A 99,951-nucleotide genomic window follows, 5' to 3' on the forward strand; every position below is an offset into this window, starting at 1 on the left:
GTCTCGAACCACAGCCGTGCCTTCGTCTTCTTCTGTTCGATGTCGGCTGGCAGCCCCGCCGGTATCTCGGGTCGTTGCAAATCCTGTCTCCGGTTGCGGGCGCGCCCGACAAATGACTCGTCTTTTCCGGCCGCGATCCCTAATCTCTTGGGTGCAAGGGTCAAGTGTGAATGGAGTTATTTCGTGCGCACCCCGGCAAGACCGCCGCTGGATGGCCTGAAGAAGAGGCTCGACCGTTCGCGCGCCGAGAACGCGCGCATGCCGCGCGACGGCTTCCTGCGCGAGACGTTCGTGCTGCCGCGCTCCGATGCTCGTCTCAAGGCGAAGGAATGGTTCGAGCGCTTTCCCAAGCAGGCCTATTGGACCGAGATCGAAAGCTGGTTCGAGCGGCCGGGCGACGTCATCGAATTCACCATCAGGCGGCTGCCGGCGGCCGATTAACGCTCCGGTCTCGAGGCTGAACGTATCAGGGCTAGTTCATCTGCCCTGAACGATCTTGATAAACACGCTTCTGTCGCCCGTTCCAAGATGCGCTCTTTTCATCTCGGCATACGTCAGGCGCCCATTCGCGAAGGCCCGCACGGTTCTTCCGCACCAGACACGTGGCGCCGCGGCTGCGCTGACATTCATGATCTTGCCAGCTTCCTGCTTCGAACTGAGAGGCGATTGCTCCGAATGCCTGATGCATTCCGTAAGCACTTTCTTATACATGGCAGGACTGCCTTGAACCAAAGTCCTTGCCGTATTCCATTCACCTTCGCTCGGCATGCATCCAGCCAACACAATGGCGCCAAGCAACACGGCGTAAGTCTTGTATGCAAATTTCAATTCTGCCCCCAAGGTTAGTTGCAGGGGCGTATCAAGCACGGGCACATGAACTTCACAAGACTGTATAGTGACTAACGGACAGGATAAGTTCGCTGAACCCGTCCAGACCGTCATGGCTTCAACGCACGACCAGCCTGCGGGCGCCCGCGCCGTCCCTTGCCAGCCTGTCGTTCTTATTCCGCAGCGGACATTTGTTGATCGACATGCAGCCGCAGCCGATGCAGTCGCTCAGCCCGTCGCGCAGCTTCTTGAGCTGACTAATTTTCTGGTCGAGGTCATCGCGCCAAGCCGTCGAAAGCAGGTTCCAATCCTCGCGCGTCGGCGTCCGGCCTTCAGGCAATGATCGAAGGGCTGTGCCGATCTCGGCCAGCGAAATGCCGACCTCCTGAGCTACCTTGATGATCGCCACCCGTCGCAGCACGTCGCGGCCATAACGCCGCTGGTTGCCTGATGTGCGGTGGCTGCGGATCAGCCCGCGTGCTTCGTAGAAATGCAGCGCCGACACCGCCACGCCGCTGCGCATCGCCACCTGGCCGACTGTTAATTCCGTTGCCGCAGCCATCTCCGATTTTCCGCTTGACCTCAAGTTAAGTTGAGCTTGTAGCGAAGAAGCCTCGAAGATGCAAACGGCAGGAGAAGGCGATGGGCGTCTGGATGAGAATGACCGGAGAGGACGCAGTGTTGCGTGAGGACGACGCCTTGGTCGCTGCGGCCGGCGATCGCGTACACATCCTAGCGGAGCTGCCGGATCGCCTCGGCCGCCACCATCGCAACGGAAAGCGCGACGTTGATGCTGCGCGCGCCGGGCTGCATCGGGATGATCAGTCGCGCATCCGCCGCCTCGTGAACGGCGTCCGGCACGCCTGCGGATTCACGGCCGAACAAGAGAATGTCGTCGCCGGCAAAGGCGAAATCCGTGTAGGCGGCAGCTGCTTTGGTCGACAGCAGCACCAGCCGCCGCTTGGCAAGCTTGCGCCAGTCCTCGAAGGCGTGCCAGTCGACATGGCGGGTGAGCGCCGCCATTTCGAGGTAGTCCATGCCGGCGCGTTTCAGCGCCCGGTCACCGAGCGGGAAGCCCGCCGGTTCGATGATGTCGACGCCGAGACCGAGGCAAGCGGCGAAGCGCAGGATTGTCCCGGTGTTGCCGGCGATATCAGGCTGGTAGAGCGCGATACGGAGACGGTCGTTCATTTCCGCGTCTTTCTAATAAGTGGCAGATCAGCCACAGAGCTCTCGCGGTTTTGGAAATTCCTGGACTGGCGGGTGGTCATTTTCTGCGAAGTCGGTTATACGGCCAGCATTGTCAACCCGAACCGATGGAGGGGTAATTCATGATGGCCATGCACATCCACCACCCCTCTCGTGGGCTTACCAGCCCGACGGCGGTTTCGGTACGACGATTCTCCTGACCTTCTAGACTTCAATCGCACCGATTCCCGCCGAAACCTTTTTCGGCCTTTGAAGGAATCCTGCGATGTTTTTCAAGCTGTGGAAGGGGCTGAACGCCCCACCTGAACACGCTTCGACCGATGCCACCTTTGCCGCGCCGCGCGTGTCCGCGGCCTGGGTTGGTTCACCCTTCTATCTGCATCTTCAACTGGAGGACGGACCGATGTTCGATCCCTGTAGAATACCCGGCTCAAGAAGCCTGCACGAGCGCAAGACTGCGACCTGGGCGCTTTTGATCGGCGAGACCTACTCGACGGCGGTTCACGCCGAGACCCGCCGGCGTCCGCATCGCGGCATGCTGCCGGACGTCGATTTCTCGCGCGCCGTTCCGGACTATAGCCGGCCGTCGCTGGTGCGCCGGATCATCAGGCTGATCCGGCCTGGTGCAAAAACCAGCACGAAAATCCGGATCGTCAAAACGTCGTCAGCATCGTCAAACGAGACTGTCGGCGAAAGGCCCGCGACAACCTATATAGCGCGAAGCAGGACCGGCGAGGCGGACGATTCCGTATCGCCGGTCCTTGACGCCATGCGGTCTGGACACCTCGTCCGTTCGCGTGCCGCGTGAGCGGAAACAGTATTGTGAGCATCTCTATGTTTAGCTGGTTTGAAAAAAGGCTCGATCCGTTCCCTGCCAAGGAGCCGGTCGAGCCGCCGCGGACACTGATCGCCTTCTGCGTGCATTATACGCGCGGCGCGTGGCCCTACATCGCTCTCGATGCGGTACTGGTGACGGCCATCGCCCTTGCCGAGGTGTGGATGTTCGGCTTCATGGGCCGGATCGTCGACTGGCTGTCCGGACAGAATCGCGAGACGTTCCTGCAGACCGAAGGCTTGAAGCTGGTCGGCATGGCCTTCATCGTGGTTTTCGCGCTGCCGGCGACGGTCTGGTTCCATTCGCTGCTCAACCAGCAGACGCTGATGGGTAATTATCCGATGCGTATCCGCTGGCAGGTGCATCGATACCTGCTCAAGCAGTCGATGAGCTTCTATCAGGACGAGTTTGCCGGGCGCATCGCGACCAAGCTGATGCAGACCGCGCTCGCGGTGCGCGAGTGCGTCATCAAGCTCATCGATGTGCTCAACTATATCGTCGTCTATTTTCTCGGCATGCTGTTCATTGTCGGCTCGGCAGACTGGCGGCTGGCTGCGCCGCTTGCCGTCTGGCTTGCCGGATATGTCCTGCTGTTGCGCTATTTCATCCCGCGGCTGGGCAAGGTCGGCGAGGAGCAGGCCAATGCGCGCTCAACCATGACCGGCCGTGTCGTCGACAGCTACTCCAACATCCAGACGGTCAAGCTGTTCTCGCATGCGCGGCGCGAGGCATCCTTCGCCAAGGACGGTATGGCCGGCTTTCTCGATACAGTCTACCGGTCGATGCGGCTGGTGACACAGCTCTACGGCCTGCTCTACGTCCTGAATTCGCTGCTGTTGTTTTCGGTCACCGCAATCTCGCTATGGCTGTGGCTCGGCCAAGCCGTGACGATCGGCGCCGTCGCCCTGGTCATCGGCCTCGTGCTTCGGCTCTGGGGCATGTCGCAATGGATCATGTGGGAGATGTCCACGCTGTTCGAGAATATCGGCACGGTGCAGGACGGCATCGCCTCGATCTCGCTGCCGCGCCTCGTCGAAGACCGGCCTGGCGCCAAGGATATTGCCGTGACCAAGGGGGAGATCCGTTTTGAGGACATCCGCTTCCATTATGGCAAGCAGAAGGGCGTGATCGAAAGCCTGTCGCTGACGGTGAAGCCGGGCGAGAAGGTCGGCATCGTTGGCCGTTCGGGTGCCGGCAAGTCGACGCTGGTCAATCTTCTGTTGCGCTTCTATGACCTCGAAAGCGGCAAGGTCCTGATCGACGGCCAGGACATTGCGGCGGTGACGCAGGACTCGCTGCGCGCCCAGATCGGCATGGTCACGCAGGACACCTCGCTGCTGCATCGCTCGGTGCGCGAGAATATCCTCTATGGCCGGCCGGACGCCAGTGACCAGATGCTGATCGAGGCGGCGCGGCGCGCCGAGGCGCTGGATTTCATCGCCGGATTGTCGGATTCTAACGGTCGAAAGGGTTTCGACGCGCATGTCGGTGATCGCGGCGTCAAATTGTCCGGCGGCCAGCGGCAACGCATCGCCATAGCCCGTGTTATGCTGAAGGACGCACCAATCCTTATCCTCGACGAAGCGACCTCCGCCCTCGATTCCGAGGCCGAGGCGGCCATCCAGGAGAACCTCTACAGACTGATGCAAGGCAAGACCGTCATCGCCATTGCGCACCGGCTGTCGACGATCGCGGCCATGGACCGGCTCGTCGTCATGGACAAGGGCCGCGTCATCGAGGAAGGTTCGCATGAGGAACTGGTTGCCAGCGGCGGGCTCTACGCCCAGCTCTGGCAGCGCCAGTCGGGCGGCTTCCTGCTCGACGACGGCCCCTCTGTCAACGATGCAGCCGCCAACGATGCACTCGTCAAGGGTGAAGCCGCCGAATGACTGCCATCTACCGCTGGTTCGAGAACTGGGTCTATCCATTCCGGGAGCCTGCGGACCTTCGGCCACCTGCCGGCGTCAGGGGTTTTCTCTGGCATTATGTCGGGCAGGCGAAGATCGCCTTCTTCGCCATGCTGCTGATCGGCGGCATCGCGCCGTTAGTCGAAGCCGGACTGTTCTATTTCGTCGGGCGGCTGGTCGACATCCTCGACCAGCTTCCCGGCGAACGCAGCTGGCACGCGTTGTGGACTGCCGCCGGCCCGGAACTTGTCTTCATGATCGCGGTGGTGCTGGTCATCCGCACCATCGTCGTCGGCCTGTCGGCGCTGGTCGACGAGCAGACGATCACGCCGGGTTTCTATAATCTGGTGCGCTGGCAGGCGCATCGCCATGTCTCGCGCCAATCCTACGCCTTCTTCCAGAACGACTTTGCCGGACGTATCGCGACCAAGCTCTGGCAGGCGGGACAGGCGACCGGCGATCTGATGGAAAGCTTCATCGAGGTCGTCTGGTTCATGGTCGTCTATACGGTGACGACGCTGGCGCTGGTCGCCGGGCTCGATCTCCGGCTGGCGGTGCTGGTGGTGATCTGGATTACCGCCTTCGGCTTTCTGGCCAGGCGCTATTTGCCGGCAATCCGCAAACATGCCGAAGCCACCGCCGAAGCCGGCTCGATGATCACCGGCCGCCTTGTCGATTCCTATTCGAACGTCCAGACGCTGAAACTGTTCTCGGCCGATGGCGACGACCGCTACATCAGGAACGGCTTCGACATCTATCTCGACGCGCTGCGCCCATTCACCCGCAGGCTGACCGGCGTGCGCATGGCACTGACGATGCTGTCGGGCATTATGATCACGGCGATCGCCTGCTTTGCCGTTTATCTCTGGGTCGAGGGTTCGATCACAGTCGGCGCCGTGGCTTTCACGCTGTCTTTGGTGCTGCGGCTGAACATGCTGCTCGGCCGGCTGATGATGCAGCTCAACGGCATCTTGCGGAACCTCGGCGTGCTGGAAAACTCCAAGGCGCTGATCTCACAGCCGCTCGGCCTGACCGATGCGCCGGACGCGAAAGAGATTGTCGTCGGCGGCGGGCGTATCGACGTCAGCAATGTCGAGTTCCACTACGGCAAGGGGTCCGGCGTGCTCGACGGCATCGACCTCGTCGTGCGGCCGGGCGAAAAGGTCGGCCTGGTCGGCCCGTCCGGCGCCGGCAAGACGACCTTGGTCAATCTGATCCTGCGCCTCTACGACCTCGAGAGCGGCAAGATCACCATTGACGGGCAGGACGTCTCCAGGGTCACGCAGAATTCGCTGCGCGCCAATATCGGCGTCGTCAGCCAGGATACGGCACTTTTCCACCGCTCGCTGCGCGACAACATCAAGCTCGGCATGCCGGAAGCGACCGACGCCGAGGTGGTCGCGGCAGCGAAGAAGGCCGAGGCGCACGAGTTCATCCTCGGCCTGCGCGACAATCGCGATCGTATCGGCTACGAGGCCTATGTCGGCGAGCGCGGCGTCAAGCTCTCCGGCGGCCAGCGCCAGCGCGTGGCGATCGCCCGCGTCTTCCTCAAGGATGCACCGATCTTGGTGCTCGATGAGGCGACCTCGGCGCTCGATTCCGACATCGAGGCGGCGATCCAGGAAAATCTGGCAAGGCTGATGGAAGGCAAGACGGTCATCGCCATCGCGCATCGGCTGTCGACCATTGCGGCACTCGACCGGCTGGTGGTGCTCGACGAGGGCCGCATCGTCGAGCAAGGCACGCATGACGAGCTGGTCGGGCTCGACGGGCTCTATGCCAGGCTGTGGAAGCGGCAGTCCGGCGGCTTCCTGTTCAGCGAGGAGAGCGCGCTGGCCGAGACCCGGCCGGCGGAGTAGTTTCTAAAAACCGGAGTAGACCATGGCGGTGAGAATGCCATCGAATTTCGGACGGTCCGGCGCGCAGGAGAGCGCGTTGGACCTGCTTGGCCATGAAATCCTCGGCGAGAAGGCGGCCGCGCTCGGCCGCGCCGGCCGGCGCGTCGATGAAACATTGACGAGGCTGCGCGAGAATTGCGACAGTGTCGACCGTGCCCGGCTGCTCAGGGATGCAGCCGAAGCGGTGCACGGGTATTTCATCCAGCGCGAACTCTGCGGCCTGCGCAAGCACGACACGGTGATCCGGGAATACAGCATTCCCAAGGCTGTGCTGGCCAGGCTCGGCGCCAGCGCATGATCCGAACCGGAATCGGTTTGGGAAGCGTTATTCCAGCCACTCGGTGATGAAGCTGCCGTTCTCGTGTATGTCGGTGGTTTCCAGCGGGCCTGGCCCGAGATTGGTGAATTTGTGCGGCGTGTTCGGCGGTACGACCAGGATCTGGCCGGCTGTGGCCTCGATCTGCCGGTCGCCGACGGTGAACAGACCGGTCCCGGTCCGGATGATAAAAATCTCGCAATAGGGATGGCTGTGCAGCCTGGGGCCGCCGCCGATCTCGGGCAGGTAGTTGAAGATCAGGCAGCTGCGGGAGCCGTAAGCTCCGCCTTGCAGCTCGCCCTGCCAATGGTCGGGCCAGCGGTCGGGCGCTTCGGCCCATTTGTCGCGGTCTATGACATGCGCCATAGGCCAAGGATAAACCTGGCCAGCGCCAGCTGTCGAGGCGAACGCAGCCATTTGGTTTTGCTGCTGTTTTCCAATCGTTCCGACGTGCGAATTACGCCCCCGCGACAATCTGCCCTTGTGCCTTCACCCGTCTGGACAAAAACAGGCTTCACGCATAAACCCAAGTCCCAAATGCCGGAGGAATTCGCTAGCCTGTTCGCCATGCGCAGTCGGGCCGGCGCGATTGAGCGGGGAACAAGGCTCGGCCGCCGGCACGGAAAAGGCGAAAGGATCAGGCACCCGTGAGCGCAACCGACACCCAGGATCCCAACCGTCGTGATTTTCTCTACGTCGCCACTGGCATGGCGGCGGTGGTCGGCGCGGGCGCTGTCGCCTGGCCGTTCATCGATCAGATGCGTCCGGATGCCTCGACGCTGGCCCTTGCCTCGGTTGAGGTCGACGTATCTTCGCTGACGCCAGGAATGTCGCTCGTCGTGAAGTGGCGCGGCAAGCCGGTTGTCGTGCGCAACCGCACCGAAAAAGAGATGAAGGACGCCGAGGCGGTCAATCTCGCCGAGCTCAAGGATCCAATTGCCCGCAATGCCAACCTGCCGGCCGACGCGCCGGCAACCGACGCCAACCGGACCACGCCCGGCAAGGAAGCCTGGATGGTGATGGTCCAGGTCTGCACCCATCTTGGCTGCATCCCGCTCGGCCAGGAAGGCGATTTCGGCGGCTGGTTCTGCCCATGCCACGGTTCGCAATACGATACGGCCGGCCGCATCCGGAAGGGACCGGCGCCCGAGAACATGGCGGTGCCGGTGTTTCAATTCGTTTCCGACACCAAGATCCGTATCGGCTGAGGCAAGGGATATTTCCATGAGCGAGGGACACTCGACCTATACGCCCAAGACCGGCATCGGACGCTGGTTCGATTCGCGCATGCCGCTGCCGCGGCTGGTCTATGACAGCTTCATCGCCTATCCGGTGCCGCGCAATCTGAATTACGCCTGGACCTTCGGCGGCATCCTCGCGCTCATGCTGGCGGCGCAGATCCTGACCGGCATCGTGCTGGCCATGCACTACGCGGCCGACAGCACTCTCGCCTTCGATTCAGTCGAGAAGATCATGCGCGACGTGAATTCGGGCTGGCTGCTGCGCTACCTGCATTCGAACGGCGCGTCGTTCTTCTTCGTCGCCGTCTACATCCATATTTTCCGTGGCCTGTACTACGGCTCCTACAAGGCGCCGCGCGAGCTGCTGTGGATCCTCGGCTGCATCATTTACCTCTTGATGATGGCGACCGGGTTCATGGGCTATGTGCTGCCCTGGGGCCAGATGAGCTTCTGGGGCGCCACCGTCATCACCGGCTTCTTCACGGCGATCCCGCTGGTCGGCGACTGGATCCAGCAGCTTTTGCTCGGCGGCTTCGCGGTCGACAATCCGACGCTGAACCGCTTCTTTGCGCTGCATTACCTGCTGCCGTTCATGATCGCCGGCGTCGTCGTGCTGCACATCTGGGCGCTTCACGTCGTCGGCCAGAACAATCCGACCGGCATCGAGGTCAAATCGAAGACCGACACGCTCGCCTTCACGCCTTACGCGACCATCAAGGATGGGTTCGGCATGATCGTGTTCCTGTTCGTCTTCGCCTATTTCGTCTTTTATCTGCCGAACTATCTCGGCCATCCGGACAATTACACCGTTGCCAACCCCCTGAAGACGCCGGCCCACATTGTGCCGGAATGGTACTTCCTGCCGTTTTACGCGATCCTGCGCGCTATCACCTTCAATATCGGGCCCATCAACTCCAAGCTCGGCGGCGTGCTCTGCATGTTCGGCGCGATTGTCATGCTGTTCCTGGTGCCGTGGCTCGACACCTCGAAGGTGCGCTCGGCAGTCTACCGGCCCTGGTACAAGCTGTTCTTCTGGCTGTTCGTGGCCGACGCCATCCTGCTCGGCTGGCTGGGCTCGCAGCCGGCCGAGGGCAGCTATGTGTTCATGGCGCAGATGGCGACGCTGTTCTACTTCGCCTTCTTCCTGGTAGCGCTGCCGGTACTTGGGCTGATCGAGACGCCGCGGCGGCTGCCGAATTCGATCACCGAGGCGGTACTCGGGAAGAACAAGGGTGGCGGTGGACATCCTGCCGGCGCCACGGCCGCGCCGGAAACCAAAGGCTGAGCATGATCCCGAAAAGTGGAAACCGGTTTTCGGACAAGATCATGCTCGAGACGATGACAGCGCGTCAGAGAATCTCAAGGGGATTTGCATGAAGAAGATTCTCACCTCGCTGGCGCTGCTTGGCCTTGTGGCCGCGGGCATTGGGGCCACAGGCACTGGAGCGCGCGCTCAGGAAGAGGCGCACAACGAGGCGGCGCCGACGCATTTCCCAATACACGAACCAAAGGAAATGGACTGGAGCTTCGCCGGGCCGTTCGGCACCTACGACAAGGCCCAGCTGCAGCGCGGGCTGAAGGTCTACAAGGAAGTCTGCTCGGCCTGCCATTCGATGAATTTGGTGGCGTTCCGTACACTGGAGGGCCTTGGCTATTCGGATGCGCAGATCAAGACGCTGGCGGCCGAATATACGATCCATGACGGACCGAACGATGCCGGCGACATGTTCGATCGTCCCGGCAAGCCGTCCGACCATTTCCCGGCGCCGTTCCCCAATGTGGAGGCGGCGGCGGCGGCAAATGGCGGCGCAGCACCGCCCGACATGTCGCTGCTGGCAAAGGCGCGCGGGGTGGAACGCGGCTTCCCGCGCTTCGTCTTCGATATCTTTACCCAGTATGCCCAGGGCGGCCCCGACTACATCCACTCGCTGCTGACCGGCTACGACCAGCAGCCGCCGGCGGGCATGGTCATACCAGAAGGCACGTACTACAATCCGTACTTCCTGTCCGGCGTGTCGCTGAAGATGCCGAAGCCGCTCTCTGACGGCCAGGTAACCTATGATGACGGCGCGCCGCAGACGGTCGACCAGTATTCGCGTGACGTGTCGGCCTTCCTGATGTGGGCGGCCGAGCCACACCTCGAGGACCGCAAGAAGACCGGCTTTCGCGTACTGGTCTTCCTGCTGCTGTTCGGCGCACTGGTCTACCTGACCAAACGCAAGGTGTGGGCCGGCGTGGCGCACTGAGCCCTGCGATCTACGAGAATGCGAGGGCGTCGAAAGACGCCCTTCTCATTGCAGGCATGTCGATTCATCGCTGCCGGCGCAGAGTGGCCCCTTTGCCGGACAATTTTCCGTCAGGCGTCACATGGCGGTAGCCGGACTTAGCTGCACCGGGTTACGATTGGCCCATTCCCTTCACGTCTTCAGCCGAATCTGAAAGGCCCGGAGAGCCGCTTGATGAAATCCTCGCTCGAAGAGACGCTGCTTGCCGCGATCCGCACCATTCCGGATTATCCCAAGCCGGGCATCCTGTTTCGCGACATCACCACGCTGCTCGGCAATGCGCGGGCCTTCCGCCGCGCCATCGACGAACTGGTGCATCCCTATGCCGGCCTCAAGATCGACAAGATCGCCGGCATCGAGGCGCGCGGCTTCATCCTCGGCGGCGCCATCGCCCACCAGCTCTCGGCCGGCTTCGTGCCGATCCGCAAGAAGGGCAAGTTGCCTTCCGAGACGGTGCGCGTCGCCTACAGCCTGGAATACGGGCTGGACGAGATGGAGATGCACAAAGACGGTGTTTCTCCAGGCGAGAAGGTAATCCTCGTCGACGATTTGATCGCCACCGGCGGCACGGCCGAGGCGGCCGTCAAGCTATTGCGGCAGATCGGCGCCGACATCCTCGCCGCCTGCTTCGTCATCGACCTGCCGGACCTTGGCGGCCGCGAGAGGTTAGAGGCGCTCGGCGTACCGGTGAGGACGCTGATCGGGTTTGAGGGGCATTGAGCGTTTCTTCCTTCTCCCCTTCTTGTGGAGTAGGGAAGAACTCCGCTCACTCCACCTTCACCAGCACGGCACTTTCGAATTCGATGACCTTGTCGCCGGTCGAATCGAAGGCCTCCGAGCGGAGCGTCAGCAGCCGCCAGCCCGGTCGCGAGGCGATAGGGCGATGGGCCAGCGCGGTGCGGGTGAAAGTCACGGTTTCCCCGGCATAGACAGGTTTGGGCCATTTGAGGTTCTTGAAGCCGGGCGAGGGGCCGAATTCCGGCACCGGCCCGGGACCGGGCCAGCGGGCGACCTCTGCCTCTATGCCAGCCTGGAGGTTCAATTTCATCCAGGTGGCGGCGGTGTGCCAGCCCGAGGCGCAGAGCCCGCCGAATATGCTGTTCCTCGCCGCCTCTTCGTCGATATGGAATATCTGCGGGTCGTATTTGCGGGCGAACGCCTTGATCGCCTCCGGTTCGAATCGATGTGAACCGAGCGTGACGGTGATACCGATGCAGAAGAATTCGTCGAGGCTCACGCACGGCCCTCGCGGGTGAGGAACATGACGGTGTTTTCGAGCTCGAAAACACCTTCGCCGCGCTGGTTGAACAACTCGCTGCGCATGGTCACCAGGCCAAGCCGGGGCTTCGATCTGGACAGTCGCTTGGCAAGGACGGTGGTGCTGCCGGTCAACAGGTCGCCGGCCAGGACTGGCCGTTTCCATTTGACCTGGTCGACGCCCGACGCGCCCTGGGAGGTCGAGTCGAGCAGGAAGGCATCGCACAGCATGCGCATGAACATGGCGCAGGTGTGCCAGCCCGAGGCCGCCAGCCCGCCGAGAATGCTGGCCTGGCCCGCGGCCTCGTCGAGATGCATCGGCTGGGCATCGAATTCACCGGCGAATTCTATGATTTCGGCGGCACTTACCAGCTTGGTGCCGAGGTCGAGCGAAGCGCCCTCGACAAAATCCTCATAAGCCCAGGTCTTTGCGGTCATGGTCTGGAAATCCTGTTCAGGATTGTACGATCGCTACGGGTCCGGGTCCCGGATGCAGGCAGCGTGGCATTTGGTCAAGCAATTTCTATTGCGCCAGCCCGCTGCGCCCAAGCCGCAACGCGGTATTGACGACCCTATAGCCAGCCGCGGCGGCGGAAATACCAGAAGGGCAGGATTGCCGAAAGCACCATCATGCCGATGGCGAAGGGATAGCCAAAGTGCCATTTGAGCTCAGGGATGATGTCGAAATTCATGCCGTAGATCGAAGCGACAAGCGTCGGCGGCAGGAAGATGACAGCGGCGACGGAGAAGATCTTGATGATGGCGTTCTGCTCGATCGAGATCATGCCGAGCGTCGCGTCGAGCAGGAAGCTGATCTTCTGCGACAGGAAGGTGGCGTGGTCGGCGAGCGACAGGACGTCGCGTGACAAGGTCTTGATGCGAGCGCGGCTGTCCTTGCTCATCCTGCTTTGCGTGGAGGCATGGGCGAGAAAGCCGGCAAGGCGCTGCAGCGAGATCAGGCTGTCGCGGATCGAGGAGGCGAGGTCCTCCTTGCGGCCAATGCCTTTCAACAGCTCCTGGAAGTCGCGGTTGCGCTTGGAAACCTTGGTCGAGCGTGCCTCGAAGATGTCGCGCGAGATCGCCTCGACGTCGCGGCCGGCGCGCTCCAGAATGTCGGCGAGGCGGTCGACGATCGCCTCCAGCAGTCCGATCAGGATGGTGTCACCGCTGGTGCAACCGGTCGCCACCTTTTCGGCGCGCAGCGGAAAGGTCTTGAACGCCTTCGGTTCGTGGTACCGCACGGTGATCAGCCTGCTGCCGGCGAGCACGAAGGTAACCGGCGACATCAACGGATCGTTCACCTCGGTCTGCGCAGGCAGAATGGCGGTCATGAAGTAGGCGCCGTCCTCGACGTAGAGACGGCTCGAGATCTCGATCTCTTCCATCTCTTCGCGGGTCGGAACGGCGATGCCGAGCCAGGTCTCGATTGTCGTCTCTTCTTCCTTTGTCGGGTTGAAGAGGTCGACCCAGACGACAGTGTCGCTGTTTTGCAGGAGATCGTCGACCAGGCGCAGGCGATCATTGTCGACGACGAAGGCCTTGATCATCGCCGGGTCTCCCTTGCTGTTGCCAAAGAGCGTTCGTTTGGAGGGGGCGCGTCAGTCACATCGCACGGACGCGGGCAGGCGAGGCGCGAGGCCGGTGCAGAGGCCCCTTAGACCCCGCACGATGGCCCGTCAAGCAGCGCAAGAGGCACTGCGACACCCTGCTTTGAAGTTTGTCATCGAGCGACGGCAATGGTGACCATTGGGCTCCCTCGCCAGGTCAGGTGTTGAACTTGAACAGCATGATGTCGCCGTCCTGGACGACATACTCCTTGCCTTCGTCGCGCGCCTTGCCGGCCTCCTTGGCCGCGACTTCGCCGCCCAGCCTGACAAAATCCTCATAGGCGATGGTCTGGGCGCGGATGAAGCCGCGCTCGAAATCGGTGTGGATGACGCCTGCCGCCTGCGGCGCCTTGGCGCCCTTGTGCACGGTCCAGGCGCGTGTCTCCTTGGGGCCAACGGTAAAGTAGGTGATGAGCTGGAGCAGCTCGTAGCCGGCGCGGATGACCTTGTTCAGGCCGGGTTCGTCCAGACCGAGCGTTGCAAGGAATTCCATTTCCTCTTCGTCCGAGAGCTGGGCGACCTCGGCCTCGATCGCCGCGGAAATCACAACGGTGCGGGCACCTTGCGCGGCGGCCATCTTCTCGACCGCCCTGGTATGCGCGTTGCCGGTGGCGGCATCGGCTTCCGCGACGTTGCAGACGTAAAGCACCGGGTGTGAGGTCAAGAGATTCAGCCCCTGCAGGATGCGTAGATCCTCAGCCGAGATGCCGTTGAGCAGGATGCGGGCGGGCTTGCCGGCCTGCAGCAGTTCAAGCGCCGCTTCCATCATCGGAAGTGCGGTCGCTGCTTCCTTGTCCTTGCCGGCGGCACGCTTGCGGATCTGCACGATGCGGCGCTCAAGGCTGTCGAGGTCGGCAAGCATCAATTCGGTTTCGACGGTCTCGGCATCAGCGACAGGATCGATGCGGCCCTCGACATGGGTGACGTCGTCATCCTCGAAGCAGCGCAGCACATGGACGATGGCGTCGACCTCACGGATGTTGGCGAGGAATTGGTTGCCAAGCCCTTCGCCTTTGGAGGCGCCACGCACCAGGCCGGCAATGTCGACGAACGAGATGCGGGTCGGGATGATCTCCTTCGACTTGCCGATCGCGGCGATCTTCTGCAGGCGCGGGTCGGGCACCGCCACCTCGCCGGTATTCGGTTCGATGGTGCAGAACGGATAATTGGCGGCCTGCGCCGCCGCCGTCCTGGTCAACGCATTGAAGAGCGTCGACTTGCCGACATTGGGCAAGCCAACGATGCCGCATTTGAAACCCATTTTTGTCTGGTCCTATCGGGAAATCGAAATTTGATCAGGGCTATGGGCGAAAGTGCCGATGATCGTCAAGGCGCAATTCAATTCAGACGCTGCGCGATGTCATCGGTGCCTATCGCCAACGAACGAACGCCGGACCTGCTCAGTATTTGCAGAAGATGCCAGAACGCGTCGACCTCAGCGGTTCCGAAATCGATGGTCAGTTGCCCGTCGAGCAACTGCGCACTGTGAATGACGTTTCCGACGGTCTCCGATGTTTCACGCTCGCCATCGATATCGAACCAGCCGCGAAACCATTCGTCGAAGAGATCGCCGTCGAGCTCATTTATAGGGAATTTAAAATGAACCTCATCCCACCTGAAAGGTGAGATGAGGACATCCATTCCACCCATCCCGGCGTGAATATCCGGAGAGAATTTCACATAGGAATCGCTGTTGATGAATTGCGGATTTGGCTGTCCGTCATTACTGACGAAATCAACCGCGATGAAATTTCGATAGAAGGAATCGACGTTGGAAAACTTGATTTCGGTCGCATGCGATCCTTGGCTGTTGCGAGCAAGTTCGCCGGCAGCGGCGACGAAATAATCAACATACTTCTGTCTGATGAGACGGACCAATTCCTGAATGTCATCCAGATCCATGGCTCAGTCCTTGCCGCCAAAAAGCTTCTTCAGCATGGCCGCCATCGGGCCGGTTTCGGGCAGCTTGGCCGCCGGCTGCTGCGGCCGCGCCTGGCGGACGTGGCTTTGCGCCTTTGGCGCCTTGGGCGGCGGGCGATCGTCGTCGTCTGTCGGCGTGAGCTTGTCGCGCAGCGCCAGCGTCACGCGGTTCATGAACGAATTGTCGTCGCCCTTGGCAAGCAATCCGGCACCATCGGCGATCGCGTCGAGCAGCACGTCCAGCCATTCGCGGTCGCCCTTGGCGAAATCGCCAAGCACATGGCCGTGCACCATTTCCTTGACGCCGGGATGGCCGACGCCGATGCGCACACGGCGAAAATCCTTGCCGACGTGCTGGTCGAGCGAGCGGATGCCGTTGTGGCCGCCGGAACCGCCACCGACCTTGACCCGCACCTTGCCGGCGGCAAGGTCGATCTCGTCATAAAAGACAGTCAGCGCCGAAGGGCCGAGCTTGTAGAAGCGCAAGGCTTCGCCGACCGACTGGCCGGACAGGTTCATGAAGGACTGCGGCTTGATCAGGATCACTTTTTCGCCGGCAAGCGTGCCTTCGGCGATCAGGCTCTGGAATTTCTTCGACCAGGGCGAAAAGGAATGGCGGCGGGCGATCGCGTCCGCCGCCATGAAGCCGACATTGTGCCGGTTGTTGGCGTATTTCGCGCCCGGATTGCCGAGGCCTGCAAAGACAAGCATCGTCGCCTCCGGGCGGGAAGGGGTTACTTCTCTTCGGCGGCAGGAGCCGCTTCGGGCTCAGCCGCTTCAGTCGTCTCTTCCGCGGCCTCCGGCTTCATCGCCGAGGAGCCGGCAATGGTCGCGATGGTGAAGTCGCGGTCGGAGATCACCGGCTTGACGCCGGCCGGCAAGGTGATGGCCGAAATGTGGATCGAATCGCCGATATCGGTACCGGTGAGATCGATGGTGATGAAATCCGGGATCGCATTGGCCGGGCAGTGGAACTCGACCTCGTGGCGCACGATGTTGAGCACGCCGCCGCGCTTGATGCCGGGCGACTTGTCTTCATTGATGAAGTGCACGGGCACGTCGACATTGACTTCGGTATCCTTGCCGATGCGCAGGAAATCGACATGGACAGGGAAATCCTTGACCGGGTCGAGCTGGAAATCCTTGGGCAGAACCTGGATCTTGTTGCCGTCGACATCGATCGTGGCGACCGTGGTCAGAAACCCGCCGCCATGGATCTTGTAGTAGATGTCCTTGTAGGTCAGCGCAATCGCCAGGGGAGGCTGCTTGTCGCCGTAAATCACTGCAGGCACTTTACCGTTGCGGCGAACTGCACGGGCGGACCCCTTACCGACCTGTTCGCGCGCTTCGGCCTTGAGCTCGTAAGTATCGTGGCTCATGGCATTTCCTTTCGCGTTGTTCTGGAGCGCTCACGGTCAGCGTGGCTGGGCCGTAAACGTCGAAAGCCGACATAGCTAACGCATGACCTGGTCCGAAAACCGGAATCCACTTTTCGGAATCATGCGGGAAGGCGGCCTTCCGCCGCGTTGCCTCCAAGGGTGTCTACGCGGGTGGCGGCTCTATAGCGGAAGGCGGCGCGAGGTGCAAGCGGGCGGAAGGGCGCCAGGGATGGACCGTGTCCCATCAGGCTGGAAGTAGCAGTGCCGAAAGCAATCCTGCAACGTACAGCCCAACCCCGAAAGACAGATGGGCCATAAGGCTGCGCAGGCGCGCAGTGCGCGGATTGGGAACTTTCGAAGCCGCGATGCCGATCCCAAAAGCCGGTTGCATCACGAAGAACGGGGCGACGATGGTGCAGACGCCGATCAACAGGGCCGGAAGCACTGTCGGGTGCCGTGCCCAGTCGAGGCCCCACACTCCAATCAGCGCTGCGGCAAATACGATGCCGGTCGCGTAATGCGCACTCCATCCAATGGCGGTTTCGCCGCGAACGCGGGCAGCTTGTGCGATATTCGCATGTGCAAAACGTCCATGTGGAAAGTGCCCGATCCAGCGGCCGACCCAGGCGTAATCAAGCGGTGGAATCGCGAACATTCGCTTCAGAAACCATCCCCAGAGATCCATCAGGGCTGTCGCGCCGATTCCAATGACGGCCGCACGGACAACGAACTCCAACATTTTGGCATCTCCTGTTTCACTTGTCAGACACTAGCCAAAAAGAATCAATCATTCAACATATTGATTGATTGATTGAGTGATGCTAGCTATGTCATATGAAAAGCGCGGACGTTCACCACCCAATCTTCGACGAAATAGCGGATCTCGCCCGCACCTTGGGGCATGCCCACCGGCTGGTTCTGTTGCGTCACATTGCCGATGGCGAACTGGCCGTCGAACAACTGACGCAACTTTCCGGGATCGCGTTAGCGAATACGTCGCAGCATCTTCAGCACCTCAAGCGAGCGGGCTTGGTGCAGACCCGGCGAGACGGAAAACGCGTTCTGTACCGGCTTGCAGATGGCCCAATCGAAAACGTGCTTGCGGCGCTGCGAAATCTTGCAAACCACAGACGCCAGCAGATCCGTGAGTTTATCAACGATAGCATCAGCCAGCCGGACAGGTTGGAAAACATCTCGCGCGAGGAACTCGTGCGCCGCATGCGAAACGACGAAGTCGTGCTGCTCGATGTCAGGCCGCAGAACGAATTCGTAGCGGGGCATTTGCCGGGTGCGATCAACATTCCCGCTGACGAGTTGGAGCAGCGGCTTGCGGCGCTCCCACGGGAAAAGGTCGTTGTCGCCTATTGTCGTGGAGTCCAGTGCGTTCTGTCGGCCGACGCCTTGGCAATCCTCAGGGCACGAGGCTGGGCCTCGCGCCGGTTCGAAGGCGGCTTCCCCGACTGGGTGGCTGCAGGCCTGGGGGTAGAGGGCGTGAATTACGAAAGCGGTTAACGGCCGCCAAATCGGCGTCGCCGGCCAAGCCCGAACACAAATGGAAAGTTGGGACCGCGGCGGGGCAATGCCCACGGCGGGTGGACGGCGCGCGCCGGCAGCATGGAAGTGAGCCAATGAACACCTATTCGGAAACAAGCGGTGGAACCGGCGTTGCGGAAGGGAAGGTTTCCAGCGAGTGGCGAGAACGGTGCGATAAAGAGTTTCGCTCTACCTTCTATGGCTTCCGCTCGACCAGCATGTAGCCGATCCCACGAACCGTCTGAATGCTGGCCGATGCATCCGGCCCGAGCTTCGCACGCAGATAGCGAATGTATACCTCCACGATCTTCGTCCCGGGTTCGAAGCTGTATGACCAGACATTGTTGAGGATGCGCTCGCGGCTAACCACTTTCCCCGCATTGAGCATGAGAAAATGCAGAAGGTCGAATTCACGTCGGGTAAGGCTGATTTCCCGGTCGCCGTCCGCAAAACGACGAGCGCTCGTGTCGAGATTGAGGCGGCTCACTCGAAGCAACTGCCGATCCACTGCACCCTGACGGCGTCGGCGCAGCGCGTCAATCCTGGCCACCAGTTCATCAAACGCAAACGGTTTCGTCAGGTAATCGTCGGCACCGACCTTGAGCCCATCTACGCGATCCTGAATTGTCTCCTTCGCGGTCAGCATCAGGATGAGAACCGGCCGCTGCTCCAATCGCACGATCCGGCACAGCTCAAGGCCGTCCAGGTAGGGAAGCAGACGGTCCAGGATCACGAGATCGAATGGATCCGTACGAATAATGGCTAGTCCCTCGCGACCGTCCTCCGCGACACTCACGTGGAAGCCTTCGGCCTCCAACCCCCGGCGGAGAAAGTCGGAGACACGCCGGTCGTCTTCAACGATCAGGATTCGAATCATGGGTGCGATGTACCAGCGGCAGTCTGATTCTGAGGAGGGTTCCCGAAGGCTCAATTCCTTCAAGGCCGATTGTGCCATTGTGCCCGTCTATAATCTCCTTGGCGATCGCGAGGCCAACACCAAGGCCGTCGGCTGCGGACCTCCCGCCGACACGCCCGCGATAATAACGGTCAAACACGAACGGGAGATCGTTGGCATCGATCCCTGAACCGTTGTCGCGGATGGCGATCTCAAGCATTTCATGATGCTCAGCCACCTCGACTGCTATCGTCTGATATGGCTTTGAGTACTTTATGGCGTTGTCGAAGCCGATCAGCAGCGCTTGCTTTAGGCGCTGGGCGTCACCCCGAATGAGGCAATGGTCTGGGTTGAGCGACAGATCAACGGATATCTGCTTGGGACCTGCGAGTACGGAAGCCTCCTGAACGGCCGCCTTCACCGGTATCGATGTTGTGCAAGGAGAACCTGAAATTTTCGGCTTCGGAGCGGGCGAATGCCAGAAGGTCCCCCAGGTTGCGAGCCATATCTTCAGCGTAATTGCGGATTCGGCTCAGAGCTTCGCGGTAAGGTCGAACACGCGGTTGGCCGCGGAGGGCAACGTCGGCCTCTCCGCGGAGAATCGTCAACGGCGTGCGGAGTTCGTGGCTTGCCTCCGCAAAAAATTGTGTGCGTCGGCTATCGATAGCTCTCAGTTGCTCATTGGCTTTCCGCAGTTCACGGGTGCGCAACTGAACCTCCGCCTCCAAGCGGTCCTGTACCGAAATCAGAGCAGCACGTTCGATCTCGAGGGCCTCGGCCATGCTGTTGAAACTTCGCGAGAGGGAAGCGAACTCGTCGCGTCCGGTCGCGGAAACGCGATGGTCGAGCTTGCCCGCAGCGATGGCTTTGGCGCTTTCGTTCAGTTCACGCACAGGTGTGGCGATTGATCGTCGCAGGACGAGGCCGAACCCTAGACTGCCCAGCGTGAGCAACGCAGCGAAGCCGCCGGTCAGCAGTAGCAGTCGCCATTGTGCGCCACGGACGCCGGCGAGTTCCTCTCCAACCTCCCTGCGCTCCTCGTGCAAAGCGGCTTCAATCATTTCTTCGAGATCGTTCTCTAGTCGATGCTCCACATCGTTGCGGAAGGCGTCTACGATGCCCTTTGGATCCCCCTTTGTTCGCTGGCTAAACAGTCGCTGGGCGGCCCGATCTATCGCCTCAAACAGCGCCTTGATGCGGCCGACGAATCTGAGTTCGGCCTCCTCCTGGCGTCTATCGCTCCAATATCCGAGAGCGCCGAGTTCCTCGCGAGTGGCGCCCTCCAGCTTGTAGAATCCGGATTTCACTGCTTCTCGTGCCGCTTCGAAATCCGGCATTTGCTCGGGCCCAAGCAGCAAGACTTCAGCGAGTTGCTCGGTGTAATTGTTGGCATGCCCATTGAGTTCGGCGAGCGCCTCGAACCGCCCGTGGACGCTGTCGATTCGGCGGACGAATTCCTCTGTCAGCTGGAGTGTTGCGAATGCCAGTCCTGAAATCAGTCCGACAAGGGCGAGAATGACGATTTGAAATAGGAAGATGCGGCCTCGAACGGTCATGCGGTAATCCTGCCGGCGATCGGATAATGCCTCTCACCAAATTCTAACCGGAGCCCTCCCAAGCGTCTAATCGGAACCTCGTAAGTTCGAGCGGAGGGTGTGCGACGCCCTCATCGCCACGTTGGCGACGAACTAGACGAGGTTTCGGTTGGCACAAGTAGATTTTCGGACCGACAGTGACGCCACCCTTCGGGAAAGGACACCGCCGGTGCTCTGGCCGATATGGCGAGCCGCACTGATCGGAACCTGTGCATCCCTGTGTGTGGCCATCATTGAATTCGGCCTCCCCGCGCTCCCGTCCGACGCCCGGCGAGCGCTCGAGATCCTGCTTGTCGCGATCATCGGGTGGACCTTAACGCGGTTCGACGATGCCTTCGTTGCAATCGCCGCCGGATTGGCAATGGCGCTGCTGGTCAACCGTGATCCAGGCGCGCTGTTTCATGCGCTCGGCGATGAGTTGATCTGGCTATTGCTTGCCTCCTTCATATTGGCGGCCACCTTCAAGGCGAGTGGGGTCGCAGATCGCGTTCTCGGCCTCGTGACGGGGCGCATGCGATCGGTTCGCACAATCGCCTATTCTTTGACGGCCGTCATGATCGCCACAGCCTTCGTCATTCCGTCGACCTCAGGTCGCGCAGCTTTGATGATCCCCGCCTATCAGGCGATCGCGGGACACTGTGGAAGCGCCCGGTTGCGAAGGGCCTTCGCGCTGCTGTTCCCCACTGTTATCCTGCTCTCGGCCATTGCATCGCCCGTCGGCGCCGGCGCCCATCTGCTGGCGATCGAAATGGTCGGCCGCCTCTCGGGTGTGAAAGTAAGCTATCTGGAATGGATCGCTTTCGGCCTGCCGTTTGCGGCCGTGAGCACCTTCCTTTCGGTCGAATGCCTGCTCCGGCTTTTCCTGTCGCCGGTCGAACGGCGGATGACCCTTTTGCAGCCAACGACGGTGACTAGTGGCGGTGCCGGATTGGCACGGCAGCCGATACTCTGGATCGCCGGCGGGGTTGTCATCGCGTGGCTGACCGAACCTGTCCACGGACTTGATGCCACCGTTATCGCTCTTGGCGGCGCTCTCTTGGCCACGCTTCCTGGAGTCGGCTCCGTGGCGTTTGGCGATGCAATCAAGAGTGCGGAGTGGAAGCTGCTCTTGTTTCTGGCGGCGACGATCTGCTTGGCAGACGGCCTGACGGCATCAGGCCTCAATCGGTGGTTGATCGAGACCACTGTCGATCCACTGCGCGGCACCGGCTTGGGCCCGTTGGCGCTTATCTCCTTATTAGCCTTGCTTGGGCTTTTCAGTCATCTCGTGATCCACAGTCGCACGGCGCGTGTCTCGGTGCTGCTGCCCCCGGCGCTGATGCTCGCATCAACAGCGCGGCTCGACCCTCTCGTTGCAATGTTTGTCCTCGTCTCGGCGACTGGCTTTTGCCAAACCCTCGCGATCTGCGCGAAACCGGTGGCGCTTTTCGCGGGGGTCGACGAGGAAGGCTACGGCCCGAAAGACCTCGCCTTGCTCAGCTCAATCCTGCTGCCGATGCAGTTCATCGTCATCGTCGTGTTCGCGGTCGCCGTGTGGCCAGCCACCGGAGCCCTGCTCAACACGCTCCATCTGCAACTTGCTGGAGAGCCGTAGAATGTCGAAAAAGAAAGGATTGACGAAACGAAGACGGCTTCGAGTATTGGTCGCACCCTCCGGCTTTAAGGAGAGCCTCGGTGTTCGTGATGTCATCGCTGCATTGGCGCGGGGCGTTCGCAATGCCGTTCCGACAGCAAAGATCCTGGGCCTTCCAATGGTGGATGGTGGCGAGGATTTTACGCGGACCCTTGTTGAATTGTCTGATGGCGAGCTGCATTCCGTCACAGTGACGGGACCGGTGGGACAACCCGTGGCGGCCAATGTCGGTTTTCTCGGGCGAAGAAAGAAACGGACAGCAGTTCTGGAAATCGCGGCGGCTGCCGGGCTCCGGCTCGTCCCCACGGACATGCGTGACCCGACCCGCACTACAAGTTATGGGGTTGGTGAGTTGATTCGTTTTGCGCTCGATCTTGGCGCGGAAAGAATTCTGATCGGCTGCGGTGACTCGGGTGTCAACGATGCAGGAACCGGCATGGCCCAAGCATTAGGCGTGCGTCTGCTCGATGGCGGCGGCCGTCCCATTTCGGGGAGCGGCTCGGCCCTCTCATCGCTAGCTCGTGTCGATCTTTCCAGTCGTGATCATCGCCTTTCGAATGTTCGTATCGACGTCGCGGTAAATCCCTACAACATGCTGCTCGGCGAGAGAGGCGTCGCCCGGGTGTTCGGCCCGCAAAAGGGTGCAACACCTGACCAGGTGGTTTTGCTCGAGCAGGGCATGGAAAATGTCGCTCACGTCGTTCGCCGCGACCTCGGCGTCGACGTGACGCCGCTTGTCGGCGGAGGAGCTTCCGGGGGACTCGGCGCCGGACTTCACGCCTTTGCTGGGGCCCGGCTGCATCCGCGCTTCGACCTGATCCTGCGGTATATGGATCTCGATCATCGGCTGTCAAACGCCGACATCGTCATGACAGCCGAGGGTGGCCTGGATGGTCAGACGAGCTTTGGAAAGATACCAGCCGAGATTGCCCGGCGCGCGAAACGTCACAATCTGCCTGTCATCGCCTTGGTCGGAACGATCGGAGCAGGTGCAGAGGCGACCCACGACATCGGCATCGATGCCTTCTTCAGCATTCTGTGCCGACCGTGTTCCCTCGAAGACGCGATCCGTGACGCCGACACGCTGCTGGCGAACGCTGCCGAGCAGGCATTCCGGCTGATGCGGGCGACGCGTGCTTTCAAGTTCAGATGACGGAGCGTGTCAGCCAATGGCCGCGATGTCGCTACGCGGCGGCCCTGACCGGCTCGAAGTCTATGTCGAGAACCGAATTTCGCGCTGCCCGGTGGGCGGGGAAGCCGAAGTCCAACCCAAACTTCAGCCGATCGTGGTCCCCGCCTTGAGCTTCCTCGCCTCCTTCATGTTGGGAAGAAAAACCGTCAGCAGCCCGAGTAGCGGCAAATACGAGCAGACCTGGAAGACGAAATCGATGCCCTTCATGTCGGCGACGACGCCAAGCACGGCGGCCGCGATGCCGCCCATGCCGAAGGCGAAGCCGAAAAAGATGCCGGCGATCATGCCGACCCGGCCGGGCACCAGTTCCTGCGCGAAGACGACGATGTTCGAGAAGGCCGAGGACAGGATCAGGCCGATCAGCACGGTGAGAACCATTGTCCACTCGAGATTGGCGTAGGGCAGGGCCAGGGTGAAGGGCAGCACGCCGACGATCGAGAACCAGATCATCGCCTTCTGTCCGTAGCGGTCGCCGAACGGGCCGCCGAGCAGGATGCCCAGGGCCGAGGCGCCGAGGAACAGGAACAGCATGACCTGCGACATCTGCACCGAAACGCCGAATTTATGGATGGCATAGAAGGTGTAGTAGCTGGACAGGCTGGCGATGTAGGCGTTCTTGGTCAATACCAGCAAGGTCAGCACCGCCAGCGCGCCCAGGACCTTGCGGCGCGGGAAAGGCGAAACGAAGCCTGCCGCTTTGCGGGTGCCCTGTGCGGCGCGCAGGCGGCTGTACCAGCCGCCAACCTGCCACAGCACGATGATGCCGATCAGCGAGCCGCCGGCAAACCAGGCGATGCTGGTCTGGCCGAAGGGCACGACGATGAAGGCTGCCAGCAGCGGCCCCATCGCCTGGCCGAAATTGCCGCCGACCTGGAACAGCGACTGCGCAAGACCGAACCGACCACCGGAGGCGAAGCGGGCGATGCGCGAGGATTCCGGGTGGAAGATCGCCGAGCCGATGCCGATCAGCGAAGCGCCGATGAGGAGCAGCGAGTAGTGTCCGGCATAGGCCAGCACGACCAGCCCGATCAGCGAAGAAGCCATGCCATAGGGCAGCGAATAAGGCATCGGCCGTTTGTCGGTAATCATGCCGATCACCGGCTGCAGCAAGGATGCCGTCACCTGGAAGGTGAAAGTCAAAAGGCCGATCTGCCAGAAATCGAGACCGTAATTGTCCTTCAGCAGCGGATAGATCGCCGACAGCAGCGACTGCATGATATCGTTGATGCAATGGCAGAAGCTCACCGCCAGGATGACGGTGAAGGCCGTCGCCTGAGCTGAAATGTGGCTGGCCGCTGCCGGCTTGGCGTCGGCGGTTGCTGTGGTATCGGTCAAGGCAGGCTCCGTGGTCTTTTTGGCGGGCGCTCCCGCAGCGGTCTGATAGGGCGCAGCCTTATACGTTGCTTGTCACGCGACTTCTTTCGTGGTTTGGTCCAATAGTTTCGCAAGTGGGCCATAGCTGATGCCGCATGGCAGGGAAATGTTCAGAGCGGGCGACACCGATCTCGGGCTGTTGCATGAGCGTCGCTGGCAATGGCTGGAGCAGGCCGTAGGGCCGGCAGTGGCGCTGCCGACCGAATATCCGGACGGCTACCATGTGCCACGGCACCATCATAGCCGCAGCCAGTTGCTGCACGCGCTGGTCGGTGTCGTGCTGGTGACGACGCGGCATGGGCGCTGGATGGTGCCTCCGGACCACGCGATGTGGATCCCCGCCGGCACCGAACATTCCGTCGAGATGCTGGGCGACGTCAGCATGCGGTCCGTCTATGTGATGCCGGAGGCCATTCCCGGCCTGCCGGACGGGTTGCGTGTCGTCGGCATCACCGACCTGATGCACAGCCTGATCGTGGAATCGGAAAAGCTGCCGCAAGGCGCCGAGCTGGAGGGGCGAGGCGGGCTGATCATGAAGCTCCTGCTGCACGAAATCCCGAACCTGCCGGAACGGCCGCTCGGCCTTCCGTTCCCGTCCGATGCAAGGTTGGCGACGCTGTGCCGGCGCTTCGTCTCGGCACCGTCACCGCATGCGACGATCGACGAGTGGGCCGCTATCGTCGGCATGAGCCGCCGCTCTTTCACCCGCGCGTTCCACCGCCAGACCGGATTGTCGCTGTCGACCTGGCGTCAGCAGGCCTGTCTGTTCGCGGCGCTGCCACGGCTGGCCGACGGCGAGCCGATCACGAGGGTGGCGCTCGATCTCGGTTATGACAGCGTGCCGGCGTTCATCACCATGTTCAAGCGCATGCTGGGAGCCTCGCCACGCGGTTACATGCGGGGCGCCCGTGATGCTGGCGAAGGTGTGCGACGAACAAGCGGTCCGGCTCGGCCTGAGGCGCAGCCCTGAAGGGCGTCGCATTCGACCGGCCTCATGCGACGCGCTTTGGGTTCTTGTTGTATGCATGTCGTTATCGCAAAACCGCTGCACAGTTTTGCGCGACACGCATTAATCGAACAGGCTCGACACCGATTCCTCGGTCGCCGTGCGCGAGATCGCCTCGCCCATCAGTTCGGCGATGGAGATGACGCGGATATTGGCGGCGTCCAGCACTGCCTGGGTCGGCTGGATGGAATCGGTGATGACCAGTTCCTGCAGTTTCGAGGCGCCGATGCGGGCGATGGCGCCGCCGGACAAAACGCCATGGGTAGTATAGGCGGTGACACTGGTGGCGCCATCGGCAAGCAGCGCATCGGCCGCATTGCACAGCGTGCCGCCCGAATCGATGATGTCGTCGATCAACAGGCAATCCTTGCCGCGCACGTCACCGATGACGTTCATGACTTCCGATTCGCCGGGGCGCTCGCGGCGCTTGTCGACGATGGCAAGCTGGGCGTCGATGCGCTTGGCGAGCGCGCGGGCGCGGACCACGCCGCCGACATCCGGCGACACCACCATGACATTGGCAAGCTGCTTGTATTTCGCCTTTACGTCGCGGGCCATGACCGGCACGGAAAACAGATTGTCGGTCGGGATGTCGAAGAAGCCTTGAATCTGGCCGGCATGGAGATCCAGGGTCAGCACCCGGTTGACGCCCGCCCTCGTGATCATGTTGGCGACCAGCTTGGCCGAGATGGGTGTGCGGCCCGAGGCGCGGCGATCCTGCCTGGCATAGCCGAAATAAGGAATAACTGCAGTGATGCGCTTGGCCGAGGAGCGCATGAAGGCGTCGATCATGATGAGCAGTTCCATCAAATGATCGTTAGTCGGGAACGAAGTGGACTGCAGGATGAAGACGTCCTCGCCGCGCACGTTCTCCTGGATCTCGACGAAGATTTCCTGGTCGGCGAAGCGCCTGACGCTGGCCTTGCCCAGCGGAATGTTGAGGTAGCGGGCGACTGATTCGGCCAGCACCCTGTTGGAATTGCCCGCGAAGAGCTTCATGCACCGTTCCTGGCGAAGGATTGAGAGACTCCGATAGCACTCCAGCCTCTTAGTCGGGCTTTTAGCGGCCCGCGCCGGTATTGCAAGCGTCGTGAATGGGAATCCGCCGGCTAATCTCAATAAACGCTTACGGCTTGAGCATGCGGCGATAGAGCCAGTTCCATGCCGACGGAATCGGGATAGCTCTATCTTTCAGTCTGAGCATGCTCTTTTCCGAAAACCGGATTCCACTTTCGGAATTATGCTCCAGGTCAGCCGGCGCCGCCGCCAAGCCAAGTGGCGAACTGGTCGATTGTCTGGTCGGCAATTGCCTGCATGGTCGCCGGCGCGACCGCCGTCCAGCCTTCGCCGCCGCCAACAGAGGGCGCCTTCTGCTGGCCGTTGATGCGATGCAGCCGGTTGCCGGCCGGGTCATAGATGTCCCAGACATAGATGACGGTAGTGTCCTTGCCTTCCGTCATGGTCGAGAAATAGCCCTTGAGCACATGCGTTGGGGTCTGGTCGGTGCTGCCGGCCAAGGTGATGCCGCGCTGCCTGGCGCGTGTCTGAAGCTCGGCGGTCAGCGGTGTCGCGGCTTCTACCGAGGCGCCGACGATCGGCGCCACCTGCAGCCGGGTCCGCGCAATGGCAGCCGCGCTTTTGGCGAGCGGCACGGCTGCTGCAGCGGAAGGCTGCGCTGTATCTGCAGTTTGCGCGGTGCCGGCAGGCTGAGCCGGAGTTGCGGGGGGCGTTGCGGCACCTCCGGCTCCGGAGAGCGATTGCGTCGATTGTGGGGCAATGGCCGAGGGTTCGAGAACGTCCTTCGCATTGGTGCAGGCCGCCAGTGCCAGCGCCACGAGCAATGACACGGTCGTCACATGCGATCGTCTCATTAGCCTGAAAACTCCTTGGCGACGAACGCCCCTCACACTCTTTCCATTATGGATTCACTGCACGATCAAGTCGAGATCATGGCGGGACAGCGGCTTCGGCTGGGATTCGGTGGTCAGATAGGTGCGGCCAAGCGTCATCGCGGTTTCGGTTTCGGAGTCCATGATGATCATATGGGCGAACAGCGTCATGTTCGGCGCAATCGGTTCGGGATTACCCTGATAGAACATCGGCATATCCATCCAGGACGGGGTGAAGCGGGCGCCGAGCGAATAGCCGCAGGCATTGAGCCGGTGCTTGGTCAAATTGTGGGCTTCGAGGGTGCGGGCATGGGCGTCGAACACGTCGCCGAACGTATTACCGGGCGTCATCGCCTTCTCGACTGCAAGTAGCGCGGCGCGGGCGGCATCGAACAATTCCTGGTGGCGTTTCGATACCTTGCCGGTCAACACCGTGCGCATCATTGCCGCATGGTAGTGGTGGAAGACACCGGCCCATTCGAGCGTCAGCTGGTCGTTCTTGGTGAGCTTGCGGCGACCGGCCTTGTAGCGGCAAAGCAGGGCGTCGACTCCGGAGCCGATGATGAACTCGTTGGCCGGATAATCGCCGCCGCCGGCAAAGATCGCACCTTGCATGGCGGCGAGGATCAGCGCCTCATCGCCGCCCTGCTTGATCAGCGGCAGTGCTGCGTCCAGCGCGTCGTCGGCCAGATTTGCGGCTTTTTCCGCCTTGGCGATTTCTGCCGGGCTCTTGAACAGCCGTAGCCGGCTGACAATGCCGGAGGCATCCGCGATCTGCCCGAAGGTCTGCAACTGCTCGTCGAGGCGCCGGCCATTATAGGCGGTCAGGCCGTGGGTGTCGTATTCGACGCCGATCCGGGCGCCGAGCAGGTCAAGCTCGTTGAGCAGATTGCGCAGATCTACCGCCGGATTGGCGCCGTTGCGGTCCGTCCACAAAACGATGTTGTCGATGATCGAGGTGTGGCGCGCCTGGCGCAAGTCGGCCGAACGCGTCAGCAGCACCATCGAGCCGTCGGCCTTGACCACCAGGCACTGGAAAAAGCAGAAGCCGAAGGTGTCGTAGCCGGTTAGCCAATACATGCTTTCCTGGGCAAACAGCAGGACGGCGTCGAGCTTCTTTTCGGCGATCTCGATCATCAGTCGATCGCGCCGCGCGTCGAATTCCGAGCGTTCGAAATGCAGCGCCATCAGTCAGCCTCCAAAACGATTGCCGAAACCTGCCGCCCGTAGTCGGGCTCGTTGCGATGCGTGCTGCGCCGATAGGAGTAGAAAAGCTCTTCCTCGGCATAGGTGCAGCGGCCAAGTCCCTCGGCGTTGACGCCAGCCTTGGTCAGCCGGTCGACCGTGTAGCGGTTGAGATCGAACATCGCGTGTCCGGCATTTGCGGAGGGCGCGAAATAGCGAGCATTGCCGGCATCGGCGTCGACGAAACGGGCGACGAATTCCGGTCCGACTTCGTAATTCCGCGGGCCGATCGAAGGACCGAGCACTGCGACGATGCGGTCGCGCCGGGCGCCGAGGCTTTCCATTGCCGCGATGGTGTTTTCCAGCACTCCGGTGAAAGCGCCTTTCCAGCCGGCATGGGCGGCGCCGATAATGCGCGCCTCGGCGTCGGCGAAGAGGACCGGTCCGCAGTCGGCGGTCGAGGCACCGACGGCAATGCCCTGCCGGTCGGTGACAATGGCGTCGGCCTTGGGCCGCTCGCCGGCAAAAGGCTCCCTGGCAATGACGACGTCCGGCGAATGAACCTGGTGAGCGGTCAGCAGATGGTTTGCAGGCACGCCCATCCATTCGGCGACCCGGCGGCGATTCTCGCGCACCAGCGTCTGGTCGTCGTTCGAGCCGGTGCCGATGTTGAGGCCCCGGTAGATGCCGCTGGAAATGCCGCCGACTCGCGTGAAGTAGCCGTGGCGGATGCCTTGCGCCGTTTCCAGCAAGGGCGACCGAACGGGATCCGGTTTGGTCTGATTCAGCATGGCGGCTTTGTTGTCCGTATGGGCGATTTCGTCAAGCGAGTTGAAGGGGCGCAGTTGAAGGCTGGTCAGTTGAAGGCTGGTCAGTTGAAGGCTGGCGCAGTTGATGTCGGGCGCTAGTCGGAGACGGGAGAGTGAGAGAGGCGGCAGCGAAAAGTCAATCCGTGCTTGGAAACGGCGGAACGGCAATGCCGGCGGGGAGGACGGCAAGCACCTTGAAGAGTTCGCCCATGGCCAGCGGGCCGGCGAGGCGCTCGACGTCGGCCGCGATCTTTTCGCGAGCTGCCTCATCGGCATTGGCGCCGAGCCGGCCAGCTCGTTCGAGAAGCCCCATCTTGAGCAGGAATTCACCTTGCGTTGAGAGGTGGGCATCGAGGCTGTGTGCCCGAACGGTTGCCGCGAGGGCAGCGAAATCGACATGGGCTGTGAGATCGGCCTGCCCCGGATTGGCCAGCACGTCCTCATGACCGTGCTTGCGCAAGGCCTGCAAGGTGTCGCCGATCCCGGGCTGGAGGTGACCGTAGTCGAGAAACAGGCCGGCGCCGCCAAATCCGGCAAGTCGCCCGGCGATGGCCGCCATCAGGGCGGCGCGGGCTGGCGCCATCTCGACGATGGCACCTTGCGGCGCATTCTCGGCACCCTCCGGCAGCAGCATCGGGTCAAGCGAGCCGGCGCCGACGAAAAAGCGCAGCCGGTTCGCATCGTCGAGACCGATCATCCGCTCGCGCCAGCCGGCCCCAGCGCGGACGAACTGGCGGATGGGCACCGCGTCAAACAGCTCGTTACCAACAATCAGAAGCGGCCCCTGCGGTAGTGTGTCGACGGCCTCATGCCAGGCGATGGTGGCCGACGTCCCGGCAAGCGTTCGTTTCTGGACCTCGGTCAACCGCAGACTGGTCTCGATCAAGGCGAACGATGCGCTGGCGGTAAGCGTCGGATCGAGCCGCGAAAGCGTGCGCAGCATATCTCTCATCAGCGTGCCGCGGCCGGGGCCTATTTCGGCGATGGCGACCGGCGTCGGCCGGTCGATCGCCAGCCACGCCTGATAGAGCCAGATGGCGACCAGCTCGCCAAACATCTGGCTGACCTCCGGCGCGGTGACGAAGTCGCCGGCGGCGCCGAACGGCTCACGTGTCGTATAATAGCCGTCCTGCGGATCGAACAGGCAGAGCGCCATGTATTCGCTGATGGGGATCGGTCCCACGGCACCGATCAGCTCGGCGATGCGGGTCTTCAGCCGCGTCATGCCGGCTGCGGTTTTGTCACCGGCTTGGCTGTAGCCATCGCCCAGATGCCGGCCAGCACCATCGGCAGTGACAGCACCATTCCCATGGTCAGCCAGCTCGTGCCAAGGAGGTAGCCAAGCTGCTGGTCGGGCTCGCGAAAGAATTCGACGAAGATGCGCGAGGCGCCATAGCCGGCGATGAAGGCGCCGCCGACGAAGCGCGGCGTCTTCAGCTTGAGCCGCGAATGGGTGAGGAAGCGCAGGACAAGGAACAACACCAGCCCTTCGAGGAGCGCCTCGTAGATCTGGCTCGGATGGCGTGCAAATGGGCCGCCATTGGGGAATTCGAATGCCCATGGAACGTCGGTCGGCCGGCCCCATAGTTCGGAATTGATGAAGTTTGCCAGGCGAACGAGGCCAAGCCCCACCGGCACGCCGGCGGCAACCACGTCGAACAGCGACCATGTGCGGATGCCACGAGACCGGGAAAACAGCGTCATTGCGAGAATGACGCCGATCAGGCCGCCATGAAACGACATCCCGCCCTGCCAGACGGCGACGATATCGAGCGGATTGGCAATGTAGCGCGGCAGGTCGTAGAACAGCACGTAGCCGGTGCGTCCGCCGAGCACCACACCGATGGCTGCCCAGACGATGAAGTCATCGAGGTCGACGGGCTTCATCGGCAGGGTGCCGTCGGGCCACAGTTTTGGGTTGGTGACGAGGCGCTTGGCATACCACCAGGCGAACAGAATGCCGACGATGTAGCCGACGCCGTACCAATGCACCGCCAGCGGTCCGATCCGGACGATGACCGGGTCGATGTTGGGAAAGGGCAGGGCGGCCAGCGGCAGCAAATATTCGCTCAACAGGGTCTCCGGGTTCCCAATCAGGTTCGGGCGCGGACCATGCGGCAGGCTTTTGGCGGGGTCAAGGCAAGCATATGCTTGCATTCCGAATCGTGCGCCACTACGTCAATTCGACCAAGCGAGGATTTGCCATGGCGACCGGACCGAACCGCATTCTCGATGAATTCGCCAAGCTGATGACCGATGCAGCCGGTGCCGCGCAAGGCGTGCGGCGCGAGGTGGAGACCGCCTTCAGGGGCCAGGCCGAGCGCATACTCAACTCCATGGACGTGGTGCAGCGCGAGGAATTCGAGGCCGCTCGCGACATGGCGGCGAAGGCCAGGGAAGAAAACACCCGCCTCGCCGCTCGCATCGAGGCGCTCGAGGCCAGGCTTGCCGAATTGACCGGTCAACCAGCGCCTGCGGCTGCGGCAAAGCCGCGTGCAAAAAAATAACAAGAAATAAATCGTTAAACTTTTCCACAAAGCCGGATCGCAAAAAGCGCTTTGTCGTGAATCGCTTACCGGTACTGCGTGAATCTTTGTGACAGCGCCTTTCCACATGCGAATGACGCAGTGCGAAAAATTTGGCTGGTCACGCGACTCCCGATCAATAGACTGAATTTGTTGCATGATTCGGAGCAGGGTCATGCGCCGGGCGGTGGGGTCCGGTCCGGGGTCTTTGCGTTGACGAAGTCCTGGCCGTCCGAGTTCTAGGCAGAATTGTTCGAGTGTGCCTCTCCCGCGGAGCGTGTGGTGGCGCTCCCAGAACGACAGGAAGCATTTCATGGAACTTCTCGAACTCGAATTCTCCCGCGAAATCCATCCGGTGGATGTTATCGAGCAGGTGGCGCACAACAACGATTGGTCCTTCGAGCGGGCCGGCGACGACGAGATCTCGATCTCTGTTGCCGGAAGCTGGACCGACTACCACGTTTCATTCTCCTGGATGGAGGACTATGAGGCGCTGCACCTGGCCTGCGCCTTCGACATCAAGGTCCCGGAGGCGCGTGCGCTCGAGGTGATGCGGCTGCTTTCGCTGATCAACGAGCAGATGCTATTTGGCCATTTCGACCTCTGGGAGCAGGAAGGCGCCATCATGTTCCGCCAGTCGCTGCTGCTGGCCGGTGGGGTCGAGCCGTCGAGCCAGCAGGTCGAGGTGCTGCTGTCGTCGGCGCTGGAGGCCTGCGAATGCTATTTCCAGGCGTTCCAGTTCGTCGTCTGGTCAGGAACTTCGGCCAAGGATGCGTTGGCCGGCGTGCTGTTCGAAACCTACGGAAACGCCTGACCGTCGATGGTTTCGAGCAACGCGCGAAAACCCGAGATCAGCTTTGCCGATTTCGACCGCATCGACATCCGCGCCGGCACGATCGTCGAGGCCGAGCCTTTTCCCGAGGCGCGCAACCCGGCGATCAAGTTGAAAATCGATTTCGGTCCCGTGATCGGGGTGAAGAAATCCTCGGCCCAGATCACGAAATACTATACGCCCGAAGCCCTGATCGGCCGGCAGGTGTTCGCTGTGGTCAATTTCCCGCCGCGTCAGATCGGGCCGTTCATGTCGGAAGTGCTGACGCTTGGCTTTCCGGATGAGGAGGGCGCGGTTGTGCTGGGCGCCATCGAGCGAAAGGTGCCTGACGGCGGTCGGTTATTTTAGCCGCAGTTCTGATCAGGCGGCCAGTTTACGCGTGGTACCCAGCGCCTCTTCGACCGTTTCCATGAACATTTCCGCGCAGACCTTCCAGCTGTAGCGCATCGCGCGTTGCCGCGCCTCGGCGCGGTCGACGTGAAGGGCGGCGAGCGCTGCTTGCCGCAGGTCGTCCGATACCGCGCCGCCGATGCCGTCGCCGACGATGTCGATCGGTCCGGTGACGGGATAGGCTGCGACCGGCGTGCCGCTGGCCAGCGCCTCGATAATGACGTTGCCGAACGTGTCGGTACGGCTGGGGAAGACGAAAACATCGGCCGAGGCGTAGATCTCGGCTAGTTCGTCGTTCGGACGATGGCCGAGGAAATGGGCATCGGGATATCTGGCCTTCAGCTTCGCCAATTCCGGCCCTTCGCCTACGACCAACTTGCTACCGGGCAGGTCGAGGTCGAGGAAGGCCGGCAGGTTCTTTTCGATCGCGACGCGGCCGACGCAGAGGAAGATCGGTCCGGGAAATCCCAGGTCCTTTCTTTTGTCCGGCCGAAAATGATCGGTGTCGACGCCGCGCGTCCACGGCCGGAGCTTGGTGAAGCCGCGCGCCGCAAGATCGTCGGCAAGCGACTGGGTGGCAACCAGCGTGCCCTGTCCTGAATTGTGGAAATCACGCAGCCAGCGATAGGCCCATGCTTCAGGCACCGGCAGGCGCGCGCTCAGATATTCCGGAAAACGTGTGTGATAGCTGGTCGTGAACGGGCGGCCGGCGTTGCGGCAGTAGCGCCGGGCCATAATGCCGAGCGGTCCTTCGGTGACGATATGGATGTGGTCCACCTTGCGTGCCTCGATCAGCTGCGCCACGCGGTGCGGCGTCGTCAGCGCCAGCCTGATATCGGGATAGGTCGGCAGAGGCAGGGTGCGAAAGATATTCGGCGTCAGGAAGTCCGTTTCGATATCGAAGGATTTCAGGGTCTCCGAGAGGCGCTCCAGCGTGTGGACGACGCCGTTGACTTGCGGGCGCCAGGCGTCGGTGACCATCAGGATGCGCATGGCGGTCCCTTGGCGGCAAGCTTCATTGCCTCGCCGCGACGCCTGAGCGGCGACCACGCCGCAGCTCTGGCGTCGCACCAGCGCACCCGGGCAGGTGCGGGGTCGAAATGAGGCCGCAGGGCCGAATCAATCAGGATTGCGCGCTTCATTGGCGCTCTTCACCATGGTTTCATGACGGGCCGATGAAGGCCGGGTGTCGCTGCCGTCAAGCGGGGACCTTGATCACCGCCCGAAGGCCGCCGAGCGGGCTGCGTTCGAGGACGATGTCGCCGCCATGGCTGCGGGCAATGTCACGTGCGATGGAGAGGCCAAGGCCGGTGCCGCTGGCGTCGAGGTTGCGGGCCTCGTCCAGCCGCACGAACGGCTTGAATACATCCTCCCGCTTTTCGGGCGGAATGCCCGGGCCGTCATCGTCGATGGTGACGAGCAGCGAACCGCGACCATGATTGGCATTGATCTCCACCGTCTTGGCATAGCGGAATGCATTGCCGACGACGTTGGACAGCAGCCGGGCAAAGGCATTGGGGCGCACATGCACATGCGGATCGCCGACAAGCACGGTCGATAGCTTGCGCTTGCGCAGCGCGGCCTCCTCGCGAAGCTTGTCGAAGAAGGCTTCGAGATCGAACTGGCCGGCGTCTTCCGAAGCTTCGCCGCGTGCAAAGGCAAGGTAGCCTTCCAGCATCGACTGCATGTCGTCGATGTCCTGGTCGAGTGCCTGGGTATCGGCCGCCTTGGTCCCGGCAAGCGCCAATTGCAGTTTGAAGCGGGTGAGGATGGTCCTCAGATCGTGGCTGACGCCGCTCAGCATGGCGGTACGCTGCTCGAGCTGGCGTTCGATGCGTTCGCGCATCTGTATGAAGGCAAAGCCGGCGCGGCGGACTTCCTCGGCTCCGCGCGGGCGAAAATCGCGCGGCATCGGCCGGCCCTTGCCGAAGCTCTCGGCCGCCTCGGCCAGCGTCAGAATCGGCCGGATCTGGTTGCGCAGGAAGGGAATGGCGATCATCAGCAGCACCAGCGAGGTGCCGACCATCCAGATCAGGAAAATATGGGTGTTCGATGCATAGGCCTGGCTGCGGCGCACGAAGACGCGCAGCACCTTGTTCTCGAGCTGGACGCGGACCTCGACGATATTGGAATTGCCGACCGTATCGATCCAGAACGGACGGTTGATCTGGCGGGTGATCTCGGACGAAAGGATCTCGTCGAGGATCGAGAAGAACGGCTTTGGCCCGGGAGGCGGCAGCGGGTCGGGCGGTAGGAGGTCGACTTTCAGCTGCATGCGATCCTGGGCGATGCGGATGACGTTGGCGTAGTCGGCGTCGTGAGGATAGGTCTCTATCAGGTCGATGATGGCGGCGATGTCGCGCACCGTGGCCTGCGACAGGCGCTGCGTCACGGTCTGCCAGTGGCGCTCCATGAAGACAAAGGCGACGACCGACTGCAGCATGATCATCGGCGCGATGACGATGATCAGCGAGCGGGCATAGAGCCGCTTCGGCATGTAAAGCGACACCAGGCGCCAGAAACGGTTCCAGGCGCGCGGCACGGCCTTGAGCGCCCGCGTCGCACGAGCGCTCAAGCCGCCATCTCCCGGCCGTTCGAGTTGCGTGGTCGCCATTCGTCTTTCGCTCACCGGCGGCCCGGCAAAGGACCGCTGTCGGCGACATTCTATTCCACGCTGAGCCGATACCCAATACCGCGCACTGTCTGCAGCCAGACCGGATTGGACGGATCGCGTTCGATCTTGCGGCGGAGCCGATTGATCTGGACGTCGATCGTGCGCTCGCCGACCTCGGATTCATCGCCGACAAGCTCATGCCGCGGTATCGTTTCGCCGGCACGCGCAGCGAAGATCGCCAGGATTTCCTGCTCGCGGTCGGTCAGCTTGAGCGCCTCGCCGCCGCGCTTCAGCTCACGCCTGGCGATCTGGAACGTATAGGGGCCAAAGACCAGCTGTTCGACCTTAGGCGTTGTCGCGGGGCCGCCGCGGCGCAGGATATTGTTGATACGCAGGATCAGCTCGCGCGGGTCGAACGGTTTAGGCAGATAGTCGTCGGCGCCGGCCTCGAGCCCGGTGATCCGGCTGTCGGTTTCGGACAGTGCGGTGAGCATCAGGATCGGCACGTTTTTCTCCGCCCGCAGCGCCTTGGTGAGGTCGACGCCACTTTCACCCGGCATCATGACGTCGAGCACGATCAGATCGAAGTCGAGGCCGGCGAGCTTGCGGCGCGCCTCGCCGGAATTTCCGGCGACGGTGACGCGAAAGCCGTTTTCGGTCAGATACTGTTTCAGAAGATTGCGGATACGGGTGTCGTCGTCGACCACCAGCAGATGCGGCGCGTCGTCTTCCGGTGCTGTCGGATGATCAACCCTCTCAATGGTCTCCATGGTTTTTCCCTGACATCTTTGCGGGCACAATGTCGATCTGCGCCCTTAGTTCCGGATTGACCATCGCTTCAAGGAACCGTTCGATAACGGCGCGTTCGGTGGCTCCGGAATCTTCCAATGCAGCATGGATGCGGCGCGACTGTGGCCGCGCCAGCGCCAGCGCCAGGGCACGGCCCTTGGCCGTCGGGTAGAGTTCGCGCTGGCGGCGGTCGCGAGGGCCCTGCAATTGCACGATATGGTCGGTGTCGATCAGTTGCTTGAGCACGCGCGCCAGGCTCTGCTTGGTGATCTTGAGCACGTCGAGGAGCTCGGCGACCGTCAGCCCGGGCCGGCGATTGACGAAATGCAGAACCCGGTGATGGGCACGGCCAAAACCGTATTCGGCCAGGATCTGGTCCGGATCGGAGGTAAAGTCGCGATAGGCGAAGAAAAACAACTCGATGATGGCGAAATCGATGCCGTCCTCGTCGGTGATCGCCGTCCTGATCGGTTCTGCGGCTGCGTGGCTCGTCATCTTTTCTCCGTGTGAAGCAGGAAATTATGTCAGCACTATTGACGTATTTTCCGCGCGATGGTAATTTTTGGCAAGCTTTTCGGCGGATTGCGAACGAAAAGGCAAGCGAAGCCGTTTTTTCCGGAACTTCCTGAGTTTGCCAGACCTTAAATATCCGCCTACGCTTTGAGACAATGGCCGCCCACAGCGGCCGAAACGAAACACGCAACGACACAATGATGTGCGGGCTGCCGCCCGCGGGAGGTTACCATGGCATCCGTTCCCTTCGACCAACTGGACGGCTTTATCTGGATGAACGGCGAATTCGTCAAATGGGCCGACGCCAAGATCCACGTCTTGACCCACGGGCTGCACTACGCCAGCGCGGTATTCGAGGGCGAGCGCGCTTATGGGGGCGAAATTTTCAAGCTGACCGACCACACCGAACGCCTGCATGAATCGGCGCGCCTGCTTGGCTTCAAGATACCCTACTCGGTCGCCGAGATCGACGACGCCTGCCGCACGCTGTTGAAGAAGCAAGGTTTCCAGGACGCCTATGTCCGGCCGATCGCGTGGCGCGGCAGCGAACAGATGGGCGTTTCCGCACAGAACAGTCGGATCAACTGCGCCATCGCCATCTGGCAGTGGCCAAGCTATTTCGACCCGGCGCAGAAGCTCAAGGGGATCCGCCTCGACATGGCCGAATGGCGCCGCCCCGACCCGCGCACCGCACCGTCGAAATCGAAGGCGGCCGGCCTCTACATGATCTGCACCATGTCCAAGCATGCCGCCGAGGCCAAGGGCTATGCCGACGCCATGATGCTCGACTGGCGTGGCCAGGTGGCGGAAGCGACAGGCGCCAACATCTTCTTCGTCAAGGACGGCAAGATCCATACGCCCAAGCCTGATTGCTTCCTCGACGGCATCACCCGCCGCACGGTTATTGGCCTTGCCAAGGACCGCGGTTTGGAGGTGATCGAGCGCGCCATCATGCCGGATGAGCTTGAAGGCTTCCAGCAGTGCTTCCTCACCGGGACGGCAGCCGAGGTGACGCCTGTTTCGGAGATCGGTCCATACCGATTCGAGGTCGGCGAAATCGCCAAGACGCTGATGAATGACTATTCTGCGGCCGTTCAGCCCAAGCACGCAATCGCTGCAGAATAACGAAAGTCACAGCTTTTTTAACTAGTAAGGGCGGTTTTCGGGCCGCCCCTTTTATTTAAGCGCTTCTGCATTTGACTTTCACACAATTCGGCGTCTCATGATGGGGTCGGCCCGGGAGGCTGGCAGCTATGGAGGGACTGGAAATATGGATATGAACACGCTTCTTCCGATCATTATTCAGGTGATTACGGGTATCATCGGTGGTCAGGCGGTTGGCGCGGCTATCAAGACTGCGGCGATGGGGCAGCTTACCAAAATCCTGGGCGGCGCTGTCGGCGGCGTCGGCGGTGCGGCCATCCTCAACAGTCTGCTGGGTGGCTCGGTCGATCCGGCAGCCGCCGCCACGGCGGCAGGGGCCGGCAGCGCGTTGAACATTTCAAATATCGTTGGCGGTGCCGGCGGCGGCGCCATCCTGACCGGCATCATCGGTGCGGTCATGAACGCGATGAAGAAATAAGCTTTGACGTTTCAGGTTTTCAAATGGGCGGCTTCGGCCGCCCATTTCGTTTGCCGTTTGTGGGAGCGGTGGACGCCGTTCGCGTGTGTCTCTACATCAGGGCCTGGTTCAAGGTTGGAGCTCTCCTGACGCGTTCGAGGGGACGCGCAGCGCTCCGACAGCGTGAAAGGACGAATATGGGTCAGCTCAACGCCGGCATCGTGCCGGTCACGCCGTTCCAGCAGAACTGCACCATCCTCTTCGACATGGACGACAGGCAAGGCGTTGTCGTCGATCCGGGCGGCGACATCGACAAGGTGCTGGCGGCGCTCGAGGACAATGCGATCACTGCCGGCGCGATCTGGATTACGCACGGCCATATCGACCATGCCGGCGGGGCCATGGAACTGAAGGAGGCGCTCGGTATCGAGATCATCGGTCCGCATGCCGCCGACCGGCCGCTGCTCGCCAATCTCGAGAACCAGGCAAAGCGCTACGGCATCACCGATCCCGTGCGCAACTGTGTCCCCGACCGGTTCCTTGCCGAAGGCGAGACCGTTTCGTTCGGCTCGCACGTGTTCGAGGTGCTCCATTGTCCGGGCCATGCACCCGGCCACGTCGTCTACTATAGCCGGGCTGCGAAGTTCGCCCATGTCGGCGACGTGCTGTTCCGCGGTTCGGTCGGCCGCACCGATCTGCCGGGCGGCAACCACGCCGCGCTGATCGCCTCGATCAAGGAGAAGCTTTTGCCGTTGGGCGACGACATCGGCTTTATCTGCGGCCATGGTCCCGGCGGCCGTTTTGGTGAGGAGCGGCGGAGCAATCCTTTTCTGGTCTGAAAGCGCTTGCCGGAAACAAAAAGCGCGGCCTGTGCGACCGCGCTTTTTTCCGACGGGAAACTGCCTCCGCTAATTGGCGGTGCAGAAATGCTGTTCGCCGTCATAGCCGGTGAACGTGCCGGTACGGGCGTTGAAGCTCCGGTAGCGGTCCGAGCAGTATTCGTACCAGCCGCGGGTCCACGGCTCCGCATAGCTTTCGGCATAGGCCACGCGCGGCTGCACGTAATAACGGCGCACCGGGGCAGGCCTGTAGTATTCATCATCATAGGCCGGGTCGTAATAGCGGGGCTGCGGGCTGGCGAGCGCACCGCCGATCAGGGCACCGGCCGCAAGGCCGAGCACGCCGGCCGCAACGGCGTCGCCGTGGCCGTGGTGGCGGCGGTGATGGCGCCATTCGTCGGCATTGGCCGCGGGCAAGGTCGCAAGCGTGGTCGCAACGACCGCGGCGGACAGGATGGCAGTCTTGAAAATTCGGTTCATGTCGGTCTCCTTCGTGCCGGCCCGGGTCGTTTTCGGGGGATGCGGTCCGGCTTTAACGAAGATTAATATGCGACCGTGGCTGAACGGGGGCTGAACGAAATTTGACCAGGCGGTTCATCTAACTGGGCGGTTCAAGCGTGCGGCAAACACCGCAGGCCAGACCGGCCCACGTCCATTCTGTCCGGGGGTGGTTCAGCCGATCGACAGGTTGACGGCTTTCGGACCCTTGCCGCGCTTGTCCGGCTCGGTGTCGAATGTCACTTTCTGCCCATCCTCAAGACCGGGAAGACCCGACGCCTGCACGGCCGAAATATGGACGAAGACATCCTTTGCCCCGTCGTCCGGCGTGATGAAGCCGAAGCCCTTGGCGTGATTGAAGAATTTGACGGTGCCGGTCTGCGGCATGGGAAGCTCCTTTGATCCCACAAGTCCAGTCTCGGGCCGGCAAATGCCCGGACGGAAATTTGTCCTTTATTTTAGTGCCATCGGCAAGAGAAAGTTTTGCGGGTGCGGGCAAGCATCCCGGAACACAAAAGGCGCGACGAAAACCGCCGCGCCTTTACAGAATTCAAGTTCACTCCAAAAGCCTTGCAGCATCCTCACCCCGAAAGGACGCGCGGCACGCTGTGGTTTCAGGCAGCGCGGAGATTGACCGCTTTCGGACCCTTGCCCATACGGTCGGGCTCGACATCGAAGGTGACCTTCTGACCGTCGACGAGAGTGCGCAGCCCGGAAGCCTCGATCGCCGAGATGTGGACGAACACATCCTTGGCGCCGCCATCGGGCGTGATGAAGCCGAAGCCTTTGGTAGCGTTGAAGAATTTAACGGTGCCGGTCTGGGCCATTGGGGAAACTCCTTCACCCGTGTCAGTCTTGGTGGTTCCGCCCGCCGCCTGGCGCCGTGGGCAAGTCCCGGTGGTTGCTTCGGCAGTCATGCATTGGCGCATGGTAAAACCCCCCGCCGAAAACGGGGCTGTCAGAGATTCACAGTATCGGGGAAAGGTCGTCCAAAACGTTCCGCTCTCCGGGTCGCAAATGCCCGAACACAAAATTTATCGCACGGAAACGTGATGCTTGCAAGACACAGCCGCGGGCGGCCCCAACAGGGGCATCCCGACGCATCGCACCGATAGTACCGGTTTTCTGCGCGGTCATCGGCCAGACTTCACCCAGGCATGGTCCAGCAAGCGGGGCAGGTGCTGTCTTGGCTTGCGCCGCAATACCGCCCTGGCTCGCCCAGTTGCAAACAGGGGTTGCATCTGGCAGCGGAATGACGAGGATCGGCCTGACCCAGGCACCATTTGTGCAGGCAGGAGTTTCAAGGGAGGGAACATTCATGCGGTTTCTTGCGACAATCTTTCCGCGGCAGGTTTTTTCCATCCTGTTCCTGTCGGCAATTCTCGCAGCCTGCACCGTCGTGGTGGATGATGAGGGGCCGGGGCCGCGCCCGCCACGGCCGGGGCCGCAATTCTGCACTAGGCAATATGACCCGGTCTGTGCCCGGCGCGGCGGCGACCGCCAGACCTTCGCCAATGCCTGCCTTGCCGAACGGGCCGGATACCGCATCATTCGCGAGGGCGAGTGCCGCGGCGGTGGTGGTAGCGGTGAGGAGCAGACATTCTGCACCCGCGAATACCGCCCAGTCTGTGCCCGTCGCCATGGCGAACTGCGCACATTCCCCAACGAATGCGAAGCCCGCGCGGCGGATTATCGCGTCGTCGATGACGGGCCCTGCTAGCGCACCGACCTACAGCCTGGCCGGATAAGCACCATCTGGGGGCCGGCGTAGAGCTCAGCGCCGTTCCCGTTGGAGATGCGCAGGCGACGCGGATCTGCGGCATCATCAGCGTGTGAAGCAGCGTTGCGGCGCGTCGGCTCAGTTGGCCGGGTTGTCGACCGGTTCGAGATTGTCTTCCGTGGTGACCCGCTCATAGGTCTCCTGATCGCTGCGGATGCGATATTGCGGCGAGCCGTCCTTGACCGGCAGCCGGCTTTTGATCTGGAACAGCTCCGCGGTCTTTTGGGCAAGGCCGGTGCGGCTCTTCATGCGGACGGTCTGGCCGACGGTGAAGATATGCGCCGGCGTGTCCGTGCGCCGCGCATTCTGCTGGAAGCGGATCATGTGACATTCTCCTGGTCGTGCCGAAGCGCTGCGTCGAGCTCGGCATGGTCAATGGCGACAAGCTGGCTGGTCGCGCTTTTCACTGTCCTTGCCGGCAGATGGATGAAAGTGGCGACGCGGCGCCAGGCAGGCCAGGACATGCCGTCGATCAGTTCTTCGTCGTGGTCGATGTCATAGTCGCCGGCCGGCTGCACGCCATCCAGCCCGCCAAGCACGAAAGGTGCCGCGAAATGCGCTATGGAATGGGTGGTGCGAGCAGACATTCTTGTGCCTCGAAGTTCTCGCTTGTGCCTTGAAGTTCTCGTGCCTTGAAGTTTCTTTCCGGCCTGCCCCGGAAGCGGAGCCTGCATTGCGGTACCAGGTGTCGGCGATTTGGATAAGTTTGGCGGGCCGAGAATCCCTGACACCGCGGGGCCAAGCATGACCCAAAACGGTTTCTTACCATTAGTCTGAAAATACGGCTTATTCAAGAAGTTTTCGGCCTCTTACCCCTACCAACGTGAAATTACTTTTCTATAGTTATCTGCAGAACGATGATACGGTCCCGGTGCACCTCAAAAATTGTTTGAAGAAATTCCGAAAAAATTCCTCCGGCATTTGTATTTATCTAGCAATGGAAGGAAGAGAGTCATGAACTCCGCAAGAACACCGGATGTCCCGACAGTTGCAGTCAGTCCTGTCGCAAAGCCGATAAAGGTCTTGTCGCCGCGTCTCACGATAAGAAGCGACGAGGCGGCAAGGCGAAGGATTGCCGACACCGACGGCACGGCGCGGCGGGCGCGCCAGCTTGCCGAAAGCAACCGCCTGATTTGACGCGCAAGCCATGACGCTCAATTTTCCCAATCCCAGCCGCTCCTATGACGCGGCGGCCAAGCGCATTCGTTTCGTCGGCCATGACGGCATGCTCGAAGTCCCGTTCTTTGTCGAGGTCGCGGCACTTTCGGCGGCAAACCCGGCTGCAAGCGGAGCCGAGGCCGAATTCCTCAGCGCCTTCGACGCCAAGCGTTCGTCGATCCAAGAGATTGCGCGCCAAGCCTACTCGCACGGCCGCAGGAACATGTATGTGCTGACGCCGGCCGACTTTCGGTAGGCTCCCCCGGGTTCGAAGTTTTGCTTCGTAGCGACCGCCGTCTGCTCTTGCACGCGCCGCAGCGATGGCCTAGATCGCGGCAGGCGGACAACACGGCAGGTTTCCCATCAACAGAGATCCGAGACAACCGGCAGGCGCACGTTACGGCTCAGGCGGACAGCCGCCGCTGGGGCTCGACCAGCACGTGCAGCAGGCGCTGCAGCTGCACCAGGCCGGGCGCCGGCAGGAAGCCGAGGCGCTTTACCGACAGGTGCTGGCGCAAAAGGCCAACCACCCGGCTGCTGCGCATTTCCTCGGGCTTCTGCTGCACCAGACCGGGCGCAGCGCCGAGGGGCTGGCGCTGATCGAACAATCGGTGCGTCTGCAACCGAACAATCCGGATTTCCTCAACAATCTCGGCACCGTGCTGCGCGACCTCGGCCGGGTCGCGGCCGCCGCCGATCTCTTCCGCAAGGTGGTGGCGATTCGGCCGGACCAGCTGGCGGCGCGTGACAATCTCGGCTCGTCGCTGAAGCAGCTCGGCCAATTCGAAGGCGCCGAGGATATTTATCGCGGCACGATCGGCCGTAACCCGTTCCATGTCCGCGCCCGCGTCGGGCTTGCCGAAACGCTGCAGGAAGCGGGCCGGCTGGATGAGGCACTGGCTGTTTTTCGCGAGGCGCTGACGATCCGGCCGAAGGATGCCGATCTTTTGCACGGCCTGGGTGTCGGGCTGATGGAAAAGGGCAATCTCGACGAGGCTGCGGATCTTTTCAGGCAGGCGCTGGCTGTGGACCCCGGCATGGCGAGGGCCTGGCTGATGCTTACACAGGTCAAGCGCCAGAAGGAGCGCGACGCCGAGCTTGCCCGCATGGAGGCGGAGCACGCCAAGGCGCCGCAAGGCAGCCTGGCGCGCATGCAGCTTTCCTTCGGCCTCGGCAAGGCCAATGACGACCTCAGGGATTATGGCCGCGCTTTCGACTATTTCGCCGAAGGCAACGCGATCCGCCGCCAGGGCATCGACTACGACGCCGGCAAGACGCGCGGCGAGTTCGAGGCGATGAAGGCGGTGTTCGACAAGGCCTTTTTTGAAAGGCACAGGCCGAGCGGGATAGCCGACGACACGCCGATCTTCGTCGTCGGCATGCCGCGTTCCGGCACCACGCTGGTCGAGCAGATCATCGCCAGCCATCCGCAGGTCTATGGCGCCGGCGAGCTCAGCATATTGAAGACGGCGGTCGGCAAGCAGTTTCCGCTCAGCATGAAGGGCGGCTTTCCCTGGGGCATCGCCGACATGCCCGACAAGGCCTATGCCGAGGCCGGCCAGGCCTATCTCGACATGCTGCACGCCCGCTATCCGGGTTCTCGGCACGTCACCGACAAGATGCCCGGCAATTTCCTCTTGGTGGGCTTCATCCATTTGATGCTGCCGAAGGCCAAGATCATCCATTGCGCGCGCGATGCGGCGGCGACCTGCCTGTCGATCTACAAGGTGCACTTCCGAGGCGACAGCCATCGCTACGGCTACGATCTCGACGAGCTCGCCGATTTCCACAATCTGTACACCGACATCATGGCGCACTGGCACGCCGTGCTGCCTGATGTCGTGCACGACGTTCGCTACGAGGATTTCGTCGCCGACCAGGAAGGCCAGTCGCGGGCGCTGATCGCCCATCTCGGCCTGCCGTGGGACGACGCCGTGCTGTCGTTCCACCAGACCGACCGGCCGGTGCGAACGGCGTCGGCTGCGCAAGTGCGCCAGCCGATGTATCAGGGCTCGGTCGACCTGTGGAAGCGCTATGGCGACCGGCTGAAGCCGCTGCACGACAAACTTGATCGAGGGGCGCCTACAGCTCGATGAAGGGCTGAAAACCGCCAAAGATCATGCGCTTGCCGTCGAACGGCATGGTCTCCCAGTCCGACTTGAGGCGCGGGTCGGCCATCACCTTGGCCATCACCGCGTCGCGGCTCTGGCGCGATTCGTAGACCACCCAGGAGAAGACGACGACCTCGTCTTCCTTGGCCTGCACGGCGCGCGGGAACGAGGTGAGCTCGCCATAGGGTACGTCGTCGCCAATGCATTCGACATAGGCCAACGCGCCATGCTCCTTCCAGACGGCGCCGGCCGTCTGCGCCATTTTCTTGTAGGCATCGAGATTTGCCTTCGGCACGGCCAGTACGAAACCGTCGACATAGGACATCTGACTTCCTCCATGCGATCGTTTTCCTCTCCCTCTGGAGCGGGAGAGGTGATTTCAGACACAGCCTGTGTGGAATGCTAAGCTGCTTTCACCGGTGCGTTCATTGCCCATTCGACGCCGAACGGATCACGCATATTGCCCCAGCGGTCGCCCCAGAACATCACCTGCAACGGCACGACTTCCTCGCACCCCGCCTCGACGGCTCGCTGCCACCAGGCGTCGATGTCTTCGCTGCCGAGATGGAGCTGCATAGTGTAGCCCTGCGGCTTCACAGCGGCCATTCCATGCTCGGGATAGAAGTCGGAAAGCATCAGGGTCGAACCGTTGATGTGGAGATGGATATGCATGGTGCGGCCCTGTTCGTCCGGCGGATAGGCAAAGACCTGCTCGGCACCGAAGGCCTTTTGGTAAAATTCTGCGGCTTTGAAAGCGCCGTCCAGCTGAAGGTAGGGCGTCAATCCGCCAAGCACTTTGGCGGCGGGCTGGGTCTGCGGCTGGTCATTCATGTCATGCTCCTCTTTGCGTCTGGTTTGCCTTTGCGAACCACAGGACGAACGGAACGGCGACGATCCTACACGGCCGATGGTTTTTTGGATTCGAAATGGCGCCTGCCGCGACGGCTATCTGCTACCCTTCAACCTTCGATGCGAATCCGCGGGCTGTTCTGCGCGTCGACGACGATTTCCGGCCAGCCAATATCTTTGCGCAGCTCGATCGGCAATGAAAGGATGGCGCGTTCGCTGCGATAACGGGCGCGAGCCGCCGAGTAACGCGTCACGGCGTGACCTATGGATGGCAGAATAGACATGATGCTTTCTCCTCGATTGGCGCCGGCATCACCGTGTCGGCAACCCAAGGACGTGGCATGCGATCATCATCCGACAGAGCGCCGGAATTTTTTTCCGCAAGCCTTCAGCCGCCGGCTTCGGCAACCTCCCGGAAGAACTCCTCCGGGCTGTCGATCTCGGTCAATCGCCGTTTCTCGATCAGCCAGATGCGGTTGCCAACCGCGCGGATGAAGGAGCGGTCGTGCGAGGCAAGCAGGCAACTCGCCTGATGTTCCAGCAATTCCGCTTCCAGTGCTTCCTGACCATCGATATCGAGATGATTGGTCGGCTCGTCGAGTAAATAGAAATTGGGATTGGCGAGCCTCAGCGCCAGCATCATCAGCCGCGCCTTCTGTCCGCCCGACAGCACGCCGATCCTGCGCTCCTGCATGTCGATGCCGACGCCGGCGCCCGCCAGCAGCGAGCGGGCGCGCTGCTCGCCGACATCGAATCTGCGCGAGAGCATCGCCAGCGGCGTGTCGTCGCCGCCGATGCCCGACAATGCCTGGTCGCTATAGCCGAGCACGGTCGACGGCGTCACCTTCAGGCTTTGCGCCGCCGTTTCCGGCTCGACGATGGCGTTCCGGATCAGGCCGATCAGCCGTGACTTGCCGACGCCGTTACGGCCGAGCAGGACGATGCGGTCGCCTTGGCAGATGTGGCGCTTGCCGGTGCTGAACAGAACCGTGCCGTCAGGTGTTCCGACCACCAAATCGTCGAGCGTGATCAGCACCTTGGCATGGCTGCCGCGATTGGCGAGCTTGATCGCGCCCGCCGATCTTTCGCGGTGTGCCGGCGCTGCTGCTTCTTCCAGACGCTCGGCCCGCTGGTTGAGCTGCTTGGTCTTGACCGTCAAAAGGTCGCTGCCGGAATTGATGCCGATATTGTTGAGCTTGGCGGCCTGCCGGCGCAGCTGCTGCGCCACTTTCATGTCGCGCTGGAATTTGCGCTCGGTCGAGGCATCGACTTCGCTCAATGCGTCCCTGGCTCGTGAATAGGGCAGCGAGAATACCGGCGACTGTTCGGGGCGGAGGAACAGCGTCCGGTTGGTCGTAGCATCGAGAAAAGCGCGGTCGTGGCTGGCAATCACCAGCGGCACCTCACGTGGCAGCGCGTTCAGCCAGGTCTCGAGCTGGCTGATCTTGCCGAGATCGAGGTGATTGGTCGGCTCGTCGAGAAGCAGGACGTCGGGATCGGTGACCCAGACGCGGGCGATCAACGCCAGCCTTTGCCAGCCGCCGCTCAGCGCCTGCATTGGCCGCCCGCGCATCGGTTCTGGCACGTCAAGCGAGTCAAGAACCACATCGACGCGCCATTGTTCGCTTTCGACCTGTCCGGCCGGCAAGGCATCAGCGACCACCTGCTGGAAGCTGCGCCCGGCCAGCGCTGCCGGGACGACTTGCTCGACATAGCCGACGCGCAGGCCGCGCGTACGGGTGATGTCGCCTGATGTCGGCTCCATCTCGCCGGTCAGGCACTTCAGCAAAGTGGATTTGCCGCGCCCATTGGCGGCGACGATGCCGAGCCGGTCGCCGGTGCCGATGGTGAGGTCGAGGTTGGAAAACAGCGGCGCATTCAGGGTGACGCCGAGGGATTTGAGGCTGATCAGGGCCATATCGATTTCTCTGGTCTGGCCGGAGTGAGCTCCGGTTCAATGCACTTTGACGGTGCGCAGGCTGGCAATCAGGCTCAGCGTTGCAGCACCACGAAGGGCAGACCAAGAAAATCGAAGCGGGAAAACCCGGACCGTCTCTGGTCAGCCCTGCAAGCAAGCTCGCAGGGCAGAGACAGGGCCGCGCTGACGGTGGTGGTCGTAATACACGCAGCCCTCCTTTCAAGACGTTCGAGTTGTAGAAACTGGCTACACCAAGGCTAGGGCCGATGGCAAGTGGCTAGGCTCCCCCTTCTCCACTTGTGGGAAAAGGTGGCCGCGAAGCGGTCGGATGAGGGGTGCTCCAGCTTGGCACCGACGGCGATCCGTCCAGCACCCCTCAACCGTCTCGGCGCTGCGCGCCGATCCACCTTCTCCCCCTGGGGGAGAAGGGAAGCTCGCTAGCGTCCCGGGCGCCCCGTCTTGCCAGGCCGGCGCTCTTCGCGGCGGGCGTCGGCCGGGTCTTCGTAGGAGCCGATACCACTGCGCTGGCGGACAATGGGTTTGGCGGAATCGTTGCGTTCCTTCGCGCCCCCCTCTGCCCTGCCGGGCATCTCCCCCACACCGGGGGAGATTGGCTGTGGTTTCGCTGGCACCTTTCCTTCGACCGGCTTTTCCGTCCGCCGCACGGTCATCTCGTCGAGCGAGTTCTTCTTGAACAGCGGCTTGGTCGGTTCGCCCGGGATGCCGAAATCGGAGCCGTGCGCCTCTTCGGCCGACTGCTTCTTGAACAGCGAACGCGACACTGCGCCGGCCGGGGTCGGCATATCCGTGCCCGGCCCCATGGCGTCGAGCGAGGGCTTCGAAAACAGCGGCTTCTTCACCGGCACGGTGCCATCGGCACCCATTTCGTCGAGCGCCGGCTTGCGGAAGAGATTGGGCCGGGCCGCCTCTTCGGCGGCACGTGCCTCGTCGAGCTTGCGGAAACGCTCCTGTTCCTCAGCCGTACGATGTTTGGCCACGCCCTTGTTGTGCTTGCCCTTTTCGCGGCCCGAGACCGGGCTTTCCATGTCGGCATATTTGGCCAGCGGATCGTCGGAGATGGACAGTTCCATCTCGCGCAGCCGTTTGATCTCGTCGCGAATGCGGGCGGCCTTCTCGAAATCGAGGTTGGCGGCGGCGTCGCGCATCTGCTTGTCCAGGGCGTCGAGATGCGCTTTCAGATTGTTGCCCATCATCGCGCCGGCGCTGTCGGTGAACTGCGAAATGTCGGCGCGGACATGGTCCTTCTCGTAGACCGAGTCCAGGATGTCCGAAATGCGCGACTTGACCGATTCCGGGGTGATGCCGTTGGCCGCGTTCCACTCCATCTGCTTTTCGCGACGGCGGTTGGTCTCGGCCATTGCCCGCTCCATCGAGCCGGTGATCTGGTCGGCATAGAGGATGACCTTGCCGTCGACGTTTCTGGCGGCGCGGCCGATCGTCTGGATCAGCGATGTCTCGGAGCGCAGGAAACCTTCCTTGTCGGCATCGAGAATGGCGACGAAGCCGCATTCGGGAATGTCGAGGCCTTCGCGCAGCAGGTTGATGCCGACCAGCACGTCGAAGGCGCCGAGGCGCAGGTCGCGCAGGATCTCGATGCGCTCCAGCGTGTCGATGTCGGAGTGCATGTAGCGCACGCGTATGCCTTGCTCATGCAGATATTCGGTCAAATCCTCGGCCATGCGCTTGGTCAGCACGGTGACCAGCGTGCGGTAGCCGGCCTTCGTGGTTTCGCGGATTTCGCCGACGACGTCGTCGACCTGCGTCTTGGCCGGGCGTACTTCGACCGGCGGGTCGATGAGGCCGGTCGGGCGGATGACCTGCTCGGCGAAGACGCCGCCGGACTGCTCCATCTCCCAGGCGCCGGGCGTCGCCGAAACCGCGACGGAGAGCGGGCGCATGGCGTCCCATTCCTCGAAGCGCAGCGGCCGGTTGTCCATGCAGGACGGCAGGCGGAAACCATACTCGGCCAGCGTCGCCTTGCGACGAAAGTCGCCGCGATACATGCCGCCGATCTGCGGTATGGTGACGTGACTTTCGTCGACGAAGACCAGCGCATTGTCGGGTATGTATTCGAACAAGGTTGGAGGCGGATCGCCCGGCTGGCGGCCGGTCAGATAGCGCGAATAGTTCTCGATGCCGGCGCAGGACCCGGTCGCCTCCAGCATCTCCAGGTCGAAGCGGGTGCGCTGCTCAAGCCGCTGCGCCTCAAGCAGGCGGCCAGCCTTTTCAAGCTCTTGCAGGCGATACTTCAGTTCTTCCTTGATCGACTTGATGGCTTGATTCAAGGTCGGCCGCGGCGTCACATAGTGCGAATTGGCGTAGATCTTGACGCTCTTCAGCTCGCCGGTCTTCTGGCCGGTCAGCGGATCGAACTCGGTGATCGCCTCGATCTCGTCGCCGAACAGCGAGATGCGCCAGGCGCGATCCTCAAGGTGGGCCGGGAAGATCTCGATCGTGTCGCCGCGCACCCGGAACGAACCGCGGACGAAATTGATATCCTGGCGCTTGTATTGCTGGGCGACGAGGTCGGCGAGCAGCGCGCGCTGGTCGAGCCGGTCGCCGATCTGCATCTGGAAGGTCATCGCCGTGTAGGTCTCGACCGAGCCGATACCGTAGATGCAGGACACCGAGGCGACGATGATGACGTCGTCGCGCTCAAGCAGCGAACGCGTCGCCGAATGGCGCATGCGGTCGATCTGCTCGTTGATCGAGGATTCCTTCTCGATGTAGGTGTCGGTCCGTGGCACATAGGCCTCCGGCTGGTAATAGTCGTAGTAACTGACGAAATACTCGACGGCGTTTTCCGGGAAGAATTTCTTGAACTCGGAGTAGAGCTGCGCGGCCAACGTCTTGTTGGGCGCCAGGATCAGAGCGGGGCGCTGCGTCTCCTCGATCACCTTGGCCATGGTGAAGGTCTTGCCCGAGCCGGTGACGCCGAGCAGCACCTGGGTGCGGTCGTTGCGGTCGACGCCTTCGACGAGATCCTTGATCGCCGTCGGCTGGTCGCCGGCCGGCTCGAAATCCGAGACCATCCTGATGGCGATGCCACCTTCGGATTTCTCAGGCCGGGCAGGGCGGTGCGGCGTCCACAGCACGCCGTCCTTGTGCAGCGGATTGCCGGATTCGATCAGCGCCGACAGCGCCGCGACGGTCGCGGTGACGCCGCCCGAGGCCATGGTCTCGGCCTCTTCCAGGGAGACATCGAGGCCAGCGACAGGGTTGAGACCGGCCGCAGTGCGCTCCCGCGCCGAAGCCGCGCCGCCCATCGAGGTGCCGCGTGCCGTACGGCCGGGAGAAGAGGAGCGCTCCGGGATTTTCTTGGCAGACTTGGCGCCTTCCCTCCCCCTCGAGGGGAGGGTGGCGGCGGAGCCGCCGGGTGGGGTCGGTGCGGCAGTGCTCGGCGACCCTTGATGCCGAGCGCTTCCTTTGCCGACCCCCTCTGTCGCCTTCGGCGACATCTCCCCCTCGAGGGGGGAGATTTGACGCCCTTCCTTCTCGGCTTCCTGCTCGATCTGTTCGGCCCAGTCGGCGATCGAGCCGGTCAGCGGCGCGCCGGTGAACTCGGCCTGCGGCGCCTCGGCAAAGCCGCCCTTGTACAGGGGCTCCGACGCATCGAGGAAATCGGTCAGCGGACTGCGCCGCTTGGGCGGCGAAGCGCGCTCGTCATTCGCCGGCGGCGGCGTTTTCTTGTCGGAGAGTCTGGCCATGGCCCCGAATATGGGAGGTATCGGCCAAAATGGAAAGAGCGGAGTGGTGAAGGGTGCCGCGCGCAATTTGGCTGCTGACAGTAGGCTGTCAGGAGCAACGTCGAAGTGCGCCGCTCAATTAAACCAAAGCGCGAACGTCAGAAACCCGGCGCCGCCGAACTGGCGCTGGATCTGGTTGAACTCCTCGCTGGTGAGAGTCTTGCCGCGCTCGAGATAGGGCGCGATGGCCGGGCCGGTGATCGACAGCACCAGGTCGAAGGTTTTTGGCTCATCAAAGAAGCGCTTCATGTTGATGCCTTTGTCGGCGATGCGGAAATGCGGCAGCAAGGTGCGGCCTTCCAGAAGATCCTCGGCCATATCAAGGGCGGCGAGCCAGGCCTGTACCTGCTGCTCACCAACTTCGAGACCGGTCAGCGGGCTGGTGCCTTTCTGCTGCGGCCCCGGCAGCCATTCGCGGTCATTGTCGGTTTCGGCGCGGATGGCTTTCCAGTCCTCGCGCGACAGCCGGATCATTTCCATGAGATGGCGGCGTGCCGCTTGCCGGCGCTCTGGCTCGACCACTTGCCAGTTAATGAGATGCACCAGGGAGATAAAGTCGGCTAGTCGCCATTCGGACGTCAGGATGCCGCCATTCGTGCCACCGTCCAGCGGCACGAGCGTATCCTGCAGCGGCAGTTTTGCGCGCGGGAACAGCATGTGGAAGGAGCCGTCGAACGTGTTTCTGAAATCATGCGCCAGCCAGAAGTCGGCCTGCGCCATCAGGAACTCGGCATAGCCCTGCAGCCAATAGCCGTCGGCGCGGTCGAAGCGGAAGGTGAGGGCGGGTGCGGCCGCGTCTGGCGCACCACCGCCGCGTGACAGAGACGCCATGATCGCGGCGGCGCTCTCGTCCGGCGCGATCGTGCCGTCCTCGTTGACGTCGATGCCGAGACGGGTGAGGTCGATGACCATGCCGATGTCGGCGTCGGGGGGTACCGAACCGAGCGTGGCTGCGGATTTCTCCAGCCGGTCGCGGAAGGCGACGAGAATGGCGCGGAATTGTTCGTAGGTCAGCGGCTCGGGATTGGCATTGTCCGGCACCGGCAGCCGCATCAGCGGCAGCATGAAGGATTGCGGGCTGTCGAAACCGTGGCGGTGCAGGCCGCCGGCCAGGATCTCCAGCGCGGTGAAGAATTCGCCGGCGCCGGCGGCGTAGGCGGCTGCCGGATCGCCTGGCGCGGCGGCTTCCAGAGCGGCAAGAGCGCTGTCGCGTTCGGCTACGATTTTTGCCTCGAACAGGGCCGCCGCTTCGGGAGCCGCGGCGCTGGGTGAAGCCAGCGGCAGGAGAAGAATGATGGCGCACGCCACCAGCCTGGAAAAACGCGTCATCGTGATCGCCCCTTTGTCGCTCCGCAGTGGATCATACACGCATTTGGTTCGCTGCGCCTGTGGCCTGCGGTTCACCCACAACAGTCGACGCTTCAATCAATCCGGCGGACGGTCTACACAAGGCAAACGATTGGGCGTCGCGTGTCGAACTATCCGCTTTCCTACAAACTGTCGTGGCTGCCGCGTTTTCTCCGGCCTTCGCTCAATGGCGACGCGCGCGGCTTTGCTCCGGCGGCCGCAGCCCTGCTCGAACCACTGCCGGCGCGGACGGTGCGGCTGGCTTTCGTCGGCGATATCTCGGCGGTGGCCAATCGCCGCGCGCCGGACTGCGATCCGGCGATTGCGGCACTGCTTGCCTCGGCCGATCTGGTGGTCGGCAATTGCGAAAGCCCGGTGGTGGAGCGGCCGAGCGCTGTTTTGGGCACCAGGCTTGGCACGCACCACGCGATGAGCGAGCGGTTCCTTGCCGAGGCGCTGGCCGCCGCCGGCATTTCGCGTGAAAAACTGGTGCTGTCGCTGGCCAACAACCATGTGCTCGACCAGGGTATTGCCGGCTTCGACGAGACCGTCGCCGCGCTGGAGCAATTAGGCATCCGCACGATCGGCACTGCGGCTCCGGTCGAGCGGTTTGCGGTTGGTTCGCTGACCATAGGCCTTGCCGCCTTTACCTTGTGGCGCAATACCGACGAGGCTCAGTTCGCGGGCCGAGTCTCGATGCAAGCCGATCCGACGCAATGGCCGCACGCTGCCGCTTCGGGTGTCGACCTCCTCTGCGCGGTGCCGCATTGGGATTGGGAATTCCGGCATTTTCCACGTGCGAAGACGCGGGCAATGGCGCGACTTCTGGCCGAACATGGCGTCGGCCTGATCGCCGGACATCATGCCCATGTCGTGCAGCCGATCGAGCGGATCGGCAAGACACTCGTTGCCTATGGGCTCGGCGATTTCATCGGCACCGCCTTCGCGCGGCAGCCATGGCCCGGCCGCGTCGGCGCCATTCTCGTCGTCGACATCAGCGACGATCCCGGCACGCGCGGGGCCATCGCCGCCTACCGGCTGCATGCCTTCATGCGGCTGCGCGCCGGCGATCACGAGCGGCTGGTCCCGGTTGAAACGCTGGCGGGAAAATCCAGGCAAAGGGTTCTAGCCCGCCTCGATGCGGTCTTCGGTGCCGTGCGCTGACGCGGTCCACCAAACCGGCTATCATGCCCAGCGCGGGCAGGCTTGTGGCGGCGGGTGGGTGATGGAAACTGCGGATTTCATGCCGAGCGAAGCGGTGATCGCCGGCCTCAGGAAGAACATCGAGGCCTATGAGGCGCAACGAGCTTCGGCCCATCGCCGGACGCGCTGGCGGGTGCCACTTTTCATCGGGCTGGTGCTGGTGTTCGTGGCGCTTGTGGCCTGGCTCTTCAACGGGGTTGCCGACCCCAACGAGCAGTGGTTCTCGACCCCGCATGTGTTCCTCTATATCGGCGGATTCCTGGCGGCGATCCTGCTCTATTTCCAGGCGATCAAGCCGGCGAGCAAATTGCAGCAGTCGTTTCGCAGCACGCTGTTGCCGATCATCTTCGGCTTCATCGAGGACATGCGGTACCGGCACAACGTCAAGCCGAATTCGTTCGACCGGTTGCCGCGCGAGACGGTTGGTCCGTTCAACCGGCAATCTTTCGATGATGTTTTTTCCGGCCGTTATGAGGGGTTTGCGTTCGAGCTTTACGAAGCAGATCTCCGGGAAGGGACGGGCAAGAGCACGACGGCGGTGTTCAAGGGCGTCATCGTCGCCTTCGAGACAATCGTGCCGTTCCCCGGCATATTGGTGGCCGCGCGCCGGACCAACAAGGCCGTCGGCTTCTTCCGCGGCATCTTCGGCAGCAAGATGCAGGAACTATCCAGCGGCATGCCGGAGCTCGATGCCGCCTACGAGTTCCGCACCGACAATATCGAGGCGGCGCGGCCGCTGGTGACCGGCCGGCTGGCGCAGGCGCTCGAATGGCTTGGCGAAACATGGCCGAAGGAACCGGCACGCGTCGCGCTCAACGGCAGCGACGGCTTTCTGCTGCTTCCGCAGACGAAGAACTTCTTCGAGCTGCCGGACATCTCTGTGCCGCTCGACTATGTCAAGCATGTTGCGCCGATCATCGCCGACATGGCCACGATCCTGGCGACCGCGGCGCTGGTGCGCAAGATTGGGGCGCAGGACGAGGAGGCGGGGTAGCGGCTAAAGCGCCTCGCGCTCGGACATTAGCAGTCGAAGCCGTAATTGTCGCGGAGATAGTCCGCGTCTTCCTTCGACATCTTCTTGAGCATCACACAGACGGTAAAGCTGCCCACCTGATGGCCGTTCTTGGTGTATCCCCAGTCCGAAATTTCGTCCCGGGTGAATTCGATCTCCTGGCCGGCGACGACGTTGTGCACTGCCTGCGGCTCGTTTGCTAAAATTCCGGCAAATCCGCTCGCCGTTCGGTGAAAGGGAATGATCCAGAAATGTTCCGTCGCGGTTCCGTCTTCGATCCTTACCTTCAATTTGAACGTGGCTGTTCCGGACGGCGGCGCCTCGGACAGGATCAGGAAGTCATCCAGGCTGGCGCGGGCCTGCTCAATCGCCGCCGCCATCTCCGGATCGTCCCTTGCCACACCGAGGACTCCCTTCTCACCGCTTTGGGCGTCGGCTGAGACCGGAGCAAATGCGAGCAGCAGGGCAAGCGCGGTACGGGCTGCAAGCTTCATGGTGCGACTGCTTTCGACATTTCCGCCAGACAAACCGGATCATCATTCGCCGAACGTCTGATTGGCAACTGGTTTTTGTCGCCATCAGGCGCTATTCCTGGGACAGTGGGGTGGGGCTATGGTCGAGGAACGCAAGGGGTTTCGCCTGTCGCGGCGGCTGCTGCTGGGTGCGGCGGTGGTCGGCGGCGCGATGCTGTGGGGCGGGACGACCGTGGCGCGCCTGGCGCGCGGCCCGTCGGGGCAGAAGAATTCCGGGCGCATCGCCGACATTGATGGGATCGACCTGGCGCAGAAGCCGCTGGAGGGCCCGCCAGCCTACGATCCGTCGCTGCCATGGCTGACCAAGGGCGGCGATATCAATGATGCCAGCGGCCTGTCGATGACACCGGTCTACGGCGTTATCGAAGTCAGCGAGGAAGACCACATCGCGAGCGCGCTGGCCCTTGCCCGCGCCAATAGCCTGAAGGTCTCGGTCGCGGCGGTGCGCCATTCGATGGGCGGCCACGCCTTCGACGACAACGCGCTGGTCCTCGACATGCGCAAATTCAACAAGGTCAGTGTCGACCCGACGGCGAAGACGATCACCTTGCAGCCGGGCGTGCGCTGGCACGACATCCAGAACCTTTTGCACCCGCGCTTCGCGGTGAAGGCGATGCAGTCGACCGACATCTTTTCGGTCGGCGGCTCGCTGTCAGTCAACGCGCATGGCATGGACCACCAGGCCGGCTCGGTCGCCGGCTCGATCCGATCGATGCGGGTGATGCTGGCGGACGGTTCGGTGACGACCTGCTCACCGGCCGAAAATACCGAGTTGTTCCGCCACGTCGTCGGCGGCTACGGCCTGTTCGGCGTGGTGCTGGAGGCGACACTCGACATCGTCGACAACGCCGTCTACCGGACCTCGCGCGAGATCATCAAATCGGACGATTTCCCGACGTTCTTCGCCGAGGTTCTGGAGCCAAACAGGGCGATCGGTCTGTTTTATGGGCATCTGTCGACTGCGCCGGGCAATTTCCTCGAGGATATGATCGTCTATCGCTATGACAAGGTGGCCGACCAGCCGCCGGCCGACCAGCCGGCAATCGGTGAACCGGGTTCGGTCGGGCTCAAGCGGGTGATCATCAACCTGGCGAAATGGGGCAGCCTGTTCCAGGAGCTGAAATGGTTCACCGAAAAGACGCTGGAGCCGCAATTCGAGAGCTGCACGGTGGCGCGGACGGCGGCAATGGCCGAGGGCGAGGCCTGCCTCGTCACGCGCAACAATCCGATGCACGATTCAGTGCCCTATCTGTTCAACGACCTGCTCGACGAGACCGACATCCTGCACGAGTATTTCATCCCGCGGGCGGCCTATAACCCGTTCATCGCGGAAGCGCGCGAGATCCTGCGCAACCAGACCCTGCCGGTGCTCAACGACTCGGTGCGCATCGTCCACAAGGAGGATGTGGCGCTGAATTATGCGCCGGAGCCGGCCTATTCGCTGGTGCTCTACATCAATCAGCCGACAAACGCCGACGGCAATGCCAGGATGCGGGCGCTGACAAGGGCGCTGATCGACGTGACGATCAAGCATGGCGGGCGTTTTTTTCTGCCCTACCAGCTCCACTACACAGGCAAGGAACTGCTTGCCTCCTATCCGGAACTGCCGTCCTTCCTGGCGAAGAAGCTGCAATACGATCCGGGCGAGCTGTTTTCGTCGATTTTTTATCGCGCCGTCAAGGCACTGATCGGCACGGCCTGAAGCGGCGGCTACAGACCGTCAGGCAGCTTCGCCGCCAGCCAGTTCGCCGAACGCCTGGCGATGCCGATCGTTGCCGATGCGGCGCGGCCGAGATCGGTCTTGACCACGGCGTAGCCGGCCTTCGTGCGGTAGAGCACGGCGCGGCCGCCATCGACCGCCGCTTCATAGGCGACCGGCCGGACGGCTTCCGTTTCCGTCGCCGTGGCCTGCGTTCCGACCGCAGCACTGGGCCGATGGCTCAGTTCCGGTGGCAGCGGGTCTGTCGCGGCCGTACTGGCCGTCGTCAATTCAGGCTCGGAAGCGGTCGCAGCGAGCTGCGATGACGAAGACGAGTTCTGTGTCCGGCAGATGCCGGAGACCAGCGGATAGTCGAAATTGCGCTCGTGCAGCACCTGGCTTTTCATCGCCGCTTCGCATTCGGCGATGGTCGACCATTTGGCAGGCGTCTCGCCGATATATTCGCAAAGCCTGGCGTCGCAATCGCAGCCGACGATGGTCATGGCGACAAGGGCGGTCTTGATCACGGTCGTGTCCCTCCGAGTTGCCTGGCACATGTGCGCAAGACAACGTGTCTACGGCATCATCAATCGTTGCGGAACAAGGCGGGATTTGGCCGCGATTGTGGAATGAGCGTGACGGAGCATCACGCAACGTCCTGCCGAGGCCGGCTGTGACCGAAAGGCCTCAGTAATCGTAGACATGCTCGAGCCTGGCGCCCGCCGTCATCAGCGCCGGCAGAACGATGTGCAGCTTGCGCACGGCGACGGTCAGGCCGGTGCGGCGCGTCGAAGGTTCCGCCGGAAGCGGGTAGCTGAACAAGGTGCGTGCACCTTCGGGAACATTGATCTCGTCATTGGAAAGCATGGTGACCATGATCTCGTCATTGCCGCCGATCTCGACGAAGGAGACGCCCTTGCCGATCAGGCGCGGGATCATGTCGGTGAACACCTGATAGCGTCTGGTGACGAAGATCGCGCCGTCGGCGCCGAGATCGCGCTCAAGCAAGGTGTCGGGTTCGTTGCGCGTCACCTCGCCGACCGGACCCTTGGCCCAGACATGAATATCGAGCAAGGCGGGATCGGTGGTGGCGGCGAGCGCCGACTTGATCAGATCGGCATAGCCCTGCTTGATCGTGTCGGCGAGGCCGAAAGCGAGCTTGCGTTCGCTGGTGCGGACGGCGCTGTCGTCCGCTGCCGGCTGGACGGCAAACAGGCCGGCACGCTTTTCGGCATAGGGAAACTGGTACCACGGCACCTGGTCGAGAAAACCGGCATAATCGGCCGCCACCTTGGCCTGGTAGATGTCGACGGCGGTGCGCTTGCCGGCTGTCGCTTCGGTGACGCGGCCGATCGTATTTTCATAGGCCCACTGGATGGCGTGCTCGATCGTGTGACTGGTGCCGATGACCACCAGCATCTGGTGGTTGTCGAGGTTGAACTTGTAGGTGGAGCTGGCGCGGATGACCATCGCATAGTCCTGCCAGAAGCGGCCGATATGGGAGAGATAGGGAAAACCGCTCGGCTGGTTCTTGTCGACGAAGCCGGCATATTCGCGCGCGGCGTAGACGATGGCCCATTCCGGATAGGTAAGAAAGGTCGATTCCTCCGGCCGCTGGTAGCCGGGGATCTCGGCACGGATCTTGTCGGCCAGCGCCTTTGGCGGGGCACCCTCGGCGACGCCCGGCAATGGCGTTGTGTCCAGCGACGGCGTCGTGAGAAAGCCGTAGGCCAGCCCGGCGATCGGGATCAACACGACAATGACGACGAGCCAGAGGATCGCCTTGATGATGCGCTTCAGCCAGCGGAACAGGAACATGGCCGGTCAGGCCGTGGCGAAATGGTCGTACACACGTTTCGACATCCAGAACCCGACGTAGACGGCGAAGCCGCCGATGACGATGTGCGGCAGGTTGGCGAAGAAGCGGGCCGGGAATTCGATGTCGTTCAGGGAGCGGAAGCCGTTGATGAAGATGCCGCCATCGAGGCAGCCGGAACCGGTGACCAGGCCGAGCACGCCGTCGAACAGATAGATCGAGCCGAACAGCTTGAAATAGAACACCGCCTGGCGGTGCGAGATGAAGGCGGCGGCCAGCGCCCAGACGCCGGAGAAGGCGTGCAGCAAATCGTCATACCACTGCAGCGAAAACAGGCCGAACAGATTGCCGCCGGCGTCGTTGAAAGCCGGCACATAGCCGATCGCAACAACGCCGAAGAACAGGAAAGCATAGGCAACAGCAAGCTTCTGGATGAGCGTCATGAAATGTCCCCCTGCCGTCAGCCCTTTTAAACGGCCCCCGACGGCAAATGGATAGTAGCTGATTTTGGCGCAGCGTGAAGCGTCGCCGGCAAAATCGTCAGGCGGGGCCACAAAGACAGTCGGCGCCGGGATTTCTCCCAGCGCCTCCCTGTCAGATCAGGACACGGTCGCGGCAGCAACTCCCGAAAGATGTCGCGCCATGCCGGCCTTGATTTTGACGGTCCTGCCAGTCGCCGCCCGAAGGCAGCGTCCGTTCCGGACCACGCCGGTCTCCACTCTTGCGAGCTTTGCCCAGCGCGCCATCGAAGGTTTTTGCCGTCCTTCATGGCAGCATCGGTCCGCCGTCGGCGTTCGCACGCTTTCCGCGGCCCCGTAGGTCTCGGCGTCCATCCCTCCAACAAGCAAGCCTGTTCTCGTTCAGGGCCGTACGGGCCTCAGGAAATCCGCCGTTCCGCTTTGCCTTTCGGCGTGGCGATCGGTAGCCGCCTGAGATGGGTTTTAACGTACGTCGGATAAGCGTTTGGCGGAACTGCCGCATGCCTGTGGATAGCGGGATTATCGGGGACTGACCCTGCCAAAATAGCGACTTTCCGATCTCTGCCGCCGCCGGTCGGGATTTGCCGCCTCGATGCCGAAGCCGCATTGTCGGGTAATCGACCCTTGCCCCGCGGCTCGGCGCGGGCTTCAATGCCGGCAAATGATTGGAAGGCGTGTTCGATGGCCTTGGGGAGGCAGGCTTGAAGGTCGCGGTGGTTCTCAATCCGATCGCCGGCGGCGGCAGGCTCAAGCGGCATTGGCCCGAGGTTGCGGCTTCGCTGAAAAGACATTTCGGCGATTTCGAGCTGCGTGAAACGCAGGCCGAGGGCGATGCCGAACGGCTGGCGCTCGACCTTGCCGCCATCGGCTTCGAGCTGGTGATCGCGGCCGGCGGCGACGGCACCGCCAGCGAAGTCGCCGACGGGCTGCTGAAGGCTTTCCGGGAAAGCGGCCGGACGGCCGAACTCGGGCTGCTGCCTTGCGGCACCGGCATCGACTTCGCCCGCGGGCTCGGCCTGTCGAACAATGTCGATCTGACGCTGAAGCGGATTGCCGGGGCCAAGCCGCGCAAGGTCGATGCCGGCTGCATCAGCTATGTCGACGACCATGGCGCGCTGGCCAGCCGCCATTTCATCAACATCGCCAGCCTGGGGCTGTCCGGCGCCACCGACCGCGCGGTCAATGCCGACAAGCGCAAGGGCAAGGTTTCGGCCAAGGCGCTGTTCTACTGGCGCACGGTTTGGGAATTCCTCCGTTACCGCTTCCAGGACGTTGCGATCACCATCGACGACGGTGCCCCGGTCGAGGTGCGCATGGCGCTGGTGGCGGTGGCCAACGGCAAATTCTTCGGCGGCGGCATGATGATCGCGCCCGACGCCGAGCTTAACGACGGCGAGTTCGACATCGTCATCCTGCGCGCCGCCGGCAAGCTGAAGCTGATCTGGGACATCCGCCTGCTCTATGGCGGGCGGCACCGCAACCATCCTGCGATCACCATCCTGCGCGGCAAGAAAGTGGTTGTCGAGCCGCTCTGCGATGTGCAAAAGAACGCCGCGCTGATCGACATAGACGGCGAATCGCCGGGTCGCATACCAGCGACTTTCGAGATCCTGCCCGGCGCATTGACGCTGAGATATTGAATCAAGGCGTTGAGACTTTGATTCAGTTGACTGCGGCTCTGGTTCCGGCGATCTCTCCAATCGACTGAAATCGATTGATAATCCGGCCAATATCAACTTGCGAGTTTAGCCGGGAAACCGGGTGCGCGCAGGTCGGTGCCGACGGCATCCTCGAGCAGTTTCACGATCATCGTCGACCAGGCGCTGCCGCCATAGGCCTGCTTGCCTTGCCTGAAGATTGCGTCGACGCGCGAGGCAATCTCGAGCGGCACGCCGAATTTTTCACCCATGCCGAGGGCGAAGCCGAGATCCTTCAACGCCAGATCCATGGTGAAGCCGATGTCGTAGGAGCCGTTTAGCACCAGCTGGCTTTCGGTCTCATGGACGAAGCTGTTGCCGGAGGAGGCGACGATGGCGTGATAGGACTGGGCAAGGTCGAGCCCGCCCTTTTTGGCCAGCATCAGCGCTTCGCCGGCGGCGACCAGATGGATGAAGGCCAGCATGTTGGTGATGACCTTGATCACCGCCGCCGAGCCGACCGGACCCATCAGGAACGAGCGCGCGCACATCGCCTCGACGGCAGGGCGGTGGCGCGCATAAAGCGCTGCGTCGCCGCCGACCAGCGCGGTGATCTGTCCGACGGCTGCCAGATGCACGCCGCCGGTGACCGGGCATTCGAGCGTCTCGACGCCTCTTGCCGAGGCGAGGGATGCAAGGCGCACGATCTCGTCTTGGCTAGTGGTCGACATCTCGATCCAACTGCCGCCTGCGGGCAGGCCTTCGAGCAATCCGCCGGGGCCGGCCAGCACCGCCTCGCTGACTTTTGGCGAGGGCAGGCAGGTGATGGCATTGCCGGCGCGGCCAGCGGCATCAGCCGGGCTGTTGGCGGCATCGGCACCAAGCATCACCAGCCGCTCGACGGCCGCCTGGTCGCGGTCGAATACGGTGACGGCAAAGCCGTTGTGGATCAGGTTGGCGGCGAGCTGGCCGCCGAGATGGCCAAGACCGACGAAGGCATAGCTCTGACGCGCGCTCACGGCATCAACGGCGTCTGCAGCATCTGCAAATGCAGGTCCTTGCCGGTCCAGGGATGCGCCTCGCAGACGGCTTCGTCGAGTTCGACACCGAGGCCTGGCTCCTTCGACGGGATGACGTTGCCGTCCCGCCATTCGATCTTCTTCTTGAGCAGCTTCGCGTGAAAACCGTCCCACTGTTTCAGCGATTCCAGAATGAGGAAATTGGGCAGCGTCACCGCAAGCTGGATGTTGGCGGCGCCGACGATCGGTCCGCAGTAGCAGTGCGGCGCGACCTGGATGTGGTAGGCTTCGGCCATGGCGGCGATCTTTTTGGTTTCGAGAATGCCGCCGGAGCGGCCAAGGTCGGGCTGAAGAATGGTCGCCGCACGGTTCTCGATGACGCGGGCGAACTCAAATTTGGTTGTTAGCCGCTCGCCGGTGGCAATCGGGATCGAGGTCGCGCGGGCGACCTGCGCCATCACCTCGGGCATGTCGGGCGGCACCGGCTCCTCGAACCACAGCGGATCATAGGGCTCGATGGCGCGGGCGAGGCGCAGCGCGCCCGATGCGGTGAACTGGCCGTGCGTACCGAACAGGATGTCGGCCCTGGTGCCGACCGCCTCGCGGATCGCCTTGACCATACGGGCGGAGAGGTCGATGTCGACGAGGCGCGGCTGGTGGCCGTCGAAGGCGGTGTAGGGACCGGCCGGGTCGAGCTTGACCGCGTCAAAACCCTGCTCGACATATTCGAGCGCGCAGGCGGCGGCCAGATCGGGGTCGTTGTAGACGTTCTTGCCGCGGGCGTCCTCCGAATGGACGCTGCCGCTGTGCGGGTAGAGGTAGGTATAGGAACGCAGCGTTTCGTGAACCTGGCCGCCGAGCAGCTTGTAGACCGGCTTGCCGGCCTCCTTGCCGATAATGTCCCAGCAGGCGATTTCGAGCGCCGAAAAGCATCCCATCCCGGACACGTCGGGGCGCTGGGTGAAGCCGGACGAATAGGCGCGGCGGAAGAAATTCTCGACGTCGTGCGGATCGCGGCCGATCAGATAGCGTTCGGCCATGTCCTCAACCATTTTCGCCGTGACATGAGCCGAAAAGGTGGCGTTGTAAGCTTCGCCATAGCCGACGACGCCGCCATCGGTGGTGAGCTTGACGAAGATGAAATACTTGCCGCCGATGCCGGGCGGCGGATTGCCGACCACCCAGGTCTTGACGTCGGTGATTTTCATTTCTGATCCTCCAGAACCAGTTCGGCGCCCTTCCATCCGGTCATGATCGCGGCGGCGTTGGTGTTGCCGGTTATGTTGTCGGGAAAGATCGAGGCATCGATGACGCGCAACGCCTGGATGCCGTGTACCTTGAGGCGCGGATCGACGACGGCGCGCGCCGCGTCCGGCCCCATGCGGCAGGTCGAGACCGGGTGATAGACGGTGCCCGAGCGCTTCCTGAAATCCTGAATGAGATCCGCATCGGAGGTGATCGAGGGACCGGGCAAAACCTCTTCCTCGATAATCTCGGCCATCGCCGGCATCGAGGCGATCTTCCTGACGAATTTCACCGCCGCCAGCATTTCAGCGACGTCCGCCTCGGTCGAAAAGGCATTGGCGACGATTTTGGGATAATCGCGCGGATTGGCGGAACGGATCATGATTTCGCCGCGGCTCGACGGACGGCAATTGGACGGCCCGATGGAAAAGCCCGGCCATGGATCGGGCGTCAGGATCGGGCGTTCGCCGCTCTTCGGAATGACGGTCGAAAACGCCTGGAAATAGAGCTGCATGTTGGGCCGCGCCGCGGCCGGATCGGTGCGGAAGAAGCCGCCGGCATTGTTCATCGACAGCGACAGCGGGCCTGAGCGCAAAAACACGTATTGCATGCCGACCAGCAGCTTGCCCCACCATGGGTGCAGGATCTGGTTGAGCGTCGGCAGCCTGCCCTTGAAAGTGTAATTGATGCCGACATGGTCCTGCAGGTTTGCCCCGACATTCTCGTTGGCGTGAACGACAGGAATGCCCAGACCAGCAAGAAGCGCCGATGGACCGACACCGGAGAGCTGGAGCAGTTGGGGCGAATTGACCGAGCCGCCCGACAGGATGATCTCGCGGCCGGCGCGGGCGGTTTTCGTCTCTCCATTCTGGAGGTACTCGACACCGACGGCGCGTTTGCCCTCGAACAGGATTTTTGTCGCCAGCGCGTTGATCTCGACGCGGACGTTTTTGCGCTTCATCGCCGGGCGCAGGAAGGCGCGCGCCGCCGACATGCGGCGGCCGTTCCTGGTGGTGATCTGGTAGACGCCGGCGCCTTCCTGCGAGGCGCCGTTGAAATCCGGGTTGAGCGGCAGGCCGGCTTGGTTGGCGGCGGCGAGATAGCGCTTGGTGAGCGGATGGACGGAGGTCGAGCAGTCGGTGACATGCAGCGGCCCGCCGACGCCGCGCCATTGGTCGGCGCCGGCCTGGTTATCCTCCAGCGCCTTGAAGGCGGGCAGCAGGTCATCGAAGCCCCAGCCGGGATTGCCGGCCGCTGCCCAAGCGTCGAAATCCTCGCGCGCGCCCCTGATCCAGACCATGGCGTTGATCGAGCTCGAGCCGCCGAGCAGCTTGCCGCGCGGCCAGTGGTCGGCATTGCCGGCCAGGCCGGGATCCGGCTCGGCCTTGTAGTTCCAGTTGACCGCCGGGTCGAAGAAGGTCTTGCCGTAGCCGAGCGGCATCTGCACGTAGAAGCGACGGTCGCTGCCGCCGGCCTCGAGCACCAGCACCGAGAAGCGGCCGGAAGCCGACAGCCTTTCGGCCAGGACCGAGCCGGCCGAACCGGAGCCAACGATGATGAAATCATAGGTCTGCATGGTGGCTGCGGCTGGCTCCGGAATTCGGCTCTAACCTAGGCTTAGGCGCGACGCGGCGTCGCCGGGTCTTCCGGCATCCGTTGTGAAAAAAGCGACCGGGGATATTCAGTCTGAATGTCAGCCTGTGCCTGCTGCCCGAGTTCAGTCGTGTTCGCGCCCATCCGGGTCGAACAGGGCCGCCGCCTCATTGGCTTCTTCCAGCAGGAAGGTGAACACGCTTGAGTAGGACTTGGTCGAACCGGACAGAGGATCATCACTCTCCCAGCGAAAGACCCCCCGTCCGGATTCATGCCAATTAAATTCCTATTATCCCCGAGTGAACCAATAAAGAGAACATCGTCTGGTGCATTGCCTGGCCGTCTCTGTACATTCGGTTCCAGTATGGAGAAGGGTTGTTGACCCGCCTCCACCAAATTCGTGCGTGACCAGCTACGTCGCAGCCCATAGACGCTTATATAATTCGCAAACAGACCTATCCCGTTGTGGAGCATGAGAAAGCAACGGAAATTATCTGGGAGTCGACGCGAAATTTCAGACTCCATCTGCCCAATTCCGATGGCGTCAAGTGGTGCATACAGCTGATGCAAATACGCTTGAGGCGCTCGATGTGGGGTATGGCCAATCCACTCGGTTCCATCCGGATAGGTCTTCTGCCCGAGGCGTTTCCATTTATCGACCAATGCTCGGATTTCTCTGTATGCACGAGCGTCTTCTTCGCTTGACCATTCTTCCTGCTTAGGCATTTCCTTAATAGGCTCCATTTACCCAGTTCGACGGGTCCGTAGGGTCTAATCTGTCGAACGCATCCATCGCATCGAAAACTTTACCAAGTGGCTCTAGCGACCGGCCGGAAGCCGACAATCTTTCGGCCATGACCAAGCCGGCCGAACCGGAGCCGACGATGATGAAATCATAGGTCTGCATGGCGGCTGCGGTCGGCTCCGGAATTCGGCCTCTAACCTAGGCTTGGGCGCGGCGCGGCGTCGCCGGGTCTTCCGGCATCCGATGTGAAAAAAGCGACTGGCGCGATGCTCGGAGTTTTCATCCAGCGGTGATTAGCCGTCCAGTCTTCGTTTGGTCAATTCGACTTGATAGACGCTTCGCGGATGTCGATTGCGTCGCCATATGTTGAGAGATGTAACCAGCGCCAAATACCCGAATATTGCAAGCAGGCCCCACAAAATTCCAAGCACATTGATCGAGACAAAAATAACCACAAATCCAACTGCAGCCACGGTGTAATATAAGACCGAGGCCCAGACATACTTATCCATTTGAGAGCTACTCATCTATCAGTCCTGGTTAGACGATTCGGTTCATCCGTTGTCGAGAATCTGCGGCCGATCGGCGATCTGACACTCAGGACGCTGGCCATGCCTTCGCTGTGCTTTGTCGACAAGCCGTCCAACCATTACAGGCGATGATCGGCAATCTACCTGAAATCATAGCGCACGATCGGGCGGGCCGGCGTCCTGCGAGCGACGACCCTGAACCCGGCGCGCGCGAAGGTGGAGGCATATCCGCTGCCGGAAGCGCTCGGCGATACGTCCGCGTCGAAAGGATAGGCTTCGAGCGCAGGAGCATTTGCGCGCCTCGCGAGTTCCAGTGCCTCTGCTATCAGCTGGAATGTTACGCCCCGCCTGCGGTATCGTTTTCGCACGTACAGGCAGGACAAGGACCAGACCGGCGCATCATCCACACGCTTGAGCTGCCACAGCCGATCGAGCCAGGGCAGGGCATCTCGCGGCGTCACCCGGCACCACCCGACAGCCGTATCGCCGTCGAAGGCGAGGATGCCTGGAGGCGGACCATGCTGGACGGCTTGCCGGAACGCTGCCTTGTTTTCCTCGCCGGGTCGCTTTCGATAAGAACTGCCGATCCGTCCGTACATACACCAACAGCGACTGCAGGCGGCGCTGTCACCAAACAGGTTCTCGAGCGCGGGCCATAGATCGGACGTTAATGGGCGAAAGCCAAGTTCCATGTCAGCCGTCATCCGCTACCTACCTTGCCCAGTCTAGCCTGAGCTACGCGTTAGTGCATCATAGGTTGCGGTCCATGCGGGTGATGTTCGAAACGGAGCCACTCAGCATCCCCGTCATGCACCAACTCAGCGCAGAAAACCGAGCACGGCCTCCATGAATTCGGCGGGGTACTCGACGTTCGACAAGTGAACCGCGGGCAGAACAACCAGTTTCGCGCCGGGCACCGTCGCCGCGATCAGCTCGCTATGGCTGGCGGCTGTCACAGTGTCGTGCCGGCCGGCGATCACCAACGTTGGCCTGGAAATCAGCGCTGCGGTTCGGCGAAGGTCCGCATCGCGAACCGCCGCGAACAGACCAGCCAAGCCTTGCCGGTCGATAGCCAGCAGCATGGCGCGAAATTCCTCGATGACGGGCTCGTTGGCCGCCAGCATACGCGCAGGGAACCAGTTGCCCAGGAACATCTCGGCGGTTTCCGCCATGTCCGGCGCCTGCAGCACGGCGGCAATCCGCTCGTCAAACTGCTTTGCCGGTCCGAGGTAGGACGAGGTGTTGCTCAGGATCAAGCGTTCGATCCGCTCGGGCGCGTGGATGCCGAGCCACTGCCCGACGAAGCCGCCCAACGACAGACCGAGGAAGTGTACGCGTTCAATGGCCAAGGCATCGAGCAGCTCGATCACGTCGCGGCCAAGCCGGTCGAGCGAATAAGCACCGGCCGGAACGCTTGACCCTCCGTGGCCGCGAAAATCATAACGCAGAACACGGAAATGCTTCGACAGCTCGTTGACCTGCATGTCCCACATCCGCAGTGTGGTGGCGATGGAATTCGACAGCATCAGCACGGGGTTCCCGGCGTCGCCGTCGATGCGGTAGGCGATGCGTGTGCCATCGCCGACGGTCACGAAATCCAGCTCATTCATGGTGAATACACCTTCCTTCTTGGAGCGTTGAATGTGGCAAAGCCTAGTTGCGGCGCGCTTTTGATGATATTACAAAGATAGGACTATCTCTGTAATAGAAGCTGACATGGCCGAATTCACCCTGCACGACCTGCAATGCTTCGATGCCGTGGTCCGCTGCGGCGGCTTTCAGCCTGCGGCGGCCATGCTGCATCGCTCGCACCCGGCGGTGTTCGCAGCCGTTGCAAAGCTGGAGCGGCAACTCGACCTCGTTCTCTTGGATCGCAGCGGCTATCGCGTGCGCCCCACCGAGGCAGGGCTGTCGTTCCATCGCAGGGCACAATCGCTGCTGCGCGAGCTCGAGGGCTTGCGGCTTCATGCTGCTCAGCTGTCAATGGGCGAAGAAAGCGAGATCCATGTGGTGATCGGCGACCTGTGCCCGCGCCCGCAGGCACTGGGCATGCTCGGACGGTTCTTCGCCCAGTGTCCGGGCACACGCCTGCACCTGCATTTCGAGGCGGTGGGCGGCCCGTGGGAGCGCCTCTTCGATGACGAAGCCGATTTGATCCTGCACTGGATCGACAAGAGCGATCCGCGGGTGGAATGGATCGATCTGTGCAAGGTGCCCTTCGTCCCAGTAGTAGCGTCGGGCTTTCTGCCGGAGCGCATCAAGCACCCCATCACGCCGGATCAGATGCACGCGTTCACCCAATGTGTCATGCGCGACACGGCCCGCCATTCACCGCGACAAGACTACTTCATGATCGAGGGTGCGCCGCAATGCATGGTGGCCGATCAGGGTATGAAGAAGGAAATCATCCTGCAGGGCCTCGGATGGGGCCACATGCCCCGCTTCCTGATCGAGGATGAGCTGCGCGACGGACGCCTGCAATCCATGGCCGGCCGTCATCTGCCAGGCCGTACCGAGGAGTTGGTGGTGGCGCGCCGCCGCGACCGGCCGCACGGGCCGATCTCGAACCGTCTGTGGGATTATATCGAGCAAGAGGCGCCGACGTTGCGCCGAGCGCTCGAGCCCCGGCAACCTGTCCAGTAGGCGAAGCCGGGGCTCAGCGAGGCCGTTCGGAGGGCCGAACCAGCGGCCTTACCCGCTTAAGTTCATTGCTGCATAATCTGCAGCAGTGAACTGCATCCCATCACTATTCCCGCAGTTTGTGAGGCGGATTATTGATGTCGCAAGGAGTTGGCCATGAACCGCGCCGACCCCCGCCCAAGAGTGGTCCGAGCGGTCGGCATCCGCCCCGGCTGCGACGACGTAGTCTGGGACTAGCTTCATCTGCAATTCGAAGGACAAGACCATGAATATCGACCGTCGAACGTTCGGCATCGGCACCTTTAGTGCCGGCGCCCTGCTACTTTCCCCGATCAGCCTCTTTGGGAGCAACGCTGCGGCTATCGCCGCCCGGTCTCCGGCTTCGCTTGCGAGCGCCCACAGGTTCATGCTCGGCGACCTCGAGATCACAGCACTGAGCGACGGCTACCTCAATCTCGGCCTCGAACTCTTCCCTTCCGCAGATACGGCTGCCGCCGAAGCGCTGCTGGCAAAGGCATTCCTGCCAAAACCACTCCCGACCTCGGTCAATGCTTACCTTGTCACCAAAGGCGACAGACGGGTGCTGATCGATACCGGCACGGCATCGGCGATGGGGCCTATACTGGGACATATACCTGAGGCGCTCGCCGCCGCCGGCGTCAGGCCGGAAGAAATCGACACGGTAATCATCACCCACCTCCATCCCGACCATGCCAACGGCCTTGTCGGTATCGGCGGCAAGGCCGCCTTCCCGGCAGCGGAGGTCGTGGTTGCCGCGCCGGAATTCGCTTTCTGGCACGATGACGGGATCCGGTCCAAGGCGCCCGACCAGATGAAACCGTACTTCGAAATAGCGCGCAAATCGCTGGTGCCCTACCATGGCAAGGTCCGGAAGATCGAAGGCGAAGTCGAGATCGCGCCCGGGATCAGGGCGTTGCCTGCGCCTGGACACACGCCGGGGCATCTCGCGCTTCGAATTGGCTCTGGTGACGCCAACCTGCTGCTCTTCACTGACGTAATCCACGCCTCCGCGCTGCAATTTGCGCATCCGGAATGGGCAATCGCCTTCGACGTGGACCAGCAGGCCGCAATCGCCACACGCAAGAAGGTGCTCGACATGGTGTCGGCGGATGGCCTGCTCGTCGCAGGCATGCACCTGCCCTTTCCAGGCATCGGTCATGTTATTCGCGAGGGCAACGCCTATGCCTACGTCCCGACGCCCTGGCCCGCTTTGTGAAGCACGCCTATTGGTAAGCTTTCTTACCTCGGCCATGGAATGCAATCCTGCTGGTGCGCTCGTCTAGCTCCGCACAGCATCTTTTCAACACTGTCGACCGATAGCCGAACCTCAGGCCGCGACCTGTTCAGTGGCGCGTTGACCTGTCCGTGCCATGACGATACGGAATCGGACGATCGGCTTCGAGAGGATTGGCCAAATGGTGCATTACGCGGACGGGCGGCCGATCGGCGATCTGACGCTGCGCACGCTGGCCATGCCTTCCGACGCCAATGCGGCAGGCGACATTTTTGGCGGCTGGGTGATGGCGCAGATGGATCTCGCCTGCGGCATCCGCGCCGCCGAGCGCGCCAAGGGCCGCGTGGTGACGGCGGCGGTGAAGGAAATGTCCTTCGCCAAGCCGATGAAGATCGGCGACACGCTGTGCATCTATACGCATGTCGAACGCGTCGGCCGCACCTCGATGACGCTCAAGGTCGAGGCCTGGGCGCAGCGCTATCTCTCCGACCTGATGGAGAAGGTCACCCATGCCGACTTCGTCATGGTGGCGCTGGACGGCGAAGGCAAGCCGAAGGCGGTTCCGGCAGAAGGCTGACCCGGCCTGATTCCAGAAGACGGATTTAAACAGCCGTCTCTCCCGCGCGGGGGATGCGGACAGCGATCCCGCGTGGTCTTTGGCTAACGGGTTCCCGCATGCGCGCCTGCAGCGCGACCGACGGGATCTTGGGAGGAAAGACAATGCGTCAACACATGCTGAACGCTGCCCTGGCGGGTGCCTTTGCAGCCTTGCTCTGCCTGTCGTCCGCAAGCGCTTTTGCCGAGGTCAAAAAAGGCGATCCAGGCGCCACCTGCACGTCGGAAAACCGCACCATCAACGGGCAAGCGGCCAAGTGCGAGATCTGCTCGGCGACGAAATGCGACACCAGCGGCACGACGGTGAGCAATTGCCGCAAGGAGACGACCACGACCTGCACGATTGGCGGCAGGGTGGTCAGTCCCAACCCGAAATGGAACCGGATCGAGAAGCTGCCGAAGAGCAAGATGCAGTTACAGCAGTAGCGCTCATCCGAGGCTCCCCGACAGGTTCAAACCCTTGCAGCACAAGGGTTCAGCTGTGCATGGCGTCGAACTTCTCGCGCGCCGCCTTGACGCGCTCGGTGTTCTTGCGTGCCCATTCGCCGAGCGCATCGACCGGCACCAGCAGTTCGTAGCCAAGATCGGTCAATTCGTAGTCGACCCGCGGCGGGATGGTCGGGAACACGGTGCGCGTAACGAAGCCGTCGCGCTCGAGCCCGCGCAAGGTCGTGGTCAGCATCTTTTGCGAAATGCCGCCGACCGCGCTGCGCAGCTCGTTGAAACGCAGCGGCCCGTTGCCAAGCTTGCCGACCACGAGCACCGTCCATTTGTCGCCGACGCGCTGCAGGATTTCCGAGATGGCGCGGCAGTCCTCGGTGCGGTGCGGGTGCCTTGGTAACAAAAAAGTGCCTCCTTGCACATTGAGCGGCCAGTTACTCATATAGCTCAGGTATCTAAACGATACCAGTATTCCCGTAAGGAGAGCCCCCTCTATGTCAAAACCCAAAATCGCCATCATCATTGGTTCAACCCGCGCGGCCCGCTTTGCCGACGTCCCGACCCAATGGATTGCCAAGATAGCCAAGTCGCACGCCGACATCGACGTTGAAGTCGTCGACCTGCGCGATTTCCCGCTGCCGTTCTTCGATGAGGTCGCATCCTCCGCCTGGGCGCCGTCGCAGAACGAAGTGGCGCAGCGCTGGCAAAAGAAGGTCGCCGGATTCGACGGCTTCATCTTCACCGCTGCGGAATACAATCATGGCCCGACGGCCGTGCTGAAGAACGCCATCGACTACGCCGCCAACGAGTGGAACAAGAAGCCGGCCGGCTTCGTCGGCTATGGCAGCGTCGGTGGCGCGCGCGCGGTCGAGCAGCTGAGGCTGCATGCGGTCGAGTTGCAGATGGCGCCGGTGAAGTCCGCCGTACATATCGCCTGGGCCGATTTCCTTGCGGTCAAGCAAGGCGACAAGAAGCTCGATGAGTTCGAGCACCTCAACCAGGCGGCAACCGCGCTGGTCAACGACATTGCATGGTGGGCCAGGGTGCTGAAGACGGCGCGTCAGGCCGATGCCGTCGCCGAGGAAGTCAAGGCGGCCTGAGCACAGGTTCGAGCAGTCCTCCCAAGGATTAATTCTCCCAAGCATTGGGGCGGCGCATGCGCCGCCCTTTTTGTTCACACGGCATGGGCGTCCTGCGCTTGCCGTGGTCTGATGATGCAATCGGCAAGGCGGTCCATCTCATTCAGCTCGTCGGCGTGATGCTGGCCCCACTGGCAAAGTGCCAGCAGGATCGGCTCGAGGCTGAGGCCGAGCCGCGTCGCCGAATATTCGACGCGCGAAGGTATCTCGGCAAAGATCTCGCGGCGGACGAGGCCGTGCTCTTCCATTTCGCGAAGCTGCTGGATCAGCACTTTCTGGGTGATATCGGGCATCAGCGCCTGCAGCGTCGACAGCCGCCGGGGGCCGTCGAAGAGATGGTACAGGATGACCGCCTTCCAGCGGCCCGAAATCACTTTCAGCGCGCGCTCCGCCGGCAGCGTCGGCAGTCTCTTGATCAGCTTGGCCATGGTCACCTCCCGGTCAGCAGCGGACAAATCGGTGTGTAGTCGAAGCCAGGCAGATAGTGGCAAACAGCGGCCGATGCCAACAGCGATCGGTGCATGCGATGAGAGCCATTCAACTGAGCCGCTTCGGCGGGCCCGACGTTCTCGACATAGTCACGGTGCCGAAGCCTGAGCCGCAAGCCGGCGAGGTCTTGGTCCGCGTTCATGCGGCCGGGGTGAATTTCTTCGAAGTGCTGATGCGCGCGGATCGCTATGCGGTGACGCCGCAACTGCCGATGATCCCTGGCGTCGAGGCCGCCGGGATCGTGGAGGCGCTTGGGCAGCGGGTGGACGCTTCCTTGCTCGGCACGCGCGTCGCCGCGCCGTTGTTCGCCTCGAGCCGCCCGTTTGGCGGCTATGCCGAGTATGTGACGATCGACGCAAGCCTGGCCGTGCCCTTGCCGGATTCGCTCTCGTTCGAAAACGCGACGGCATTGATGGTGCAAGGACTGACGGCATTGTATCTATCGCGGCAAAGCCCGCCGGCCGGCAGATCGGTGCTGGTCGCCGCTGCCGCGGGCGGCGTCGGTTCGTTGCTCGTCCAGCTTGCCAAGCGCGCCGGCGCGAGCCGTGTCATCGCGGCAGCCGGCAGCAAGGCCAAGCTCGACCTTGCTTTGTCGCTGGGAGCCGATGCTGCCGTCGACTACAGCAACACGGATTGGCCGGTGCACGTCCGGGCAGCCACAGACGGCGCCGGCGTCGACATCATCTACGACATTGTCGGCGGCCCGCTGACGGCGGTTGCGCTGGAGGCTCTGGCACCTCGCGGAGAGTTGGTGTTTGCAGCACTTGGCAGATACGCGCTCGGCGCCCCGGAGATGGAGGCGATGATCGGCCGCAACCAGTCGCTGAAGGGTTTTGCCCTGCTGCCGTTGCTGTCTACGGACGGGCTCCGTGACGGCCTTTTGGAGCTTTTCGGTCTGGCCGCTGGTGGTCAGCTTGTGGTGACCAAAGGTGGCCGCTTCCCGCTCGACCAGGCCAGCCAGGCGCATCGCCTGCTGGAGGAGCGCAGCGCGACCGGCAAGGTCGTCTTGATACCTTAGTAGGTGCTCCGCAAGGATCCGGGGTTGTGCCGTACAGGCCGTCAGCGAACCCGGTAGAACGGATTTGGCAGCAGGAACAGCTTCTCCGCATGCCCCCCGAACAGGTCGGATGGCTGGTCACCGACATTGGCAATTATCGTGTAGCCGGCCTTTTCGATTTCGGCCCTTATGGGTGCCTTGAAATCTGCGGCGGAGCCGTATTTGGCCCCAGGCTGGACCATGTAAAGGTGCTCGTAGCCGGCATAGCCGGCCGACTGCAGGTTCTGTTCGGTTGCCTGACGCTGGTCCTCCGGACGTCCGGTGATGAAGAACACCGCGACTTTCGCCGTTCGCGCCTGCCGGAAAACCTCCAGCACGGCGTCGATGGCCGGATCCTTCGCAAGCTGATCCCAGGCGGCCCAGCCACAGGGACCATCGATTGCGATGTCGCAGGCGCCGCCGATCGGGCGGCCGAAATTGTCACGTGTGATCACTTCCCAGTTGGCCAAAGCCGTCTCGTCGATATCGAGCACCAGTGCGGGGCGAGGCACCTCCATTGCGCGCTTGATGACCCAGTCGCCTGCCTGCTTCGCCACAGCGGCAAGGTCGCGGTCATAGTCGCCGGAATCATGATAATTGGCAGCCGCCAGCATCGCATCGCCGACATTGGCTGGCTGGGACGGGCTTGTGAGAAGGAGCGAGTCGGAACGTGCCGGCGCAGGAACATTTGTGCCAATCATCAGCACGATTGCCCCGGCACGCGCAATTCTATTCCAACCAATCGCCCGCATCACGAGACTTTGCTGTCACGAGAAGTCGGCTGTCAAGCGAGGTCTTCCAAAGGTAGTGTCTCAGTTTGAAATTTGAAATATGCGAAAGCGCCTATCCCGGTTTGCTCGCCTAGGCGAAACCGCCTATGTGCTCAGCGGAAAGCATGGAAGGCACCCAATGTCAGATCCGATTCAGTTGCTACCATTCGCCTTGTTGACAGTCCTCACAGCAATCCCCGCGTGGGTGCTGTTTGGGCGACTAAGAATGTCTCGGGCGTGGGTGCTTCTCTCTGTGGTCCCGTTGGGAATGATAATCATTCTCTGGGTCGTCGCGTATAAGCGCTGGCCAATTCAGGAGGCAGCAATTGCCCACCGGACCTAAAGGCCAGAAGCGCCCCGCCGATGTGATCGGCAACGCCGTCCGCGTCATGCGCATGCAAGACTCCTGCGAGGAAGTCGTGCTTCGGTGGCCAGGCACGCCGCCACCGCCTGACTACGATGGACCGTCGTCTTAATTTCAAACTGAGACACTACCCTTCCACAGGTCCTCGAGACCGCGACGCTGAATTGGACATTCCAGATGCCGAATGTCTCTATGGGTTGCTGCACGCTACACGATTTCCGCCGTCGCGGTCTTTGCCTCCAAACAGGTGACGCACCGCCGGAACCGCCGGTCGAAATGCGTCACCCGAAAATCATGGCCGTCACGCGCTTTGCCGTGCCCTACGCCGCCTGAACGATCTCGACCAGTTCAACGTCGAACACGAGATCGCGCCCGGCCAACGGATGATTGCCGTCGAGCTTGACGCTGGTGTCGTCCACGCCGACGACTGTTACCGGCATCGGGCGCCCTTCCGGGGTTCTGACCTGCAGTCGAGCGCCGATATCGACATTGATGTTGTCTGGTACGCGGGCGCGGTCGACGGTCATGACCGCTTCGGGGCGGTGGGGGCCATAGGCGGCGTCGGCGGGAATGGTGACGGTGCTTTTCGCGCCCACCTCCATACCCTCGACATGGGTTTCGAGACCGGCGATCACTTGTCCTTCACCCAACGTGAATTGCAGCGGTTCGTTGCCGGAAGAATCGAACTGAGTGCCGTCAGCCAGGCGGCCATTGTAATTGATGCGCACGGTGTCGCCATTCTTGGCCTGTGTCATGATAGCCATCCTTTGAAAGTTTCGAGGGGCCGGCCAGAGCTCACGGTCCCGTCCTCGATCATCCACACACTTAGGTGCGCGGCGCGAAACGCTAAAACTAGGGACCTGGCTGCCGATGTAAACCCCGATTGCGCGACGCCGGCATGACCCGCCGGCGTTCGTCGCCTTCGGCAGCAGTGCACCGGTCTAGCAGTCATGCCGGCTCAGCCCATCCAGGCGGCGTGCAAATGGCGGCTAGATCAGGTTATGGCCGCCATCGATGCGGATCGTCTCGCCGGTCGTGAAGTCGCTTTCCATGAGGTAGAGGTAGGCGGCGGCGACGTCCGCAGCGGTCGGAATTTTTCTCGATGGCAACCGGGCAGCCATGTCGGCAAAGAAGCTGGATTTGGCTTCTCCAACAATGTCCCACATCGGTGTATCGACCCATCCGGGCGACACGACATTGACGCGCGTCGGGGCCAGTTCGAGCGCCAGGGCGCGGGCGAAGTAGCTGAATGAACCGGCAATCGCGGAGACGACCGAGCCTCCCGGCACCGGCGGCCGATCCTTATTTATTCCCGAGGTGAAGGTCATCGAGCCGCCGGCTTTCAGGGTGCGCACAGCATGCTTGGAGAGCATGACAGCGCCAATCAGCTTGTTATCGACGAAGCCTCGCACAGCCTCCATGTCGGTACTGCCGATCGGATCGCCGGGCGGCAGTGTTCCGGCGGTCGATACGAGGTGATCGAAGGGACCGACCTCGTCGAACAGGCGAGCGACGTCCGCTTCGTCGGTCATGTCGGCGACCACGCTGGTCACGCGGCCCGCATTGAGCGTCCGTTCGGCAGCCAGCAGTTTCTCGGGCGAGCGTCCGACGATCACGACCTTCGCTCCGCCGTTGAGAGCAGCTTCCGCGACGCCGAGACCGATGCCGGAACTACCGCCGCCGACGATGACTTTCCTGTCCACGAGCGATGTCATGAGGGTTCTCCGTTCGTTGCGATTGCGGTGAGGGTCAGGCCTTGCCCGCATAGGCGGCTTCGAGGTCGGCGATGATGATCTTGCGCATCCCGTACATCGCCTGCCGGACGCGGTTGGCCTTTTCGCGATCCGGATCGGCACTGAGCCGCGGCAGGATTTCCGGGATGACCTGCCAGTAGACGCCGTATCTGTCGGTGAGCCAGCCGCAGGGTTGTGCCTTGCCGCCGCCGGCGGTGAGCGCCTCATAGTAGTAGTCGGTCTCGGCCTGGTCCCTGGTCTCGATGTAAAGCGAGAGCCGCTCGTTGAAGGGCGGCTGCGGCCCGGCATTGAGCGCAGTAAGGTGCAGTCCTTCGAGCTCGAAATCGAAGGTGGCATGCGGGACCGTCTTGTTGGTTCCGGACACCCAGTCGGTGTATTCGATGGTCTGGAGCGCTTTGCTGTTCTTGAAGACCGAGAGATAGAAATCGCGGGCTTGCTCCGCGTCGATGTTGAACCAGAGGAATGGGTGGATGGTGGCCATGTCCGTTCTCCATTAATTCCTTGCGACAGCGATCTTTGGCGAAGAGCCTGTCCGCTGTTGCTTTCGTTCAGGCTAGCGGTGGTCCGACGGCCGATAGACCGAACCGTCCCAGTCGCGGGCAAACCCGAGGTCTTCGAGCCGGCGGGTCGAGAAGCGTGCAATCTGCCGCCCGGTCCGGCGCCGGCTGCTCGAGGCGAGAATGCGGCCGGCCATGCCGGTCAGGACGTCGACGATGGGTTCAACTCGTTTGGCGTTCATGGTGCTCTCCCAGAGTGGCGGCAGTTTTGGTTTCAGCAGTTGCCCCGCGACTTTCGTCAGCGAGAGTATCAGTCACATCAAACTCGCCTTTTGCAGCGGCGGTGAATGACTGATTACGCGAGCAAACATGCCGGCTTCTGGCCTGGACGACAAACGACTTATCGGCGACAATCTGTGAGCATCACTCACACGTACAGGTATCGATCCATGCCCCGGAAGCTGCCTCCCCTCACCACTTTGCCAAGTTTCGAGGCTGCGGCGCGCCTGTTGAGTTTCTCCAAGGCGGCAGAGGAACTTCATGTCACCCACGGTGCGATCAGCCGGGCGATCAAGAATCTTGAGGATCAGCTCGGTGTGCAGCTGTTCGAGCGCGGTACGCGTTCGGTGAGTCTGACAGCCGTTGGCGAGCCCTATGCGCGGGCGGTGCGCGAGGCGCTCGCCCAGTTGGCCACCGCCACCGCGGCAGCAACAGCCCGCTATTCGAGCTCGACATTGAACGTCAGCACCTCCGATGGCTTCGCGGGCAGATGGCTGGTGCCGCGCCTCTATCGCTTTCACCGTGCGCATGGCGACGTCGATGTGCGGGTTTCGACAAGCGGGAAGCTGACCAACTTCCTCGGCGACGGCATCGATGTCGCCGTCCGTTATGGCAACGGAAACTATCCGGGGCTCACGTCAGAGTTCCTCACCGGCGAGGAGGTGTTTCCAGTGTGCAGCCCAAAGCTTCTTGAGGGTGCACATCCGCTCCGCACGCCTCAGGACCTCAAACACCACACGCTGATCCGCGACAGCTTTCCGATCGACTGGGCGACCTGGCTAGCAAGCGCCGGGGTCGAGGGCGTGGACCCGCAGAGCGGGATTACCTTCGACTCTGCCACCTTTGCCATGGAGTCGGCCGCACAAGGCGAGGGGGTGGTGCTCGGCCGGACCATGCTCGTTGCGGCCGACCTTGCCGCCGGGCGACTCGTCCGCCCCTTCGGCCACGCCCTGAAATCCCCCTCCAGCTTCTATTTCGTCTACCCGCCAGAGGCGATCCGTCAGCGCAAAGTCAAGGCTTTTCGGGATTGGCTGCTCTCAGAAGTCGCGCCGCAAATGGACTGACGGGAAGGCCGAGAGAACAGGATCGTCTACATCGAGTGGTTACTATCCGCTCGCCCGAAACGCGGTGACGATCCAGGCACGCGAGTCGAAAAGCACACCGTCCGCGGTCAAATGTGCGTCGAGCAGATCGCGCAACCGCCGCAGCGCCGCGTCGACATCCACATCCGCGCGGGCGAGCGGATCCTTGACCAGTTGCAGGCCAAGCAAAGCGTCATAGGCCGCATCGACGTCCTGGCCGTAGAAGACCGGCTCATGCACTTCGGCAAAGTCCACCGAAACAAAACCGGATGCACGCAAGATCTCCGCGGTGATGGCGGGGTCGCCAAGCGAAAACGGGGTGGCGGCGCCCGCCGATATGGCGGTCCCCGGCGCAATCGCCCGCTGAATGGTAGTCGCCCACTCGTTGCGGCCCTCGCACTGCCATACCATCCATACAAGACGCGCCCCTGGTCGCAACGCCCGGCCGATGTTGGCGAACGCCGCCGCGGGGTCGGCAAAGAACATCACTCCAAATCGACTAATGCACAGATCGAAACCGGCAGGCGGAAATACCAACAATTGCGCATCGCCCCGCTCAAAGGCGACGTTTCGCAATCCCTCTTTCGCGCTACACTTCCGGGCGATCTCGAGCATCTCGGCCGATACGTCCACGCCGAGCACGCTGCCTTCCACCGCGACACGGGCAGCATCACGAGAGGATTGTCCCGAACCGCATCCGATATCGAGCACGCGATCGCGCGTTCCCACCTTGACCGCAGCCCTGAAGACCTCGTTGTGCCGTCGCAGTTCGGCGTCGTAAAACGCAGCGCAGTTCAGCACCATCGCACGCCTGCCTGGAGATGATGGGCCGGCAGCATTTCCGGCCGCTCTGCCCTGATCTTTTCGCGTCGGGCCACCCCCGAACTGTCAGCCGCGCCGCGCCGCCTCGATCGCTGCAACGTCGATTTTCTTCATCTCCATCATCGCCTCGAATGCGCGCTTTGCTTCATCGCCGCCGGCGGCCATGGCTTCGGTCAGCACGCGCGGCGTGATTTGCCAGGAGATGCCCCATTTGTCCTTGCACCAGCCGCAGGCACTTTCCTGGCCGCCATTGCCGACGATTGCGTTCCAATAGCGGTCGGTCTCCTGCTGATCGTCGGTGGCGATCTGGAAGGAGAAGGCTTCGTTGTGTTTAAACGCGGGCCCGCCATTGAGGCCGAGACAGGGGATGCCGGCGACCGTGAACTCGACCGTCAGCACGTCGCCTGCCTTGCCGGACGGGTAGTCGCTGGGAGCGCGGTGGACGGATTTCACCGAACTGTCGGGAAAAATCTCGGAATAGAAGCGGGCCGCAGCCTCGGCGTCCTTGTCGTACCAAAGGCAGATCGTGTTCTTGGCGATTGTCATTGCTGGTCCCTTTGCTTTCGAAATCAATCTGGGCTTTTGAAATCAACCCGGGTTTTTCACAGCTGGCCTCGGCGTTGCACCGGACATGGAAATGCGCTCGTGCCATCGACGTTCCGACAGCAGCAGCTGCCCGGAATAAGGTACCACGGCTGGTGCTTTCAGGACCAGATGCGGGCAGTGACTCGAACCGGCGATGGTCCGCCTGGTCCGACTGGCGGCCTCACTCTTTGCGTAGGGCAGCGCCGCTTTGCTCAAGGTCGCGCTGGCTTTCCGTTGGCGCGCCGTTGCCTCAGAAGGCGCATGAGCAAGTTCCGTCTGTCCTTGCGCGGGACGAGTTCGATATCGCTGACAAGTTTTGCCCCGCCCTTGTGCCGCTCCAATGTGATCTTGCGGCTGTGGAAGGCCTCCAGCTCGGCGCGGTGCGCTACGCTTATGATGGTGACCTTCGGCAATTCGCGAATAATCATCTCCATCATCTTGTCCTGGCTCTTCTCATCGAGTGCCGACGTTGCCTCGTCCAGCACGATGATATCGGGGCGGTGCAGCAGAAGACGCGCGAAGGCGAGGCGCTGCTTTTCGCCACCCGACAAGATCTGGTCCCATGGCGCGTCCTCCTCGATCCGGTCGTTGAGGTAGTCGAGTCCCACCTTGTCGAGGGCAGCCTTGATCTTATCCAGCGTCCAGTTGTCGGCGGCGCCTGGATAGGCGACAGCGCGGCGAAGCGTCCCGGTCGGGATGTAGGGCCGTTGCGGCAACATAAACAACCGTCTGTCGGCGCGGATGTTGACGCTGCCGCTACCCCATGGCCACAGACCCGCGACGGCCCGCACCAGCGTACTCTTGCCCGAGCCGGATTCGCCGGCGACGAGCACCCGCTCGCCTGGTTCGATCACGACCTCGGTTTCCTTGACCACGGCGGTGCCGTCGTCGAGCGACACGGAGAGATTGTTCAGGCTGAGCATCGCATCGCCGCCGGTCTCGCCGCGCTTTATGCGTCCCAGCGTGTTGCTCTGTTCCGCCCGCTCGAGCCCGTCGAGCGACATCATCAGCGAGGCGATGCGCCGTGCACAGGCGTTCCAATCGGCGAGACGGGGATAGTTGTCGACCAGCCATCCGAACGCGCCCTGCACGATGGCAAAGGCCGAGGCAGCCTGCATGACCTGTCCAAGTGTCATGCTGCCTTCGAGGAACTTTGGAGCGCAAAGCAAGACCGGCACGACAGGCGCAAACAGGCTCGACCCCTGAGACACCAGCGCCGTGCGCATGTGCTGACCTGCAAGGAGCGCCCATTGCCTGAGCACATGGGCAAATGTCTTGTCCACGCCGCTGCGCTCCTCCTCCTCGCCGCCGAGCAATGCGATGCTCTCGCCGTTTTCCCGCACGCGCGTCAGCGTGTAGCGGAACTCGGCTTCCGCCTGATTTTTTCCCTCGGAGAGGTGGACGAAATGGCGGCCAATGACCGCCATCGAAGTGGACGTGATCGCGGAATAGAGCACTGCGGTGATGACCAGGAAGCCGGGAACGGTGACGGTCGAACCTGCAATCGTCAGGGTCAGGGCGCCGCCGATCGTCCAGAGCACCACGATGAAGGTCGAGGCCGACAGAAATGCGACGATGACACCGGCGATGAAATCGACGGGCGATTCGGTGGCAATCCGCAAATCCTCGGCGATGCGGGCTTCGGGGTTGCTATGATCGCCGCCGACGAGGTTCAGCTGATAGTAGCGGCCGCTTGCGAGCCAGCGCGCGATGACCGCGGTGGTGAGCCAGGAACGCCAGCGGCGCTGTATCCTCATGCGAAAGAAGACTTGCGCCACCACAAGGCTGGCGCTTCCGAGCACGAGTGGCAGGAATACGGCGCTCAGCCAATATACGGTGTGGGCATTGCGTTGCTCAATGGCGTCGAAAATTGCGCGATTCCAGACATTGATCCCATACTGGAAGCCGACATTGGCGACGATCAGGACCAACAGCCCGATCGTCAACGGCCAGGCGACCTTGTCGCCACTGCCGCCCCAGTAACCGCGCGCGCTGATCCAGAAGCGCTTGAGCAGGTATCTCTTGCGCGCCCGCTCGGCCTCTTCAGGTGTCAGCTCAGGATCGGGTTCGGTGACATCCGGCGGCGGCGCGGGCTCGCCGACGACCTCGGACGCGACTTCGACAGGCGATTGTTTCTCGTGGCGCGACTTCTCGGCATCGCGCGATTGGGCGCCGTCAACCGATTTCAGCTTAAATTTAGCCTCGGGCATCCGGCGATAACGGCTTAAAAATCAGAAGGTTTCATAGCGTCCGCTCGAGATCCCAGATGCCAACAACGCCAAGGCTTCTCAGCTGTTCCGGTGCTCGCAGCAGCCTATGGTCGTTCTCGATGACAGGCTTTGATCGTTGCGGGGCAGACCGCCGAGCGTCGGCTGCGGGTCAGTCTGCAACAAAGCATCACCTGCTGCGATCTCGACAATTCGCTTCAGGCTCTCAAGATTTGTCCGCATGCTGCATTCGAAGAGGCTGGACGCAAGCGGCGCGAGAAGTGCCATCGGCCGAGTCAACAGGATCGAGGAGGAGAGGTCATCTCGATTGCGATTGCGAGCATCTGCTGCCCAGCCGGACCGCGCCAGCCCCGAATTCCGGAACAAGGGTGCGATTTTGCCGTTGAGCCAGAAACCGGAAGCGACCCGCATGCCCGAATTGCCGAATGAAGAGATCGAAGGGCGGCTGAACGCCCAGCGCGAGACTCTGGCGCTGGTCGTTGCGCTGCTTGCCAGCAAGGATACGGCACCCGAGCGAATATGGGCCGAACTGGAGGCCCGTTTTCAGTTTCAGAACAGTCAGGAGGACCCTGGCGTCCTGCCAAGCCGCGCATTCGCCATCGAAGCTGCGAAGATGCGGGAGTTCAAGCTGATCGCCGAAGAGGCGCAGGCGCGCAATGCGGAATGGAACGGCAGGGACAAGCCACAGGGCGCCAGCTGAAACCCCGGAGAGTGGATGCAGGACCGGCTATTTTACGATGACTGAGCAAGCGTCAGCTTTGCTGCAAAAGTGTACGTGCCAGCTCTTGCCATTCCTCGTCAAGCGTTAAGGTCGACGGCGCCGCGTTGCTGCGGCGATACCAATATTCCGCATTCGACTGGTCGCCTTCCTTGCGGTGGAGATAGGCATGCACGTGCATGCCCGCCGTGTCGTCGCGCTGCTGCGCGCACTCGTGCGCCTTAGCCCAATCGCCCTTTGCATCCCACCACAGCGCCTCCAGGGCAGGGCTCAAGCCGGCTGGCGGCTGTGGTTTTGCAATCGAATCCCTGAAGGCTTGCAGATCCATTTTTCCACCATAGTGACGTACAGGGCGCCGATAATACCCGCACCGGCAGCCGACTGGTAGCGTACTTTGGGCGGGACGACCGGAATGAGAGGACGTCCGATAACCGCACGGCCAGACGGTTGATTCGATGACGTGCATGAAATAGTGCGCACCACAACACCATGACGCCTGAGACAGCGAGGATGAGCCGATGACAGCCCCCGCGAAGCCGCGCCAATTCTACCACGGCACCCGGGCCGATCTTAAGCCGGGAGACCTGATCGAAGCCGGCTACAGCTCCAATTACGGCGTGCGAAAGCAGGCAGCCTGGGTCTATCTAACCGGCACTCTGGATGCGGCTATCTGGGGTGCAGAACTGGCCGCCGGTGACGGACGCGAAAGGATCTACATCGTGGAAACAACCGGCCCGATCATGGACGACCCCAATCTTACGGACAAGAAATTTCCCGGCAATCCGACGCAGTCCTATCGCTGCCGCGAGCCGCTCAGGATCACCGGCGAGGTCACCGAGTGGCAGGGCCACTCGCCCGAGCGGCTGAAAGAGATGAAGGACCATCTCGAACGGCTGAAGGCACAAGGCATCGAGGCAATCGATTGATCGCTGAGTCCTGCGATTGCCAAGCTTGGCTCTGACTTGCGGTCGGCGGCAGTCCCCGCGAAATACGGCTCCACGTCCGCAATGGGTCCGCGAGTTGTCGTTGCTTGCAGGGCTGGAGAGCGGATGCTCCTTTTCATCTCGTCGCGAACGTGATGATCTCTGGGCTCGAAGGGCCAAGTGGGCTGCCGTCAAAGCCGCCGAATTGCTGTTCGATCCGTAGCCCCGCGTTCCCCAGCAGGCTCGATAAGGCGTCCGTCTCGAGGAATCGCAAGGTGCTGCGACTAACTTGCGGAAGGCTCGGATGCTTTCCGCCGAACCTGTGGGTGAATGTCACCGTCTGTCCATCGAACGGCGTGATCACCTCTGTTGTGATCTGCACCAGCGACCCGTCAGGCAGCTCAACGACCACCGCATTTTCGGGTGTCCAGTGCTCCCACGCCCGCACCGAAGGGTTCCGCGTTTCGAACGCGAAGCATCCGCCTGGCACAAGGGCGTGTCGGACAGCCGCCATGAAATCCCTCAGGTCTTCGTCGCTGACAAGGGCCTGGAATGCGTGCCCCGTCATCACAATGAGATCAAACTCGGCTGTCCAGCCGGCCGATTGGAGATCGCCGAGAACCCATTCGATATCCGCGCGCGTTCGTGCGCGATCCAACACGCCGGGTGCTGGGTCGATGCCGCAGAGCCGCCCTGAATGTCCGGCCAAGCGTGCCTCGTGAAGGAGGGTGCCCGTTCCACATCCGACATCAAGCACCGCGTCTGCTGTTAGAATGCGGGGCAGGTAGAAATCATAGTCGTCGCGCGCAGATCTCGGGTGCCAGGCATCGTAGACGGCAGCGAGATATGGGTCGGCGAAAAGGTGGTCGACCATAGGCGGTATTCCCAATCAACTTTGACGTGCGAGCGGTGTCGCCGCCAGCATATAGCCCATAAGTCGCGTCGATCGTTACCGCACCACCTCGCGGTGGCGGCCGGGCAGGCGGGTGGCGATGAGCTTGTCGATGCGGCGGCCGTCGAGGTCGACGACCTCGAAGCGCCAGCCTTGCGCGTCGACACATTCGCCGGTCGCCGGCAGATGGTGCAAATGCGACAGCACATAGCCGGCGACGGTTTCGTAATCGCGGCTCTCAGGCAGGTCGATGCCGAGGACCTCTGCCATCTCGTCGGCCTGCATATAGCCGGCGAGCAGCCATGAGCCGTCCTCGCGCTTGACCGCGTTTTCCTCGTCGCCGGCGTCGAGGTCGGAACGGAATACGCCGGTGATCGCTTCCAGTATGTCGGCCGGGGTGACGATGCCTTCGAAATGGCCGTATTCGTCATGCACCAGCGCCATCGGCACGTCGGATTCCTTCAGCGTCGCAAGCACGTCCAGAGCGTCGGCCTGGTCATGCACGATTGGCGCGGCCCGCACGTGCCGGCGCGGGTCGAGAGCGCGGCCGGCAAGCATTGCGGCCAGCACGTCGCGGGTCTGGACGACGCCGATCATGGCGTCGACGCCGCCGTCGCCGGCCGGCAGGCGCGAATGCTGGGTGTCCATCAGCAGCTTCCTGATGGCCGCCTCGTCGGATTGCAGATTGATCCAGTCGACCTCGGTGCGCGGCGTCATCACCGCGCGCACAGCACGATCACCGAGCCGCATGACGCCGGCGATCATCCGCCGTTCGTCGGATTCGATGGTGCCGTGGTGCTCGGCTTCGGCGACCAGCATCTTGATCTCCTCGTCGGTGACCTTATCCTCGCTCTGACCGCGCTGGCCAAGCAGCCACAGGAGGGCGCGGCCGGAAAAATCGAGCAGGAAGACCAGCGGCGCCGAGACGCTGGCGAGGATGGTCATTGCCGGGGCGACCCTGACGGCTACCCTTTCGGGGTCGCGCAATGCGATCTGCTTGGGCACCAGTTCGCCGATGATCAGCGAGCCATAGGTGATGAGGGCGACGACGATGCCGACGCCGAGCGGATCGGCGAGGCTTTCGCGGATGCCGGCCGACGCCAGGGAGGTGGCCAGCCGCTCGCCGAGCGTGGCGCCGGAAAAGGCACCGGACAAGACGCCGACCAAAGTGATGCCGATCTGCACCGAAGACAGGAATTTTCCCGGATTGGCGCCGAGCGCCAGGGCCCGGCCGGCACCCTTGACGTTGCGGTCGATCATCGTCTTAAGGCGCGCCGGCCGCGACGAGACGATGGCGAGCTCGGACATCGACAGAAGGCCGTTCACGCAGATGAGGACGACCACGATGGCAATTTCAGCATAAAGCATGCCGGGTCCATAGCATTGCCGCGCGGTTTTCGAAAATAGGACGGGTCGCGCTTTTTAAATTTAGCGAGCCGGGCAATCAGGCGGCACCCATGCCGCATCCCAGGGCGGCGCGGAAAAATGCTCGATCAGGGCGTCGACGACGACGCGCACCTTTGGCGCGAGATTGCGTGTTACCGGCCAGATGGCATGCACCACGGTGTTTTCGACAAGACAGTCCGACAGAACCATTTCGAGCTCGCCGCGCCTGATGCTGTCGGCCGTCAGCCATGTCGGCAGATAGACGATGCCGCAGCCGGCCAGTACCGCATCGAGCATCGGTTCGCCGTGGCCGAGCACCAGCCGCGCCTTGGGCGCGAATTTTTCGAGACGGCCGTCGACATGCCTGACGGTCCAGGGATGGACCGTGCCGTCGCGGCCGTAGCCGATGAGGCTGTGCCTGGCCAGGTCCTCGATCGATTGCGGCCTGCCATGGGCGTCGAGATAGGCGGGGGCGGCGCAGATGGCCGAACGTTGGGCATAGATGCGGCGCGCGGCGATCGACAAGCTGTCGTCGAGGTCGCCCATACGCACCGCCAGGTCGATGCCTTCCTCGATCAGGTCGACGCGCCGGTCGTTGAACGAGATTTCCATAGTCAGATCCGGGAAGCGCTTCGAAATGTCGAACAGCACCGGGGCGACGCATCGCCGGCCGAAGGCCAAAGGCAGGTCGACGCGCAGCCGCCCGGAAGGCACCTGCTTGCGGGAAGCGAGTAGTGACTGGGCGGCTTCGATTTCGGCCAGCGCCCTGACGCAGGCTTCGTAATAGCTCAGACCTTCGCTGGTCGGGCTGAGGCTGCGGGTGGTGCGGTTGAGCAGGCGGACGCCCAATCGCTGTTCCAGCTGCGCGATCGACTTGCCGACCGCCGATTTGGTGACATGCAGCCGTGCGCCAGCGCCGGTGAAGCTGCCGGCCTCCACCGCGTGAGCGAATGCGACGATGCCTTGCAAATTGGCTGATTCCAATGAAGCGCTCCTATTGTAGAGTTTTGCTCCTTAATCTGTTGCAGAACATGCCACATGGAAGCACTTTTCTCCATAGTGAAACGGCGTAAATGTCTCGCGCAATCATCAACCACGGAGCGCGAACCAAATGAGCACCGAAAACAGATCCTGGCAGATGAACGGTTTCGGCCTGTCCAGGGTTGAAGCCGGCTGATGGAAAGCTGCCCCAACCCGGGCCGCATGATCTTCTGGTACGAGTCACAGCGGTATCGCTGAATTACAAGGACAGGATGATCGTCGATGGCGTGCTGATACCGGACCTCAGCTTTCCGTTCGTGCCGACATCGGACGCGGTAGGCGAAGTAGTCGCCACCGGCAGCGAAGTCAGCCGCTTCGGCATCGGGCAGCGCGTGCTCGGCCAGGTGATCGCCGACTGGCCGGACGGCGACGCCCCGCCGGTGCTGCACAAGCATACGCTTGGTTCGTCACTGCCCGGCATGCTGTCCGAGCATGTGCTTTTTCATGAGGATGCCGCCGTGGCGGCGCCGCCGCAGCTCAGCGACGTCGAGGCATCGACGCTGCCGATTGCGGCGCTGACGGCGTGGTTCGCGCTGGTCGAGGAGGCCAAGCCGATCCCGGGCGAAACCGTTCTCATCCAGGGCACCGGCGGCGTGTCGCTGTTTGCGCTGCAATTTGCCGCCGCCTTCGGCCTGCGCACCATCATCACCTCGAGCAGCGACGAGAAGCTCGAGCGGGCGAAGGCGCTCGGCGCCTGGAAGAGGATCAATTATCGCAGCCAGCCGGCATGGGACGAGGCGGCGCGCGAACTGACAAACGGGGCCGGCGTCAGCCATGTGCTGGAAATGGTTGGCGGCGACAATGCGCGGCGCTCGCTCAATGCGCTGGGCGCCGACGGCAGGCTGTCGCTCATCGGCCTTCTCGGCAGCATGGAGCTCAGTTTCCCGATCATTCCGTTCCTGCGCAATCGGATCGTCGTACAAGGCATATCGATCGGCCACCGCCGCGCTTTCGAGCGAATGAACCAGGCGATCGAGACGCTTGCCATCAAGCCGGTGATCGACAAGGTGTTTGGCTTCGACGAGGTGCCGCAGGCATTTGAGCGTCTGGAGACAGGACCGTTCGGCAAGATCGTGATCACCGTGCCCTGAACCCGTCGGGACGAAATGGCTGTCAGACGGGAAGGCCGATTGCGCGCCTACGGCAGTTGCAGCAGGATCCCGATGATGGCCTTGCCGTCGGTGAAATAGGGATCGCCTTCGCCGTTGCGCCCGGTCTTCGTGGCGCCGACGCCTGGTATCTCGCTGGTCGAGATCAGCATGCCGGCGGCGGAGAGGTCGCGCATCAGCCCGTCGCGCTCGGCGTCGATGTCGGGGCCGATATGATGGGTGATCGCGCCGGTGTCATGGCTGAGGCCGACGCCGCGGTCAAAGCTTGCAGAGCCAAGCCAAAGCGGCCGGCCGTCGTCTCCGGTCGCATCGGTCTGCCAGAAGCGGACGTGGTGGCGCCGATCGGCGCTGTCGCCGACCGGCTTTTCGAAGGCTAGGTCCTGGGCGCGGCCTTCGAACAGCAGCCGGCTGACCGGCGCGTCGGGATAGGGGCGGTTAAACAGCACGCTTTCGCCGATCTCGATCGCCGTCTTCAGCGTGATCGCGTCTGCCGTATCCCAGCCGGCGACGGCAAAAGCATGGACAAGCTCCTTCTTCATGCCGACCAGGCCGACATTGATCGGATCGCCCGGAATGCCTTGCGGCGTGTGCGTCACCATCTCGAATTGCTGATTGCGAAAATTGCGGTCCCGTAACGTCCAGAACTCAGGCGCGGCGAAATAGGCGAGCGAAAGATAAGCGGCACAGCATGCCACCAGCCAGGTCGTTGCACGTCGTCGAAGGCTTCGTTGGCTCAAGAGGCACCACCCAAGCGTCTGCGCACCATCTTAACCGGCGCAGCAAGTCTTGGGCAGGGGCTGCAATCAGCGGCAGGCGCGATAGCCGTTCTTGCGGTTCTTGATGTCGAAATGGAAATGGTTGCGGTGGTCGTAGTTGTAGCCGGGGCCGAGCACGGTGGTGAAATACTGGCAGCCATCGGCGCGGACATTGTTGAGGAAGCCGCGCGTGCGGAAGGCGAACAGGCCGGGCTTGCGGACGTCGATGTCGTCGCCATTGTTAAGCTCGATGCTCATCACGTCGAGCGCATTGCCCTTGCCGTGTTCCGACAAAACACCTTCGCCGGCAATCCTGCGGCAGGAATAGCTCGAGCCCTGGTGGATGGTCTTGACGCCTGAGAAATAGCGCCAGCGGGCCGACGGCACGAGTTCGTTCCTGGTCCAGCCGGCAAAGGTGGCGGCCATGTCGCAGGTCAGCGTCGCGGCCGGCTTCATCTCGACACTGCCGATGGCCGAGACCTTGACCGGATAGTCGATGCCGCACTGGCCTTCATGGATCGGTGCAACGTCGGTGTAGACGACGCCGAGGCGTTTCAGCTCCTTTCGGCAATCGATCTCTGTGGCCGGCAGCTGTTCGGCCGGCGACATCGGGTTGTCCAGGCGCGGATAGGCGGCCGTCATAAAGGGATTGGACGGGACGAGGCGCTGCATACCCGAATATTGCGGCCCGGAATCTTGCGCGCCGGAATATTGCGGGTCGGAATTGGGCGGGACGGCAGCGGTCTGGCTGCCGACATCGACGGCCGGCTGCAGCGACAGCACGCTGCCGGTATTGCAGGCGGAGACCCCCGCAATGGCAAGCAGGGCGGCAAGCCTGCCGGCTATGCGCGCGCATTCTGTGTGCCGCACAGCGGCAAGCGCAGCGCGAAATAGCCCGGCCATCGGAAGGGTTCCTGTCCCTAGATGGCACAGACTCTAAACCTGAAGAGTAAAGGAAAAATCAGCGGCGCCGTTCACGCCTGCGGCCAAATTGCGGCGCCCCCATAGGCAAGGTCATTGGCAAAACGTGCCGCCATTGCGGCGCGGTTCGAGATCGAAGTGGAGATGCAGCGAATGATCGGCATCGCTGCCGGGGCCAAGCACGGTCTTGAACGGCCCGCAGGCCGCCTTGCGCACTGTATCCAGGAATTTCGCGTCCTTTTCCGGCGGCGCGGGGCCGACATCGATCTCCTTCCCGTCCGAAAGCTTGAAGCTGGCGATATCGAGCGCGTTGCCGAAGGCGTGCTCCGACAATTTGCCGCCGCCATTGCGCGACCGGCAGACAAAGGCGGAGGCCTGGCCGATCGATTTAATATCCGCGCCGAACTCGGCCTTTGCGGCAGGCTGGATGACCGAAGCAGCAAAGCGTGCGGCCGCTTCCGCCATCTGGCAATTCAGCTCGGGCTCCGGGCCGATGGCGATGGATTTGCCGAGCGTCCTCAGCACGATCGGGTAGGGGATCGAGCAACCGACCGCCGTATCATGCTCGGGCTTGCGCTCCTCGAAATCGACGCCCATCGATTTCAGCCGCCTGCGGCAGGCCAATTCCTCGGCCGGCATTTCTTTCCCGGCAATGGCGGCCGATCGAGGATCAGGAAGGATTTTTTGCTCCGCCTTCTCGTCTGCCTCGGCCGGGATTGGTGGCGCGCCTGGTGGGCTTGCCGGCGGCTCAGCCCGTGCCGGCTTTTCGGGCGGCTGCGGTGCAATCGCCGGCGGCTCCGGAGCATCCTCCGGGCGCGGTTCGGGGACCGGGATCTCGGTTGGTGGGGGCGGAGTGACTTGCTGGTTGAGCTGCGGAACCGGTGCAGTTTGCGGTAGGTCGGGTGCCTTGGCTAAAACGGGTCCCGCCAGCGGCGTAGCCGCAACGGCCAGCAGCAATCTGCCCAATCTGAAAAAGCCAAACGCCGCCATTACATCGCAACGGCCAGAATGCAGGGAAGTTGCCTTGAGCGAGGGGGGCGGCCGATCACAATCGGTAACCGCGCCGTCACGCGCCGATCGCTTCCAGGCCTTCCTCGAGCCAGTCCGCCAGCAGCGGCATGCCGAGCAGATATTTTGCCGTGCGCTTGTTGGCGCGCTCGCGGGCGGCGGACAGCGCGTCCGTCCATTCCGTCGCGTCATAGTCGCCGCGGCCGACCCAGGCCAACGCAATCAGTTCAGCCGCTTCGTCGACATTGAGATCATCGATCAGCTCGCGCAGTTCTTCTTCGGTGAGATCTTCGGAGCTTTCCTCGGCAAGGCCGTCATGATGGTGGTTGTCGTGCGCGTTGCCGTCGAGCTCTACCTCGTGCTCGGCGCCGTCGGCATAGTCTTCGTTGACGGCGGCGCTGAGCGCCTTCGCCTTCAGGATGAACAGGCGCACGGTGTCGGGACCGATCGAAAGCTCCCAGTCTCGTTCAACGCGTTGCTGCACCGGCCGTCTCCCTGCTTCGTGCTCGGTCGGCCCGATGATAGCGGATTTGCAGCGCTCGTCACATTATCTTGCGCGGCGGCGTTGATCGTGAAGCATGATTTCCGATGCCCACTCTTCCCGGGATAAGATGGCCTTGCTGGGAGAGATCGCGGTTTTGAGATAGGATGACATTTTCCGGGACGAAACGGCGTTGGCCCGGCGTTAGTGTTGCATTGTCAGGTTCAAAGGAGAATTCGATGCGCAGACGATTGCTGATTTACGCCATGGCCATCGCCGCCCTGCCGCTGATTGCGGCTCCGGCGTTTTCGGCTGGTGAAGGCGGGGGAGGTGGCGGTGGCGGCGGCAATGGCGGCGGCAATGGCGGCGGCCAGTCCCAGTGCAAGAAGGGGGAGGCGTGGGACAAGAAACAGAAGAAATGCGTCTCGCCGAAGCAAGGCATGCTGGACGACGACAGCATCTACGATGCCGGTCGCGCGCTGGCGATGGATGGACGCTACGACGAGGCGATCGCCGTGCTCAGCCTCGCCGCCAACAAGCAGGATCCGCGCATCCTCAATTATCTCGGCTATTCGCACCGCCATTCCGGCCGCGTCACCGTCGGCCTCGGCTATTACGAGGAAGCGCTGCGCATCGACCCGAACTACACGCTGGTGCGCGAATATCTCGGCGAGGCGCACCTGCAGATCGGCGATCTTGCCGGCGCCCAGGAACAGCTCCGCGAGATCGAGAAGCGCACGGGCAAGGGGTCTCGCGAATACGGCATGCTGTCGGAGCAGATCGATCATTTCATGAGGAGCTGATCCTCCGGAACGCTCCTCATAACCGGCTGTGAGCGATCGCAGCCGGTTTTTTGCTGTGCTGCACATGTTGGCCACAACCGAGATTTGGCATCACGGTACACGATACGATCTTGGAAACCCCCGCTTGACGTGGGGTCAGCCGTGCAATCGGTGGATGATTTTTCAAAAACCGACTTTTTGGACGTGAAAAACCCGCGAAGATTGCTATATCTTGCGAAATTGTGGTGAGACGGTTCCGTTAGCCCGAGGCTGCCGGACCGTTTTCTTTTTGTACCATCGACAAGGTCGCTCCCGATTGCGGGGGCGGCGGCAGGAAAGGTCAGGCATTATGAACAAGGTCCCGATGACAGGCGAGGGGTTCGCGTCATTGAAGGAAGAACTGCGCTGGCGCCAGCAACAGGAGCGGCCGCGTATCATCGAGGCGATTTCCGAAGCGCGCTCGCATGGCGACCTATCCGAAAATGCCGAATATCACGCGGCAAAAGAGGCACAGAGCCTCAATGAGGGCCGGGTCAACGAACTCGAGGACCTGATCGCGCGGGCCGAGGTGATCGACGTCACCAAGCTCAGCGGCGACAAGGTCAAGTTCGGCGCCACCGTGGTGCTGGTCGACGAGGATACCGAGGAGAAAAAGACCTACCAGATCGTCGGCGACCAGGAAGCCGACGTGAAGTCCGGCCGCATCTCGATCTCCTCGCCGATCGCGCGCGCCCTGATCGGCAAGGAAGTCGGCGACGCCATCGAGGTCAATGCGCCAGGCGGCGCCAGGGGCTACGAGATCGTCCAGGTGCAGTTCATCTGAGGAATCTGAGGCGAGCCCTAATCCCGTCAGGTAGCGCCGCCCCTCATCGCCCTGCCGGGCACTTCTCCCCGTATAGTGACGGGGAGAAGGGGCCGTCCGGAACCTCGGCGCCGTTTCCTGCAACGCCACCGATTGGCGAAATCTTCGGTGAAGGCGTCCTTCTCCCCGTCCCTATACGGGGAGAAGATGGCGGTAGCCAGATGAGGGGCAGCGCCAACTTTCAGGACTATCCTCTACCGACCTTGACCTGACCGGTCCCCCGAAGCGCCAGCAATCTCTCGGCTTCCGCCATCACCTCCGGCGGCGTGACGCTGTGGCCGGGCCTGGCCAGCAGCGTCGATGAGAATGGCCCGCGCGGGCCGGTCAGGCCAGGCTCGGTAGCGAGGAATATCGCCACCGTCGGCAGGCCGAAAGCGCTGGCGAGATGGGTCAGGCCGGTGTCGGCGCCGATGACCAGCGCCGAGCCGCCGATGACGGCGGCGATCTCGGCTAGCGGCGACCTGGGAACCACCACGGTTTGCGAAACGGCGTGGGCGATCGCTTCGGCAACCGCCTGTTCCCGGTCGTTCGACCAGGTGGTGACCGGGGTCATCCCTCGTGCCACGAGAAGCCTGGCGATTTCGATCCAGTCCGCGACCGGCCATTTCTTGTCCTCGCGGCTGGTGCCGTGCAGCAGGAAGGCGGTCTTTTCGCCGGCAAGAATCGATCTTCCGGCTGGCGGCGCGATACCCGATTCAAGCCTGGAAAAATCCGGCTCGTAGCCGAGCGCCAGGCCGAACAGGCGTCTCGTGCGCTCGATAGCATGCAGGCCGCGCGGCACGGCGAAGCGATGGCCATAAAACAGGCTTGCCGAAGGCTCGCGGGCGCTCGACCGATCGAACCCGGCGATCGGTGCTGCCGTCAGCCGCGCCACCAGCGCCGATTTCAGCAAGCCTTGTGCATCGAGGACGAGGTCGTAGCGGCAATCGCGCAAGGCCCGGCGCAAGCCGACCACTTCCCGCCATGTGCCGGGCTCGAGCAGCTTCCTGCGCCAGCGCCGGATCGCCACGCTGTGGATGGTTTGGATGGCTGGATGCAGCGCCACGATGCCGGCAAATGCCTCTTCGACACACCAGTCGAAGGAGATATCCGGCCGAGCGCGGCGCGCGTCCTCGATCGCCGGGAAGGTGTGGATGACGTCGCCCATGGACGATGTCTTGACGATCAGCACTTTCATGCGGCGGCCGGCATTTCCAGCAGCCGCTCCGCCGCCGCCACGACGCGTTCGACCTCCAGCGTCTTCAGGCAGTTGAGATGACCGAGCGGGCAGATTTTTTTGTGGCAGGGCGAACAGGACAGGCCGAGCCAGACCAGTTCGCGGCGCTCGGCGAGCGGCGGCGTGTTCTGCGGCGAGGTCGAGCCGTAGACGGCGACGACCGGCGTGCCGACGGCGGCGGCGACATGCATCAGCCCGCTGTCGTTGGAGACGGCGAGCCTCGCCGCCGCGATCAGGTCGATGGCATCCTCGAGCCGCGTCTGGCCGGCAAGATCGACGGCGCCCGGAGCCAGCGCGGCGATTTCCGCCGTCACCTCAGCGTCGTTCTTCGACCCGAACAGCGCGACGCCAAACCCTTTCGCCATCATCTCGCGGGCAAGGCCGGCATAGTGTTCGCTCGGCCAGCGCTTGGCCGGGCCGAATTCTGCGCCGGGCATGACTGCCACGAATTTCGCCGCCGTCAGCCCGAAACGGCTGAGCAGTGCCGCCTGGCTGGCTTGATCGACGGCGAGCTTCGGCGCCTGGAAGGCGCCACCACGGGCAAGGCTGAAATAGGCCTGCGCGGTGCGCCGTTTCAGGCGATCGGGCAACGGCACGATGTCGGTCAGCAGCCCGTAACGCATTTCCTTGAGATGGCCGACACGGCGCGGAATGCCGGCAAAGAACGGGATCAGCGCCGACTTCCAGCTTCCCGGCAGGACAAAGGCCGTGTCGTAGCGGCCGCGCAGCAGGCGGCCGAAGCGCCTTCGGATGCGGAATTCGAACGCGCCGGATTGCAGCGGCAGGTCGATCTGCTGGCGGATTTCGGGCATGCGCTTGACCAGCGGTGCTGCCCAGGCCGGCGCCAGCACGTCGATGGCGGCATCCGGATGAAGCTCCCTCAGCGCCTGGAACAGGCACTGCGCCATCACCATGTCGCCCACCCAGCGTGGGCCGATCACGAGGATCGTTGGGCTTTCAGCCATTCGACATAGTCTCTGACGCCGGTTTCCACTGTGCGGAACTGGCCATTGTAACCGGCTGCGCGCAAGCGGGACATATCAGCTTGCGTAAAGCTCTGGTAGCTGCCCTTGAGGTGGTCGGGAAACTCGATGAATTCGATCTGGCCTTGGCCGAGCGTATCGATCACCGTTTCGGCAATGGCGCGGAACGGCTGGGCCTTGCCGGTGCCGCAGTTGAAGATGCCGCTCGAGCCGCGTTTCCACAGCCACAGATTGACGTCGGCGACATCGCCGACATGGATGAAGTCGCGGCTCTGCTCGCCGGGCCCGAAACCACCATAGGCGCCGAACAGTTTCGGGTTCTGGCCTTGCTCGACCTGGTTGAACAGATGGAAGGCGACAGAGGCCATGGCGCCCTTATGCGCCTCGCGCGGTCCATAGACGTTGAAATAACGCAGGCCCGCGACCGGCGAGTGATCGGTATCGAAAACGGTGCGGCGGACATAGTCGTCGAACAGTTTTTTCGAATAGGCATAGACGTTCAGCGGCCGTTCGCATTGCGGCTCCTCGCGGAACTCGGCGCCGCTGCCATAGACCGAAGCGGAGGAGGCATAGAGGAACGGCACGCGCAGGGCCAGGCAGGCGTGCAGCAGGCGCTTCGAATAGGCGTAGTTGACCTCCATCATGAACTTGCCGTTCCATTCGGTGGTGGTCGAGCAGGCGCCCTGGTGGAAGACCGCCTCGATGCGGCCGAGGTCACCGGCCTCCATCCGCGCCAGAAAATCGTCCTTGTCGAGATAATCGGCGATCTCGAGATCGGCGAGGTTGGCGATCTTGTGGCCGTCGGTGAGGTCGTCGACGACGAGGATGTCGCTGAAACCCTCGGCGTTGAGCGCGGCGACGATGTTGGAACCGATCATGCCGGCGCCGCCCGTGACGATGATCATGAAAGCCTCTGGTACCTTGTGCCGGTTGTAGCCCTTGTGGGATTCTGGCCTTATAGGGGAGGCGGGCCGGGCTGTCGACAAAGCAGGTGGCTGGGCGGCCGGATGAGCGCCATAGTGGCGCCGCAAACGTCACGTTTCAGTCGGCCTGCCGGCCGACCGGCGACAGGAGCAAGGTAATGCCGTCAACCGAACTGCTTGTCGCCTTTTTCGCCACCACGGCGATCTTCGCCTATATCCCCGGCCCCGCCATGCTCTATGCCGCCGCGCAAACCATGGCGCGCGGCCGCTGGTCCGGGCTGATGGCGGCGCTCGGCATCCATCTCGGCGGCTACGTTCATGTCTTCGCCGCCGCCGTCGGCCTGTCGGTGCTTTTCCATGCCGTGCCGGCGCTTTACATGGCGGTCAAGCTGGTCGGTGCGCTGTATCTGGTCTGGCTCGGTGTTTCTTTGTTTCGCGCCAAGGCGCAAGGCGAGGTTGTCTTGCCGGGAATTCAGCCGAAATCCGCCCGCCGCGCGTTTTTCGAGAGCGTCGCCGTCGAGGTGCTCAACCCGAAAACGGCGATTTTCTTCATGGCGTTCCTGCCGCAATTCATCGATGCCTCGGCAGCGTTTCCGGTCTGGCTGCAGTTCGTCGTGCTTGGAACGATCGTCAATTTGATGTTCTCGTCGGCCGACATTGTTTGCGTGATACTGGCCGGCGCGGTGATTGCCAGGCTGCGGCAGTCGAGCCGGGCGCAGCGCCTGATGCGGCGCGCCGGCGGTGCGGTGCTTGTCGGACTGGGCGTGCATGTCGCGTTGCAGAAAAGCTGACGCACTGTCTCGCCGCCGCGATCGGTCGAAGGCCCGCCGTTGCGTCGGCTGAAATTGCGGTATATCGGCATCGCCATGAACGGCCCGCCCTGCCAATTGAATTTCCCGTCACCGAAAATCGGCCCTCCCGCGCGTTGACATGATCAAGCTGCCCTCTCCCGAACCTCTTCACCGCGCCATCTCGCGCTTCGGCGGCGCCACCGTGCTGGTGGTCGGCGATTTCATCCTCGACCGTTTCGTCAACGGCGTGATCGAGCGCATTTCGCCGGAAGCGCCGATCCCCGTGCTGCACGGGCGCGGCGAAACGCTGGCGATGGGCGGCGCCGGCAATGTCGTCGCCAACATCGTTTCGCTCGGCGCTGCCGTCATACCGGTCTCGGTGATCGGCGCTGACGAGGCCGGCAAGAACCTCGTGCGCATGCTCGGCGAATTTGGCGTCGACACCGGCGGGCTGGCGCAGGATGCCGATCGCATGACGTCGTCCAAAAGCCGCTTCAGCGCGCTCAACCAGCAGGTGCTGCGTTTCGACGAAGAGGAAATCAAGCCGCTGGGCGATGCCGAGCGCGCGACATTGGTCGGGCATTTTCGCGAAGCGCTGGCACGCGCCGACATCGTCATCCTGTCCGACTATGGCAAGGGCGTGCTGCTCGACGGCGTCGCCGGCGAGCTGATCTCGATCTGTCGGCAAGCGGGCAAGCCGGTGCTGGTCGACCCGAAGGGCCGCGACTATGCGCGTTATGCCGGCGCGACGGCAATCACGCCCAACCGCAAGGAACTCGGCGAGGCGGTCGGCCGCGCAGTGTTTGCCGATGACGAAATCGAGGCGGCGGCACGCCAGCTGATTTCGGCGCACGGTTTCGATTTCGTCGTCGCGACGCGCAGCGAAAAGGGCATGAGCGTCATCGGTGCGGACGACGCCCGCCATATCGCCACGCAGGCGCGCGAAGTGTTCGACGTTTCGGGCGCCGGCGACACGGTAATCGCGACCTTCGCGCTGGCTCTTGCAGCAGGGGCTGATCGTGTCATGGCCGGATCGATCGCCAACGCCGCCGGCGGTGTTGTCGTCGGCAAGCGCGGCACGGCGCGGCTGACGATCGAGGAACTCACCGGTGCGCTGTTTCGCTCGCATGGTCCGGTCGCCCACTTGGATGCGATCCTCGATGCCGCCGCCGCTGCGCGGCTGGTGGCGGGCTGGAAAGACGAGGGCTTGAGCGTCGGCTTCACCAATGGCTGTTTCGATATCCTGCATGCCGGCCATGTCAGCCTGCTGCATGCGGCGCGCAGCCAGTGCGACCGGCTGGTGCTCGGCCTCAACAGCGATGCCTCGGTGCGCCGGCTGAAAGGGCCGGGACGCCCGGTCAATGACCAGCATGACCGGGCCTGCGTGCTTGCAGCACTTGCCTCGGTCGACGCCGTCGTCATCTTCGAGGAGGATACGCCGCTTTCGCTGATCGAGGCGCTGAGCCCCGACATACTGGTCAAGGGCGCCGACTATACGGTCGATCAGGTGGTTGGCGCCGATGTCGTGCAGAAGGCCGGCGGACGCGTCGTGCTGGTCGACCTCGTCGCCGGCAAGAGCACGACCGGCACTATCGGCAGATTGCGCGCCGGGAACTGAGGGTTTCATGTCCGAACTGAACGATTACCTGGCCCGCTCGGCGGCCGCGATTTCGGCGATGGTCGAGCGCGACCTGACCAGCGAGATGGAGCGGGCCGTCAGCGCCGTCGTCGCCGCGCTTTCGCAGGGCAAGGCGCTGCTGATAGCCGGCAATGGCGGCTCGGCCAGCGATGCCATCCACATTGCCGGCGAGCTGGTCGGCCGCTTCCTCAGGGAGCGCAAGGCCTACAACGTCATCGCGCTGCCGGCCAACGCGGCGGTGCTGACCGCCTGGGGCAATGATTACGGCTTCGACACGGTGTTTGCGCGCCAGGTCGAGGCGCATGGTTCGGCGGGCGCCGTGCTGCTCGCCATCTCGACCAGCGGCAATTCGCCAAGCATCCTCGCCGCCGCCCAACAGGCGCGCATGATGGGCATGACGGTGGTCAGCCTGACCGGCGACACCGGCGGCAAGCTGAAGCCGCTCTCCGACATCCTGCTCAACGTACCCTCGACCTCGACGCCGATCATCCAGCAGGGGCATTTGTGCCTCTACCACCATTTGTGCGAAATGGTCGAAACGCGCCTCTGCGACGCAGGGTGATCCTCGAACTCTCAGGACCTGGGTTCCTCGCCCTCCGCGAAGCGGGGGAGAGGTGGCCGCGAAGCGGCCGGAGAGGGGGCTTCGTAGAGCGCGGTTCCCCTCTCCGTGGCGGGTTGGGCGCGGTGGTGGTTATTAAAGACTGAAGCGGGGGCCGCATAATAGGGGTGT

General features: G+C 62.5%; 113 protein-coding genes (1 of these 113 cut by a window edge). 42 read left to right on the forward strand and 71 right to left on the reverse strand.

All coding sequences use genetic code 11. The annotated features are described in order from the left end of the window. Window positions 1-80, reverse strand: the beginning of a protein-coding gene (gene hemF, locus NKH16_RS13645; protein WP_352469726.1) for an oxygen-dependent coproporphyrinogen oxidase. Its footprint begins 835 nt before the window's first position; the window shows 80 of its 915 coding nt (coding positions 1-80); its start codon is at window positions 78-80; its stop codon lies beyond the left edge, outside the window. 103 nt (window positions 81-183) lie between these two features. On the opposite strand from hemF, the gene NKH16_RS13650 reads away from it, so the two are divergent. Further along, a complete protein-coding gene (locus NKH16_RS13650; protein WP_023679487.1) occupies window positions 184-441 on the forward strand; it encodes a hypothetical protein in 258 nt (85 codons plus the stop codon). A 36-nt stretch (window positions 442-477) separates the two neighbouring features. Here NKH16_RS13650 and NKH16_RS13655 read toward each other — a convergent pair whose 3' ends face one another. The 3 genes from NKH16_RS13655 to NKH16_RS13665 form a co-directional block, all read right to left on the reverse strand. Next, the gene (locus tag NKH16_RS13655) at window positions 478-867 is read right to left on the reverse strand and encodes a hypothetical protein (protein WP_352743297.1); all 390 of its coding nucleotides are present in this window, start codon (window positions 865-867) and stop codon (window positions 478-480) included. A 79-nt stretch (window positions 868-946) separates the two neighbouring features. Further along, window positions 947-1,390: a redox-sensitive transcriptional activator SoxR gene (soxR, locus tag NKH16_RS13660; protein WP_352743295.1), complete on the reverse strand. Its 444-nt coding sequence runs from the start codon at window positions 1,388-1,390 to the stop codon at window positions 947-949. A gap of 170 nt (window positions 1,391-1,560) precedes the next feature. Further along, window positions 1,561-2,019 (reverse strand): tRNA (cytidine(34)-2'-O)-methyltransferase, encoded by a 459-nt coding sequence (locus tag NKH16_RS13665; RefSeq protein ID WP_352450521.1) that lies wholly within the window; start codon window positions 2,017-2,019, stop codon window positions 1,561-1,563. A 283-nt stretch (window positions 2,020-2,302) separates the two neighbouring features. Here NKH16_RS13665 and NKH16_RS13670 point away from each other — a divergent pair, with 283 nt between their 5' ends. The 4 genes from NKH16_RS13670 to NKH16_RS13685 are packed head-to-tail and all read left to right on the forward strand — an operon-like array spanning window position 2,303 to window position 6,975. Beyond that, on the forward strand, window positions 2,303-2,845 hold the full coding sequence (locus NKH16_RS13670; protein ID WP_352743294.1) for a hypothetical protein: 543 nt from the start codon (window positions 2,303-2,305) through the stop codon (window positions 2,843-2,845). 26 nt (window positions 2,846-2,871) lie between these two features. Next, window positions 2,872-4,761 (forward strand): ABC transporter ATP-binding protein, encoded by a 1,890-nt coding sequence (locus NKH16_RS13675; RefSeq protein WP_352615537.1) that lies wholly within the window; start codon window positions 2,872-2,874, stop codon window positions 4,759-4,761. Continuing rightward, on the forward strand, window positions 4,758-6,638 hold the full coding sequence (locus tag NKH16_RS13680) for an ABC transporter ATP-binding protein (RefSeq protein ID WP_352899856.1): 1,881 nt from the start codon (window positions 4,758-4,760) through the stop codon (window positions 6,636-6,638). The genes NKH16_RS13675 and NKH16_RS13680 overlap by 4 nt, the downstream gene beginning before the upstream one ends. Window positions 6,639-6,660: 22 nt before the next feature. Then, complete coding sequence (locus tag NKH16_RS13685; protein WP_352743292.1) at window positions 6,661-6,975, forward strand: DUF6665 family protein; 315 nt, start codon at window positions 6,661-6,663, stop codon at window positions 6,973-6,975. 27 nt (window positions 6,976-7,002) lie between these two features. On the opposite strand, the gene NKH16_RS13690 is transcribed toward NKH16_RS13685, so the two are convergent. Next, window positions 7,003-7,359, reverse strand: coding sequence for a cupin domain-containing protein (locus NKH16_RS13690; protein WP_352450559.1), 357 nt, complete (start codon window positions 7,357-7,359; stop codon window positions 7,003-7,005). A 281-nt stretch (window positions 7,360-7,640) separates the two neighbouring features. On the opposite strand from NKH16_RS13690, the gene petA reads away from it, so the two are divergent. The 4 genes from petA to NKH16_RS13710 all read left to right on the forward strand — a co-directional run bounded on the left by petA (window position 7,641) and on the right by NKH16_RS13710 (window position 11,239). Then, window positions 7,641-8,201 carry a ubiquinol-cytochrome c reductase iron-sulfur subunit gene (petA, locus tag NKH16_RS13695; protein ID WP_352541007.1) on the forward strand — a complete coding sequence of 187 codons (561 nt, stop codon included), beginning with the start codon at window positions 7,641-7,643 and terminating at the stop codon, window positions 8,199-8,201. 16 nt (window positions 8,202-8,217) lie between these two features. Beyond that, a complete protein-coding gene (locus tag NKH16_RS13700) occupies window positions 8,218-9,519 on the forward strand; it encodes a cytochrome b (RefSeq protein ID WP_352586768.1) in 1,302 nt (433 codons plus the stop codon). An 88-nt stretch (window positions 9,520-9,607) separates the two neighbouring features. Continuing rightward, window positions 9,608-10,480 (forward strand): cytochrome c1, encoded by an 873-nt coding sequence (locus NKH16_RS13705; RefSeq protein ID WP_352743290.1) that lies wholly within the window; start codon window positions 9,608-9,610, stop codon window positions 10,478-10,480. Between the two features lie 213 nt (window positions 10,481-10,693). Further along, window positions 10,694-11,239 (forward strand): adenine phosphoribosyltransferase, encoded by a 546-nt coding sequence (locus NKH16_RS13710; protein WP_352469734.1) that lies wholly within the window; start codon window positions 10,694-10,696, stop codon window positions 11,237-11,239. 46 nt (window positions 11,240-11,285) lie between these two features. Here NKH16_RS13710 and NKH16_RS13715 read toward each other — a convergent pair whose 3' ends face one another. The 8 genes from NKH16_RS13715 to NKH16_RS13750 all read right to left on the reverse strand — a co-directional run bounded on the left by NKH16_RS13715 (window position 11,286) and on the right by NKH16_RS13750 (window position 17,421). Then, a complete protein-coding gene (locus tag NKH16_RS13715; RefSeq protein ID WP_352541010.1) occupies window positions 11,286-11,756 on the reverse strand; it encodes a MaoC family dehydratase in 471 nt (156 codons plus the stop codon). After that, window positions 11,753-12,214, reverse strand: coding sequence for a MaoC family dehydratase (locus tag NKH16_RS13720; RefSeq protein ID WP_352743286.1), 462 nt, complete (start codon window positions 12,212-12,214; stop codon window positions 11,753-11,755). Before NKH16_RS13720 ends, NKH16_RS13715 begins: the two co-directional genes overlap by 4 nt. 134 nt (window positions 12,215-12,348) lie before the next feature. Next, window positions 12,349-13,323 carry a magnesium/cobalt transporter CorA gene (gene corA, locus NKH16_RS13725; protein ID WP_352637247.1) on the reverse strand — a complete coding sequence of 325 codons (975 nt, stop codon included), beginning with the start codon at window positions 13,321-13,323 and terminating at the stop codon, window positions 12,349-12,351. Between the two features lie 217 nt (window positions 13,324-13,540). Next, entirely contained in the window at window positions 13,541-14,644 is a 1,104-nt protein-coding gene (ychF, locus tag NKH16_RS13730) for a redox-regulated ATPase YchF (RefSeq protein ID WP_352469740.1), read from the reverse strand. A gap of 77 nt (window positions 14,645-14,721) precedes the next feature. After that, complete coding sequence (locus tag NKH16_RS13735) at window positions 14,722-15,285, reverse strand: hypothetical protein (RefSeq protein ID WP_352645069.1); 564 nt, start codon at window positions 15,283-15,285, stop codon at window positions 14,722-14,724. Between the two features lie 3 nt (window positions 15,286-15,288). Continuing rightward, the gene (gene pth, locus NKH16_RS13740; RefSeq protein ID WP_352743283.1) at window positions 15,289-16,014 is read right to left on the reverse strand and encodes an aminoacyl-tRNA hydrolase; all 726 of its coding nucleotides are present in this window, start codon (window positions 16,012-16,014) and stop codon (window positions 15,289-15,291) included. 23 nt (window positions 16,015-16,037) lie between these two features. Further along, window positions 16,038-16,682 (reverse strand): 50S ribosomal protein L25/general stress protein Ctc, encoded by a 645-nt coding sequence (locus NKH16_RS13745; protein ID WP_023678438.1) that lies wholly within the window; start codon window positions 16,680-16,682, stop codon window positions 16,038-16,040. A 244-nt stretch (window positions 16,683-16,926) separates the two neighbouring features. Further along, entirely contained in the window at window positions 16,927-17,421 is a 495-nt protein-coding gene (locus NKH16_RS13750; protein WP_352450509.1) for a DUF2938 domain-containing protein, read from the reverse strand. 95 nt (window positions 17,422-17,516) lie between these two features. Between NKH16_RS13750 and NKH16_RS13755 the strand changes: the two genes are divergently transcribed. Continuing rightward, window positions 17,517-18,194, forward strand: a complete 678-nt coding sequence (locus NKH16_RS13755) for an ArsR/SmtB family transcription factor (protein ID WP_352450508.1) — start codon at window positions 17,517-17,519, stop codon at window positions 18,192-18,194. A 217-nt stretch (window positions 18,195-18,411) separates the two neighbouring features. On the opposite strand, the gene NKH16_RS13760 is transcribed toward NKH16_RS13755, so the two are convergent. The 3 genes from NKH16_RS13760 to NKH16_RS13770 are packed head-to-tail and all read right to left on the reverse strand — an operon-like array spanning window position 18,412 to window position 20,666. Then, complete coding sequence (locus NKH16_RS13760; RefSeq protein ID WP_352743281.1) at window positions 18,412-19,092, reverse strand: response regulator transcription factor; 681 nt, start codon at window positions 19,090-19,092, stop codon at window positions 18,412-18,414. Next, on the reverse strand, window positions 19,070-19,531 hold the full coding sequence (locus NKH16_RS13765; protein WP_352899862.1) for a sensor histidine kinase: 462 nt from the start codon (window positions 19,529-19,531) through the stop codon (window positions 19,070-19,072). Before NKH16_RS13765 ends, NKH16_RS13760 begins: the two co-directional genes overlap by 23 nt. Then, the gene (locus tag NKH16_RS13770) at window positions 19,473-20,666 is read right to left on the reverse strand and encodes a HAMP domain-containing protein (protein WP_352899865.1); all 1,194 of its coding nucleotides are present in this window, start codon (window positions 20,664-20,666) and stop codon (window positions 19,473-19,475) included. Before NKH16_RS13770 ends, NKH16_RS13765 begins: the two co-directional genes overlap by 59 nt. 262 nt (window positions 20,667-20,928) lie before the next feature. Between NKH16_RS13770 and NKH16_RS13775 the strand changes: the two genes are divergently transcribed. Next, window positions 20,929-22,299 carry an SLC13 family permease gene (locus NKH16_RS13775; protein ID WP_352743277.1) on the forward strand — a complete coding sequence of 457 codons (1,371 nt, stop codon included), beginning with the start codon at window positions 20,929-20,931 and terminating at the stop codon, window positions 22,297-22,299. A gap of 1 nt (window position 22,300) precedes the next feature. Beyond that, entirely contained in the window at window positions 22,301-23,491 is a 1,191-nt protein-coding gene (locus NKH16_RS13780) for a glycerate kinase family protein (RefSeq protein WP_352743276.1), read from the forward strand. A 123-nt stretch (window positions 23,492-23,614) separates the two neighbouring features. Here NKH16_RS13780 and NKH16_RS13785 read toward each other — a convergent pair whose 3' ends face one another. Next, window positions 23,615-24,865 (reverse strand): MFS transporter, encoded by a 1,251-nt coding sequence (locus tag NKH16_RS13785; RefSeq protein WP_352743274.1) that lies wholly within the window; start codon window positions 24,863-24,865, stop codon window positions 23,615-23,617. Window positions 24,866-24,992: 127 nt separating this feature from the next. On the opposite strand from NKH16_RS13785, the gene NKH16_RS13790 reads away from it, so the two are divergent. Beyond that, window positions 24,993-25,874, forward strand: a complete 882-nt coding sequence (locus tag NKH16_RS13790; protein WP_352743272.1) for an AraC family transcriptional regulator — start codon at window positions 24,993-24,995, stop codon at window positions 25,872-25,874. 99 nt (window positions 25,875-25,973) lie between these two features. On the opposite strand, the gene NKH16_RS13795 is transcribed toward NKH16_RS13790, so the two are convergent. From NKH16_RS13795 to lgt, 6 genes are all read right to left on the reverse strand, one after another. Further along, the gene (locus tag NKH16_RS13795) at window positions 25,974-26,909 is read right to left on the reverse strand and encodes a ribose-phosphate pyrophosphokinase (protein ID WP_023678427.1); all 936 of its coding nucleotides are present in this window, start codon (window positions 26,907-26,909) and stop codon (window positions 25,974-25,976) included. A 251-nt stretch (window positions 26,910-27,160) separates the two neighbouring features. After that, entirely contained in the window at window positions 27,161-27,781 is a 621-nt protein-coding gene (locus NKH16_RS13800) for a hypothetical protein (protein WP_352450502.1), read from the reverse strand. A gap of 54 nt (window positions 27,782-27,835) precedes the next feature. Next, on the reverse strand, window positions 27,836-28,987 hold the full coding sequence (locus NKH16_RS13805; protein WP_023678425.1) for a M24 family metallopeptidase: 1,152 nt from the start codon (window positions 28,985-28,987) through the stop codon (window positions 27,836-27,838). Next, window positions 28,987-29,775, reverse strand: a complete 789-nt coding sequence (gene pgeF / locus NKH16_RS13810; protein ID WP_352821236.1) for a peptidoglycan editing factor PgeF — start codon at window positions 29,773-29,775, stop codon at window positions 28,987-28,989. The genes NKH16_RS13805 and pgeF overlap by 1 nt, the downstream gene beginning before the upstream one ends. Before the next feature lie 154 nt (window positions 29,776-29,929). Beyond that, window positions 29,930-31,018 carry a class I SAM-dependent methyltransferase gene (locus NKH16_RS13815; protein ID WP_352680832.1) on the reverse strand — a complete coding sequence of 363 codons (1,089 nt, stop codon included), beginning with the start codon at window positions 31,016-31,018 and terminating at the stop codon, window positions 29,930-29,932. Beyond that, complete coding sequence (gene lgt / locus NKH16_RS13820; RefSeq protein WP_352743268.1) at window positions 31,015-31,866, reverse strand: prolipoprotein diacylglyceryl transferase; 852 nt, start codon at window positions 31,864-31,866, stop codon at window positions 31,015-31,017. The genes NKH16_RS13815 and lgt overlap by 4 nt, the downstream gene beginning before the upstream one ends. 131 nt (window positions 31,867-31,997) lie before the next feature. On the opposite strand from lgt, the gene NKH16_RS13825 reads away from it, so the two are divergent. From NKH16_RS13825 to NKH16_RS13835, 3 genes are all read left to right on the forward strand, one after another. After that, complete coding sequence (locus NKH16_RS13825) at window positions 31,998-32,300, forward strand: accessory factor UbiK family protein (RefSeq protein WP_352681125.1); 303 nt, start codon at window positions 31,998-32,000, stop codon at window positions 32,298-32,300. A gap of 331 nt (window positions 32,301-32,631) precedes the next feature. Beyond that, entirely contained in the window at window positions 32,632-33,132 is a 501-nt protein-coding gene (locus tag NKH16_RS13830) for a type III secretion system chaperone family protein (protein WP_023678420.1), read from the forward strand. A 6-nt stretch (window positions 33,133-33,138) separates the two neighbouring features. Next, window positions 33,139-33,498, forward strand: coding sequence for a tRNA-binding protein (locus NKH16_RS13835; protein WP_352743267.1), 360 nt, complete (start codon window positions 33,139-33,141; stop codon window positions 33,496-33,498). A gap of 12 nt (window positions 33,499-33,510) precedes the next feature. On the opposite strand, the gene NKH16_RS13840 is transcribed toward NKH16_RS13835, so the two are convergent. The 4 genes from NKH16_RS13840 to NKH16_RS13855 form a co-directional block, all read right to left on the reverse strand. Next, window positions 33,511-34,533, reverse strand: coding sequence for a glycosyltransferase family 4 protein (locus tag NKH16_RS13840; RefSeq protein WP_352743265.1), 1,023 nt, complete (start codon window positions 34,531-34,533; stop codon window positions 33,511-33,513). A gap of 205 nt (window positions 34,534-34,738) precedes the next feature. After that, window positions 34,739-36,154, reverse strand: coding sequence for an ATP-binding protein (locus NKH16_RS13845; RefSeq protein ID WP_023678416.1), 1,416 nt, complete (start codon window positions 36,152-36,154; stop codon window positions 34,739-34,741). A 50-nt stretch (window positions 36,155-36,204) separates the two neighbouring features. After that, the gene (locus tag NKH16_RS13850) at window positions 36,205-36,924 is read right to left on the reverse strand and encodes a response regulator (protein WP_023678415.1); all 720 of its coding nucleotides are present in this window, start codon (window positions 36,922-36,924) and stop codon (window positions 36,205-36,207) included. Further along, entirely contained in the window at window positions 36,911-37,438 is a 528-nt protein-coding gene (locus tag NKH16_RS13855) for a MarR family winged helix-turn-helix transcriptional regulator (RefSeq protein ID WP_023678414.1), read from the reverse strand. The genes NKH16_RS13850 and NKH16_RS13855 overlap by 14 nt, the downstream gene beginning before the upstream one ends. 249 nt (window positions 37,439-37,687) lie before the next feature. Here NKH16_RS13855 and NKH16_RS13860 point away from each other — a divergent pair, with 249 nt between their 5' ends. The 3 genes from NKH16_RS13860 to NKH16_RS13870 all read left to right on the forward strand — a co-directional run bounded on the left by NKH16_RS13860 (window position 37,688) and on the right by NKH16_RS13870 (window position 39,856). Next, a complete protein-coding gene (locus tag NKH16_RS13860) occupies window positions 37,688-38,581 on the forward strand; it encodes a branched-chain amino acid aminotransferase (protein WP_352450493.1) in 894 nt (297 codons plus the stop codon). Between the two features lie 145 nt (window positions 38,582-38,726). Further along, entirely contained in the window at window positions 38,727-39,038 is a 312-nt protein-coding gene (locus NKH16_RS13865; protein WP_352450492.1) for a hypothetical protein, read from the forward strand. Window positions 39,039-39,214: 176 nt separating this feature from the next. After that, window positions 39,215-39,856 carry an MBL fold metallo-hydrolase gene (locus NKH16_RS13870; protein ID WP_352450491.1) on the forward strand — a complete coding sequence of 214 codons (642 nt, stop codon included), beginning with the start codon at window positions 39,215-39,217 and terminating at the stop codon, window positions 39,854-39,856. A 69-nt stretch (window positions 39,857-39,925) separates the two neighbouring features. Here NKH16_RS13870 and NKH16_RS13875 read toward each other — a convergent pair whose 3' ends face one another. From NKH16_RS13875 to NKH16_RS13885, 3 genes are all read right to left on the reverse strand, one after another. Next, the gene (locus NKH16_RS13875) at window positions 39,926-40,336 is read right to left on the reverse strand and encodes a BA14K family protein (protein ID WP_023678410.1); all 411 of its coding nucleotides are present in this window, start codon (window positions 40,334-40,336) and stop codon (window positions 39,926-39,928) included. Between the two features lie 192 nt (window positions 40,337-40,528). After that, entirely contained in the window at window positions 40,529-40,741 is a 213-nt protein-coding gene (locus NKH16_RS13880; protein WP_006202521.1) for a cold-shock protein, read from the reverse strand. A gap of 227 nt (window positions 40,742-40,968) precedes the next feature. Beyond that, on the reverse strand, window positions 40,969-41,181 hold the full coding sequence (locus NKH16_RS13885) for a cold-shock protein (protein WP_006202520.1): 213 nt from the start codon (window positions 41,179-41,181) through the stop codon (window positions 40,969-40,971). 491 nt (window positions 41,182-41,672) lie between these two features. Between NKH16_RS13885 and NKH16_RS13890 the strand changes: the two genes are divergently transcribed. Continuing rightward, entirely contained in the window at window positions 41,673-42,074 is a 402-nt protein-coding gene (locus NKH16_RS13890) for a Kazal-type serine protease inhibitor family protein (protein ID WP_352450490.1), read from the forward strand. A 138-nt stretch (window positions 42,075-42,212) separates the two neighbouring features. On the opposite strand, the gene NKH16_RS13895 is transcribed toward NKH16_RS13890, so the two are convergent. After that, entirely contained in the window at window positions 42,213-42,458 is a 246-nt protein-coding gene (locus NKH16_RS13895) for a hypothetical protein (RefSeq protein WP_023678408.1), read from the reverse strand. Continuing rightward, window positions 42,455-42,721 (reverse strand): hypothetical protein, encoded by a 267-nt coding sequence (locus NKH16_RS13900; RefSeq protein ID WP_023678407.1) that lies wholly within the window; start codon window positions 42,719-42,721, stop codon window positions 42,455-42,457. The genes NKH16_RS13895 and NKH16_RS13900 overlap by 4 nt, the downstream gene beginning before the upstream one ends. A gap of 367 nt (window positions 42,722-43,088) precedes the next feature. Between NKH16_RS13900 and NKH16_RS13905 the strand changes: the two genes are divergently transcribed. The 3 genes from NKH16_RS13905 (at window position 43,089) to NKH16_RS13915 (ending at window position 45,388) form a co-directional block, all read left to right on the forward strand. Further along, entirely contained in the window at window positions 43,089-43,271 is a 183-nt protein-coding gene (locus NKH16_RS13905) for a hypothetical protein (RefSeq protein WP_023678406.1), read from the forward strand. 10 nt (window positions 43,272-43,281) lie between these two features. Beyond that, a complete protein-coding gene (locus tag NKH16_RS13910; protein WP_352450489.1) occupies window positions 43,282-43,548 on the forward strand; it encodes a DUF1488 family protein in 267 nt (88 codons plus the stop codon). Between the two features lie 184 nt (window positions 43,549-43,732). Continuing rightward, window positions 43,733-45,388, forward strand: a complete 1,656-nt coding sequence (locus tag NKH16_RS13915) for a tetratricopeptide repeat-containing sulfotransferase family protein (protein WP_352567997.1) — start codon at window positions 43,733-43,735, stop codon at window positions 45,386-45,388. Here the strand turns inward: NKH16_RS13915 and NKH16_RS13920 are convergent. From NKH16_RS13920 to NKH16_RS13945, 6 genes are all read right to left on the reverse strand, one after another. Next, on the reverse strand, window positions 45,375-45,728 hold the full coding sequence (locus NKH16_RS13920) for a DUF1428 domain-containing protein (protein ID WP_352743263.1): 354 nt from the start codon (window positions 45,726-45,728) through the stop codon (window positions 45,375-45,377). The two genes, NKH16_RS13915 and NKH16_RS13920, sit on opposite strands and share 14 nt — an antisense overlap. Before the next feature lie 77 nt (window positions 45,729-45,805). Further along, window positions 45,806-46,234, reverse strand: a complete 429-nt coding sequence (locus tag NKH16_RS13925) for a VOC family protein (RefSeq protein ID WP_352743261.1) — start codon at window positions 46,232-46,234, stop codon at window positions 45,806-45,808. A 128-nt stretch (window positions 46,235-46,362) separates the two neighbouring features. Beyond that, window positions 46,363-46,536, reverse strand: coding sequence for a hypothetical protein (locus NKH16_RS13930; RefSeq protein WP_352743259.1), 174 nt, complete (start codon window positions 46,534-46,536; stop codon window positions 46,363-46,365). A 104-nt stretch (window positions 46,537-46,640) separates the two neighbouring features. Continuing rightward, complete coding sequence (locus NKH16_RS13935) at window positions 46,641-48,170, reverse strand: ABC-F family ATP-binding cassette domain-containing protein (protein WP_352821239.1); 1,530 nt, start codon at window positions 48,168-48,170, stop codon at window positions 46,641-46,643. A gap of 437 nt (window positions 48,171-48,607) precedes the next feature. Next, complete coding sequence (gene uvrB, locus NKH16_RS13940; protein ID WP_352743257.1) at window positions 48,608-51,898, reverse strand: excinuclease ABC subunit UvrB; 3,291 nt, start codon at window positions 51,896-51,898, stop codon at window positions 48,608-48,610. Between the two features lie 114 nt (window positions 51,899-52,012). Beyond that, window positions 52,013-53,266 carry a hypothetical protein gene (locus NKH16_RS13945; RefSeq protein ID WP_352743256.1) on the reverse strand — a complete coding sequence of 418 codons (1,254 nt, stop codon included), beginning with the start codon at window positions 53,264-53,266 and terminating at the stop codon, window positions 52,013-52,015. Window positions 53,267-53,407: 141 nt separating this feature from the next. Between NKH16_RS13945 and NKH16_RS13950 the strand changes: the two genes are divergently transcribed. Next, window positions 53,408-54,448, forward strand: a complete 1,041-nt coding sequence (locus NKH16_RS13950; RefSeq protein WP_352743254.1) for a CapA family protein — start codon at window positions 53,408-53,410, stop codon at window positions 54,446-54,448. 61 nt (window positions 54,449-54,509) lie between these two features. Next, complete coding sequence (locus NKH16_RS13955; RefSeq protein ID WP_352450482.1) at window positions 54,510-55,481, forward strand: hypothetical protein; 972 nt, start codon at window positions 54,510-54,512, stop codon at window positions 55,479-55,481. Between the two features lie 26 nt (window positions 55,482-55,507). On the opposite strand, the gene NKH16_RS13960 is transcribed toward NKH16_RS13955, so the two are convergent. After that, a complete protein-coding gene (locus NKH16_RS13960; RefSeq protein WP_352450481.1) occupies window positions 55,508-55,993 on the reverse strand; it encodes a YegJ family protein in 486 nt (161 codons plus the stop codon). A gap of 118 nt (window positions 55,994-56,111) precedes the next feature. On the opposite strand from NKH16_RS13960, the gene NKH16_RS13965 reads away from it, so the two are divergent. Further along, window positions 56,112-57,734: an FAD-binding oxidoreductase gene (locus NKH16_RS13965; RefSeq protein ID WP_352899874.1), complete on the forward strand. Its 1,623-nt coding sequence runs from the start codon at window positions 56,112-56,114 to the stop codon at window positions 57,732-57,734. An 8-nt stretch (window positions 57,735-57,742) separates the two neighbouring features. Here NKH16_RS13965 and NKH16_RS13970 read toward each other — a convergent pair whose 3' ends face one another. From NKH16_RS13970 to NKH16_RS13980, 3 genes are all read right to left on the reverse strand, one after another. Then, window positions 57,743-58,258: a hypothetical protein gene (locus NKH16_RS13970; protein ID WP_352743251.1), complete on the reverse strand. Its 516-nt coding sequence runs from the start codon at window positions 58,256-58,258 to the stop codon at window positions 57,743-57,745. Between the two features lie 160 nt (window positions 58,259-58,418). After that, window positions 58,419-59,549: a hypothetical protein gene (locus NKH16_RS13975; protein WP_352743250.1), complete on the reverse strand. Its 1,131-nt coding sequence runs from the start codon at window positions 59,547-59,549 to the stop codon at window positions 58,419-58,421. A gap of 6 nt (window positions 59,550-59,555) precedes the next feature. After that, a complete protein-coding gene (locus NKH16_RS13980) occupies window positions 59,556-59,990 on the reverse strand; it encodes a DUF4383 domain-containing protein (protein ID WP_352743248.1) in 435 nt (144 codons plus the stop codon). Between the two features lie 737 nt (window positions 59,991-60,727). On the opposite strand from NKH16_RS13980, the gene NKH16_RS13985 reads away from it, so the two are divergent. Then, window positions 60,728-61,666 (forward strand): diacylglycerol/lipid kinase family protein, encoded by a 939-nt coding sequence (locus NKH16_RS13985; RefSeq protein ID WP_352899878.1) that lies wholly within the window; start codon window positions 60,728-60,730, stop codon window positions 61,664-61,666. A 92-nt stretch (window positions 61,667-61,758) separates the two neighbouring features. Here the strand turns inward: NKH16_RS13985 and NKH16_RS13990 are convergent, their stop codons facing one another. The 7 genes from NKH16_RS13990 to NKH16_RS14020 form a co-directional block, all read right to left on the reverse strand. Continuing rightward, complete coding sequence (locus tag NKH16_RS13990; protein WP_352705278.1) at window positions 61,759-62,682, reverse strand: NAD(P)-dependent oxidoreductase; 924 nt, start codon at window positions 62,680-62,682, stop codon at window positions 61,759-61,761. Further along, window positions 62,679-63,890: a mandelate racemase/muconate lactonizing enzyme family protein gene (locus tag NKH16_RS13995; RefSeq protein WP_352743244.1), complete on the reverse strand. Its 1,212-nt coding sequence runs from the start codon at window positions 63,888-63,890 to the stop codon at window positions 62,679-62,681. The genes NKH16_RS13990 and NKH16_RS13995 overlap by 4 nt, the downstream gene beginning before the upstream one ends. Beyond that, window positions 63,887-65,503, reverse strand: a complete 1,617-nt coding sequence (locus tag NKH16_RS14000) for a GMC family oxidoreductase (protein WP_352743242.1) — start codon at window positions 65,501-65,503, stop codon at window positions 63,887-63,889. The genes NKH16_RS13995 and NKH16_RS14000 overlap by 4 nt, the downstream gene beginning before the upstream one ends. 41 nt (window positions 65,504-65,544) lie before the next feature. Further along, window positions 65,545-66,264 (reverse strand): SMI1/KNR4 family protein, encoded by a 720-nt coding sequence (locus NKH16_RS14005; protein ID WP_352821241.1) that lies wholly within the window; start codon window positions 66,262-66,264, stop codon window positions 65,545-65,547. Continuing rightward, window positions 66,251-66,427: a hypothetical protein gene (locus NKH16_RS14010; protein ID WP_352450472.1), complete on the reverse strand. Its 177-nt coding sequence runs from the start codon at window positions 66,425-66,427 to the stop codon at window positions 66,251-66,253. Before NKH16_RS14010 ends, NKH16_RS14005 begins: the two co-directional genes overlap by 14 nt. Window positions 66,428-66,935: 508 nt before the next feature. Beyond that, window positions 66,936-67,499 carry a GNAT family N-acetyltransferase gene (locus NKH16_RS14015; RefSeq protein ID WP_352821243.1) on the reverse strand — a complete coding sequence of 188 codons (564 nt, stop codon included), beginning with the start codon at window positions 67,497-67,499 and terminating at the stop codon, window positions 66,936-66,938. Between the two features lie 114 nt (window positions 67,500-67,613). Then, window positions 67,614-68,405 (reverse strand): alpha/beta fold hydrolase, encoded by a 792-nt coding sequence (locus tag NKH16_RS14020; protein WP_352743239.1) that lies wholly within the window; start codon window positions 68,403-68,405, stop codon window positions 67,614-67,616. Window positions 68,406-68,511: 106 nt separating this feature from the next. Between NKH16_RS14020 and NKH16_RS14025 the strand changes: the two genes are divergently transcribed. The 4 genes from NKH16_RS14025 to NKH16_RS14040 all read left to right on the forward strand — a co-directional run bounded on the left by NKH16_RS14025 (window position 68,512) and on the right by NKH16_RS14040 (window position 71,731). After that, window positions 68,512-69,438, forward strand: coding sequence for a LysR family transcriptional regulator (locus tag NKH16_RS14025; protein ID WP_352743237.1), 927 nt, complete (start codon window positions 68,512-68,514; stop codon window positions 69,436-69,438). A 262-nt stretch (window positions 69,439-69,700) separates the two neighbouring features. Next, the gene (locus tag NKH16_RS14030; RefSeq protein ID WP_352743236.1) at window positions 69,701-70,672 is read left to right on the forward strand and encodes an MBL fold metallo-hydrolase; all 972 of its coding nucleotides are present in this window, start codon (window positions 69,701-69,703) and stop codon (window positions 70,670-70,672) included. Between the two features lie 199 nt (window positions 70,673-70,871). Further along, the gene (locus NKH16_RS14035; RefSeq protein WP_023678380.1) at window positions 70,872-71,267 is read left to right on the forward strand and encodes an acyl-CoA thioesterase; all 396 of its coding nucleotides are present in this window, start codon (window positions 70,872-70,874) and stop codon (window positions 71,265-71,267) included. A 143-nt stretch (window positions 71,268-71,410) separates the two neighbouring features. Then, the gene (locus NKH16_RS14040) at window positions 71,411-71,731 is read left to right on the forward strand and encodes a hypothetical protein (RefSeq protein ID WP_352450467.1); all 321 of its coding nucleotides are present in this window, start codon (window positions 71,411-71,413) and stop codon (window positions 71,729-71,731) included. A gap of 49 nt (window positions 71,732-71,780) precedes the next feature. Here NKH16_RS14040 and NKH16_RS14045 read toward each other — a convergent pair whose 3' ends face one another. Continuing rightward, the gene (locus tag NKH16_RS14045; protein WP_023678378.1) at window positions 71,781-72,149 is read right to left on the reverse strand and encodes a winged helix-turn-helix transcriptional regulator; all 369 of its coding nucleotides are present in this window, start codon (window positions 72,147-72,149) and stop codon (window positions 71,781-71,783) included. Window positions 72,150-72,240: 91 nt separating this feature from the next. On the opposite strand from NKH16_RS14045, the gene NKH16_RS14050 reads away from it, so the two are divergent. Continuing rightward, window positions 72,241-72,846: an NADPH-dependent FMN reductase gene (locus NKH16_RS14050; RefSeq protein ID WP_352743234.1), complete on the forward strand. Its 606-nt coding sequence runs from the start codon at window positions 72,241-72,243 to the stop codon at window positions 72,844-72,846. A gap of 74 nt (window positions 72,847-72,920) precedes the next feature. Here NKH16_RS14050 and NKH16_RS14055 read toward each other — a convergent pair whose 3' ends face one another. Then, the gene (locus tag NKH16_RS14055) at window positions 72,921-73,313 is read right to left on the reverse strand and encodes a winged helix-turn-helix transcriptional regulator (RefSeq protein WP_352743233.1); all 393 of its coding nucleotides are present in this window, start codon (window positions 73,311-73,313) and stop codon (window positions 72,921-72,923) included. Between the two features lie 98 nt (window positions 73,314-73,411). Here NKH16_RS14055 and NKH16_RS14060 point away from each other — a divergent pair, with 98 nt between their 5' ends. Then, window positions 73,412-74,392: a quinone oxidoreductase family protein gene (locus NKH16_RS14060; protein ID WP_352743231.1), complete on the forward strand. Its 981-nt coding sequence runs from the start codon at window positions 73,412-73,414 to the stop codon at window positions 74,390-74,392. A gap of 41 nt (window positions 74,393-74,433) precedes the next feature. Here the strand turns inward: NKH16_RS14060 and NKH16_RS14065 are convergent, their stop codons facing one another. The 5 genes from NKH16_RS14065 to NKH16_RS14085 all read right to left on the reverse strand — a co-directional run bounded on the left by NKH16_RS14065 (window position 74,434) and on the right by NKH16_RS14085 (window position 78,037). Continuing rightward, window positions 74,434-75,111 (reverse strand): HAD family acid phosphatase, encoded by a 678-nt coding sequence (locus tag NKH16_RS14065; RefSeq protein ID WP_352450462.1) that lies wholly within the window; start codon window positions 75,109-75,111, stop codon window positions 74,434-74,436. A 753-nt stretch (window positions 75,112-75,864) separates the two neighbouring features. After that, entirely contained in the window at window positions 75,865-76,299 is a 435-nt protein-coding gene (locus NKH16_RS14070; RefSeq protein WP_352450461.1) for an FKBP-type peptidyl-prolyl cis-trans isomerase, read from the reverse strand. A 234-nt stretch (window positions 76,300-76,533) separates the two neighbouring features. Continuing rightward, window positions 76,534-77,259 carry an SDR family oxidoreductase gene (locus NKH16_RS14075; protein ID WP_352899887.1) on the reverse strand — a complete coding sequence of 242 codons (726 nt, stop codon included), beginning with the start codon at window positions 77,257-77,259 and terminating at the stop codon, window positions 76,534-76,536. 34 nt (window positions 77,260-77,293) lie between these two features. Next, complete coding sequence (locus tag NKH16_RS14080; RefSeq protein WP_352743229.1) at window positions 77,294-77,779, reverse strand: VOC family protein; 486 nt, start codon at window positions 77,777-77,779, stop codon at window positions 77,294-77,296. 72 nt (window positions 77,780-77,851) lie between these two features. Continuing rightward, complete coding sequence (locus tag NKH16_RS14085) at window positions 77,852-78,037, reverse strand: DUF1127 domain-containing protein (protein ID WP_352567970.1); 186 nt, start codon at window positions 78,035-78,037, stop codon at window positions 77,852-77,854. Window positions 78,038-78,244: 207 nt separating this feature from the next. Between NKH16_RS14085 and gcvA the strand changes: the two genes are divergently transcribed. Then, on the forward strand, window positions 78,245-79,138 hold the full coding sequence (gcvA, locus tag NKH16_RS14090) for a transcriptional regulator GcvA (RefSeq protein WP_352615639.1): 894 nt from the start codon (window positions 78,245-78,247) through the stop codon (window positions 79,136-79,138). Between the two features lie 42 nt (window positions 79,139-79,180). Here the strand turns inward: gcvA and NKH16_RS14095 are convergent, their stop codons facing one another. The 4 genes from NKH16_RS14095 to NKH16_RS14110 all read right to left on the reverse strand — a co-directional run bounded on the left by NKH16_RS14095 (window position 79,181) and on the right by NKH16_RS14110 (window position 83,202). After that, the gene (locus tag NKH16_RS14095) at window positions 79,181-79,960 is read right to left on the reverse strand and encodes a class I SAM-dependent methyltransferase (protein ID WP_352743227.1); all 780 of its coding nucleotides are present in this window, start codon (window positions 79,958-79,960) and stop codon (window positions 79,181-79,183) included. Between the two features lie 84 nt (window positions 79,961-80,044). Further along, window positions 80,045-80,518 carry a VOC family protein gene (locus tag NKH16_RS14100; protein ID WP_352450557.1) on the reverse strand — a complete coding sequence of 158 codons (474 nt, stop codon included), beginning with the start codon at window positions 80,516-80,518 and terminating at the stop codon, window positions 80,045-80,047. Window positions 80,519-80,775: 257 nt separating this feature from the next. Next, window positions 80,776-82,773: an ABC transporter ATP-binding protein/permease gene (locus tag NKH16_RS14105; RefSeq protein ID WP_352743225.1), complete on the reverse strand. Its 1,998-nt coding sequence runs from the start codon at window positions 82,771-82,773 to the stop codon at window positions 80,776-80,778. 78 nt (window positions 82,774-82,851) lie between these two features. Beyond that, window positions 82,852-83,202, reverse strand: a complete 351-nt coding sequence (locus tag NKH16_RS14110; protein ID WP_352450455.1) for a hypothetical protein — start codon at window positions 83,200-83,202, stop codon at window positions 82,852-82,854. Here NKH16_RS14110 and NKH16_RS14115 point away from each other — a divergent pair. Next, window positions 83,201-83,491 carry a hypothetical protein gene (locus NKH16_RS14115; protein WP_352899890.1) on the forward strand — a complete coding sequence of 97 codons (291 nt, stop codon included), beginning with the start codon at window positions 83,201-83,203 and terminating at the stop codon, window positions 83,489-83,491. The genes NKH16_RS14110 and NKH16_RS14115 overlap by 2 nt on opposite strands. Before the next feature lie 52 nt (window positions 83,492-83,543). Here NKH16_RS14115 and NKH16_RS14120 read toward each other — a convergent pair whose 3' ends face one another. After that, window positions 83,544-83,837, reverse strand: a complete 294-nt coding sequence (locus NKH16_RS14120; RefSeq protein ID WP_352743223.1) for a hypothetical protein — start codon at window positions 83,835-83,837, stop codon at window positions 83,544-83,546. Between the two features lie 190 nt (window positions 83,838-84,027). Here NKH16_RS14120 and arr point away from each other — a divergent pair, with 190 nt between their 5' ends. Beyond that, a complete protein-coding gene (gene arr, locus NKH16_RS14125) occupies window positions 84,028-84,435 on the forward strand; it encodes an NAD(+)--rifampin ADP-ribosyltransferase (RefSeq protein WP_352743222.1) in 408 nt (135 codons plus the stop codon). Between the two features lie 133 nt (window positions 84,436-84,568). Here arr and NKH16_RS14130 read toward each other — a convergent pair whose 3' ends face one another. From NKH16_RS14130 to NKH16_RS14140, 3 genes are all read right to left on the reverse strand, one after another. Next, window positions 84,569-85,306 (reverse strand): class I SAM-dependent DNA methyltransferase, encoded by a 738-nt coding sequence (locus NKH16_RS14130; RefSeq protein ID WP_352450450.1) that lies wholly within the window; start codon window positions 85,304-85,306, stop codon window positions 84,569-84,571. A 75-nt stretch (window positions 85,307-85,381) separates the two neighbouring features. Beyond that, on the reverse strand, window positions 85,382-86,692 hold the full coding sequence (locus NKH16_RS14135) for a hemolysin family protein (protein WP_352743221.1): 1,311 nt from the start codon (window positions 86,690-86,692) through the stop codon (window positions 85,382-85,384). Window positions 86,693-86,752: 60 nt separating this feature from the next. After that, window positions 86,753-87,694, reverse strand: coding sequence for a LysR family transcriptional regulator (locus NKH16_RS14140; protein WP_352743219.1), 942 nt, complete (start codon window positions 87,692-87,694; stop codon window positions 86,753-86,755). 269 nt (window positions 87,695-87,963) lie between these two features. Here NKH16_RS14140 and NKH16_RS14145 point away from each other — a divergent pair, with 269 nt between their 5' ends. Further along, window positions 87,964-88,842 carry a zinc-dependent alcohol dehydrogenase family protein gene (locus NKH16_RS14145; RefSeq protein ID WP_352743217.1) on the forward strand — a complete coding sequence of 293 codons (879 nt, stop codon included), beginning with the start codon at window positions 87,964-87,966 and terminating at the stop codon, window positions 88,840-88,842. 47 nt (window positions 88,843-88,889) lie between these two features. Here the strand turns inward: NKH16_RS14145 and NKH16_RS14150 are convergent, their stop codons facing one another. The 4 genes from NKH16_RS14150 to NKH16_RS14165 form a co-directional block, all read right to left on the reverse strand. After that, the gene (locus NKH16_RS14150) at window positions 88,890-89,597 is read right to left on the reverse strand and encodes an LssY C-terminal domain-containing protein (protein ID WP_352821248.1); all 708 of its coding nucleotides are present in this window, start codon (window positions 89,595-89,597) and stop codon (window positions 88,890-88,892) included. A 66-nt stretch (window positions 89,598-89,663) separates the two neighbouring features. Next, on the reverse strand, window positions 89,664-90,518 hold the full coding sequence (locus NKH16_RS14155; protein ID WP_352743213.1) for an extensin-like domain-containing protein: 855 nt from the start codon (window positions 90,516-90,518) through the stop codon (window positions 89,664-89,666). Window positions 90,519-90,629: 111 nt separating this feature from the next. Then, window positions 90,630-91,502 (reverse strand): extensin-like domain-containing protein, encoded by an 873-nt coding sequence (locus tag NKH16_RS14160; protein WP_502900816.1) that lies wholly within the window; start codon window positions 91,500-91,502, stop codon window positions 90,630-90,632. Window positions 91,503-91,602: 100 nt separating this feature from the next. Further along, window positions 91,603-92,028: a DUF3775 domain-containing protein gene (locus tag NKH16_RS14165; RefSeq protein ID WP_023678354.1), complete on the reverse strand. Its 426-nt coding sequence runs from the start codon at window positions 92,026-92,028 to the stop codon at window positions 91,603-91,605. 236 nt (window positions 92,029-92,264) lie between these two features. On the opposite strand from NKH16_RS14165, the gene NKH16_RS14170 reads away from it, so the two are divergent. Then, complete coding sequence (locus NKH16_RS14170; RefSeq protein WP_352743209.1) at window positions 92,265-92,828, forward strand: tetratricopeptide repeat protein; 564 nt, start codon at window positions 92,265-92,267, stop codon at window positions 92,826-92,828. Window positions 92,829-93,156: 328 nt separating this feature from the next. Next, window positions 93,157-93,630, forward strand: a complete 474-nt coding sequence (gene greA / locus NKH16_RS14175; RefSeq protein ID WP_023719113.1) for a transcription elongation factor GreA — start codon at window positions 93,157-93,159, stop codon at window positions 93,628-93,630. Between the two features lie 226 nt (window positions 93,631-93,856). On the opposite strand, the gene waaC is transcribed toward greA, so the two are convergent. From waaC to rfaD, 3 genes are read right to left on the reverse strand one after another with little or no spacing between them, the layout of a single operon-like run. Next, complete coding sequence (gene waaC / locus NKH16_RS14180) at window positions 93,857-94,846, reverse strand: lipopolysaccharide heptosyltransferase I (RefSeq protein ID WP_352743207.1); 990 nt, start codon at window positions 94,844-94,846, stop codon at window positions 93,857-93,859. Next, on the reverse strand, window positions 94,843-95,850 hold the full coding sequence (waaF, locus tag NKH16_RS14185) for a lipopolysaccharide heptosyltransferase II (protein WP_352743205.1): 1,008 nt from the start codon (window positions 95,848-95,850) through the stop codon (window positions 94,843-94,845). The genes waaC and waaF overlap by 4 nt, the downstream gene beginning before the upstream one ends. Further along, a complete protein-coding gene (rfaD, locus tag NKH16_RS14190; protein ID WP_352450437.1) occupies window positions 95,823-96,773 on the reverse strand; it encodes an ADP-glyceromanno-heptose 6-epimerase in 951 nt (316 codons plus the stop codon). The genes waaF and rfaD overlap by 28 nt, the downstream gene beginning before the upstream one ends. 176 nt (window positions 96,774-96,949) lie before the next feature. Between rfaD and NKH16_RS14195 the strand changes: the two genes are divergently transcribed. The 3 genes from NKH16_RS14195 to NKH16_RS14205 all read left to right on the forward strand — a co-directional run bounded on the left by NKH16_RS14195 (window position 96,950) and on the right by NKH16_RS14205 (window position 99,783). Then, window positions 96,950-97,582, forward strand: coding sequence for a LysE family translocator (locus NKH16_RS14195; RefSeq protein ID WP_352743203.1), 633 nt, complete (start codon window positions 96,950-96,952; stop codon window positions 97,580-97,582). Between the two features lie 139 nt (window positions 97,583-97,721). Further along, entirely contained in the window at window positions 97,722-99,200 is a 1,479-nt protein-coding gene (rfaE1, locus tag NKH16_RS14200) for a D-glycero-beta-D-manno-heptose-7-phosphate kinase (protein ID WP_352743201.1), read from the forward strand. Between the two features lie 7 nt (window positions 99,201-99,207). Then, window positions 99,208-99,783 (forward strand): D-sedoheptulose-7-phosphate isomerase, encoded by a 576-nt coding sequence (locus NKH16_RS14205; protein ID WP_352586848.1) that lies wholly within the window; start codon window positions 99,208-99,210, stop codon window positions 99,781-99,783. Window positions 99,784-99,951 lie beyond the last annotated feature (168 nt).

Source organism: Mesorhizobium sp. M1307, from assembly GCF_040318155.1.
Taxonomy (GTDB): domain Bacteria; phylum Pseudomonadota; class Alphaproteobacteria; order Rhizobiales; family Rhizobiaceae; genus Mesorhizobium.

Bases quoted from the DNA above. Each gene is read 5' to 3' on its own strand.
- soxR (WP_352743295.1), bottom strand. From the start codon at position 1,390: ATGGCTGCGGCAACGGAATTAACAGTCGGCCAGGTGGCGATGCGCAGC.
- NKH16_RS13665 (WP_352450521.1), bottom strand. From the start codon at position 2,019: ATGAACGACCGTCTCCGTATCGCGCTCTACCAGCCTGATATCGCCGGC.
- NKH16_RS13670 (WP_352743294.1), top strand. From the start codon at position 2,303: ATGTTTTTCAAGCTGTGGAAGGGGCTGAACGCCCCACCTGAACACGCT.
- NKH16_RS13675 (WP_352615537.1), top strand. From the start codon at position 2,872: ATGTTTAGCTGGTTTGAAAAAAGGCTCGATCCGTTCCCTGCCAAGGAG.
- NKH16_RS13680 (WP_352899856.1), top strand. From the start codon at position 4,758: ATGACTGCCATCTACCGCTGGTTCGAGAACTGGGTCTATCCATTCCGG.
- NKH16_RS13685 (WP_352743292.1), top strand. From the start codon at position 6,661: ATGGCGGTGAGAATGCCATCGAATTTCGGACGGTCCGGCGCGCAGGAG.
- NKH16_RS13690 (WP_352450559.1), bottom strand. From the start codon at position 7,359: ATGGCGCATGTCATAGACCGCGACAAATGGGCCGAAGCGCCCGACCGC.
- NKH16_RS13700 (WP_352586768.1), top strand. From the start codon at position 8,218: ATGAGCGAGGGACACTCGACCTATACGCCCAAGACCGGCATCGGACGC.
- NKH16_RS13705 (WP_352743290.1), top strand. From the start codon at position 9,608: ATGAAGAAGATTCTCACCTCGCTGGCGCTGCTTGGCCTTGTGGCCGCG.
- NKH16_RS13710 (WP_352469734.1), top strand. From the start codon at position 10,694: ATGAAATCCTCGCTCGAAGAGACGCTGCTTGCCGCGATCCGCACCATT.
- NKH16_RS13720 (WP_352743286.1), bottom strand. From the start codon at position 12,214: ATGACCGCAAAGACCTGGGCTTATGAGGATTTTGTCGAGGGCGCTTCG.
- corA (WP_352637247.1), bottom strand. From the start codon at position 13,323: ATGATCAAGGCCTTCGTCGTCGACAATGATCGCCTGCGCCTGGTCGAC.
- ychF (WP_352469740.1), bottom strand. From the start codon at position 14,644: ATGGGTTTCAAATGCGGCATCGTTGGCTTGCCCAATGTCGGCAAGTCG.
- NKH16_RS13735 (WP_352645069.1), bottom strand. From the start codon at position 15,285: ATGGATCTGGATGACATTCAGGAATTGGTCCGTCTCATCAGACAGAAG.
- pth (WP_352743283.1), bottom strand. From the start codon at position 16,014: ATGCTTGTCTTTGCAGGCCTCGGCAATCCGGGCGCGAAATACGCCAAC.
- NKH16_RS13745 (WP_023678438.1), bottom strand. From the start codon at position 16,682: ATGAGCCACGATACTTACGAGCTCAAGGCCGAAGCGCGCGAACAGGTC.
- NKH16_RS13750 (WP_352450509.1), bottom strand. From the start codon at position 17,421: ATGTTGGAGTTCGTTGTCCGTGCGGCCGTCATTGGAATCGGCGCGACA.
- NKH16_RS13755 (WP_352450508.1), top strand. From the start codon at position 17,517: ATGAAAAGCGCGGACGTTCACCACCCAATCTTCGACGAAATAGCGGAT.
- NKH16_RS13760 (WP_352743281.1), bottom strand. From the start codon at position 19,092: ATGATTCGAATCCTGATCGTTGAAGACGACCGGCGTGTCTCCGACTTT.
- NKH16_RS13770 (WP_352899865.1), bottom strand. From the start codon at position 20,666: ATGACCGTTCGAGGCCGCATCTTCCTATTTCAAATCGTCATTCTCGCC.
- NKH16_RS13780 (WP_352743276.1), top strand. From the start codon at position 22,301: ATGTCGAAAAAGAAAGGATTGACGAAACGAAGACGGCTTCGAGTATTG.
- NKH16_RS13790 (WP_352743272.1), top strand. From the start codon at position 24,993: ATGCCGCATGGCAGGGAAATGTTCAGAGCGGGCGACACCGATCTCGGG.
- NKH16_RS13795 (WP_023678427.1), bottom strand. From the start codon at position 26,909: ATGAAGCTCTTCGCGGGCAATTCCAACAGGGTGCTGGCCGAATCAGTC.
- NKH16_RS13800 (WP_352450502.1), bottom strand. From the start codon at position 27,781: ATGAGACGATCGCATGTGACGACCGTGTCATTGCTCGTGGCGCTGGCA.
- NKH16_RS13805 (WP_023678425.1), bottom strand. From the start codon at position 28,987: ATGGCGCTGCATTTCGAACGCTCGGAATTCGACGCGCGGCGCGATCGA.
- pgeF (WP_352821236.1), bottom strand. From the start codon at position 29,775: ATGCTGAATCAGACCAAACCGGATCCCGTTCGGTCGCCCTTGCTGGAA.
- NKH16_RS13815 (WP_352680832.1), bottom strand. From the start codon at position 31,018: ATGACGCGGCTGAAGACCCGCATCGCCGAGCTGATCGGTGCCGTGGGA.
- NKH16_RS13825 (WP_352681125.1), top strand. From the start codon at position 31,998: ATGGCGACCGGACCGAACCGCATTCTCGATGAATTCGCCAAGCTGATG.
- NKH16_RS13830 (WP_023678420.1), top strand. From the start codon at position 32,632: ATGGAACTTCTCGAACTCGAATTCTCCCGCGAAATCCATCCGGTGGAT.
- NKH16_RS13835 (WP_352743267.1), top strand. From the start codon at position 33,139: ATGGTTTCGAGCAACGCGCGAAAACCCGAGATCAGCTTTGCCGATTTC.
- NKH16_RS13840 (WP_352743265.1), bottom strand. From the start codon at position 34,533: ATGCGCATCCTGATGGTCACCGACGCCTGGCGCCCGCAAGTCAACGGC.
- NKH16_RS13845 (WP_023678416.1), bottom strand. From the start codon at position 36,154: ATGGCGACCACGCAACTCGAACGGCCGGGAGATGGCGGCTTGAGCGCT.
- NKH16_RS13850 (WP_023678415.1), bottom strand. From the start codon at position 36,924: ATGGAGACCATTGAGAGGGTTGATCATCCGACAGCACCGGAAGACGAC.
- NKH16_RS13855 (WP_023678414.1), bottom strand. From the start codon at position 37,438: ATGACGAGCCACGCAGCCGCAGAACCGATCAGGACGGCGATCACCGAC.
- NKH16_RS13860 (WP_352450493.1), top strand. From the start codon at position 37,688: ATGGCATCCGTTCCCTTCGACCAACTGGACGGCTTTATCTGGATGAAC.
- NKH16_RS13865 (WP_352450492.1), top strand. From the start codon at position 38,727: ATGGATATGAACACGCTTCTTCCGATCATTATTCAGGTGATTACGGGT.
- NKH16_RS13870 (WP_352450491.1), top strand. From the start codon at position 39,215: ATGGGTCAGCTCAACGCCGGCATCGTGCCGGTCACGCCGTTCCAGCAG.
- NKH16_RS13875 (WP_023678410.1), bottom strand. From the start codon at position 40,336: ATGAACCGAATTTTCAAGACTGCCATCCTGTCCGCCGCGGTCGTTGCG.
- NKH16_RS13880 (WP_006202521.1), bottom strand. From the start codon at position 40,741: ATGCCGCAGACCGGCACCGTCAAATTCTTCAATCACGCCAAGGGCTTC.
- NKH16_RS13885 (WP_006202520.1), bottom strand. From the start codon at position 41,181: ATGGCCCAGACCGGCACCGTTAAATTCTTCAACGCTACCAAAGGCTTC.
- NKH16_RS13890 (WP_352450490.1), top strand. From the start codon at position 41,673: ATGCGGTTTCTTGCGACAATCTTTCCGCGGCAGGTTTTTTCCATCCTG.
- NKH16_RS13895 (WP_023678408.1), bottom strand. From the start codon at position 42,458: ATGATCCGCTTCCAGCAGAATGCGCGGCGCACGGACACGCCGGCGCAT.
- NKH16_RS13900 (WP_023678407.1), bottom strand. From the start codon at position 42,721: ATGTCTGCTCGCACCACCCATTCCATAGCGCATTTCGCGGCACCTTTC.
- NKH16_RS13905 (WP_023678406.1), top strand. From the start codon at position 43,089: ATGAACTCCGCAAGAACACCGGATGTCCCGACAGTTGCAGTCAGTCCT.
- NKH16_RS13910 (WP_352450489.1), top strand. From the start codon at position 43,282: ATGACGCTCAATTTTCCCAATCCCAGCCGCTCCTATGACGCGGCGGCC.
- NKH16_RS13920 (WP_352743263.1), bottom strand. From the start codon at position 45,728: ATGTCCTATGTCGACGGTTTCGTACTGGCCGTGCCGAAGGCAAATCTC.
- NKH16_RS13925 (WP_352743261.1), bottom strand. From the start codon at position 46,234: ATGAATGACCAGCCGCAGACCCAGCCCGCCGCCAAAGTGCTTGGCGGA.
- NKH16_RS13930 (WP_352743259.1), bottom strand. From the start codon at position 46,536: ATGTCTATTCTGCCATCCATAGGTCACGCCGTGACGCGTTACTCGGCG.
- NKH16_RS13935 (WP_352821239.1), bottom strand. From the start codon at position 48,170: ATGGCCCTGATCAGCCTCAAATCCCTCGGCGTCACCCTGAATGCGCCG.
- uvrB (WP_352743257.1), bottom strand. From the start codon at position 51,898: ATGGCCAGACTCTCCGACAAGAAAACGCCGCCGCCGGCGAATGACGAG.
- NKH16_RS13945 (WP_352743256.1), bottom strand. From the start codon at position 53,266: ATGACGCGTTTTTCCAGGCTGGTGGCGTGCGCCATCATTCTTCTCCTG.
- NKH16_RS13955 (WP_352450482.1), top strand. From the start codon at position 54,510: ATGGAAACTGCGGATTTCATGCCGAGCGAAGCGGTGATCGCCGGCCTC.
- NKH16_RS13960 (WP_352450481.1), bottom strand. From the start codon at position 55,993: ATGAAGCTTGCAGCCCGTACCGCGCTTGCCCTGCTGCTCGCATTTGCT.
- NKH16_RS13965 (WP_352899874.1), top strand. From the start codon at position 56,112: ATGGTCGAGGAACGCAAGGGGTTTCGCCTGTCGCGGCGGCTGCTGCTG.
- NKH16_RS13975 (WP_352743250.1), bottom strand. From the start codon at position 59,549: ATGTTCCTGTTCCGCTGGCTGAAGCGCATCATCAAGGCGATCCTCTGG.
- NKH16_RS13980 (WP_352743248.1), bottom strand. From the start codon at position 59,990: ATGACGCTCATCCAGAAGCTTGCTGTTGCCTATGCTTTCCTGTTCTTC.
- NKH16_RS13995 (WP_352743244.1), bottom strand. From the start codon at position 63,890: ATGAAAATCACCGACGTCAAGACCTGGGTGGTCGGCAATCCGCCGCCC.
- NKH16_RS14000 (WP_352743242.1), bottom strand. From the start codon at position 65,503: ATGCAGACCTATGATTTCATCATCGTTGGCTCCGGTTCGGCCGGCTCG.
- NKH16_RS14005 (WP_352821241.1), bottom strand. From the start codon at position 66,264: ATGGAGCCTATTAAGGAAATGCCTAAGCAGGAAGAATGGTCAAGCGAA.
- NKH16_RS14010 (WP_352450472.1), bottom strand. From the start codon at position 66,427: ATGCAGACCTATGATTTCATCATCGTCGGCTCCGGTTCGGCCGGCTTG.
- NKH16_RS14015 (WP_352821243.1), bottom strand. From the start codon at position 67,499: ATGACGGCTGACATGGAACTTGGCTTTCGCCCATTAACGTCCGATCTA.
- NKH16_RS14020 (WP_352743239.1), bottom strand. From the start codon at position 68,405: ATGAATGAGCTGGATTTCGTGACCGTCGGCGATGGCACACGCATCGCC.
- NKH16_RS14025 (WP_352743237.1), top strand. From the start codon at position 68,512: ATGGCCGAATTCACCCTGCACGACCTGCAATGCTTCGATGCCGTGGTC.
- NKH16_RS14030 (WP_352743236.1), top strand. From the start codon at position 69,701: ATGAATATCGACCGTCGAACGTTCGGCATCGGCACCTTTAGTGCCGGC.
- NKH16_RS14035 (WP_023678380.1), top strand. From the start codon at position 70,872: ATGGTGCATTACGCGGACGGGCGGCCGATCGGCGATCTGACGCTGCGC.
- NKH16_RS14040 (WP_352450467.1), top strand. From the start codon at position 71,411: ATGCGTCAACACATGCTGAACGCTGCCCTGGCGGGTGCCTTTGCAGCC.
- NKH16_RS14050 (WP_352743234.1), top strand. From the start codon at position 72,241: ATGTCAAAACCCAAAATCGCCATCATCATTGGTTCAACCCGCGCGGCC.
- NKH16_RS14055 (WP_352743233.1), bottom strand. From the start codon at position 73,313: ATGGCCAAGCTGATCAAGAGACTGCCGACGCTGCCGGCGGAGCGCGCG.
- NKH16_RS14060 (WP_352743231.1), top strand. From the start codon at position 73,412: ATGAGAGCCATTCAACTGAGCCGCTTCGGCGGGCCCGACGTTCTCGAC.
- NKH16_RS14065 (WP_352450462.1), bottom strand. From the start codon at position 75,111: ATGATTGGCACAAATGTTCCTGCGCCGGCACGTTCCGACTCGCTCCTT.
- NKH16_RS14070 (WP_352450461.1), bottom strand. From the start codon at position 76,299: ATGACACAGGCCAAGAATGGCGACACCGTGCGCATCAATTACAATGGC.
- NKH16_RS14075 (WP_352899887.1), bottom strand. From the start codon at position 77,259: ATGACATCGCTCGTGGACAGGAAAGTCATCGTCGGCGGCGGTAGTTCC.
- NKH16_RS14080 (WP_352743229.1), bottom strand. From the start codon at position 77,779: ATGGCCACCATCCACCCATTCCTCTGGTTCAACATCGACGCGGAGCAA.
- NKH16_RS14085 (WP_352567970.1), bottom strand. From the start codon at position 78,037: ATGAACGCCAAACGAGTTGAACCCATCGTCGACGTCCTGACCGGCATG.
- gcvA (WP_352615639.1), top strand. From the start codon at position 78,245: ATGCCCCGGAAGCTGCCTCCCCTCACCACTTTGCCAAGTTTCGAGGCT.
- NKH16_RS14095 (WP_352743227.1), bottom strand. From the start codon at position 79,960: ATGGTGCTGAACTGCGCTGCGTTTTACGACGCCGAACTGCGACGGCAC.
- NKH16_RS14105 (WP_352743225.1), bottom strand. From the start codon at position 82,773: ATGCCCGAGGCTAAATTTAAGCTGAAATCGGTTGACGGCGCCCAATCG.
- NKH16_RS14115 (WP_352899890.1), top strand. From the start codon at position 83,201: ATGCCCGAATTGCCGAATGAAGAGATCGAAGGGCGGCTGAACGCCCAG.
- NKH16_RS14110 (WP_352450455.1), bottom strand. From the start codon at position 83,202: ATGCGGGTCGCTTCCGGTTTCTGGCTCAACGGCAAAATCGCACCCTTG.
- NKH16_RS14120 (WP_352743223.1), bottom strand. From the start codon at position 83,837: ATGGATCTGCAAGCCTTCAGGGATTCGATTGCAAAACCACAGCCGCCA.
- arr (WP_352743222.1), top strand. From the start codon at position 84,028: ATGACAGCCCCCGCGAAGCCGCGCCAATTCTACCACGGCACCCGGGCC.
- NKH16_RS14130 (WP_352450450.1), bottom strand. From the start codon at position 85,306: ATGGTCGACCACCTTTTCGCCGACCCATATCTCGCTGCCGTCTACGAT.
- NKH16_RS14135 (WP_352743221.1), bottom strand. From the start codon at position 86,692: ATGCTTTATGCTGAAATTGCCATCGTGGTCGTCCTCATCTGCGTGAAC.
- NKH16_RS14145 (WP_352743217.1), top strand. From the start codon at position 87,964: ATGATCGTCGATGGCGTGCTGATACCGGACCTCAGCTTTCCGTTCGTG.
- NKH16_RS14155 (WP_352743213.1), bottom strand. From the start codon at position 90,518: ATGGCCGGGCTATTTCGCGCTGCGCTTGCCGCTGTGCGGCACACAGAA.
- NKH16_RS14170 (WP_352743209.1), top strand. From the start codon at position 92,265: ATGCGCAGACGATTGCTGATTTACGCCATGGCCATCGCCGCCCTGCCG.
- greA (WP_023719113.1), top strand. From the start codon at position 93,157: ATGAACAAGGTCCCGATGACAGGCGAGGGGTTCGCGTCATTGAAGGAA.
- waaC (WP_352743207.1), bottom strand. From the start codon at position 94,846: ATGAAAGTGCTGATCGTCAAGACATCGTCCATGGGCGACGTCATCCAC.
- waaF (WP_352743205.1), bottom strand. From the start codon at position 95,850: ATGGCTGAAAGCCCAACGATCCTCGTGATCGGCCCACGCTGGGTGGGC.
- rfaD (WP_352450437.1), bottom strand. From the start codon at position 96,773: ATGATCATCGTCACGGGCGGCGCCGGCATGATCGGTTCCAACATCGTC.
- NKH16_RS14195 (WP_352743203.1), top strand. From the start codon at position 96,950: ATGCCGTCAACCGAACTGCTTGTCGCCTTTTTCGCCACCACGGCGATC.
- rfaE1 (WP_352743201.1), top strand. From the start codon at position 97,722: ATGATCAAGCTGCCCTCTCCCGAACCTCTTCACCGCGCCATCTCGCGC.
- NKH16_RS14205 (WP_352586848.1), top strand. From the start codon at position 99,208: ATGTCCGAACTGAACGATTACCTGGCCCGCTCGGCGGCCGCGATTTCG.